A 114665-nucleotide genomic window follows, 5' to 3' on the forward strand; every position below is an offset into this window, starting at 1 on the left:
TTGGCCGGGAACGCGCTCCTTTTTATCCGTCCATTTGAACGTTGTCTTTGTTAGTCAAAAGGAAAGAATCATCATGAATCCTACTGTTGCTGCTGCTTCCGTCATTGCTGCTGCCCTCGCTGTTGGCCTGGGTGCCATTGGCCCTGGTATTGGTCAAGGTAACGCCTCCGGTCAAGCCGTTTCTGGGATTGCTCGTCAGCCCGAAGCAGAAGGAAAAATTCGGGGAACCCTGCTCCTGACCTTGGCGTTCATGGAATCCCTGACCATTTACGGTCTGGTGATCGCCCTGGTTCTTCTGTTTGCCAACCCCTTTGCGTAGGGTCTAGTACTACGAGAGGCGTGAGCATTCACGTCTCTTCCCCCCGGCTTCAGTTGAGGCCCACAGGGGGGTGAACGACTGCAAACCCCTGAAATGAATTTGTAAAAAAATGTTTGATTTTGATGCCACTCTGCCCTTCATGGCATTGCAATTCATTGTCTTGGCCTTCGTTTTGAATGCAATCTTCTATAAGCCTTTAAATAAGGTTCTCGATGAGCGAGCAGACTACATTCGCCAAAAAGAAGAAGATGCTCGGGAGCGCCTCGCCAAGGCCAATGAGCTAACCCAGCAGTATGAGCAACAAATCACCGATGCTCGTCGGCAATCCCAGGAAGTGATCGCCAATGCCCAGGTTGAAGCCAAACGACTAGCGGCAGAGAAAATTGCTGTAGCTCAGCAGGAGGCTCAACACCAGAAAGAGGCGGCAGCTCAAGAGATTGAAACCCAACGTCAGTCGGCCCTGAGTTCTTTAGAACGGGAAGTAGACGCGTTGAGCCATCAAATTCTGAGCAAGCTTTTGGGGCCTGAGTTGATCAAGTAACGCTTTTATAGGTTGAGTTATCAATTATGCTGAATACCTTGTTAATTCTAGCAACCGAGGCTCATTCGGCGGCAGAAGGGGGATTTGGTCTCAATCTAGATTTTTTAGAGACCAATCTTTTTAACCTAGCAATCTTGTTAGGAATTGTTGTTTACTATGCACCGAAAACCCTAGGCAAAATCCTAAGCGAGCGACGGACGAAAATTGCCGAAGTGATTCAAGAGGCGGAGGAGCGTCAGCGTAAAGCGGCGGCCCTGCTAACGGAAGAGCAACAGAAGCTGGCTCAGGCCCAGGCTGAGGCGATTCGTATCCGCCAAGTCGCTGACCAAAGGGCCGAGGCTACTAAGGTAGAAATTGCGGCCCAGGCGGAGCAAGACGTACAGCGCTTACGGGAAACGGCGGACAAGGATCTGGGTGCAGAACAAGACCGAGTTATGGCCGAATTAAAGCGTCGAATTGCAGTGTTGGCGGTGGAACGGGCAGAGTCTAGTCTCCGGGGACGCCTCAGCAACAGTGAGCAAGACCGCTTAATTGAACGCAGTGTTGCCCAGTTAGGAGGCCATTAATGAAAGGCGCATTATATAGTAGCGAAATTGCTGAACCCTACGCCCAAGCGCTTATGGCTTTGGCGCAAAATCAGCACTTAACGACCGTTTTTGGTGATAGCATTCGGGATTTACTTGCTTTGCTGGATGAATCTCCTGATTTAGAGGTCGTATTATCTAATCCTGTCGTTAAAGACGACGATAAAAAAGCAATTCTACGCCGAATTTTAGGGGGTCAAGTTAATCCCTACCTCCTCAATTTCATGCTTTTGCTGGTAGATAAACGGCGGATTATTTTCCTGCGAGCTATCTGCCAACAGTATCAAGTATTGCTCCGCAAGCTCACCAATACCGTTTTGGCTGAAGTCGTTTCAGTCTTGAAACTCACCGATAGTCAGCGCCAGACAGTGATCGATAAAGTTAAACAACTGACCGGGGCCAGTGACGTTGAGATACAAACGACTATTGACCCCGATATTTTGGGGGGCGTGATCATCAAAGTCGGCTCCCAAGTCTTCGACTCCAGTTTGAAGGGCCAACTCCGTCGTATCAGCCTGAGTCTAGGCGGTGCAATTTAAGTTTTTCCCTGTCGCCTGGCGACGCTTTAAATTTTCACTCACTCCAACGGAAATAATTGACCATGGTAAGCATCAGACCTGACGAAATCAGTAGCATTATTCGCCAACAGATCGAGTCCTACGATCAAAGTGTCCAAGTTTCTAACGTAGGAACGGTTCTCCAAGTGGGAGACGGCACTGCTCGTATCTATGGGTTAGAGCAGGTAATGTCCCAGGAATTATTGGAATTTGAAGACGGCACCATTGGTATTGCCCTCAACCTTGAAGAAGATAACGTGGGTGCGGTACTCATGGGGGATGGCTTTGGCATCCAAGAAGGAAGCACTGTTAAAGCCACAGGACGAATTGCTCAGATCCCTGTTGGGGAAGCCATGATCGGCCGCGTTGTCGATGCTCTAGCCCGTCCCATTGATGGGAAAGGCCCCATCAACACCAGCGACACCCGCCTGATCGAATCCCCCGCACCGGGGATTGTCTCCCGGAAATCGGTTTGTGAACCGATGCAAACGGGGATTACCGCCATTGATGCCATGATTCCCGTTGGTCGGGGTCAACGCGAGTTGATCATTGGTGACCGAAAAACCGGGAAAACCGCCATTGCCATCGACACCATCATCAATCAGAAATCGGAAGATGTCGTTTGTGTCTATGTCGCCATCGGTCAAAAAGCCTCCACCGTTGCCCAGGTCATTGATACCCTAACGGAAAAAGGCGCCATGGACTACACCATTGTCGTGGCCGCCAACGCCAACGCCCCTGCCACGCTACAGTACCTGGCCCCCTACACCGGTGCGACTTTGGCTGAATATTTCATGTATCAAGGCAAGAGCACCTTGGTAATTTACGATGACCTGTCCAAACAGGCCCAGGCCTATCGTCAAATGTCTCTCCTGCTCCGTCGCCCCCCCGGACGGGAAGCCTATCCTGGGGATGTTTTCTACATCCACTCCCGCTTGCTAGAGCGGGCCGCCAAACTGAGTGATGCCCTCGGCGGTGGTAGTATGACGGCTCTGCCGGTCATTGAAACCCAGGCCGGTGACGTTTCTGCCTACATTCCCACCAACGTGATTTCTATCACCGATGGCCAAATCTTTTTAACCACCGACCTCTTTAACGCTGGCTTCCGGCCTGCGATCAACGCCGGGATTTCCGTAAGCCGAGTCGGCTCTGCTGCTCAAACCAAAGCCATGAAAAAGGTTGCGGGTAAATTGAAGCTGGAACTGGCCCAGTTTGCCGAGCTAGAGGCCTTCTCCCAATTTGCCTCTGACCTGGATGCCACGACCCAGGCCCAACTGGCTCGGGGCCAACGTCTACGTCAACTGCTGAAACAGCCCCAGAATTCTCCCCTGTCGGTGTGGGAACAGGTGGCCGTTACCTACGCGGGCTTGAATGGCTATATCGACACCATTGCCGTGGAAAAAGTCACAGAATTTGCCGCTGGTCTGCGGGAATACCTGAAAACCAATAAACCCAAGTACGTGGAAATCATTACCACGGGCAAAGCCTTAACCGATGAGGCAGAAGCCTTACTCAAGGAAGGCATTAAAGAGTTTACCCAGGCCTTTGCGGGCTAACGTGGGACGGTTCTCGTTGTTTCTTAATCACCCTTGGCTTCTCAAGCTCGGTGGTGATTAAGGAACCTCCCTACAGATTAAATTTTGGTGTAATATCCTATGCCTAACTTAAAAGCGATTCGAGACCGGATTCAATCGGTTAAAAATACAAAAAAAATTACGGAAGCCATGCGCTTGGTGGCGGCGGCCAAAGTGCGTCGAGCCCAGGAACAAGTGATTGCCACCCGGCCTTTTGCTGATGCCCTGGCCCAAGTCCTCTACAATTTGCAAAACCGTCTGGCCTTTGCCGATGCCAGCCTGCCCCTCTTTGAAGAGCGGGAGGTCAAGGCCGTTGCTCTCCTGGTGATCACGGGAGACCGGGGCCTGTGCGGTGGCTACAATACCAACGTTATCCGCCGGGCAGAACAACGGGCCAAGGAATTAACAGCCCAGGGGATTGAAGTGCAGTTTGTGCTGGTGGGCCGTAAAGCGACCCAGTACTTTGAGCGTCGCAAGGCCAAAATTGCCGCTTCCTACATTAACTTAAACCAAATTCCTACCGCGGCGGAGGCGGCAGAAATCGCTGACTCCCTGGTAGCTCTCTTCTTGTCGGCGGCCGTTGACCGGGTGGAATTGATCTACACCCGCTTTGTTTCCTTGATTAGTTCTAAGCCCGTCGTCCAGACCCTGTTTCCCCTAACTACTCAGGGCCTAGAGGTTAAGGATGATGAGATTTTCCGCGTCATTACTCGGGGCGGTAAGTTCCAAGTCGAGCGGGAAAAAGTAGCGGCGGAAGTCAGTAGTTTTCCGCAAGATATGATTTTTGAGCAAGACCCGGTTCAAATCCTGGATGCCCTGTTGCCACTCTATAACACAAATCAACTACTACGAGCCCTCCAAGAATCGGCGGCCAGTGAATTGGCGGCCCGGATGACGGCTATGAGTAATGCCAGTGATAATGCGGGACAACTAATTGGGACACTAACCCTGTCCTATAACAAGGCCCGTCAAGCAGCGATTACCCAAGAACTGCTGGAAGTGGTTGCGGGTTCTAACGCCCTGTAGCACGAGACCTCAAACCTCAAAAAGAGAGCTGGGAAGGAATTCTGCGGCTCTCTTTTCTTTTTTCGGTATTGCGTAATACCCATCCGCCTGCGGTACCTCCCTTTCGCAAGAGGAGGACAGGGCGGTCTAGTTGCGTTTGCCGGTAACGATGTAGGATACCCGCTGGGCAATGTTGGTGGCATGGTCAGCCATTCTTTCCAGATGGCGAATCACCAGAGCCAGTAAAATAATGGGTTCCACCACTCCCTTAATATCCTGCTGATGGGCCAGGGTGTAATAGAGAATTTCATAGCATTGATCAACGGTATCATCCAGATGCTTAACCCGAGGGCCAGCCTGGGCATCTAATTCCGTGAGAGCCACTAAGCTAATGGCCAACATATTTTGGGCATGGCGAGACATGACCGCCACCTGAGGTAGACAGGAAGGGGGGGGGTAGGCCATTAACTTCATCGAAATTTCTGCCAAATCCTTGGCATAATCACCGATACGCTCTAAATCCCGCACCAGTTGCATAAACGCACTCAATACTCGCAAGTCTTGGGCCACAGGAGACTGTAGGGTCAATAGAGTCGAGCATTCGTGCTCAATTTGCCGATAGTAGGTATCAATCTGTTTATCCAGGTTTTTAATGCGGGGAGCGTAGTCTAGCTGCTGTTCAAACAGTGTCTGATGACTGAGACGAAAGGATTCTTCCACCAAGGCCCCCATGCGGAGGACGTCTTGCTCAAGACGCTTGAGGGCCCGTTCAAAATGACTACGTTCGGGATAATGAATTTGGTTAGAAAGAGACACCAGGGGCATAAAAGGGCTTTTACTATAGTGGTAGATAATTAAAACTGAAAATTAAAACGCAAACTGTTCTTAACAAACTAATTTATTAACCTAGAACCTAAGGATTAACTTTTTCCTATGAATTGATTAAGAAATGTTTTAGAAAACCCTTCGATTTTCTGGACTTTTGATAATCAGTTGGCTATAAGCCTCGAAAACAAGACGGAATTGATAGAAGACAATTAATTTTAAAGCCTTGGGGCATTGGCGTTAGATAAATAGTGACTGTTAAAAAATTTTTTACCTGCAATTTATTCTAGCTTGTCTCCTAAGGCCTTGGCGGTCTTAGAAAGATTCCGAAGGAACAGACAAACTTTGCTAGGATAACCCTAGGTGTCGCAACGCAACCACTATGCCAGAAGAAGGAAAACTGTCTAGGTTACAACTCACGAATCAATTATCAGAAACGATTCAAGCCCTCAACAAAATTGTAACTCGGCTAGAACAAGACCAGACAGCGTCTCTCCCTCCGGATTGGCCCCCAGAGCTTGTGACGACCCTACTGAGCACCAGTCAGCAGATGCTCGACTCTTCCCAGGCCCTCCCCCCCCCGGCGGAGCCAGAGGAATTTGGCCCCGAGGAACTCCAAGGTCTAGATCACTTTTTACCCAGCTTTAATCGTTGGCAGAGGGGTTGGCAATCCGTTCTTGGCACAATTCGGCGGTTACTCCCTGCCCCTATCCGTGGCCAGATTTCTGATTGGGGTTTAACTGCGATACTGGTGGTCTTGATCGTTTCAGGGTTGTTAGCATCTGTACTTTTCCTTTCTCGACCAGTATCGGATGTTGGGCCAGCTTCTAGGACACCAACGGACTTGGAACCCCGCTCGCCCGCTTCAGAGTTGATCCTCCCTAGTCCTGCCCCCATTCAGTCGGAACCAGACAATCCTCCAGTTCTAGAGGCTCCGGCTGAACCGGAAGTGGTGGAATTAGCGCCCCCAGAAGAGGCGGCCCTGACCCCAGAACAAAGTTTGCTGGGAATCATTCGTCAGGAGCTGTTTGACCTTACCCAGTCCTATTCTCCGAGCTTAGTTGTTTTGATTCAACCCAATTTTGACACCAGCCACCTGACCCTGACCTTAGGGCCAGCCTGGGATGAATTATCGCCCCAGCGGCAAGCAACCTGGGTCAAGCAAGTGTGGCAAAAAACGCAAAAGTTGTCTTTCCGCAAGTTAACGATCCTCGGGCCGAAAGGCCAGTTGTTGGCCCGGAGTCCCGTGGTCGGCCAGGAAATGCTGATTTTTCGGACAGAGGAATCTTCCCGTCAATCGGGAGAGCCCTAGGGAAATATAATGGGGGGCGACCTTCCGCCCAGATTTTGTGTTAGCCTATGCCTGCTCGTCCCAATCTTCAGCCTAATATCCTCCGGGATGCCCTGACGGTGTTTTGGGGAGAGTGGCTTGACCTCCGGGTAAGACTGGTACAGATTGCGGCTTCGGGCCTGATTTCTCCCTTGATCTATATCTTTGCCTTTGGCCTCGGCCTGGGGAGTGCCCTTGACCAATCGATGAAACCAGCGGCAGGTAATAGTTACCTGGAATTTATTTTGCCGGGGATGGTGGCCCTGTCCTCTATGACCATTAGTTTCGGGGGAACCACTTTTTCCATCTGTGGTGACCGGCTATTTTCTAAAACCTTTGAGGAATTACTCCTGTTACCCGTCCACCCCCTGGCCCTGTACCTCGGTAAAGTCAGTGCAGGAGTTCTGCGGGGGATTATGACCGCCACCTCGATTATTCTGATCGCCGTTCTCTTTACCGGCCGGGTTCTAAGCTTTCTGAATCCCCTGTTTCTTCTGCTGTTGCTCTTGAATTGTGCGGTTTTTGCCGGCTTGGGCGTTCTCGTGGGCCTGCGGGTCAAATCCCTGGAAACCGTTGGCCTGTACAACAACTTTGTGATTGTTCCGATGTCTTTTCTAGGGGCTACTTTCTTCGACCCTGCCACCCTACCCCCGTTACTAAAACCGATCGTTTATCTCCTGCCCTTAACCTATACCAGCATTGGCCTGCGGGCGGCGGCCTATCTGCCCCTCAGTCAGTTTCCTTGGTACGCGATACCCGTCTTGGCGGGGACAGCCCTGGCCCTGGCCGGTCTGGGGGCCTACCAATTTTCCCACCAGCGAGATTGAAACGCCAAAATAAAGTAGGATGGATAGGCTAGGGGTAAATAGACCTCAGTGCCATTGATTCATCATCTGTATCCCGTCATACCCTATAGAGGAGGTTTAAAAATTCAGGAATGACTCAAGTTGTTGTCGGTCAAAATGAACCTATCGAATCCGCGTTACGACGCTTTAAGCGTCAGGTTGCCAAAGCTGGCATCTACACAGATTTCAAGAAGCATCAATTTTTTGAAACCCCCCAGGAAAAACGCAAGCGCAAGGAAGCGACCCGTAGAAGACAGCGCTCCCGCCGTCGCTAAGACCCAAGATTTTGTGCAGACGTTTTAGAATAGGCCCCTTTCTCCGGAGAGGGGTCTGTTAGTGTTTTTGTCGCCCACAAAAGTGATCCCCGCACCGCCATAATAGAAAAACCGGGCTTCGAGAGAGCGCATGATTAAATCACTCCGCCAATATTTCCAGGGACTGCAATCTGCTAAAAACCCAGACCCCATGACCCAGGATGATAGTCTGAACCCGAACTCAGAACGAAACCCTGCCCCCAGGCGCTCAGCGGCGACCCAACCCTTGCCTCCACCAGAACCGGAGCCCCGGCTCTCTAGCTTTCCTCCTCAGCGCTGGGTCTGGATTGCAGGAATTTGCTGTCTCACCCTGGGGGGATTGATCTTGGCTTTACCCAAGGGCGTCGAGCAATTAGAACAGTGGCAACAGGCGGAGCAAATCGAGGCCTACGAACAGGAACAACACCAAGCTTCTACCGTTCTACAGTTAGTTAAGCTTCCCCCACAAAAACGAGCAGCTAAACTTCAGGCCATTGCCGCTCAACCAGAGCCTTCTTTAGAACGGAGTCGGGCCCGTTACCTCTTGGCTGTAGACCTACTAGAGCGCTACGAAGGTGGGCCAGCGGTACAGTGGTTAACTGATTTAGAACTGGATTATCCGGTGATGGCTCCCTATATTTTGCTCAAGCGGGGACGGGGTTACGAACTTTCCAATGAAACGATCAAGGCCCAGGAAAGCTGGCAAGAAATTGTTGAAAAATATCCCGATTCCCCCGTGGCCTTAACAGCCATGACGCTCCTGGGAAAGGCCGACCACCAGTATTGGCAAGCGGCCCTGACTCGTTTTCCTAATGATCCCCGATTGGCAGTGGTTTTGCACCAGCAATTGCAACACCAACCGCAGTCCCTGGATTTGATGCGCCAAATCCTCCAGATCGCACCGGCCCATGCGGCAACGACGGGGGTTCGGGATCAGCTACTCCAACAGCAGGCTAAACAATTGACCCCAGAGGATTGGCAAGCCGTTGGGGATAGTTTTTGGCGCCAGGGCCAGTACGCCAAGGCCATTCCGGCTTATCAACAGGCCGTAGCAACCCCCCAGACCCTTTACCGTTTAGCCCGCTCCCAGCAATTACAGGATCAGAAGGCGGAGGCCATCGCCGGCTATCAAAAACTGATTCAAACCTTCCCCCAGGCCAAGGAAACTGCCCAGGCCCTCCAGCGTCTGGCCCAGTTGAGTGATCCCCCCGAGGCCATTACGTACCTACGGCAACTCCAAAACCAGTTTCCCAAGGAAGCGCCCCAGGCCTTATTAGATGAAGCAGAACTCCTTGCTAAATCCGACCCGATCCACGCCGCCCAGGCCCGCCAGGCCCTGCTCCAACGCTATTCTTCTTCTGATGCTGCCGCTGAACTCCGGTGGCAAATAGCCAGTCACTTCGCGAAAACGGGCAAGATCCAGGAAGCATGGCAGTGGGCCCAACAAATCGCCCAACAAAACCCAGAGAGTAGCTTGGCCCCCAAGGCTATTTTTTGGATTGGCAAATGGGCCCAACAATCAAATCGTCCTAATGATGCCCAGGCCGCCTTTAAGAATGTCCTGGCCCGCTATCCCTATTCCTACTACGCTTGGCGTTCGGCTGCTTTATTGGGTTGGCCTGTGGGGGATTTCCAAAGCGTGCGCTCCCTACAACCGACGGCCGTTTTACCGAATGTTCGTCCTTTACCGCCTGCGGGCTCCAGTCTATTTAAGGAACTTTATCGCCTGGGACAGGATGAAGCCGCTCGGATGGTTTTTGAAGCGGAGGTTAGTCGTCGGCAACATGAACAAAATACCGATGAACCAACTATGGCGGAGGCCTTTACCTTCGGCTTGTTGCAATTAACCCAACGTCAATACCTCAAGGGCATTAATCAAATTCTGAGCCTGCGGGAGGCTGCCGATACGCCCGCTGAAAGAAAAGACTGGCAGGCCCTGCGGCAACAACCCGAATATTGGCAGGCCCTGTTTCCTCTACCCTACCAGGGTCTCATTTTTGAATGGTCTGCCAAACGGAAGTTGAATCCCCTGCTGGTCGGGGCCTTAATCCGTCAAGAATCCCGCTTTGAGAAGGAAATTCGCTCTCCGGTGGGAGCCACGGGCCTCATGCAGGTCATGCCCGATACCGCTAAGTGGATTGCGCCCAAAATCAAGCTTAAAACCTATTCCCTAACCAATCCCAAGGACAATATCAAGCTGGGGACGTGGTACTTAGATCACACCCATGACACCTACGGCAATAATTCGGCCCTAGCCATTGCCAGCTATAACGCCGGGCCGGGTAACGTTGCCAAATGGCTCAAGGAATTACCCAGAGAGGATATCGACGTCTTTATCGAAAGTATTCCCTTTCCAGAAACCAAGGGCTACGTCGAGGCCGTCTTTAGCAATTATTGGAATTACCTGCGAATCTACGACCCCACCACCCAGGCCTTACTCAAAAAGGGCTAAAGGTTGTCTTGGTAATCCGTCAGTAAGGTGAGGAGTCGAGCGACCCCAGAAGCTGGAATCAGTTCGAGGAGAGGTAATTGACGTTTGCCTTCTCCTAAGGTCACGGTCAGGCCGCCCAGAATTTTTTCGAGTTCCCCCTGGTTTAATCGGTCTTCGAGTAGGAGGGGATAGACTTGCTCCGCTAAGGGCGTATGGAGATGGGCCTCGGCCAGGTATAGATGCCATTTGGCCACATCAATGTAGATATTTTCGCCAATTTCGGCCGCCAGGGCCTCGATGGCCGGTGTAGAAGGAGATTTAGCCATTGGATTTCACTGAATAATCTGCGAGGACAGCAATGTAGAGCAGGTGGAGCAGGAGCAGGCCGAACCAGATGCCTGACAAGGGCAAGAGCCAGGGCCAAGTGGCTTGGTTGAGGTTGTGGAAAAACCATAGCCCCGAATTACTCGCGAGGAAGACCGCAACGTGAACCGCAAAGTTCATCCGGTCATCCAGGCGTCGAAAAGCAGGGTCATTACGGTCGGGTTGACGGGGCCAGCGAGGAGGCATAACGCGTTAAACCAGTGGGTGAAGGGATTGCTCCCTTTCATTGTATGGGATTGCCAGACCGCCTCCCGCGAGCGCAAACTTTTTTCACCAGACTGCTCCCAAGGGCGTGATAGACTAACTTACGGATTTTAGGAGTCTTATGCTATGCCGCCGGATCTTGACCAGATTACTGCCGTTGTTCTGTCCGGTGGATTAGGGACTCGTCTGCAAGCCGTCCTGCCCCATTTGCCCAAACCCATGGCTCCCGTTGCGGGACGACCCTTTCTCGGCTGGATCTTGGCTTATCTCCAGCACCAACAGCTCCAGAATGTTATTCTCTCCACGGGTTATCGGGCCGAGGTCATTGCCGCCTATATTGCCGAGCAGGCCCAGCATCCCACGGATTTTCCTGACACTTTAAGCGTTACCTGTGTGGCCGAACCTGAACCCCTCGGAACCGCCGGTGGTTTTATTCAGGCCCTTGGCCCCCATCCCCTAACCCCCCTGGCCTGGTTAGTGCTCAATGGCGATTCTCTGGTGGTCACGGACTATACGGCCCTGGCCCGTTATCTCCAAGATGAAAGGGTTGATGGGGTAATTTTGGGAGTTTCCGTGCCCGATGCCTCCCGTTACGGTTCCCTAGCCACGGATGACCAGGGTTTCCTGACCCAGTTTGCGGAAAAACGGGCCGGCCAGGGCCTAATTAATGCGGGCGTTTACCTTCTGCGGCCCCGGCTAGTGGCCCAATTTCCGGCCCAACGGCCCCTCAGCTTTGAGTACGATGTTTTTCCCCACTTACTGGCCCAAAAGGCCCGCCTGAAGGTGCATGGGGTGACGGCACCTTTCCTCGACATTGGTACCCCAGACACTTTGGCCCAGGCCGAAACCTTTATCCAAACCCATTTTCAATTTCTTTTACCCTAGGCACTGGCCATGTTGATTTCAAGAGCGCCTGTCAGAATTAGCTTTTTCGGGGGGGGTACGGATTATCCCGAATATTTTCTGCACCATGGGGGCGCGGTGCTGGCCACAGCCATTGATAAATTCTCCTACGTTACTGCTAGTCCTTTTTTAAGTCATTTGTTCGATTATTCCATCCGAGTATCCTATCGCAAGGTGGAACTGGTCAAAACCCCCGACGAAATGGAGCACCGGGTTTTTCGAGAATGCCTAAAATTCTGTGGCTTGGAAAAAGATATTGAGTTGCATAATGTGGCCGACCTGCCCGCCTTCACCGGCCTAGGATCTTCTTCGGCCTTTACGGTGTCCCTACTCCAGGCCCTGCATTCCTTCAAGGGAGAATTTGTCCGGCCCCTAGACCTGGCCTACGAGGCCATCTACGTCGAACGACACCTTGTCCAGGATAAAGTCGGCTGTCAAGACCAACTGATGGCGGCCCTGGGGGGCTTTAACCTGGTGGAGTTCAGAACCGAAGAAGATATTATCGTCAATCGCGTTCCCCTTTCTCCCCAGCGCCTAGAGGAATTTGAACAGCATCTCTTTATTGTCTTCACCGGCATTAAACGCAAAGCCGCCAACGTAGTCGAAAAGCAACTGCAGAAGGTTCAGGACAATACAGACACTTTAAAGCTGATGCGGCAGATGGTGGGCCAAGGCTGGGATATTTTGACCAATCAGCAATGTCTTTCCGCTTTTGGGCAATTGCTAGACCAGGCCTGGCAGGCCAAACGCAGTTTAGACCAGGGCATTTCCAATGTTGAAATTGACCGTCTTTATGCTCTCGGCCGTGAGGCCGGGGCCTGGGGAGGAAAACTCTTGGGGGCCGGGGCTGGAGGCTTTTTGCTCTTTTTTGCACCACCGGAAGTTCATCCCCAACTGCAACAGGCCTTTGCCAACCACCAAGTTTTATCGGTGAAAATCAATGCGCCCGGTTCCCAGATTATTTTTTCGTAACCGTCGGCTCAAAGCCCGCCACCTCCGCCAAGGTGTAGAGGGGCCGGCCCTTGACTTCTTCATAGATACGGCCAATGTATTCTCCCAGGATACCAATACAGACCAATTGTACTGAGCCCAGAAACAGAATCGCAATGACAATGGCCGCCAGGCCTGTCAGGGGAGAATGGGGCTGGTGTAGCCGCCAGTAGAGAACGAGAACCACCATGCCCAGGGCCAGGGCCGCGGTGAACAGGCCGAGGTAGGTGGAAAGGCGCAAGGGCACTTTGGAAAAGGAAATCAGACTATTAATGGCTAGGCGCAGGGATTTACGGAACGTATATTTAACCTCACCGGCATAGCGGGCATCCCGCTCGAAGAGAACGGCGGTTTGGGTAAAGCCGACCCAGGAGCGCAGGCCCCGAATGTAGCGATTTTGCTCCGGCATCCGGTTGAGCAGATCCACCACTTGACGATCCATCAGGCAAAAATCCCCAGTATCGGCGGGAATCGTCACATCTGCCAAACGCTGGAGCAGACGATAGAAAAGATAGGCGGTCAATTTTTTAAACCAACTCTCTTGCTTACGCTTGGTGCGTTGGGCATAGACTACTTGATACCCCTGGCGCCATTGGGCAATTAATTCCGGAATTAACTCTGGGGGGTCTTGGAGGTCGGCATCCAGGACGATCACCGCCTGGCCCCGGGCAAAATTGAGTCCCGCTGTGACCGCAATTTGATGGCCAAAATTTCTGGCTAGGCTCAAATAACAAACGCTGGAATCTTGGCGCTGGAGTTCCCGCATCAGTTTTAAGGATTGGTCTCGGCTACCATCATTGACCAGGATGAGTTCCACCGGCTCCCCTAAACTATCCATGACCGCCCGGACACGCGCATAGAGTACATTGATCGTTTCTTCTTCATTAAAAATCGGTACGATCAGCGAATAGGTAGGAGGCACAGCCGTAGTCACGGGTATCAATCAGGCTAAGATGGGCAAGTTACTCCCCCCCAATGTACCGTCTCTTTGTCATCGTGTTTACCGGAATTATCCAGGGCCTTGGTCACGTACATACCCTCAGTCCGCTTTCCCGTAGCCAGGCCACAGCTCGCCTCCAGATTACCCTGCTGGCTCCAATGGCCGAACCGATTTTGGTGGATATGGCCTTGGGGGACAGTATTGCGGTGGATGGCGTCTGTTTAACGGTGGAGGAAAAAACGGAGACGGGCTTTTTAGCCACTGCATCACCGGAAACCCTGCGTCGTACCACCCTGGGCCAAGCAATCCAACGGGGCCAGGCCGTCAATATTGAAAGTTCCCTACGGGCCGGGGGGAAAATTGGTGGCCATTTTGTGACGGGCCATGTAGACGGGGTGGGCAGTCTCCGCCAGATTCAGCAGACGGGCCAAGCCTGGGAACTCACGTTTGGGCCAGCCCAAGGCCTAGAAGACCAATGGCAACAGGCCCTCGCCCGTTATTTGGCCCCCAAGGGGAGTATCGCCGTCAACGGCATTAGTTTAACCCTTGCGGCCCTCGACCCGAAGGGCCAGACCTTCACTGTCGCGGTGATTCCCCATACCTACCAGGAAACCAACTTGCAATTTCTCCAGCCCGGTAGTTGGGTCAACTTGGAAGGGGATATTCTAGCCAAGTATGTGGAGCGGTTACTGACCGGCCAGCCCCCTAACCCGGCTTCCTCGGTTGATCTCGCCTTTTTAGCAGAGCATGGCTATACCTAAGCCCTTGCTTGTATTTTCCCTGTCGCCTATTCCCGAAACGTTCCCATGTCTGACCATCCCCTGACTGGTTTTGGTTTTTTGAGCGGGGCCAGCTATCCCCTCAAGGCCCTGCGTCTGCTGCGCCAGCAACCCCAGTTCTGGAGCTACATTGCGATTCCCCTGCTGCTCAATATCGCCCTGGGCCTGTTTTTATACTGGCAATTTCTTGGTTTGAGCCAGGAGGGCAGTGAATGGTTAGGCATTTACCTGCAAAGGGGTTGGCAAACCTGGGCCAGCCAGTTGCCGGATTTTCTGCAAGGCCTGGGCTTGATCCTGCGGGCCTTGGTGGCCCTGATTCAGTGGACGCTTTACTTTTTTGGCTTGTTGGCGACGGGCTTTATTTTGGCCCAGGTCGGGGTATTGTTGGGCTCTCCCTGGTATGGTCGCCTCTCGGAGCAATTGGAAATTTTGTGTCTGGGCCAATTAACGGTACAGGAGATTGGTCTTGGCCGAGAACTCTGGCGGGCCCTGGCCTTTGAGTTTAAAAAATTAGTGTTAATTCTGGGGATCGGGGGCCTGAGCTTGGGCCTCAATTTTGCGCCAGGCCTGGGAACCCTCTTAGCTAGTGGCTTGGGTATTAGCTTAACCGCGACCCTCACCTGTCTTGATTGCTTCGATCCCCCCCTAGAGCGCCGTCGCCTCTGCTTTCGTCATAAACTTGGCTTAGTGGCCCGTAATCTACCGGCCAGTGCTGGCTTTGGCCTAGTTTGCCTATTTTTAATCAGTATTCCCCTGGTGAATTTAGTCACCCTGCCCCTCTGTGTCAGTGCCGGAACCCTCTTTTGTTGTGAGCGCATTATCCCCCGCCTAAAGTGAGGAATGGCCCTGGGCCTTCAGCAAATTTTCTTGGGCTTGGCTAAATTCTGGAGCTAATTCTAGGGCCTTTTCGTACTCGGTAATCGCCGCTTCCCACTGGCCCTGACGTTGGAGTACAGAGCCTAATCCATAGTGAGCTAGAGCATGAGCACTGATGGGAATTCCTTCCTGATCCGGTTGCGCCAAGGCCTGACGGTAGTAGAGAACGGCCTGGTCAAGCTTGCCTTGTTGGGCCAAGGCATCTCCTAAACTACTATAGGCATAGACGGCTTGGGGGTCTAACTTGATGGCAGTTTGCCAACTTTGGATAGCCTGGGGCAACTGATTTTGATTATAGTACCCCTTGCCTAACCAAATGTAGGAATCGGGATGATTGGGGTATAGCTGAATCATGCGGCGAAAATAAGCCATGCCCTGGTCGATATTGCCCATCGCATAGGAAACTAGACCCATATTGTAAAGAGCATCCCCGTGGGTCGGATCCAAATTGAGGGCTTTCTGATAACTCTGTAGGGCTCCTTCAAAATCCCCCTGCTCTGTTAGGGTAACGGCTAGATCGTAGTGCAAATCGGCCTGCTGAGGATGCTGATGAATCGCTTGCTGATAAACAGCAATGGCTTCCTCGGGACGATTTTGCTGGAGGAGCAGATCGGCTAACTGGAGATAATTATCTAGATTTTGGGGATTATGCTGAATCGCGTTACGGTAAAGACGTTCTTGAGACGGGGGAGTACCGAGGGAAAACGAATCCGATGGCGTGGCAACAGAAGTCGATAGGGGCAGAGCCAGACTTGTTGCGAGAAGGACAGTTAGGATGCCGGGTCGCATGGGATTGGGGAACTATTATCTTGTATTCTAAGCCAGGGCTTTTGTCAGCGACTAGGGGCATTCGCAAATTGTTGTAATTCCCAAGGTTTGCTTAATTTGCTTAAATGGAAGGCGGTCTTATTTTCATTTTTCTATATCCGCCATCGCCCATGCCCCACTCCATTGTCACGGAAACCTGTGAAGGTATCGCCGATTGTGTTGAAGCTTGTCCGGTGGCTTGTATCCATCCCGGCCCAGGTAAAAATAGCAAGGGAACCGACTGGTTCTGGATTGACTTTGCTGTTTGTATTGATTGTGGCATCTGTCTCCAGGTTTGTCCCATTGAAGGGGCGATTTTACCAGAAGAACGGCCTGACCTTCAAAAAACGCCTAGTTAACCCAGGCCCTAGCATCCATGACCTATCTGCTCGAAGTCCAGGAAGTTTATGCCGGCTATGTTCCTGATGTGCCCATTCTGAAGGGGATTCATTTTGCCATCCGACCGGGGGAGTTGGTGACGGTCATTGGCCCCAACGGAGCCGGTAAATCCACCTTAGCCAAGGCGATTTTTGGTCTATTAACTCCTAGCAGGGGGCAAATTATCTTTAAGGGAGAAAATATCGCTGGTTTGTCCTCGGATCAAATTGTGCGGCGCGGGATGTGCTATGTGCCTCAAGTCGCCAATGTGTTTGGCACATTAACCATCGAAGAAAATCTAGACATGGGGGCCTTTCTCCATCCCGGTTCTCCTAAGCTTCTCAAGGAGAAAATTTATACCATGTTTCCCAAATTGGCTCAACGCCGCCAGCAAAAGGCCGGGACGCTTTCCGGGGGAGAACGACAAATGTTGGCCATGGGCCGAGCCCTGATGCTTGATCCCGATTTATTGCTCCTAGATGAACCTTCTGCGGCCCTGTCACCTCTTTTGGTTAAAGACGTTTTTGAGCAAATTAAGGCCATTAACGCCACCGGCAAAGCCATCATCCTGGTGGAACAAAATGCCAAGCAGGCCTTGATGATGGCCGACCGGGGCTACGTCCTGGAAAATGGCCAGGACAAACTGGAAGGAACGGGAGACGGTTTGCTTAACAATCCCCAAGTTGGAGAACTTTACCTGGGATCCGCTTACCATGGCTAATACCAAATCTCTGAAGTCTGACGACACAACTAACGTCCCCCTTGCGAAGGGGAGGTGCCGTAGGTGGAGGGGTCAAAATCTGTAGCTTTAACTTGAAGAATTGGTATAAACTCTCCGCAGGAGACCCTAATTTTTTCTGGTACTGGTAAATTACCCAAATTTAAAAGGGCTGATAGCGCAGGGAAAAATAAAAGCCCTGTTCCTGTAGAGTATTGCCCCGATTGTTCAGCGAGACGAGGGGAATCCCGTAGTCTAAACGCAGGGCCAAGCTGGGGGTAACCCGCCAACGCAGACCCAGGCCCGTACCAATCAAGGTAGAGGGGTCGGGATTGGGCAGGACATTGTTCCAGCCAGTGCCACCTTCGATAAAGGGCGTTAGTTGCAAGACACTGGGGTCGGCAGTGAGGGGAATCCGCAGTTCCACCGAGGCCAGGACAGCGTTATCCGTAACCAGTTGGTTTTGACCATAGCCTCGCACCGTATCGATCCCGCCCAGACTAAATTGCTCAATGATCGGGAGGGCATCAGGACTCAGTTGGGCATAGAAACGAGTCAATAGCAACCAGTCCGCTGAGTTCAGTCGATTCAGCCATTGAAATTGGCCCAGCCAACTAAAAAATTGGCCATTAGGTTCAATATCACTCACGGTGGCATCCAGGGCCGACAGGCCAAAGCTGAATTGGGAACGAGCGGCCAACACATTGCTGGGATCACGATTAAGCCATTCTTGATAGAAACGAAGTACCGTCAGGTTGGTTGCGCCGTTGCTACAGGGTAGGGAAAAACAAAAGGGAATATCTTCGAGGGAACTCTGGTTGCGCCGCAGGTCGAGATTTAAACCCAGGGCCCATTCTGTAGCCGGACTGCGATAGACGGGCTGGCGGTATTGGAAGGAAAAGGTTTCCGTTTGGTTGCGAATTTGAAAGGCCTGGAAAATACTTTCGGTGATTTCCGTTTCTGTGTTGTAGTAGGCAAAACCCACAGTGCCGTTCATGGCATTGATGGGGACGGTGTAGGCAACATTGTAGAGGCCCAGCCCTTCGGTCAAAGCATATTCTCCGGCCAGTCGGTCGCCCCAGCCCACCAAGTTATCGTGGGAGAGCGTGAACGTTAATTCTTCAGAACCAATGCTAGGGGGCCGGTAATTATCAGCCCCAATACTGGCATGGAAAGCCGGTGCTTCCTTCACCGTTACCAAAAGTACACTCTGGCCGGGCCCACTCCCCGCTGTTAATTCGGCATTAATTTGGCTGAGCAGGGGGGCTAACTGAAGCAGGGCCAGGCCGTCTTGGAGGGCCTGTTGGTTCAATGGTTGGCCCGTCACTCGTTCTAGACGAGAGCGAATGTAGTTCTCCTGTAAACGCTGGAGGCCAGTAATTTCCATTCGTTCCAGGCGGCCCTCGATCACCTGAATTTTGACCACGCCATCACTGATGTCCTGCTGGTTGGGCAAAAAGGCCCCGGAGGTAATGTAACCCCGGTCAATGTAGAGTTGGCTGATGGCGGAACGTAGGCAGATTAATTCTTCAAAACTAAGCTGACGATTTTCTAGGGGTTCGATTAAGGCCTGAATTTCGGCCTGGAGGATCGTATTACCCACCACTTCAATCCGTTTAATCCAATATTTTTCACTCTCGGGACTAACCGGACAGTCTTGGGGTAAAGGTGCAGGAGTCGATTCGCCCCAGACCGGAATGGGGATTCCCAGCCCATGCGAACCGAACAGGCTAGCAATGATAATACCTTTCCAGATTTGCCTCTGAGCCCTCATCTCTACGGTCTCCTTAGCAGTCTCTCCATTCCAAGCTAGTGGCATTCTCTGCTCAATAATAAACGGCCATCGGAAGTGCGATATACACCCTGGGCCTCCACTAAGGGAGGAGAAAATGATTGAGATTGTTCCTGGGATAAAGTGGGAAGCGGTTGCACCGTTCCCGTGGGATAGGGAGAAATGCTGGGGTCTCCCGGCCGGGGAGGCAGGCCCCCAGGGCCAGTGATGATGAAGTTGCCCTGTTTGTTCTGGTCAGGCACAACACAACTATTGGCAATCAATTGGTCGGGATCAATGAGCGAATCTGGGAATTGGGCCAAGCTATTTTGAATAAAGGTCAGGTCAGGAATGGTAATTACCCCAAAGACAGAGCCACTGGCATTGATGTCCACTCGATTATTGCCCTCTAGGGTATCGGGGTTGGTTCCCTTGGGGGCCGGTTGATAGCCATCGCCAAAGAAGACCGGGGTTTGCAAGCTAATGTCACCACCCCGGCCATCCCGAGCAAAGGCCAAGATATCGCTGTCCTTGAAGGCCAGAATGGAATCCGCCGTGAGGGTAATATTGCCGCCACCGCCGGCCCCACTGTTCACATTCGTCCGAATATCGCTATTCCCTTGTAAGCGCAGGTTGGCGGCCCGGATATCGATGCGCCCCCCGGCGGCCTGGGTTGCGGCGGTGGAAATGGTGCTATCAGTACTAGTGAGATTGCCCTGGAGATTGATAGCGATATTTCCCGCATCGCCTTGGCCTAGAGAACTGGCCGTAATTTCAGAATTGGCCCCCATCTGAACTAAGGAGGCCTTGATCTCGATACTACTAGGGCTTTTGGCCACGCCGGTTTCCCGAATGGCTGTGGAAATGGTTCCGCCTTCCAAGTTGAGGTTTTGACCAATATCGAGCCTGATATTGCCAGCACTTCCCTGGCCAGCGGTTCTGGCCAAGATTCTCCCCTCATCTCTGAGGGTTAGACTATTGGTGGTTAGGGTAATTGTTCCCGCTTTTCCCTGGGCTCCTTCCCCTAAGGAGGAGATGATGGCACTACCAGTACCGTCACTCGCTTTGCCGTCTACAGTGATCTGGTGAGCCTTGATCTCAATACTGCCCCCTTCCCCCTGGCCCAGCATAGCAGCTTGGATCTGGCCACCCCGGCTGAGGGTGAGTTGCTGGGTACTAAGGCTGATTTGTCCGGAGTTACCCCGCGCATTGTTGTCCACGGTGGTGGTGATCAAGCTAGCAGCGGTTTTCACGTCATTCTCGCCATCCACAATAATTTCTGGAGCATTGATCGTAATGTTACCCGCATCGCCGATGCCTCCAGCAAAGGTGGCCGCTTGAATTTGCATCCCCTTTAGTACCTGGAGAGAATCGGCATTGATGCTAATATTGCCCCCCTTCCCTTCTCCCGCTGTACTCACGGAAATCAGAGAAAAATCATCACTGGCGATGGTCTTGCTGTCGATCCGAATTTCGCCGCCATTGCCCTTGGCCCCAACTTCGACACTACTGACAATGTCGGCAAAGTTGAGCCGGAGGTGATCAACTGCTAGCTGGATCGACCCCGCATTCCCTTGCCCAAAGGTTGCAGAATCAATACCGGCTCCGTTGGCCAGGGTCAACCGCTCGGCTTGGATATTAATCAGGCCTGCGTTCCCAATACCGCCATCGCCAATTTGAGTACTGACCCCAGCCCCGGCCCCAATGCTGGTTTTGCCGCTCATGGCAATCTCTCGGGCCTTGAGGGCGATCTCGCCCGCATTGCCAATACCAAAAATGGTGGACTGAATTTGGCCACCGCCAAAGAGTTCAATGCGGTCGGCCTGGATATCGACTTTGCCCGCATTGCCTTGGCCCTTCTCACTAATGCCGGTGCCTAAAATACTGGGAGCCCCAGTACTAGTAGACCCAGACAAAATAAATTCCTTTGTTCTAATCATAATATTGCCCGCATCTCCCTGGGCAAAGGAACTGGCATTCACCTGGGCCCCCTGGGTAATGGCCACGCGATCGGCATTCATTTCAATATCCCCCCCTTTACCTTGGCCCAGTTGTAGGGAACTATCAATTAAAGAGGGAAGACCGTCACTTTTTTCCCCTGTGACGAGGATGGAAGGTGCATTGAGGCGAATCAAGCCACCCTCTCCCTGGCCAAAAACAGAGCCTGAAATTCTAGCACCATTACTGACCGTTAAAGACGGCGTTTCGATGATAATACTCCCAGACTTACCGATGGCATCTTTTCCTAAATTGCTGGCAATTTGACTGCCAAAGACAATGGGTATGCCGTCCAAATCACCTTTTCCTTCACCGTCGATCAAGACACTTTTCTGGGCATGAATCGTTATATCACCGCCGTTCCCCTGGCCCTCGACAAAATTCTCGACCCCGAGGTCAGCTCCATTGGTAATACGGAGAATATCTGTTGCTACGGTGATGTTCCCGGAATTGCCCTGCTCGGTTGCGTAGGCGTTGGAGTAAACCCGACTGGTTAAGTTTAATGGTTCGCCTTCGAAAATTAGATTAAGCCCACCATCAATCTCGACCTGCTCTGCCGTGAGGAAAATATCACCAATCGTGCCGCTCCCCTGATTCACTGTACTGACTTGGGAGCCGTCCTTAATCGTAATGCTTTTGGCCTGGAGGATAATCTGGCCACCATCTCCGCTGGTTACTTTGCCCATCCAATTACTGATGTTAGACGCCTGTTCAAAGGTGATTTTCTCTTGGACTTGGAGATTAATGTCTCCTGCCTTTTGATTTGAGGCCTGGAGATTATCTCGAATTCCAGCATTGATATTACTCCGAGTACCCACAATATCCGTTGAGTCTCCCGCTGTCAGGGTTAAATTTCTAGCCTGGATATGGACTGCTCCCCCCGGCCCGGCCTCCGTGGTCAGGAGGGCATTCCGCAATACCGTATCCCCCCCGCTTTTAATAGTGATATCTCCCCCTTGCTGAGCGGAGGTAGTTCTCAGGATACCGGTGAGTTGGATATTCCCCTGGGCCGTCAGGTTAATATCGCCGCCGGGGATTGGCATCAGCAACGTGCGGGCTTCCGGCTGGAGGGACGGCCTATCGAAGGGATTGACTTTCGGCAAATTCTCCTCTGTATCCGAGACAAAACGAGCATAGCCGGTATTAATCGTGCCCAGAACATCTAAATTTCCTGCTGTGCGGAGATCAATGTCACCGCCAAAATTGATCATAAAACCGCTCAGGGCCAGGTCTCCTCCCGCTTTAGCTGTAATTTTGCCGGGAATGGTTTTTTCGTTGGGATCAAGACTATTGATGATCAAGCCCTGGAGATTCATGGCCTCGCCACTGTTCAGGAAAATGTTGCCCGCTTCAGCCTGGGCATAGGCTAAGAGGCCCGATTCTCCCACCACGTCCAAGTTTCCCCGACTATCTAGCGCAATAGTTCCTCCTTTAGTGAGGGAACGGCTAGAAATGGCCCCCAGTCCAAAATTAGCTGGCAGGGTTTCAACGGCTGTAATATCACCTCCTAGGGCCGGATTCGGCTGAAACTGATTGCTAAAAAATGCGGTTCCCCCCAGTAGTTGGGTAAATTCTGGATCGGCAAAAAAGGTTGAGCCCACAAGGATATTAGCCCGGCTAGCGGCTTTTCCGGTTGGCAAATTCACCCCAGCCCGGAGGTCTGCTAACGGTTCCTTGGCACCGTCTAGGGTAAGCTTTTGGCCATTGCTGAGGGTCACGGTTTCCGCGGACCAGGCGTTAGGGTTGGAGCCAGTAATCCAGATAAAGTCGGGGATAGTGATGGAGCCACCGGCCTGAATTTGCAGGGAGCCGCCTTGGTAGGCCAATAGTGAGACATCTCCCCCGGCCTGGAGCGTCAGTCCAGTACTTTTTTCCAGGCTATTTAGAGCTCCAGCTAGGGTTTCAACACGAAAATTGCCACCACTACTGAAGCGCCCCATGGCATTGATGGGGATATCCGAACGGAGGGTGAAGTCGCCTCCGGCCGCCAGGTCACTGTCTGGGCTATAGAGTCCGACAAATAGACCTTGTTGGCCCTGCAGGGTAAGATTTTCCCTAGCGGCAAGAATCAGGGGAGAACCCAAAACATCGGTAATTGTTAGAAAGTTTTGGGCCGTTAGGGACAGATTTTTGCCAGCGTTGAGACTGCCAAAGATAGTCACGACAGGGGCCGCTAGGGTTAAATCCTTGCTTACTTCGAGGTTAGCGGCACTCTCGATCGACTGGGAGTTTCCTCCAAAATCAAGGCCGATGGGAACACTAATAGTCAACAGGGGAGGGCCTTGGGATGGGTCACGGCCAAAGGTCTGGCCATCAGCAAACTGAAAACTGTTGGCTGTCGTTGCCAGAAAAGAACCTCTGACATCAAGCTGGGCATTAGGGCCGAAAATAATGCCGTTGGGATTGAGAAAAAATAAATTGGCCTCCCCTGCTACCCCCAGCAGACCGAGGAGTTGGGAGGGGTTATTACCTGTAACCCGCGAGAAGATATTGAGTACTCCGGCGGGATTGGTGAAATAGGCCCCGTGGCCCTCTGGGATGCTGAACTCTTGAAAGCTATGAAACAGGTTCGTCCCCCGCAGGGCACCGCCATTGATCTGGTCGAGAAAATTAGTTAGGGCCTCTACCCGAGAACTTTCCGCGCCTAAACTTTGGTCGGGAATAATCTGGGCTAAGCTAGGGCCAGTCATTCCTATTAGAAGTGTGGAGATCAGGCCTGTAAGGGCAAGGCGCTGAGGCAACATACCGGGTCTCCTAGCTATCAAAATTTGACGTTAGCGAGCAAAAAGCAATCGTGCTTAAAATTGTAGAGCCAAGCTTTTGAGTTGTCGGCCTGCAAAGAGCAATTCCTTTCCTTGCCTTGTGGATTATCTGATATTTCTGCAATTCTTCAAAATCTTAAACCATAATTGAGTTCCATCCAGGCCATGGCTAAGCCTCGTTTTCTGAAATATACTCTGTTCCTGCTAGGCAGTCTTATCTTGAGTCTGAGCTTTGGGCTGAGACTTCCGCTTCAGGCCTTAAATCCGGCCCAACTCGTCCAGCAAGGGGTAGAGCAATACCAACAGGGCCACTATACAGACGCCATTCAAAGCTGGCAGGGCGCGGTTTCCCAGGCTAATTCCCCTGATCAGCTCATCATTTTGGAAAATTTAGCCCGGGCCTACCAGCAAGTGGGCCAAAGTCAGGAAGCGCTTACCCACTGGCAACAAGTGATGGCCCAGGCCCAGACCTTAAATCAGCCCCGTAAACAGGCCCAGGCCCTAACCGAAGCCGCCCAAGTTTACTTGCAAATGGGACAACCCCGTCAGGCCCTCGCTCTCCTCTGCGCATTGGAATCCGAGCCAGTTTGTCCAGTGGATAGTGCGTTAGGGTTAGCGCGTCAAAGTCAAGACCATGCCCTAGAAGCCGCGGCCCTGGGAAGTCGGGGAGAAGCTTATCGCCTCATGGGCCAGTATGAGAAAAGCATTCAAAGTCTTGAACAGGCCCTGGCCCTAGGAACGGCCTACCAAGTCCCTCTGCAACGTAGTTTAGGCAGTGCCTACCAGGCCCGAGGGCAACGTTGGCAATTGCGAGCGGAGTCGGCCCGTCAACAGAGTATTCTCCGGGCACGGAATCTCCAGCAACGGGCGGTGGCTGACTATCAAAAGGCTCGGGACTATTTCCAAGCCAGTCTGCCAGGCCCTCAAAGTCCCACCTCAGAACTAGAGACTCGTCTCGATTTGATGCATCTGGCCAGCCAAACCGAGGGCCTGGCGGTTTTATCCTTAGTGGATAGTAACGCTCAACGCCAGCGGAGTCTGGAATTACTAACCCAAGCGCCTCCAACGGCGGCCACCCTCTTTGCCACCATCGAGATGGCAAGCTTACCAGCCTTGACGTCACCGGTTTCCGAGCCCTTGGCCCAATGTCCGGCCCAGTGGCAACTGCCTCCTACTCAACGCCAGGCCTTGCTAGAACAGGGCGCCAAACTGGCTTCTACCCTCAATAATTCCCGGGCCACTGCCTTTGCCCTAGGAGCCCTGGGCCATTTTTATGAATGTCAAGGCGACATCGCCCAGGCCCAGACTTTAACGCAGCAAGCAATTCTAGCGGCCCATCAGCCCCTCGGCGGGAAGGACAATGCTTATCTCTGGGAATGGCAACGGGGCCGACTGCTACTAGCCCAAGGCCAACGGGGCCCGGCCCTAGGGGCCTTCCATCAGGCCTTTTTGAGCTTGGAGAACATTCGCCGGGATCTCCTCAATGCGGAACGGGAAGTCCAATTAGATTTTCGCCAAAGTATCGAGCCGGTTTATCGTCAGCTAGTTCAACTCCTGCTAGAGTCCGGCACTGAAAAGACCTTAGCCCTTGCCCAGCGCCAAGAGATGATGCACCAGGCCCTAGGGGTGATTGATGCCTTCAGGATTGCCGAATTACAAAACTATTTAGGCAATGATTGCCCGCTTGAACGTGAACCAGCCACAGCATTTCAGCCCGAGCGATTACCTAACACTGTGGTGATTAATGCAATGGTTTTTGAGAAACGAACGGCCCTGCTCTGGGCTTGGCCTGACGGTACCGTCGGCCTTCACTGGATCAACAAAACTCAAGACCAACTGCGCAACACCGTTAAAAATTTACGCCAAAGTCTACTGGAGCAACGTGCTGGCCCTTACCAAAATCCCTGGGCTCAGGCTCTTTATCAAGACATGATTCAGCCCCAGCAAGACGAGCTACAACGACGGCAAATCAAAACCTTGGTCTTTATCCAGGATGGCTTTTTCCGCACCATTCCCATGACGGTTCTCCACGATGGCCAACAATTCCTAGTAGAAAACTACGCCGTTGTAACCCAGCCCAGTCTCCCCGGAATGACAACTCTCCAGGCCCCAGTGTCGGCCTATCAAGCCCTGATTTTAGGTGTCAGCGAGGCCACAACCATTGATGATCAAGTTTTCGAGCCCTTGGTGAATGTCCCCCTAGAAGTTCGTTCCGTGGCCCAACGGTTTGGCCGCACAAAAACCTTGGTGGATCAGCAATTTAGTCCGCAAGTTCTGAATCAGGAATTAAGCAATGCCGATTACCCTATTGTTCACATTGCCACCCACGCTCAATTTGGCCTAATCGCTGAAGATACCTTTCTGATTACAGGTAATAACCAAAAAATGACCCTCAGTGAATTGGAAGAATCTCTGCGCCGTCTCAAGAATGGCGGCCGTTCTGTGGAGCTCCTTTTTTTAGCGGCTTGTCAAACTGCGGAAGGGGATGACCGCTCGGCCCTTGGATTAGCTGGGGCTGCCGTTCAAGTAGGGGTAAAAGGTGCTATTGGTTCCCTTTGGCCAGTTGCTGATGAATCTACTTTTTTACTGGTGACATCATTTTATGAAAATTTAGTTCATAACAGCATGAGCAAAGCCGAAGCTCTCCGACAAACTCAGATTAAGATGATTCATGCAAAGGAGAATACAGACATCAATGATCTGTATGCTAATCCATACTATTGGTCTCCATTTATTCTCATTGGCAATTGGTTATAGATTCTTTTTGATAAGACCCAAGAACCTGGGCATTGCATTTTGATTCAGCAACGCCTGCTTTTTGTAAACCTTACTTCAACTTCGCTTCTGTCCATGGAGTTATAGCTGTTTAGATTGAAAATGATACAGCTTGTTTGACAGAGATTCTTAATTAGCAAGCTTTAGTCCACCCGTGACTGTCTCAGAATAAATCAAATCAACTATACAGTTGAGCCTCTGTCAATAGTTTGTGAGTGAGGAGTTGCTTTAGTCTTCAACGCCTAATTGTCTCATTGGCTTAAAATGGGCTTAAATAACTTTGATAATCTTCGCTAATTTTAGACAGTCTTAGGTAATCAGATTTTGAGCAAAAACCCAAAAACCGGACTAGATAAGCGTTTGAAGTTATTGCGAATATGGCTCAGGCGGGATTTGAACCTGCGACCTTGGGCTTATGAGTCCCCTTGGCAAATTTTCAAACCCTAGTTATAGCAATAGTTAAGCCAGCCCCAAAACGAGACTGGCTTAAAGTTGGCTTAAATTGAGCAAAATATCCCCCCTACTCTTCCCTAAAATCCCCCTTAGAATCGCCACGTTTTTGCTGATACTGAAAAGCAGTGCCAGCGGCAGATGTCAAACCTGCAGCAAAACCCAATCCGCCCTGATTGTTCATAAAAATACTAGGAACGGCAATACAGACCGCAACGATCATCGTCAATACCGGGAAGTCAAGCAACTTCGCCATATTTCCCCGCATTAACCAGGAAGGAATACTGACTGACGACCTCCTCCAAAATTAGCTGGGCCTTGCGCGGCGTAATGGCCTCATAGTGGCTCGTTTCCTCGTAGATAATGTTTTCCACTTTGGCCCGTAGTTCTGGCTCATCGTAGATAGCAATCCACTTAGGCATTACCTGATCCAGCCGATTAAGCACCGGGGGGACATATTTGATGATGCCCCGTTTTGTCCACTTGGCTAGAAATGGCTCTAATAAACCCTTCGTTAAAGCGACTCCCAGCAGGAAGGTAAGAAAGCTAATCACAGTTTTTTCCTCCAGTTCTTAGCGAGTTCTGCAATTTCGCCGGCCTTGTCCAGGCCATTGATACAACGGCGGGCGTTGTAAAAATCAGCCTTGTCCCCGTTGATATAGTCGGTGATCTTCCGGCCAGTGAAAGCGCCGGTCTTGAAACCGTGAACCATGATAAATAAGGCGACGTTTGGCTCAAGGGCCAGGTCGGGATTTTTGACCAAAGGGATACCCAAGATTCGCTCGTATTTTAAGTAATTACGAAGCCAGGTTATTTGGGTAAGGCCACGCCCATAGTAGGGGAAATAACGGAGGTGTCGCCGCCGCCAATCCTCCGACAACCAGTAGGCCTCTTTGACCGGCTTAAAAGTGCGGTTTGTCTCCCATTCCGTCGTCGCTAGAACGTAAGCAGTCTGATTGGTTGAACCGATTTTCTGCTGGCGGCATTCGTAAATAATGGCATCCACCATGCCTTCTTTAGTAGAAAAATCATGGGTCTTGCCGGGTCTTGTCAGGGCCAAAACTTCCTCTTGAAGCAAGGCCCAAGAGTCTGGCCCAATCCATTCCGGTTCCGAGCGGTGATTATCGGCTTTGAACTCGGCCCAGGCCGACCGGGTGCGTGGGCCAAACATCCCATCAACCGGCCCGACCGGATAACCAAGGGTCTTGAGACTGGTCTGAACCTGCGTCAACAGTTCGTCAGGAAGATCACTTAATAGCGTCGCCGTTTGAATAGCGTTCATTGTTGTTATTTCTGGTTTGGGTTTGGCGGTACTCGTTGAGGTCTTCGCGTAGGCTCTTGACGGTTTCCTCCAGGCGAATAAACCGGGCCTCTTGGGTAACGGCCGCATCGGTGAGGGTCTTGTTAACGGAAATCACGCCGACCCCAATGCTGAGCATCACGCCGATCATGGTGACGCTGATCCAAATGTCGTTGGCCCTGGGGGGGTGAGGGGGTATCTCGTTCATGGCGGGGAGACTAAGCAGTTTCAACACGAATTTTTAGAGGGGACTAGGGTTATGGGTTATCTGTCCAGATCTGGACAGTAACAAACCAAGAAAAGCCCAGTCGTGAATAGCGATAATTAATCCCTTTAAGAGCCAGGGCCCGGTCATTGACCCAGATAGGAGGAGCCACAAGCTGAATCACCTGTGGCTCTGGGGTTGGGTATAAACGCTGGACATCAAACAAATTAGGGGAATCCGTTAGGGTCAGACCGGCTTGCCCGATGTATCCCCAAAAACGATAGGGGGGCAGAATGCCTTCTGGAAGTTGAGCATGAACCCGGAACCATTCCCCCGCCATTGGCACAGAAAATAGCCAATCGTTGGTGAGGTTGGCCCCGAATAGGTTAGTCCAGGTCAAGCTCGAACTCCATCTCAATCATCTGCTCGTCGTAGGCTCCCCCCTCCAGGTATTCGTCTAATTCCGCCATGGTTACAGGCCTGGGCAATAATTCACCTGGCATCACCACAAAGGCGTAACTGTCGCCGTCTTTAGCCGCCACTTCCCCCCAATCGGGGCGGGGAGTCATCAGCGTTTCGTCAAACAGCGGGTCACCAGGGAGGATTAAGGGGGAGTCACTCATTAGGGGTTAGGAATTAGGTCGTAGTCAACGCCAGAGATAGTAAATCCCGCCGCCGCCGCCGCATCCATCACAGAAGCCTGCGGTTTGACAAAGGTGGATTGGGTACCAGCCGCCGTTTTGCGAGACGCACGGGGAGGCTTAGGCTCTTGGACACCCCAAACCAGATCCGATGCGTCGGCCCCTGCGGCCTGAACGATTCCCAAAGTGCCGATAATATCCAATTCGCTAGTGGGTAGGTTCCAAGCGTATTTCCAGCCCCCTGGCATATCAACGTAAACCGTCCGGGTGCGGCCGGAGCTTTTAACCCCCCGGCGGCCCGTTCTGTCGTTCACAGTCCAGCCTGCTGTGCTTTTTAGTGTGCTCACTTTGTTGGTAGAGCAAAAGCTGGAAAAGGTGTTTTCCGAGCCGTCGTAGGTTGCACGGGGGGGCTTGGGGGAGTTACAACCAAAGAAGACCCCAGCGGCTCCAGCATAAGCCGTGTGACCAAGGGCTGCCTTGTGTGTATTATGCCCTTCTTGCTGAGTTAAAAAACCGTACTTTTTGTCATTCAGCGTAACGTAAACTTTGACTCTCTCGCCTCGATTACGTGCCATAAATAGACTCCTTTAGGCTAATGCCTAGGTAAGGTTGACTTAAGCGTTAGTGCCGACCGTTTGGTCGAAGTTAACCGGCGCGACGTAACGCATTTGTTGGCTGAAAACAATCCCGCCTTGATCCGGGTTGTAGCCAGCATTGGTAGGAGTAAAGAAGCTGGTAAGCTCACTATCCTCAGGGGCTAGAGCGGCATTGGCGGCTTCCTGGGCAGTGTAACAAGCCGTCAGTAACTTGGACATTACTTCAACAACACCTTCATTGGTTAGGGCGGTATAAGTGTCGCCAGTAAGAGCAGATAAGGAAACAGTAATATCCCCAGCAGCATACTCAAGAACATCACCGCCAAGCGCGGTATCCAATTCTTGAAAGGTCAAATTTTTAAGAACAGCCATAAAAGCTCCTTTAGATATCAACAGTTTTGTTATAGCCCAAGATTTTGCTAAAAACATCAGCGATGACCAGGGCAGTGTACTGCTCACTAGCCCGAATTCTACTTTTTATTTGTGGTTCCAGATTGCCCCGACGACCCTTAGGGTGCTCGAAAATCCTGGGTAATCCAACACAGTCTTAGATAGGGGTGAGTACAAAATAACAATAAAGTTTTGTAAAGTATTTGACGGCATAAAAAAGTACCGCCTAAAAGTCCCCATTATTGATGGAAGCCGTTTTTGGCTGGGGCAATGGTCAGTGGGAATTTATTGGTGTAGAGGGGACTGAGAGCAGACTAACTGATCAGTGGGCTTTCAAAGTCACTTTCTTTCTCGGTATCAACGTAGATTTTGAAGCGCTTCTTGGCCCACTCTTTGTTCTTGGTGTGTAGATAGCTGGGGTCTGTGATGCCATTGGTAGAGCGCACAATGGTATAGGTTCCAAAGGCGGGATACATCAGGACACTGCGTTTTTTCTCTGCGGGGGGCAGAAGCGAGTCGTCTATTTCTGTATGGGCAGGAAATCCTACCATCTTGGCGTTAGATAAAGTTAGTAGTGACTTAATGAAAGACAATCCCTCGGTGGGAGTAGAAGCCCAGACCTGCATCTGTCGCCCATTGTCTAGACGAACTGTCGTCAAGACAGGGCCATAGGTGAAGCGAACGGCGGCTTGCTTGATTTTTTGCCAGGTAAGAGGCTTGGGGTCAGGAATGTTGAGAACGCTTCTTCTAATGCCTTCTACTTCAAAGGGGGGTTTCTCTTTGGAGTAATAACGAAGTTGAAGGTTAGCCCTTTTAGGGGTGGCTCGTTGCCATTCTTCGTAGGGGACAGCCAGAAATTCTCCAACATCACGAGGGCCTAAAATGCCCTGTTGGAGTAGGGCTGATTCTGCCTGCTGGATTACCTCTTCCTGGTCACCTTCTAGGTAAATAAAGGGGTCATCAGCACTGGGGACAGGTGGAGCCCCGTCGTCTCCCAGTTTGTTGCTGGGGTTCAGGTAAAGCCTAATGGCCCGTTCGGTGTCGGGTGGGGGCTGGTCGGCGTATTTGTTGTTTTGGAAAAAGTCATCTAACGAATAGGCCATGACATAGCCCATGTCGATAATTGAGTCTTCCACTGCATCCAAGAAAGCCCGCCAGTAGGCTCTGTCTTCAGGGTCTTTGATGGACTCAATTTTTTTGTCAATAGCATCGGCAATTGTCCAGGGTTTTTTGTTGTCTGAACTGTAGATCGACTTCTGCCCAAATAATTCATAACGTCTTGCCGATAACAAGGCTTTAATCCAGCCTTTGCTAACAGTAGATCTAAACCACGTCTGGAAAAACGCGCCTATTTTGGCGGCAATTTCACTGCTTCCCTCTTCTGCCACTTCCAAGGCCATATCAGCGGCAATAACTGGCCACTTAAACGCAACCCCAGCGGCTACAGCTGCGCCCACAGTCCACACAACACTTGTTCCTGCCAAAGACCCTTTGGCCGCTGCTATACCAATGTCCAGTTGCTTAATAGCTTCTTCTAGTTGCGCGTCGGTTTGATTCCAGTCAAAATTTTTAATCTCGAAGTAGCTTTCTACACAAAAATCCCAGATTCCAGAAATAGAAAAATCTGGAATCATCCAGCCAATGGTCTTTTCCCAGATAGCGCCCAAAAACTTAAGCGCCCCGCCGATAAAATTCAGGCTCCCCCCCAAGGCTCCAAAAATATCTTGAACAAGTTTTCCTAATCCTCCCAAGGGATGCTCTTTCTTCTGCTTGGCGAAAAAGTCAAAAACACGGGGGCCGAGGGTATTCCTAACTTTCTCACTGGTCAAAACATCAGGGATTTCGTAGCCAAAAAAGTTTTTGGCCGCCGTGCCGATTGCTTTAAACGAATTCCCCGATAGTGCAGGCATTAGATCGTTGTTCCTGTGATTTCATTAACATTAAGTGGAACCACGCCAGTTACAGAGCGGGTACTTTGGGCCGTTGGGCCACTATTGCTGAGACTCACTGACGAGAACGTACTAAAAAAGCTGTTTAATCGACTGCCGGTCGCCACTCCCGTATTGGCCGTGGTTTGGGCCGCCTCAGCCGCGCCGAGCAATTTAATGCAGAATTCAACGACACCACTGGCCGACAAGGCATCTATGGTGTCTCCGGTGAGCAGGGAAGCGGAAATTACGACATCATCACCACTCAGAGAAATGGCCCCGGCGGGGGCCGCGTTGGCCAATTGTTGAAAGGTTAGATCACTAGGCATCGTCTTGGTTATCTGAAACTGGGATGTTATCTATGATAGGTCGTGGCTTCTGGTCTAGTTTCTCGTAGCCCGTGGGGAGGTTATTTTCCTTGATCCATTTGTCCCATTGTTCGTCAGCTAATTTTTTAGCTTCTTCTCGTTTCTGTTTGATTTTTTCACCGGGTAAAGGTTCACCGGGTTTATACTTGCGCCAAACCGCGCTGGCCGCCTTGGCCGCATTCAGACCAACAGTAATTAGGTCTTCCTTCATGACGGCCTTATCTACATTTTTCCAGCGCAAAACGTTGTGTTTGCTAGGCTGTTGAAACTCCATTAAATCGTCGGCTTTGGGGTTAAAGGGAAGGGGAACTTCCTCAGAGTCAGTTTCGCCGTTATAGCCCAAGAATTTAGAGATGGCGACAACGTGATCATGGGTCAGCAAGTCTTGGTTAAACAGCTTGATTAACTCAGATAAGGCCTTGATTTGCATCTGGGTTTGATGTTCTGAGAGGAGGTTGATATTGAAAACCAAGTTGAACAACTCACCGATTGCTTCTGCCATATTGGGGAGATGAATTTCCTCCTCTTTTTTGCCATCGGGTGATTTAACCTTGATAGTCGTAGCCCATTCCCCAAAAAGGGCATCTAATTGGCGGTTCTGCCAGTCTTGAATTTCCAGCATATCGCCCAGCTTGATTAGTTTTGGCGGTGGCGGAGTTCCTCCTTTCTTGCCAGTAGTCAGGCCTGCTTTGTCTTTGACTAAATGCTCAGGATATTCCTGGGGTAAACGATGGTATCCGGCCCGGAAAAAGGCGGCGGCGGACATTAAAGCCATTAGGCGGGGGAGGGATTTAATTTGTAGTTTGTTGCCGTCTGTGGTTCCAGAGATGCCTTCAATAAACTGCTTGACGTTGCCACTTTCTAACGCCGCCTTTACTTGTTTACTGAATTCCTCGCTCTCACCATTTTTGGCAAATTGTAGTAGCCCGTATCCTTTCAGAATGTCTTCCGGGGAAGCGGTCAAGGCCCAGCTAAAATCATCCACTCCCAGGACTTTACGAATTTCGCCGTCTGTTGAAATTTGCAGTTTCTGATCGCCGAGGGTTGTAGGGGTACTGTCTGCAATGGGCTTATTGCCGACCGTCAGCTTAAGCGGTACATAGCCCGTGACCTCTTGGTAAGCATTGGCGCGGGACACATTGTAGGCACTGGCTAGCACGGCTAGGGGTTTCATTCCGTAGAGCAAACCGATTTCACCGGATAAACCAGGAATCGAAGCCGGGGCTACTAAGGCAAAGCTGTCCCAAAGGGTTAAGTCCTTGGCCAGCTCGTCATATTCCTTTTTCTCCTCCTGGTTTGCTGGCTGGGCCTGTTGTAAGGTCATCCAGTTCGCAAACTTTCTAACGGAGTCTTCTTTTGCCGCCGTTAACTGCTCTTTAAACTTACTGAGTTGCAGGTTATAGCGCTTGATCGGCTTGGTAGAAACTGGATGGGTGAGCAGGCCACCGTAGGGCTTTTCCGTCAGTTGTTGCTTAATGCTGATACTGCGTTTCTTGGGGGTCTTAGTGTCAGTTTGTCCGTCGGCTTCCTTAGGTAAACGCCGGTTAGGGACTTCGGGAGGATCCTTGATTTCAATGCTGACTTCTGGCCTGGCCCCATTCCCCGTTGGCACATAAACCACGCTGGGCGGCGGCGTTAGGCTAGGGGGATTGAAGTTGTAGGTGTTGTAATTGTTGACGTTGTGGGTATTGGTATTAGAAAAATCGAAGTTGTTATTAATATCCGGGGGGTCTGGCTCCTGGGGAAGTTCCGGATCTTTCGATAATGGCGGGTTGAGATAATCAATAATGGCCGCGGCGGCCACACTGGAAATAATTGCAACGCCAAGGGCGGCCGGTGCTCCCATAAAATCCTCCTAAAGTTTCTCTTCTTCGTCTTGTTTATAAGCTAACTGAGCCGATACCACCGGGGCCAGATTTGACAGTATCCAAAACATGAAATCCACCAGGCTCGGGGAATCTGACGACAGCCCAGGATAGGGAATCTGCACCGTTTGCCCCGCGACGGTTGCCGGCAAGGTCTTCAGTTCAACAGGCAGGCCTTGGCTGGCCAAAAGCTCTTGCAGAATGGCCACAGATTTCATGTTTAAGACCTCAGATCGATTGACATTCCCTGACATCGCACTCAGCATGTAGGCGATTTCAATCAGCAGACTGTGCATTCCTTCGTAGGCAATGTAGCCCGTCTTGTCGGCCCTGGGGATGACGTTGGCCCCCAAATCCTGCAGGCCAAAGGCCCGGTCATCGTCGTCATATTTGACCTCCAGCAATTGGATCAGGCTGTTTACCAAAACCCAGCCCCCCTCCTCAATGACCCCATTGGCCCCGGTGAATTTATCCGTCCCAAATCCATTGCTCCTGACTTCGTAGGCATAGCCCACGCCATTGACCGCGACCTTATCACCGTTAGACTTGGTGGCGATCCAATTATTCTTGCCCCATTGGCCAATCTGCCATTGCTCGGGAATGGTTTCGCCGTCTTTTTTATGCTCAGTGTCTCGCACTTTCAACATTTCCCCATCGCTGGCAAAATGCAGGCCTAAAACGTTGGCCATCTTGTCAATGAGCCAGCCCAGATTAGCTACTCGGTAAGAGGCCGGATATTTGTCATCGTTGGCATATTTGTCGGCCTGCAAGGCCGCGTGAATTTCTTTAACTCGAATCGAATCAGGCATAAGGTCTCCTATCCAGTCGGTATTGTCATCGTCAAAAACTAAGGGGAAGTTTCTATTCTGCAACGGGTCAGGGTTGGGGTCGCAGATAAAGAAACCGGGTTGGGGTTCAATCAATTTCAAGAATTGGGCTTCCGTGGGATAAGAAACACCTCCACTTGAATACAGAATGTAAAGCGGTTTGGTGAGGGGTTGTACCCGCAGGGAACGGGTCAGCCGTTGAGTAGAGGCAATAACGCCGCTCAGGTCGGGTCTTCCTATCCTGAAATAGCCATCTTGGAGCAGACCGCTATCGCTGTACTTTAGTTGGCTCCCGTTGTTCCCTGGCAATGAATTGATGATGGCCGTGCCGTTGGTCAGGTCGTTGGGATAGGTCGTTTTCACCAGCATTTGGTTAACGACTTCGTGGTAATTCAGGGTGTCTCTGCTGACATCGCCAATGGGGCCTTCTTCGTTGGGCCAATACCAGGTATCCGGTTGTATCGCGTCGTAGTTTGGCCCGAGGGAACGCCACTCAGTTATTACATGCTCGGTCAATTCCAAATCGTGACGGAACAAGGCGACCTGATCATCGTAAAAAAGTTCTAGGTTATTGGCGGAAAAACTGACAGAAATAAACCGGGGATTAAATTGATAAAAATACTGATTAATGGTTTGCCACTGGCTCCCGTAGGCAACATCCGTCGGCGCTACGTCGATGCCTTGGTGGTATTGGTTGACCGTATAAATAAAGCCAACATCGTTATCAAAGTAAATGGAATTAGCGAAGGGCCGGGAATCAATAATCACCTCTTCCGCATACCTTCCGCCGTCGCCGGGGTGGCTATATTCAGCCGTGTTGATAGAGAGCTTTGCGCTTTCTGGGTAACTGTAATCAAAGTCAAAAAAGAACACATAGCCAGGCTTTGAGCCTTCCGGTTCTGAGGGAACGCTGTCGCCTTCTGGGGAGCGAGTTTGATTAATGGGATAGCTGGCCGTGTGCTCGGTTCTATACCACCAACGATTGGGGGAAGCATCAGGAATCACATCCAGCCCATTCAATAAACTGGCCTCGGGTTCTGTCGTGGAAGCCCGATAAAAGCAGTGGGTTTCGTTCACCCAAACCGACGCATCGCCAGACCGAGTTGGCAGGTCTGCAATCGTTTTAACCACGGGATACCCATTGATGGGGGATAGCCGAGGCATGGCCTCACTCGGGTTGTGATTATTGGTAAAGGTTTTGAGAGACGCCGTGACCGCGAAACTGGCGATATTATTCGCCAAGGGGACGACTAAGGCAGGACTGCGCGACGGTTGGTTAAAATCCAATCCCCAGGGAACTTTAACCGCATTCTCTGGCCAAAGCGCTCCTAGATCTAAATGGGTTAGCGAAACGGTAAACGTCAATGATGGCCCCTCTGGATTATTGACCACCCCAGCAATCAGCACCGGGGGTTTCCCTAGGTTGGCCCGGGGCCCTTCTAAGGTGAACAGCGGCTGATTATTCCGCTTGGGAGGTACAGCATAAATTAAGGTCGCAAAGTAATATCCTGATGGAATGGTTTGGAACAACGGCGAGCTGTAGAGCAAGCGGTGGTTAAATCTCAAGCGCGGGGAAATGTCGTCAGGGAGCGTCACACCTTCCGGTGTGTAGTTGCTGAGTAGGGTGGCATCCACCGCCGTCAAGGCCTTGGGTTCGCTAATCCTCAGTTGGCTGTAGCAATCTTCTAGAACATCGTCCAAATATTCGTAGAGCAAAAGGCGTTTTTCGGCTTGGTTCAGACTCTCTAGGGTCGCATTTTGCAAGACAACTGAATTGTGCAAAAAGCTCAGGGTAAAAATTTCTAACGTAACGTCGTCAGCAATGGCCGTGATGACCTTATGCCGACGCATCCAGACCTGGATTTTGTTCGTCACCTGGGGGCAATATTGCCAAGCAAAAACCTCTACATGGGTGCGTTCCAGCCAGGAAATTAGTCCGGTCTGGCCCTTGGCCACCGTGACCTCGATTCGGTCTGGAAAGCTGGCCCCTAAGTCTAATTCTGTGGGGAGATTGGCCTGGTATTCTGGCTCAAAACCGTAGGCAGAACCATTGATTTCCCCATCGTTGAGCAGATGAGTACGGCTCAATGGTTTAAGGAAATCGAAATAGGTCGTTGTCCATTCACTGGCCCAGGGGATAGCGTCACCACCGGGGATGTAGCGGTCAACCAAGACGATGGGAAGCATTCCTTCCACAAAAGGCCCATTCCCAAGGAATGAATAATATAGAAGGTCGCAGATCTGGGGGTCAATCCGCTCGGCCCAGAGTAGGTCATGAGTTTGATCGGGGTCGAACAAGTAGAGGGGAAGGTTTACGGTCATTAGGTTTCATCCAGGGGAACAATTTTGATATTATTTCCCCGTATTTCAAAAACATAAGTTTTCCCTACAATAGGAATTTTTTGCCTAAAATTCTTTTTAGGAAAAGCGATTCTTTCCCCAGTGTCTATGTTTTCACATAAAAAAGTTTCATCAGAAAGGCTAATGATTGTGTATTGCATATTAGTAATTACGGTAAACTACTTGGATGAACAGGTCTTCTAAGCCAGTTGAATTAGAGATGTTTAAATAAACCTCTTCAGCAAACCGGCCAGAAATAAGCATTTCAATATCGTTCATGTCGTATTTAGTTAAAATAGATGAAAACGTAGTTGTTTGTGGGTCTCCAACAAGAGTAGTTCCTACTTGAACCTGAAAAGTCCCTACTCCTGTCTTGCCTTTGTAATGAACTCCGTAAAGCTTGCATCGTTTTTGAGGCAACCAGAGAGGATATAACCCATCAGTAGGAGCAGGTAAAAATAAAGTTGTAGCTTCGTCGCCAGCATACCAATCATCCCAAGTAAATTTAGCCCCATTCAGAACGGTAAAATCCCAACCAGTAGAATCTTCATTAACACAGAGTGAAGACGAACTAGAAACTTGTATTTGGGGTTCTGTAGAAGCAGTAGCAACTGCATCTAAATAGCAATAAGCACCTCGATCTATATTGATAAATCCACCGTAGTTCGTGTTGGGGTCAATTACAGTAAATTCTGTATCTATGCGTACTCTAGTTGTAGGGCCTGTTATTAAAACATTTACTGCCTTTGGGGTAGTATCGAAAACAGCACTATATAAATCAACTTCACAATCGCCAAAAACTATTCCGTAATAAGCAGATGTATTAGTTGCTATGAATTTGCAATCATAAAACTCATATAGAGAATCATCAAATTCAAGTTGTGTGTGAATAAGAAAATCACAATTAGCAACGCTAATCATGATTGGTTTTCCTTCTGTAATAAACACCCTTCTAGAGAAATAGTCATCGTTTCCAGGTTCTGTTATGGATTCAATCACAAAGTTGCCTGTTACTGATGGGTAAGGGTAAACTTGAATGACCCCCCAGTTATACCCAGTCCTCCCCATTGGTTTTACGCCCAAACAATTTAATGGGGCTTGCAAAGTGCCTTTGACATAAAACGTAATACCGTAGTTATCTGTAATTAAATAACCGCTTATTTCTTGTATCGCTCTGTCCCAAGTTAAGAATGCAGTTTCTTCGGTTAACCCATCATTAGAGTCATCCCCTGCCGTGGTATCAATATAACGCTCTATTGTGTTGGGGTAATCTTGTAAAGTTTCTATAGGGTAGTTAGTGTTTGCAATAAGCTTGTTGATTTTTTCAACAATAAAACTACCGTTACAGCCTTGTTGCGCTGTTGGCGCAGTGGGCAGGTCGTTAATACCAGGAAAAACTTGAATGGGGGTGATATTTGACATTAGTTTGCAAGGTAGATTGAATTATTGAAAAGGAAATTATTTCCAACAAATGTTGGTATTTCAGGTTCATTTCCTGAAATTTGAGGAAGCACTGCTTTTAACAGATTTTGAGTTTTGAGATACGTTAAATAATCAAAAGGGATAGCGTACTCCAAAACCAAGTTATTGGCTAGGAAATTCGTAAACTTAACCAAGTTCAATGTCGGGCTGGCAAAATTTTGTTGCCAGAATAATGTCAGCCAGACCAGATACTGTTCTAGGGTTTCTATTTCTGGTGGATCTTCGGGAATAGGAAAATGCTCTTCCTCTGTGGGAGAAGTGCCTAAAATATCAATTTCCGCTTCTGACACCGGGAGAACTGACCCTGAAACACTGCCAGCCGTTTGCAAATACAAGGTTTTGTCAAACGGGAGAACCACCTTTGCCGCCAGAGTGGCTCGATAGACTCCATCCACAATAGAGACTGTATTGACCAAAGAGATTGCCTCTTTGTTGGGGTCGGTGGCTGGTAAGCCCAGCGTTGCCTGTTTGAGGCCGATTAGAGCAAAGACTATCCCTCTCTCTACAGAATCAATCCCAAGAGCAAGGCGAGACAGCCTGGCAGGTAACACAGTCATAGTCAAACCCTGACGAAACTGTCTTGATTATCCCCAATTTCTGAAGGTTTTCCACATGATTTCCACAGGTTATCCACAAGCCAGAATGCTTAGAATTGGGGCAGTTTCGGAGATTGGCTTATGGGATTTCCTTCGTTTAAAGATTGGTTAAGAACCTTTTGGCTATTGCTGTTGACGGGCATCTATTTAACTGTTGGCCGATTGACGGTTATTCCCCTGGTCATGATGATCGGACTGCACGTCCTAACAGAGCAATGGGCTTTTGGCCTGCTTGGCCTGGTTTCGTTTTTGGTCATCTTCCCCGTGGTCTACTACACGCTGATCCATTACTTCCTTTGGGGCAAGCATGACCCGGCCTTGCCTCAATGGTTCCCGAGCTGGCCCAGTTGGCGGGAAGGGCTATGGCAGTATTTAACCGGCCTGGTCTTGCTGATAACGCTGATCACAATGGCCGCTCTATTGGTCGTAGCCACTAACGACTATTTGACCAAGGAACAGATCCGGGAGATGGGAGAAACCATTGTTCCGGTCATCATCGTGCTTTGGCTGTTTCTGGCTTCCCAGATTTATCGGTGGCGGCGTTTGGGAGCTAGCTGGTGGCAGAATAACCGACGTAAATGGTTCCGCTGGCCCAAAAAGAAAACCCCCGCCGAATAGGCAGGGGCCAAGTAATAACTACATCTGACACCAGCGCTAAGACATTGCCCGGTGTACTCTTCTAGTCTAGGCCTTGGGAAAAAAGCCGAATCGGATAGTTGCAGTAATCAAGGCCCCCAGAATAGCCAGGATTAAAGCCCAGATTTGTTTGTTCTGGTTGTCTTCGAGGCGTTGGACACGTTGGTCTAGGGTATCCATCTTCTCCTCTATCCTGATCAGGTTCCCGTCTAGCTTGGTTTGGGAAACTTTCAAATCCGTCAGGTCTGCATCTATGCGGTCTAGGCGTTGCTCCAAGCGGTCGAAGCGCTGGTCAAATTTAGCCAGGATGTCTTTCAGGTCAGTTTCGATGATGGTGCTCATTAGGATTCCTTCACTTTTGCATGGTCTTCAGGGTCTGGGAGGGAAAGAAGTAAGTCGTCAAACGAATATCCAGCTTGCCGAAGAACACTGTGAAGCGTTAGTGCTTTCATCAACCAGTCAGGAATCTCAACCCCTCGCTCAATATTGCTAATGTTGGGACGCTTTGTACCTAGCCGCTCAGCGAGTTGGTCTTGAGTGATATTTAGCTTTTTTCTGACTTGCTTTAATGTCACTGGCGTTTTTATTGACTCTTGGGGCAGGTACATAATAGCATTTAAACGTAGTCCCAGACTACGCCCTCTTGATTGACTGACAGGGGGTTGGCTAGTGGAATCCTTGCGGGAAAAGTTTCCTAGGCTCTACCGCAAGAGAATCCCTAGCACAAAAGTGAGGCTTATTACTAAGTCCTTCCACCCCTATTTTAGGGCTTGGCTTGGAATAAGCAAAAGGGCCGGGTCACTGCGGCGATCAATTACCGCTCCTACTGACTCCCCCCTTTACTGGGGGGTTTATTCCTAGCCATGTCAAAAAGACTCGAAGACTCTATTAAGAAGTTGGCGGCCGCCGCTGACGAATTTGAGCAGGCCTGCACTGAGGTCTATTCCGCCTATCGGGCCAGTGCCCCCAATGCCCTCTATACCGGCAAGGCCCAGATTTATCTGCAAGATGACGTTCAGGCTTTAGTAGCCAATAAGCAATATTCCGTAGTCCAGGCCCGGGCCATCAATAGCGCTTTCTCAGGATGGCGGCCCCCTAAACCGGCCCCGGTTCGTAGTTTCCCTGTTACTGGTCGGTCGGGAGGTGCGGCGTGATGTCTTCAGATTTTGTTGAAATAGTCCGTGAAATGAGGGAAGCCCAGCGCAACTATTTCGCTACTCGTTCCAAGAATTGGCTTACTAAAGCAAAAAGGCTCGAAAGCTGGGTAGACGGGGTTCTTGAATCCTCTAAGCATGACCCAATCCAACCTAACCGAGCGGTAGAAGGTGAGGTTATTAGGGAAGCCAGAAAGGAGGGCCAGCCATGAGTACTCATTTCGTTCTGGAAGACGGCTTTCGACCCATGGGGCACTGGGACGAAGAAGAAGACGGAAATGTTATTTGGTTTTTTCCTGAAAACCCGTGGCCACAACGCTTTTATTACGGATCACCCTACGATGACGATTTCCCCATCGGTCACGCAGTCTGGTGTCCTGGCAAAGTTCCCAGCGAGGGCCAGCCATGAGTGACAAACAACCGCCCAAGCCCCCTAAGAATCACCCCTTCCATGCACCGTGGGGTGACCCTCCTAGTAAACGTTGGGGCCAGACCCTAGACGAAGTACAAAAGCGCCGTCAGGAAATGCTGGACAAGTTTCGCCGGGGCCAATAACAAAAAAAAGAGGGAGAACTTGGCTTTCTCTCTCTTTTCCTCGCTTATGTAGGTTTTTAACTTATTTCTCTGAACCCTCATTACGTTACTATGATACCACAAAATAACGGTCATAATCCCCTCTCTGCAATGATTCCGCCCCACAGCATTGAGTTAGAGAGAGCGGTCATCGGTTGCATCCTTTTTGATTCCAACGCCATACAAAAGCTTGACAGAAACCTGATTCCTGATGCCTTTTATGTGAAGGCTCACCAAACCATTTACCGGGAGGTATTGAAACTGCATCGTGACGGATTCCCCACCGATCTAAAAACCCTGGCTACGCGCCTTCAGGAAAGACAGCTATTGGATGATGTTGGCGGGATTGCTTCACTGTCGGAGATGCTCAGCGAGACGGTCGGCTCAGGGGCGTTAGACCGCTACGTTGCCAAGCTCAACGAGAAATACGCCCGCCGGCAAGTATTGGAACACGCCAACGATTTAGTCCAGGTGGCCAAGGATGAAAGCTGGCAGGCCGACGGCTTCCTTGAATTTGTGAACCGTCTCCAAGAACGGATCGGAGAAGCGACCCAGCAGATCGGAGCCGACGAAGACAAGCACCAGCGCCAATACGAAAGGCTGGTCGAGGAAGTGAGGAAAATTGAACAGACCGTAGCAGACCCCGGACTAAAACTGTTCAAGATGCAGGCTTTGGCCAGCAGAACAGGGCATACCACTAAATTTCTTAATCACTTGTACCTGAAGAATTTGGCGGCCCGAGAAGTAGAACCAATGATGGGGTTGAAGGAAGTCAAGGAAAAATACGGGTCATCGGTTCAAGAATGGTTTCTCCATGGCTTCGGGCCGGCTGGCAGTGTTGTCTTGCTCCATGCCCACGGGGGGGTAGGCAAAACCAGGCTGATCTATGACTGGATTTATTCAATGGTCAGGGGGGAGTCATGGGAGGGGCATCACGTCACGGCCCCGACCAGAAGAGCGCTCATCGTCCAGACGGATGAGAGCCAAGGCGATATGCTCAACGCGCTCGACCACAGGGGGTTTACTGACGATATGCCGGTCAAGGTTATTACCCGTTGGACGGCTGACCACATGGCCGCCCTGCGCGTCAACATCGAACAATTCCGCCCGGAGGTCATCCTAATTGATAGTTTGACTAGCATCAACCGAAATAGCCTTTTCTCCGAAAATGACACTGAGTATGCCCGGCCGGTTTTGGAATTGAGGGATATTGCCCAGGAATACGGATGCTTGATTTATTTGGTTCACCATTCCAACAGCGAAGGAGGGAGCCGAGGAACCAAGGCCATTGCCGCCAGTGTTAGCCACATTTTCAGCCTGAGCCGGCCCAGCCAACTTAGTGACCCCACCACTAGCCAACGGATTTTGGCCATTGACAAGAGCCGTAGCCGCGCCCCTGGCAAGTATGAATTAGAGTTCAATCCCGAAACAGGGGGATGGTCTTTCAATGGAGAGGCCGGCCAGGATAGCGGAGGCGATACAACGGAAGAACGGATTTTAGAATTTTTGGAACAAAACAGAAACAAGGTTTACGAAGCTTCAGAAATTCACGCAATCGTAGGGGGGGAGTCAAGTTTTATTAGACGGGTGCTTAATCGCCTCGCTCAGAATGGACGAATCAGCCGGCGCAAATCAGCTACTAACGGTCGTGCCTATGTGTACTGGCTAGGGATGTCGGGGGATGAATACCAAAGAACTGTGCTTCCAAACCCAAGCACACTTGAAGCACAGATGAAGCACACTTCCGAAGCACACTTCCCAAACCCAGACACAGAGCCAGTTCAAGGGGGCTTGACAACGAACTGTGCTTCACGTTTTGCAAATTTTTCGGGAACGGACGGACAGGAAAATCAAAATTTTGAAGCACAGAAGCACACTTCATCTGAAACCCAGTCAGAGAGCGACTTTACAACTGTGCTTCCCAACTGTGCTTCAACTGTGCTTACTGAATATCAAGCACAGTTGGCCAAAAATGGGGAGCCGGTTGACCTTCCCCCCAACGAGTCGCGCCGCCCTCCTGTACTAAAGCGCGGTGACGTTGTGCTAGACCAGGATTACCGTGGGTATTGGTTAGATTCCTTCCACAAAAATGTATGGTGGGCTTATCGGGAAGGAGAGGAATTTGTAGAGCTACGCCCTGATCAGATTGCGGCTGTTTGGAAAGTAAAAGAGTGATGACCTACCAAGAAATCCAACAAATCCTAAAGCCCCTTGGCTATGCCCTCCATCGTGGGGACTATGGCTATTTTCTGCGGGATGCCATCAAGGGGGGGGCAATTGCAATGACCTTTGACTCGTTAGACGACATAAAAAGATGGGTGAGACAAATCTATGGCTAAGAAAAATCTGAAAAACTGGCTGACGACGACCCAGGCCTTAGAGCAAATTCCCCTCTCTCGGTATGAACTGCTGATGCTGGTCAAAACTGGCCACCTTAAGCACGGTGTCCACTATCTGGACAAACGCCGACCAGAGGCCCGCCGCGCTACTTACTTATGGAACCCACCAGAGATAATGAAATGGCTATCCAACAACCCCGAAAAACGTTAGGAAGATCATCATGCCACAATTAAACAATTTTGATTCCTGGCTTCAGTCCATAAAGGGAAGCTCCCACGCTCCCATCGGTCTAGTAGATGCGGCGGTTTTCGTAAACGACACGCTAAATCTAGCCAAACGAATTTATGACGATTTGGGGCTTACGGATGAATCCCTATTGCTTGAAATTTACGACCGATTAGTAGAAAAGCTTGAGCAATAACTAAGGGGCCAGGGGCCTATCGGGATTGCTCAACAGCGTCTCATAGGCCCGCTGGTAAGTATCCCGCGTGATCCAAGCGTGATAGATGTCAGCGTGAACCTTGACCGAGTGGCCCATCTGGGCCGCCGCCAGCGACAAATCCCAGCCAAACTCCAGTGACCGCCTGGCCCAGGCATGGCGTAAATCGTAGGGATTGAACGGGATGCCATAGCGACTAAATTGATGCGTGACCCTATTCCCCAGGTCGGTGTTTTTGCCGTTCACCTGGGGCAATTTTATTTCTACTAGCCAACGCTCGGCCCATTCCGGGTAGAGAGGATAGACGTAACGCTCCTGATTGGTCTTCCCCTTATGGACAAAGGCCACGGGGAAATCAGACAGGTCAAGCCGAAAGACTTCGTAATTTCTCAGCCCATAACAGGCTTGGAGAGCATAGGCGCACTGCCACTCAGGATTAGGAATCTGGCCCCACCATTGGGCTATTTCCTCATCGGTAGGTACATCACGGGGATTAACTGCTTTTGGGCCATAACTGCCTGTTTTCTTCCGTAGGTCATGGGCCAGCCCGGCCAGATCGGCCAGGCCAGCAAAGGCCAAAGCCCGCCGCCGACGGGTGCGAGAATTGGGCGTACAACTTTTTAGGCCCTTCTCCAAGGCCTCCAGCGTTAGCGCCGCATCCCAATCTAAAGCCTTAAACGCCTTGATATACTCAGATTCCCAGGTTTCCTGTGCCTTAGCACGGTCGGCCCCTTCCTCAATCCGCTTAAGCAAGTATTGCGCCTTCAATCGCTCAATCCAGTCTCTGACCACCAAGGGGCCGGCTTCAGCCTCCCAGGTAAACTCCCCACGGGTCAATTTCAGGCTTAATTCCCTGGCCGCCAAAACCGCCTGGTCAATTCCGGCCGGGTTGGCCCGGAAGCCCAGGGCGATGCGTTGCTGGTGGGGGTACGTCTTCTCACTGCCAGGCTTCGGGGGGAGGGTCGCCACCAAATAGAGCCGGTCGCCCCGCTGGGTGATCGTGACCCCCGTTTTTCCGGCCCTGAGCTGGCCATTGGCCTGATTCAGCCGGCCAGAAACGTCTAATTTTCCCACTGGCTTAAAATTGGCTTAAATAACGTCGATAATCTTCGCTAATTTTAGCCAATCTTAGATAATCCAAAATTCGGGCAAAAGCCGAAAACCTTGCTAGATAAGCGTTTGAAGTCATAACAAATATGGCTCAGGCGGGATTTGAACCTGCGACCTTGGGCTTATGAGTCCCCTGCTCTAACCACTGAGCTACTGAGCCAAAAATTAACCTTAATCAGTATACATCAAAAAAAGGGAATAGAAAAATTTTTACCCAGCAAGTTAAGCTATAAACAGATTGTTGAACCAATTTTGAGCGATTAATCCGACAAATGATGATCCTTCAAGGGCCATTACCAAAATTCAAGCCTAGGCCTGGAAACGCTCTAAAAACCGAGCCAGATCGAAATGCTCGGCCATGAGGCGCTGAATACATTGAACTTTGATGGGTTCCTGTAGACGGGTATTGCCAAAGGCCTGATCTACGATCTCAACAGTTTTGAGGGTATCTAGATTCACCGAGAGGATGGGAATCTCGAGATCCTCGGCGCGACTGATGATCAAGGGTTGAGGTGGAATATGGCCAGTCAGGATCAGACAACTGGTTGAGGTTTCCAAGGCCGCCAATTGCAAGTCTGTTCGGTCGCCCCCCGTAACCACCGCTTTATTTTCTCCCCGGCGGAAGTATTCCAGGGCCGAGTTAACATTCATGGCCCCAATGGTGAGGCTTTCCACCATCAGGTCGAGGCGGTCTTCACGGCACAGAACTTTTGCTCCCAGTTGATGGGCTAACTCTCGCACACTGACACTGCGCAGGAGGTCATCCTGGGGCAGGAGGCCGAGAACCGCAATGCCCTGTTGCTCTAGGAAGGGTTTGACCAAGGTCTCGGCCGAGGCCCTGGCCTCGGCCGGCACATCGTTAATCACCACCCCCAGAAGATGGGATCCCAATTCCTGCTGAGCCTTGATCAGGCCATCCACGATTAATGGGGAATGGTAACGGGCCACTAGCAGAATAGACGCTGAGAGGGTTTTCGCCAAATTAAGAAACGAGAGATTAAACAAGCTCCCTTCCCAAAGCGTTCCTGGGCCCTCTAGCAGGACAATATCAGCGGCCAAACTGCCGACGGCATCCTGGAGGGCCGTGGTGTAGTCAGTGGTATCTTGGCCCTGGAGTCGTTGGGCAATGGAATGGGCTTCTAGAAATAGGAGCGGTGGACGAACTTGAGCAGCGGAGAGGCCCAGGGCCTGGGCCACAAAATTCACATCAGCCTCTTCCTGTTGGATACTGCTGTTGCTTAAACAGGTTCCAATCGGCTTTCCGTAGGCAATCGCCAGGCCCTGCTGTTGCAGTTGTTGGGCAAGGCCGAGAATGATACCGGATTTGCCGCTATAGGCCTCGATTGAACCGACTAGTAAGCACTGGGCTACATTTGCCATGGAAAAGCTCCTTCTGTCCTGCACAGGGAATTCAATAATTGCTTCGGTTAGGCCCGAAGACTGGGGGATTCATCAAAGCGGAGTAGTTTTTTGTAGAAATTCTGCGGAAAATCGACAAACTGACCTTTACTCTCATTGTGAATGCTAATGAGGTCGATCAGATAGTCAATAAATTCCGAGTTCAGCACCGTCATTTCATAGCTCAAGTCAGCTTGGCCCTCAAATTGCATCCGACAACGGGTTAATTCGGAGGGTAACTTGGAGACATACCAAGTGGCGACGAAGCTAATACCGCTACCGCCTTCAATACGCCGCTGGCCTTCCACACTCCCCTTTTGGTAGAGACTTAGGGCCAGGGGCAGAATTTTTTGCTTGTCCTTGTTGGGATAGTAGGGCAGATAAACGCCCACATCCATTTTATCGGCGGGTTCAAGGTTATCAATGACTGACATAACGCTACCTAAAGAGTCGAAGTTAGCCGAAAATCTCTCTATCAAGTCTAAGGGATTATCTACCTAGGATTAGTTACCTTGTTTATCTTTTCCCTTTCTCTCTGCTGGCTAACCCTCCAGGGCCCGAGCCAGGGTTGGTAAGGGCAGGGCCTCGGGATAGATTCCTTCGGCTTTAATGCGTTGAATCTCCTCGGCGGTGATGGGCCAAGGGGCCTGACGGGCTAGGAGCTGAACAATGTCCCCCCGGTCAATCACTCCCGCGACGGCACCAGCGGGCGATAACACCGTCAGGTAGCGGTCTCCAAAATCATCCGTGGCTCCCCGACGGGCCTCGAGGCGATTAATAACGGTTGCCAGGGAATCCTTTTCGGTCACGCTGGGAATGGTTGCTAGGGGATAGGCGATGTCCTGGACTGTCTGCCGGGGCCATTCACTCCGTTCTAGGGTAGAAAGTTGACTTAGGGGAACGAGGCCTTGGTAACGGCCATCGGCCGCCGCATAGTAGGGGAATAACCACTGCTCGGGGTTGTCTAAGAGATAAGACTGTACAAATTCCTGGAGAGTCAGACGACCGGAAACCACTTTAAACTGGCGACTCATGGCTTGGGCTGCTGTCAAGCTTAACAGGCTGCGTTGGAGCTGAGTCCAGCGGCTCGATAGGCGGGCATTAGCCCACAGGAACCAACCAATCAGGGCCAGCCAAGCCCCGCCAGCTTCCCCCAGGGAAAAAAGCAGCACTAACCCTAGAATATTCGCCAAGGCCCCCAGAAATTGACCACTCAAGGCGGCCCATTGCACCCCCGTCAGACGGTCTCCCGTCAAGTGCCAGACCAGGGCCTTTAGCACTTGCCCACCATCTAGGGGCAGGCCCGGAATTAAGTTAAACAAGGCCAGGAACAGGTTGATCCGCCCCAAGTCTTGGCTGATGTAGGCGAGGAGGGGGGCCTCGGTCATGGCCTGGCTCCAGAGATAGCAGAGACCGCTCAGAACCAGGCTCGTACAAGGCCCTGCCATCGCAACGGCAAAGGCCCCCAGGGGGGTTTTCGACTCCCGTTCCAGATTGGCTACCCCACCAAAAATAAACAGGGTGATGGAGTTAACCGTGATCCCCTGCTGTCTGGCTACCAGACTATGGCCCAGTTCGTGCAGGAGTACCGATAGAAACAGGGCCAGGGCCATTAAGAATCCCCAGAACCAGGCCCAAACCGATAAGTGATCCGTTAGGAGGAAGCGTTGATTAATTTCCACCGCATTGGCCAGGGTAACCAAGGCCACAATGACAAACCAGGAGGGATCGAGACGAAACGGAATCCCCCATAAAGCGCCGAGTTGCCACTGCCGACCCATGGGTGTACTCCTGCCTCAGGCCAGTTGAAAAATAAAAGTAACGAGGTCACCTTTCCCGAGGGAAATCCGGTCTCCGGCCCGTAAACGGTGACGATTACCGGGGGGGAGGGGCGTGTGGTTAATGTAAGTGCCATTGGCACTGCCCACATCCTCAAGATAATAGGCATCTCCTTCTACTCGAACGTCCGCATGGACACGGGAGACCACATCGGAATTAGCAAATCCCGAAACATCGAGATCGGGGGGAATGCGTTCATTCGGTTTACCAATATGAATTACGCTCAGCCCCTGGGGCAGGGGAAGCGTGGTCTCGGTTTGGACATGGAGAAAATGGGGGGCCTGCACCTGGAGTTGGGTCGCTGCCGTCGGACTAGGGGAAGCAGGAGCCGGAACCGGCGGCGGTGCTTCGGCGGCAACGCCTGGAGAAACGGCCTCTGGCTCTATTTCATGGGCCATTGCTGGGGTAATGCTGTTACCGCAACTACCGCAGAAGGTGGCATCATTCTGGACATCAGCCCCACAGTGGGGACAGGCCATGAGTTGCGGCAAAGCAGTGAAGCAGGCCTCGCACTGGGTTGCCCCTTCAGGATTGGCGTGGTTGCAATGGGGACAAACAAGCATAGATGGAGAAACAGATTATTTGATAGTCGTTGGGTAAAAAGTCTAGGGCTGGAGGTTGGCCCCGGCGGCCGCATCCAGGAGCCAAATCAGTTCGCCCTGGGGCTGAATAAAGCGAGCCGGATAGGCTTGGGGGTCGGTGGTGGGGTCAAAGATCTGGCTCAAGGCTGTCTGTTTGCTGGCCCCGGCTACCAGGAAGAGAACACAGCGGGCCTGATTGAGCAGAGGAATAGTTAAGGTGAGCCGGGGTTGGCCCTCACGGTCGCCAACGGTGACTAAGCGGTCGCAGACCTGGAGGGCCGCCGTATGGGGAAAGAGGGAAGCGGTATGACCATCATCCCCTAGGCCAAGGAGCACCAAGTCCAGACGGGGAAATTCCCCCGCCGCTAGGTGAAAAACCCGTGCCAGTTCATTTTCGTAGGTTTGGGCATCCACCTTGGGGTCATCGGCTGTTGTCGGCATAGCGTGAATCTGGTGGGCCGGAATGTCAACGTGATCCAACCAAGCCTGACGGGCCATGCGTTGATTGCTGTCGGGATGATCTCGGGGTACATAGCGCTCGTCACCAAAAAAGATCTGTAGCTGGTGCCAGGGGAGAGAGGCTTGGGCTAGGGCTTCGTAGAGTGGTTTTGGGGTACTGCCGCCTGAGAGGGCCAGACTGGCTTGTCCCCGTTCGGCAATGGCTTGCTCTAGGTGCTGGATAACCAGTTCCTTTGCACGGTCAACGAGGGTATCTTTATCTGCTAAGATCTCAACCTTGGCTGTCATTACGTTAGGCCTCTTTCAAGATAATTTATATTGTATTCGCTGTTCTAGACCTAGCCGCCAGAGTGACCTGAATTGTTAAGCTTTGCCCGCCTTAACGTTACCAATTCCCCCAGACCAACCCCTAATTCAATGATTAACACCACGGCTATGACAACCCTCTGCCTCAAATTGTTTGGGGTAATTTTAGTGCTTTCCGTGCTTCTGGATTACACGACCCAAGTCTTCCCCTTTAATTTTGCCGATCCCCAATGGCAACTAACGGTTGTGACCAGCTTGGTGGAACGGGGACTGGTTCCCCTGGTAGGCATGGCCCTGATTCTGATTGCTTATTGGATGGATAGCATGGCACCGACGCCAGCGAAGGAGACCAGCCTCGATCTGAGATTAGCCGTCTACATTCTGGCTGTTTTACTAGGACTAATGTTTTTGCTACTGGTTCCCCTGCACCTTAATAACCTCAACCAAGCCAAAACCGCTGCAATTCAGCAGATCGAACAGGGGGCCGGCCACGGAAAGGAACAAATCCAGCAGGTTCTGCTCCGCCTGGATGCCCTCTCTAAAAATCCCGAAGTTCTGAGCCAACAGATTGCCCAGCAAACCCAAGTACTGGAAAGTGGCCAACTCAACGGCACACCCTTGAGTCCCCAGCAACTAGACTCCTTAAAAATGGAGCGCGACCAACTTAAGGGTCTACAACAAATGGCGAAAAATCCCGTGGCCCTCCAGCAAAAAATTGAGGAAATTAAAACCCAGTTGGAAAAACAGGTACAGGAACGCCAGGATAAAGCCGCTGGAGAAGCCACCGGCCAGGCCCTTAAACAGGGCCTCCGCATTGGTCTCAGTAGCCTAATGTTAGCTGTAGCCTACGCCACCGTCGGGGCCCTGGGCCTCCGGACTGTTCTGGCCCGCCGAGGCGCTTCTCCCCAAGTCTAAATTCCTTTTTTGTTGCCTCCTTCTTATGTCTATCCGCCAACAACCCCGACGTATTGCCCGTGAGTTGACCCTCCTCAGTCTGAGCCAACTCAAAAATAATCCTGACAAACTCGACCAGGAGGATATTAACTCCCTCTTGTTGGCGGCGACGAGAACCCTGACGACGGAGGTTCACGAAATTCTAGAAACTGCTTCGGCCGAGGTGAACCGAGGCCATGAACGTCTTCTCAGCAGTGAAACCCGGAGTCCGTCTCTAGACAGTGCCAAAACCATGATCCGCGAGGCCCTAGAGCTAGCCCAAACGGCCATTAATCGCCTGGCCAGTGCGGTCGATTTTCCGGAAATGATGCAGTTGGCGAGTCAGTATGAAGTGCGTCAGTATGCCATTGAGTTGATTGGGACGGTTCAGCGGCGTGGGGCCGAAATTGACCAGACCTTAGAACGAGCCATGGTAGATTGGCAGCTCAAGCGTCTGCCCCGTATTGACCGGGATATTCTACGCATGGCCCTGGCGGAAATGATGTTTCTGGAAATTCCCCAAAAAGTGGCTATTAACGAAGCGGTGGAATTGGCCAAACGCTACTCCGATGACGAGGGCTATCGCTTTATTAATGGCGTTCTGCGTCGCGTCAGTAATCAACTGGCAGAATCGCCTGGACGGTAACTTATTGGGGATGAGTTAGAGCCTTTGTCGGCCCCAGGGACAGGGCCGAAGATTACACAGCGGTCTATTTCCAACCAGTTTGGTCAGTAATCTGGAGGGCCCGAGCCAGATTAGGCCCGTAGCTGGCTATGCTGGTTTTACTTTCCTTGAAGGTTCCCATACTCTTCACCGTTGCCGATAAGGGCGTTCCCGCAACAACGGGGTATTCATTGTTGGCCTGGGCGAAGAAGGCCTGGGCCTTAGGACTAGCTAAATATTCCAGGAATTTAATGCCTGCGGCTTTATTGGGAGCTGTGGCCACGAGGCCGCCACCACTGATATTGATATGGGTACCCCCGCCAGCTTGATCTGGGAAAATAACCCCCACTTTGTTGAAGACCTCTTGCTTCTTAGGGTCTTTGTTCGTAGCCAGATTTGCCACGTAGTAGGTATTGACAATCGCCAGATCCGCAACCCCCGCCGCGACGGCTTCAATTTGAGCGGTATCGTTACCCTGGGGCGGACGAGCAAAGTTAGCCACCAGGCCCTTGCTCCAGTTGGTGGCGGCTGGTGCCCCTTGATTAACAATCATCCAGGCGACGAGGGATTGATTATAGATGTTATTCCCCGGCCGGCTAATCACCTTGCCTTTCCATTGGGGTTTAGTGAGATCCGCATAGGTTTTAACTTGGTTGGGCTTGACCTTGCTTTTGTTATAAACAATGACCCGAGCCCGTTTACTGAAGCCAAACCAACGCCCCTGGGGATCCCGGAGGTTGGCCGGAATTTTAGACTGTAACGTTTTAGAATTGACGGTAGCAAAAATACCTTCTTGATTAGCCCGCCATAGACGCCCTGCATCAGCAGTGAGCAGAACATCGGCTGGGCTATTTTTTCCTTCACTCTTGATGCGGACAATCAGGGGGTCGGGTTCCCCTTCAATGACATTGACTTTAATTCCTGTTTGGCGAGTAAACTCGTCGTAGAGTTGCTTATCAGTGTTGTAGTGGCGAGAAGAATAAATATTAACCTCTTGTCCCTGGGCAAACAGAGCAGGGATTTCGGCAAATTGACTACCGGTAATCACGAGAGCGGCGATGCCTGTTCCCAGGAGGCCACGTCGAGTCCATGAATGATTCATTTTGAACGGTTATATAGAACTAAAGGACAAGGAAAGAGACGATCAGAGTATTGCTGACGTTTTATCCCCGGAGTAAATCTTATCTTTATTGATAATTGATTGCAATATTATTGCTAATTCTTCTCAGTCTTCTGGGATGTTCTATTCCTTATCTTCAGCAGTGCAGTCCAGTAAGCGCTAGTTTAGAAGGCTTGAAATCTACGGCTGGGCTCGACTTCTTCTATGATGGAAATCGTTATTTCTTCTGCAGGGTTATGGATTCAGGCAAAATTGTGGCGATTATCACCGGGGCGATTTCCATTGCGCTGGCCCTAGCCTATTTGGTTTTGGTGCAAATCTTGGACTTTCGGGGGGAAATGCTCCCGGCCCCCATCGATGAATTAGGTTGGTTAGGAGTACTTTGGGGCCTGGGCTAGGAGGCCGATCATGCCATGATTCCCCAATCTCTGAGCTTGACTAATTTTTTAAGCTATCATCAAGCCCATCTCGATTTTCGAGGCCTGCATACGGCCTGTATCTGCGGGGCCAATGGGGCGGGTAAGTCTTCCTTGCTAGAAGCCATCACCTGGGTCATCTGGGGCCAGAGTCGGGCCGCCAGTGAGGATGATGTCCTCCATAGCGGAACAGACTTTGTGCGGGTTGATTTTGTCTTTATTAGTAACCATCAGACCTACAAAATTATTCGCAGTCGCCATCGGGGCAAAGGGACAGGGCTGGATTTTCAGATCGCCGATGGCTCAGGGTTTCGACCCTTATCCGGCAAAGGTGTTAAGGCAACCCAAGTCATTATTATTAATACGTTAAAGTTAGACTACGACACCTTTATTAATTCCGCCTATCTGCGCCAGGGCCGGGCCGATGAGTTCATGCTCCGCCGTCCTGCGGAACGCAAACAAATCCTGGCTGACCTGCTCAAGCTAGACCAGTACGAAGTTCTGGCGGAACGGGCCAAGGATATTGCTAAGCAGGAAAAGGCTAAAGCCGATCTGCTAGACCAGGCCTTGCAAAGTTTACAGCAAAAGCTTGATCAGCGAGAGGAAATTCAGGCCCTGCAACAATCTCTGCTCCAGGAAATTGAAGCACTCCAGCAGACCCAGGCCCAGGAAGAATGGCAACTCCAGCAATTACAGGTGAGCCAAAACCAACGCCGTAGTTGGCAACAGCAATGGGAGTGGCAAGAAAATCAGTCTAAAATCCTGGCCCAAGACCTCCACCGTTTTCAGCAGGAACAGACTTCCCTCACTGAACAATGCCACCAACTCCAGCAACTCGTGGCCCAGCGGACTGAGATCGAGGCCAACTACCAGGCCTTTTTGGCCCTACAGCAACAAGAAGAAACCCTAGCAGCCCAGTTCCAAGCCGATCAAGCGGCACGGCAGACCTATCAGGCCCTGCAGCAGCAACTTCAGCACCAGGAAAATGAGCTCCAGCGCCAACTGGCCCAACAACAACTCCGCCTCGACCATCTGCACCAGCAAGAACAGGAACTCCTGCCGATTTTGAGCCAAGAAGCCGAGATTCGGCAGGGCCTCGAACGTTTAGAAGCCGCCAAACAGGCCCTCCAGGCTTTAGATCAACTCCAGCATCGTGTCGCTCCCCTCCTCCAACGTCGCTATACTCTCCAAGCGGAGCTAGAACGGATCGTCGCCCAACACCAGGCCAAATTAGAACAACGGCAACTCCTGGCCCTGGAACTCCAACGACAAATGGAGCGGATTCCCCAACAACGACGGAATTTTCAGGCCCTAGACCAACAAATTCAAGACTTAAAAAAACGTCAAAATTATCAAAAACGGGTCGGAGAAAAGGGCCAGGAACGCCGCCATTTTCAGGAGCGTCTCCAGGAACACCAACGCCTCTGTGAAAAACAACTGCTGGAACTGGGGCAGAAACTGACCCTCCTCGACGTACCCGATGCTCTCTGTCCTCTGTGTGAACAGCATTTGGATGGCCATTACCATCAACAAGTCCTGCAAAAAACCCAGCACCAACAGCAGGAACTCCAGGAACAGATTTGGATTTTAAAGGCCCAGATTGCCGTTTGTGAGCGGGAGTTACAGGTTTTGCGCGGGGAATACGGTGAAATCCAAAAGGAATTACAGCCCCTCGACAAATTGCAACAACAGTATGGCCAACTGGAGGCGGAACTGGAAAGGAGCGGCGAAAGCCATGACCAACTCCAGCAGTTGCGGCAGGAGATTCAGCAATTAGAAACCGCTCTCCACCAGCAAACCCTTGCCCCCGACCTCCAGGCCGAATTGGTAGCCCTCGACCAAGAACTCCAGGCCTTAAACTACGATGAACAGACCCACGCCTTGGCCCGAGCCGAGGTGGAACGCTGGCGCAAAAGCGAAATTCGACGCGCCCATTTGCAGGAGGCCCAACGCAAACAGCAGAGTTATCAGCAGGAACGACCGGGACTTCTCGCCCAATGCCAGGCCCTCCAACAATCCCTCACCCAATTACCCCAGTCATCGGAGTTCAGCCAGGCCCTGCGGCAAGCCGAACAGCAAATCCAAGACCTGGGCTACGACCGTTCCCAACATCAGCAAGTTCTGCAACAGCTACGGCACCAACAACCCAGTCAACTGCAATACCAATCCCTCCAGCAGGCCCAGGAACAACTCCCCCAAGTCCAGGAGCGCCTCGCCCAGGCTGAACAACGTCTAGCCGAGTATCGAAGCCAGCAGATGCAAATTCAAGGGGAATTGGAGCGCATTCAAGCCCAGATTAACCACTACGCCGACCATGAGGGCCAGATCCAGGCCCTAGAAAAAAGTATCCAACAGCGTCGCCAATCCCTGGATCAGCACCTGGCCCGCAAGGGGGGCTACGACCAGCAATTACAGCAACTGGAAACCCTCCAGGTCGATTATCAAGAGGCCCAGCGACAATTACAACAGGCCAAGAAACAAGAAGGCATTTATAAAGAATTGGCCCAGGCCTTTGGTAAAAATGGCATTCAGGCCTTGATGATCGAAAATATTTTGCCCCAACTTGAGGCCGAAACCAACCATATCTTAGCCCGCTTAACTGGCAACCAATTTCACCTCCAGTTCGTGACCCAAAAGGCCAGCAAGAGCGGCTCCAAGCGCAAAGGGCCAAAAATGATCGACACCCTGGATATTCTCATTGCCGATCCCCAGGGAACCCGGGCCTACGAAACCTACTCCGGGGGCGAGGCCTTTCGCATTAACTTTTCCATTCGCTTGGCCCTGGCCCGTCTCCTGGCCCAACGGGCCGGTACCGCCTTACAGCTATTGATTATTGATGAGGGTTTTGGCACTCAGGATAGCGAGGGCTGTTCCCGCCTTGTGGCTGCCATTAATGCCATCGCCGCCGATTTTGCCTGCATTTTAGCCGTGACCCACATGCCTCAATTTAAGGAATCCTTCCAACAGCGCATTGAAGTCCACAAATCCAATCAGGGCTCTAGTCTTCAGGTGATTAGCTAAGAGAAAAGCCGGACAGACTCTTCAGTCTTATCCGGCCGCGTCTTGAGATTGACGGAGGTTACAAACCTAATTAACTGGGAGAAATTTTAGAGAATACCGAAGAAGTGCAGTACACCCTGACCCGAAACGAGTTCGAGGATTAAAGCAGCGGAGAAACCGATCATGGCCAGGCGGCCGTTCCAGTTTTCTGCGAAGGTGGTAAAGCCGAATTTGCCGTTAGTTTCGTTGTTCATAGCTCTAAGAAAGTAAGATTACGATCCGCAAGGGGTAATGTAAATAAATGTAACAGTCTATTGTCAAAAGCGCAAGGGTATGGAGATGAAGATTTGCTTATCAGAACCATTACCTGGGTTACGCTGGGGATTTAATTGGCACAGAGACGGGTCAAGAGCGTTCGGTGTTCAGTGGCCTGTTGCCGGAGATTTTGGCGCTCTTCTTGGCTGAGGGCCTGATTGTCCTGGAAATAGGCCTGCCAAGTTTCGCTGATTACCAGGGCATCGGTGGGTAGGGTCTGGAGTTCCCATCCCGGTAGGCCCACATCCTGCATCAACTGCTTTACCTTGGGGTCGTAGCTGAGGGCAAAGCAGGGACTACCCATGGCGGCGGCCATAATCAAGCTGTGCAGACGCATACCAATGGTCAAGCGAACTCCCTGAAACAGGGCCATTAATTCTCGGGGGTCTTCACGGTAAACAATTTGATAATTTCCGGGTAGATGGCGGGTCAATGCTTCGGCCATGGCCCAATCCTGGGATTTTTGGAAGGGAACCAGGCAGATATGGGCCTGGGTAGCGTTTTGAAAATCTCGCAGTGCTTCTCCTAGGCATTGCAGGCGTTCCGGCGTCAGAGAAGGATGGCGACGCAAATTCACCGCCACGCGATTCTCTGGTAGGGCCAGCGAGCCATCTCCCGGTTTGGCCTGCAAGGCCCAGACGGGATCCGGTGCCAAGAGGGCCGGAATATGCCATTGTTTGAGCAAAGCAGCGGAGGCCTGGTCTCGCACGCTCACCTCAGAACACCGTCCCAACACCCACCGGGTTAACCAGCATGTCCAGGGCCGACGGAGAGGGCCAATCCCCTGGCCCCAGGCCAGTGTTTGCAAACCAAGGCTTTGGGCCAGGGCCATTAAGCCAGCATAGTAGAGGGGACTCGTCCAACTGGTGGCATCCTGCATCAAACTCCCCCCGCCCCAAATGAAGAGATCGGCTCGGCGCAATTGTTGCCAAATTTCTGGCCAGGCCCGAGCCGGACAAGCCTCTACACCGTAGCGTTCCTGGGTCAGAGCCGGGTTGGCCGACAGTACAACCGGTGTGACGTTAGCAGGCAGCATCTGTAAAAGCGTTACTAATAGGGCCTCATCGCCGCCATTGCCTTGGCCATAGTAGCCACAAATCATCGCCCGCATCGGCCGTCTCCTAGAGATGGTTTAAGATTGTGAACTTAATTAAAAACCCCCCTTAAGGAGGGGGGCCAGGTATAAAACCCAATGCAATCTAGTAGAGGTCTTCTTCTTTATGGGTTTCGATGGTGCAATCAGAAGTGGGGTAGGCCACACAGGTGAGGACATAGCCTGCTTCGATTTGATCGTCATCCAAGAAGGATTGATCAGACTGATCGACAGAACCAGACACGATTTTACCGGCACAGGTAGAACAGGCCCCAGCACGGCAGGAGTAGGGGAGGTCTAACCCTGCTTCTTCGGCAGCATCGAGGATATAGGTATCATCCGCGCAATCAATGGTTTGAGCACCATCGGGAGTTTGTAAAGTAACCTTATAGGTTGCCATGGGTCGTTCCTCTTCTCAAATAAGACAGTAGGTATAGATTCTCGGTGAAGCTAACCATGTTAAAAATAATGGCCTAATGCTTCAAGGAGCAAAGTTCACTCTCGATACTACGGGAAAAATCTGGTCGCAACGACTTGCATTAGCAATGAGATTCAGAGTCTTTTATAAAATAATTTTTTCTTATATTTACGCTTTTGGATTCATCCGGCAGGGCCTGAGGCGATGGTTGACCCGGTTCATACCCGTATAATCCCCTAGAAAAGTGAATTTAGGCGACTTGAAAAGGCGTTTTTTGCCGACCAATCACCTTAGAAAGCCAGACTTAGGGGTCATAAATTGTTACTTCGGCCAGGCAAGACAGGAATTTTTGTCCCGGAGGGCCGCTTTAACTTGATCATGAAGATAAGCATTGCTAATGTTTCATTTGTTTAATCATGGAAAATTCCCTATGACTCTCCAGTCCCCCCTCGTCGTTGGCATTATTGGTACGGGCTTTGCGGCCAAACGTCGCGCCGAGGCCTTTCAAGCCGATGCCCGCAGTGTTCTACGCTGTGTAGCCGGCCATACCGCCGCTAACACCGAAGCTTTTAGCCAAGTCTTTCAGGTTTCCATGGCCTCGTCATGGCAGGCCTTGGTTGAACAACCGGATCTAGATCTAGTGGTGATTGCCAGCATGAATCAAGACCACGGTGCCATGGTGCAAGCGGCTCTCTCCGCTGGTAAACACGTCATTGTGGAATATCCCCTCGCTTTAGACTACCCCACGGGCCGGGCCCTGGTCGATCTTGCTAAAGCTCAAGATAAGCTTTTACACATCGAACACATTGAACTGCTGGGAGGCGTCCACCAGGCCCTCCGGCGCTATCTCCCTGAAATTGGCACTGTATTTTCCGCTCGCTACGCAACGGTCATGCCCCAACAGCCGGCCCCCCGTCGTTGGACTTACCATCGAGAACAATTTGGGTTTCCCCTAATAGCGGCCCTATCTCGGCTCCATCGCCTCACGAATTTATTTGGCCCAGTGCAAAGGGTCGCCTGTCAAACCCGTTTCTGGCCAGCGGCAACGCCGGATTACTTCCAGGCCTGTTTGTGCCAGGCCCAACTGCAATTTGAGAACGGGATTTTAGCCGAAGTCGTTTATGGCAAGGGGGAGGTCTTTCACCACAGCGACCGGCGTTTTCTGGTTGAAGGAGAACAAGGCGCCTTGGTCTTTGACGGGGAAGAAGGGGTTTTAATCCGAGGAGAAACCACCCAGACCCTAGAAGTAGGAAGCCGCCGGGGCCTCTTTGCCCAAGATACTCGTATGGTTTTGGATTATCTATACGAAGGAACCCCCCTCTACGTTCGTCCCGAAGAGAGTTTGTATGCGTTAAAGGTTGCCGAAGCCGCTCGACAGTCAACCGTAACGGGTTGCTCTCAAGAGATAGCTGAGATTAATTAGCAATTAACTGACTAGGTTGATCTATAACAATCTTTTACCCATTTTGGCTCCGAGGTTTGGCAACTGGGTCTCCAAACCTCGATTACATCACAGGTTCTTCCTCTACTCTCCTCATGACAAGTTTTCAGCGAATAGGCATCAATAGAGCTTGATTAATTAAGTCCATAACCTTGAGACAAGCCAATGGCAATCGGCTTCAGCCAGTAAGGAGAGAAATTTATAGCTTTTTGTCAATGGCACTTGTAAGCTATAGAAATGAGAATTACTTGTAATAGTGAGGAGTGCTATAGCCGTATGTTTCGTCGCCCCTTAATTGCTTGCCTGGGATTTCTAACCGGAGTCAGCTTGGGATCATCCCCAGTAGTACTGGCTAGTTCGCTGGACGCCGTCATTTCCGACTCTCTAGAATCAGCCAGTATGGATCAAATCACCAATGTTTCTGAACTAAGGGATGTCCAGTCCAGTGAATGGGCCTACGAGGCCCTAAAGAGTTTAGCGGAGCGCTATGGCTGTATTGTCGGCTATCCCGACCGAACCTTTCGCGGCAATCAGGCCTTGAGTCGTTGGGAATTTGCCGCCGGCCTCAACGCTTGTATGAATGTCATGGAACGCCTGCTCCAGGAAAATGTGGCGGTTCTGCGGGAAGATGTGGACAAGCTCAAGCGTCTGATGCAGGAATTTGAAGCAGAATTGGCGGCCTTAGGAGCCCGCATCGATAATCTAGAGGCCCGCACTGCTTTTCTTGAAGACCATCAATTTTCCACCACGACTAAACTGACAGGAGAAGTGGTCATGGCCCTGAGTGGCATTGCCAGCGGTAAACGGGAGTCGGGTGCAGAATCCATTCCCCGTCTTCCCACCTTTGGCCAACGGACGCGCCTCGAATTTAACACCAGCTTCACCGGCCAAGATAATCTCTACACCCGTTTGACCAGCGGTAACTTGCCAGAACTGGCGGAAACGGCGGATACCTTCCAGGCCAAACTGGGGTTTACTCAACCCGACAACAACAACTTGAGACTAGAAGTTTTGTATTATAATTTTCCTCTGTCGGATAATGTCCAAGTCTGGGTAGAGGCCACGGGCGGGGCCTTCGACGATTTCACCAATACCGTCAACGTCCTGGATGGCGATGGGGCTCTAGGGGCCTTTTCGGCCTTTGGCACCCGCAACCCCATTTACTATCTAGGCAAGGGGGCTGGTTTAGGCTTTCAGGGCATCTGGAATAATTTGGAATGGAGCCTGGGCTACCTTGCTAGCAACGGCAACGACCCCAGCCAAGGACAGGGCCTCTTCAATGGAGCCTACGGGGCCATCGCCCAGGTTGGCTATAGCTTTGATGACCGCTTGCAACTGGCCCTGACCTATGCCCACGGCTACAACACCCTGGATACAGGGACGGGCAGTCTGCGGTCTAATTTCCAATTTTTTACCGAAGACACTTTTGGCCAGGCGGTTCCCACTAGTCATAACGCCTACGGCCTAGAAATGTCCTGGAAACTAGCTGATAATTTTGTCCTGGGCGGTTGGGGAGGCTTCACTAAGGCCCAGACCCTTGCCGCCATTGAAACCGAGGATTTTAGCATTGGCCGTGGCAGTCTCGATATTTGGAACTGGGCCGTCACCCTCGCCTTTCCAGACCTGTTCAAGGAAGGTAATTTAGCCGGCATTATCGTAGGACAGCAACCCTGGTTGAGTGCTTCTAACCTGGCCTTTCCGGAGGCGTTATCAGCAACGGATCTCGATAGTTCCCTGCACCTAGAGGCCTTTTTCCAATGGGCCATGAGCAATAATCTCTACATTACGCCAGGAATTCTAGTCATTCCCAACGCCGATTACAACAATGCCAACGGGACGCTCGTCATCGGCACGATCCGCACCACCTTTACTTTCTAAGCCCTTTTTAGGCCTTCCTTCAGAACCGCTGTGGCAATGGTTTCGGCCCCTTGCTTGTCTAACCGTTGTTCGCAACGGGGAGGGTTGGGGGCCTGCTCTAAAAATTGCCAATCCCCTTGAAAAAAGCTTTCGGTGGCCACAATTTGATGCTGGCCGTAATCCTGGAGGCCTTCTAGAAGAATCGGTGCTTCCGCAAAGCCCTCCCGTGTCAAGGAAACGACTGGTATCTCTAGGCGCAGGGCCTCAGCAAAGGTGCTATAACCCGGCTTGGAAATTACCCGGCCACAGAGGGGCATAAAATCTGCCGGCCGATAGCAGGGATCATCGATTTTTCGGAGGTTGGGCAGGGCCGGGGCCTGACGATCAAAGGTAATAAAATCCCAATCGGGCCACTGGGCCAGTGTTGCGTAGGGAATGGCCCCCAGGCCTAGGCCGCCAAAGGTCAATAATACCGTTCGTTCCCTGCTTTGTTTAAGGTTGAACTGTTCCCGCAAGGCCCTTTCTCCGTAGCGGGGGTTACCTCCGGTCAGACCCACATTGATGCGGTGGGAAAAAATTTGCATGGGTTCCGCCAAGGGCAGACGAAAGAGCCGGTCACAGGCCTGATAATCCTGCTCGATCTGCTGGACAATGCCGGCAAAGGGTTCCCCCCAGGCCTGATAGATAAAATTCCAGCCAAAATTCCCAATCATCCAACAAGGGACACCGGCCTGATGAGCAATGGAAACGGCCAGGGCCGGAATATCCGCCAGTACTAAATGCACCCGATTATTGCGGAGATAGTTGGCTTCGTTGGCCACGAGGCGGGATTTGTGTTGATAGATGGCTTCCATGGCCTGGCGAGTTTGCGCGAGATCCATGGTCAGACTATCGGCCTGGATCACGCCCACATCTAGCTGAACGGGCCGATGGATAAACTCCCCTTCTATATAGGAAGCCAGTAACCAGCGCGGCGACGGACTAGCGAGAATCAGCAAGACTTCAGGACAGGCCCGTTGGATCTGGTTAGCAATACAGGCCAGTCGCACTGCATGGCCAAAACCATGCCCGGTAATCGCACAGTAAACCGTTGGCCGGCTCATGGGGCCTGAATGTTAATGACGCTGGCGTTGAAGTTGTAGCCCTTGCCTTCTAGTTCTAGTACGGTTCCCACTTTAATTTTTTGATTGCCCAGCACCACACCCGTTGGGGTGATTTCTGCCTTGCCAGTGAGGGTCAAGATCAGGTCATTGCTAAAGGCCGTTTCGGGGCGGGGATCGGGCAGGGCCTTAACGGAACCATCGGGTTGGGGAATGGCCAAATTGCGAGGCAGTTCTTCTACCTTCAGGATTTCCACCTGACCAGCGGGCTGATTACGAATGATGATGTTAGTTTGTTTTTCCGTTTTGAATTCGTCCATCAGGGTCTGGACATTTAAAACATTTAGGCCCCGAACAATGGCGGCAACTTCAATGGGTTTCGTTTGTACTTGGGCCACCAAACTTTTGCCAGAGGTTCCCGGTAGGACGAGAATTCCGACTACGACCAGGATGATGACGAGGGCGGCCCCGAGGTCTAAAACACTAATTTTGCCGAATAGACGACCTTTACTATCAAGGATTTTCATGGAAATTGCTGTTACCTAAAACCAGCCAAAGCCTTGGTATTCTACCATGGGGCCTGTCGGCAACGCCGCGTAACACGGTGGTCTACCAGCATGACGAGAAAAATCCATAAGACAAAATAGTGCAAAAAACTCCCCAGAAAGAAACAGCTCCGATGTTATCCCTAATCCGACGGCCTTGATCCGGCTAGCTGCTGCAATTGTGCAACGATATAGGCCTTGACCTCTTCAGCTACTTGGAAAATCCCTGTGCCTAGGGTTTGGCCACTGGGATCCGCACTATAAATAACACGCTGATACCGCCCGGTTGCGACTAAAGACCGAATCACCTCCAAGGCCTGGTCAATTACCTGTTGATGGGAGGTTGTTAAACAACTATAGCCCTGGCCCTGGGAGCCCGTGGGGATTCCCGTCGCCCGAGGCGGTGCTTGACATTGGTAGGGACGAATCACCGCATTGCCGCCCCCTCTAGCGCATCCTAATGATGAATCCGGGTCTTGTTGATGGGCTAAAAATTGCTCTTCATTATCATTAAATATAAATAGAGCATCTTGATATTCTGGTTGCTCAATCATCCAGCTAAAATCACCGATTTGATGAGGGCCGGTATAAATACTCCCTAGAACCTGGATGTTAGGTAGAGAAGCCGATTCAGACACCGAAGAAGTCAGGGATTCTGTTTCTAACCAAGGAGAATCATAATGATGCCACGGTAAAATGGGGGCGTTGGGTAGCTCCTCTGTCAGCACGGTTATGTTGTCCAAATCCGGCGCTGGCAAGCGAATTGGACTATTGTTTTCTGTCGGCTCCGATGCGTGGGAGTCGTCGGGCTGGTAAGTAGGGTGAGTAGAGTCCATAGAGCTAAGGTTAATCACAACTTCAAAAGGCCATCTAGACAAACAAGACCAGCAATACCAAACCGCCTAAGCAAATAAAAAATAGACCGTCATCATATGCAACAGAATAGTAACGGCAACAATCCAGGTGACATAGGCTGAAAAACGCAGGGTTTCTGAAACATCATCGAGACGCTGTTTGTTGAAATGATAGGTCTCGGCTAAATTAACCAACATTTGTAGCTGATAATCACCAGTGCCCAGGCCGAGATAACGCTCTAGGAGCCGCCGGTCTTCTAGGTTGGGGCTAACTGCGGTCTGGCGTGGCAAAAAAGCTTGAATCAACAGCGTAAAATTAATCAAAAAACCTAGCACTTCAACCATACTGAATAGGCTCAGCACAGAGGCTAAATGGGAAATACTAAGGGTGGTTAATAGAGCCCCGTTGGCCACAAAGAGAATATTTAATTTCGTCGTCAGAATTTGATTCTGCTCACGTTGGATATCTAGCACCCGGCGAACATCCTGAGCGGCCAGTTCCAGGGTGGTGGTGGAAAGACTAACCGCTGTCAGAGGAGGAATGGCTGTTTCAAGGTTAGATGAAGGAGATGCTGGCTGGGCATGGTTGAGGGAGAGATCATTGCTAGCTAGAGGATGAACGGCGCTGGTCATGGTGAAGGAGGAACTATTGGGAACGTGGACGATAGTCCCCTCTCCTTCGATTGTAGGCAGTGACCTATTTATTCTGCCAGCACCACAAATCCTTCGCGAATGCCCCTAGGTTATCTGACAAGAGCCATTGTCCGCTAAGGCAGTTTGAACGACGGCCCTATCTTTCTCTCCAAAGTAAAAACACTAGAATAAGATTAAAATTCCTCTTACCGTTTTAGGCTGACCCACCGATGAGCTTAACGACCAAACAACTTAGTACTGCGCTCTGTCTTCTGTTTCTCGGTGGAGGGGTAGGGGTTGCCGGGGGATACTATCTCTTGCCCACGGTGGCATCGCGGCCATCCAGTCCTGGGCCCTTGTCTTCTAGTCGCTTACCCGTGCTACCGCTGGTGCCCCAGAACCAAGCACCCAATGATTTAAACTTTATCGCTAAGGCTGCTCAAAAAATTGGGCCGGCAGTCGTTCGGATTGATGCGGCTCGCGAGGTCGAAAGTACGAATGATTTTCCCTATGATCACCCCTTCTTCCGGCGTTTTTTTGGTAAGGAAATGCCCCACCACCCAGAGAAAGTTGAACGGGGTACAGGATCAGGTTTTATTCTGAGTGCCGATGGCCGGGTCTTGACCAATGCCCACGTGGTGGAAGGGGCCCAGCAAGTCAAAGTGACCTTGAAGGATGGTCAAGTTTACGAAGGACACGTTGTCGGTGTCGATCCGATGACAGATGTTGCCGTTGTCAAAATCAATGCCCAGAATTTGCCGGTGGTGGTGTTGGGCCAATCCGATAACCTGGCACCGGGGGAATGGGCCATTGCCATTGGTAATCCCCTAGGCCTGGATAATACGGTCACCGTAGGTATCATTAGTGCCCTTGGCCGTTCCAGTTCCGAGGTCGGCGTTCCCGATAAACGGGTTAAATTTATTCAAACGGACGCGGCAATTAATCCGGGGAATTCTGGTGGCCCCCTCCTGAATGCTCAAGGAGAAGTCATCGGCGTCAATACAGCGATCCGTGCCGATGCCCAGGGCCTGGGTTTTGCGATTCCGATCCAAACGGCCCAACGCATTGCAGAACAGTTGTTTAGTCAGGGCAAAATAGAACATCCTTACCTAGGAATCCACATGGTTACCCTGACTCCAGAAGTCCAACAGGAACTGCTCAAGGCGAAGGATCTTCCCTTTTCCCTCAAGGCCGACCGGGGGGTTTTGATCATTCGCGTGATGGAGAATTCTCCTGCTGTGCAGGCCGGATTAAAACCCGGCGATATTATCGCCTCAGTGGGCGGGGTGAGCGTCAATACCGCCGCTGATGTCCAAGAACAAGTGGAGACCAGCAAAATTGGAGAGGCCCTGTCCCTAGATATTCATCGTGGCCAACAGAATCTTTCTCTGGCTGTTCGCCCGGCCCCCTTTCCTCATCAGGCCCCAGGGAATCCCTAGGATTATGACTCTGGTGAAACAGGCGCTTGTCTAGGCTCCGCTAGGGCCAATTGAAAGGGTTGGTCACTCCAAAGTAGCGTTAATTGTTGGGGGGGGATCGCTGGACAAAAATAGAAGCCTTGACCATAATCACACTGTTCTTGGCAGAGAAATTCCCATTGGGCCTGGGTTTCAATCCCCTCTGCAATCACCTGAAGCTTGAGTTGGTGAGCCATGGCAATCATCGCCTTTACCCACTCTCTGGTTTGCTCCTGTTCCGGTAATTCCTGGATCAAAGACCGGTCAATTTTGAGCATGTCGAGCTGGCATTGGCGCAGGTGGCTCAAGGCCGAAAAGCCAGTCCCAAAATCATCAATAATTAAGCGGGCTTTAGCCCCTTGGAGCTGGCGAATACTTTGCAGGATATCGCCCTGGTCGGCCATTAAAATGTGCTCGGTAATTTCTAGGCCGAGTCGTTCTGGCCGTATCCCACTGTTCTTGATGGCTTCGTTGAGGATGTCGAGGAAATAGCTATCCCGTAATTGGCGCGGTGAAATATTAATGCCTAACCACTGCACCGGAAGCTCGGTTTGCCATTGGGCGCCTTGCTGACAGACCTGCTGTAGCACCCATTCCCCTAGCTCCACAATCAGACCCGTATCTTCAGCAATGGGAATAAATTGAGTCGGGGCAACCTCACCAAAATCGAGATGGTGCCAACGCAGGAGGGCCTCAGCCCCAACCACTTGTCCTGTATTTAATTTAATCAAAGGTTGATAGGCTAAATTTATTTCATGGCGAGCCAAAGCGTGGCGCAGGGCCGTCTCCAAGGCTAATCGACGCTGGGCCGCCTCATTCATGTGAGAGGTATAAAATTTGAAACGATTTCGCCCCGCGTTTTTGGCGGCATACATCGCGGTATCGGCGTTGCGGAGTAAAATTTCAACTTGCTGGCCATCATTGGGAAAAACAGTTACGCCAATACTACCATGGACAAAAATTTCATGACTGCCTAGCACTATCGGTTGGCGCAAAATATTGAGAATACGCTTACAAATGACCGCTAGATTCATGGATTGCTTGAGCTTAGTCGCCACAATTAAAAACTCATCACCACCCAAGCGAGCTACTGTATCAAAATTACGAACACAGCGCTGGAGTCGTTGAGCAACCTCTTGGAGAAGCTTATCTCCCGCATCATGACCCAGGGTATCATTCACTTTTTTAAAATTATCTAGGTCAATAAAAAGAACACCAACTTGATAATTATTATGGGAACCATCTTCGATGGCCTGTTGCAGACGATCCTTCACTAGCGCGCGGTTGGGCAGGCCCGTTACTACATCATAGTTAGCCTGTTGTAGGAGGAGGGTTTCCTGTTGTTTTTGAAGGGTAATATCTTCCTTGACGGCAACGTAGTGGGTAATTTCTCCCTGCCCATTACGAATCGGCGAAATGGAGGCTCTTTCCCAGTAAAATTCTCCATTCTTTTTGCGATTATGAAATTCGCCATGCCACTCTCCACCAGCGGAAATCGACTGCCAGAGGGCTTGGTATTCACCCATAGATGTATGGCCTGACTTTAAGACACGGGGATTCTTACCCTGAACTTCTTGGAAACTGTAACCGGAGAGTGCTTCAAACTTGGGGTTAACGTAGGTGATATTGCCGTATAGATCCGTAATGACAATAGAGACGGGACTCTGTTCACAGGCCTGAAAAAAGAGACGATTTTCTAAGTTCTTTTCCTCTAGAGAAAGATTCTTAAGTTGTAATTCTCGGTGGAGGCGAGATAGTTTGAGATGAAGTTGAATGCGAGTTCTCAGATCGATGAAGTCGAAGGGCTTGGTGATATAATCCACGGTTCCCAATTCCATTGCCTGTATTTTTATCTGCTGTTTCTGATCTCCCTGGGAAGATAGCAGAATAATCGGTGCAGCTTGGGTATGGATAATGTATTTTAGGGTCTTAACTAGCTCGAATTCTTCAGGATCGGCAACGGATGTATCTAAGAGAATAATTTCGGGGGAAAGGGTTGCTAACAGATCGAGGCCCTGTTCTTTGGTGATCGCAGTCACCACCGTCCAACCGCTCTCTAGCAAGAAATTTTCTAGGACTTGCAGACTAGAGTGATCCTGATCAACAAGTAAAATATTGATACAACTCGATTGATCCATAAAGATACAGCTATTTGACCAGGGCCAATAATCCCTAATTATTAGTTTAAAGTGATTGAATGAGGGCAAGGCCCCAGGATTTGCTTAAATTTCGTTAAATATTTATGGGGCAAGCATCTCATTCCTCAACTACTACTCCTTGCTGCCCATGATTGTATCGACTTCTACCGCGGCCTACCTGCATCTTCCCTTCTGCCGACAACGTTGTTTTTACTGCGATTTCCCGATTGCCGTGGTGGGCCACGGTGCCCCTCTAGCTTTCTCCGGTTGGATTTTGGAGTATGTGGAAGCGGTTTGTAAAGAAATCCAGACCTGGCAATCTTTTCCAGTGCAACCCCTCACGACTATTTTCTTTGGCGGTGGCACCCCTTCCCTACTGCCCCTTGAGGGCCTATCTTGCCTGTTAGATTGTCTAGAGCAGGTCTTTGGCTGGGACACCGATGTCGAAATTTCCCTGGAAATTGACCCAGGCACCTTTACTCTGCCGCAACTCCAGGCCTATCAAGATTTGGGGGTAAATCGCTTTAGCCTAGGGGTTCAGTCCTTTCAAGACTCTCTGCTAGAAGGGATTGGCCGCCATCACCGCCGGGCCGATATTGACCAGGCCATTGACTGGATATATCAGGCTGAGGTTAAAAACTGGAGTTTGGATCTGATCTCCGGCTTACCGAACCAGGGCCTGGAAGATTGGCAAAGGAGTCTCTACTTTGCTTTAACCGCTAAACCATCCCATCTGTCCTGCTATGACTTGGTGATCGAACCCAACACGGCCTTTGGCAAACAATTGCAACCTGGAACGGGCCCCCTCCCCACCGATGAACTCACGGCCCAAATGTATTGTCTGGCCCAGCAAACCCTGACCAAGGCGGGTTATCACCACTACGAAATTTCTAACTATGCTCGGCCGGGCCAGGAATGTCGCCACAATCAAGTCTATTGGCACAATCAAAGCTACTACGGTTTTGGCCTGGGGGCCACCAGTTACCTCCAGGGCCATCGCTTTCAGCGGCCCCGTACTCGTTCAGCCTACTACGCCTGGCTACAGCAATGGCGAGGGCAATCCGGTTCTATCCCCGGTGAGACAGTCAGTGCCACGGAACGGCTCCTGGAAACCCTGATGCTGGGTCTCCGCTTGGCCCAGGGAGTGACGCTTCCTGCCCTCACATCCGAACAACAGAAGGCCCTGTTTAAAGCCCTTGGTTCCCATCAACAACGGGGTTGGATCTCACTTCTCGATGCCGAAAGCCAGCCCTGTGATCACCCCCAGGCCCTGCACCACCTGCAACTCCAAGACCCGGAGGGGTTTCTTTTTTCCAATACAGTCCTGACGGATATTTTTAACTGCCTGACCGAGTGACGGGTTCTCTGTCTACTCCTCTTCCTCCTTACGACTATTGCGCCAGACCTGCCAACCAAGGTAAATCAATAAACAAGTGGCCCCGATGGCAAAACCCCAGCCACTGGGAATGTTAGAAAAACCAAGGGCCAAACTACCAACCCAGAGGGTGAGGGCATAGATAAAAAGCACGGTGAGGCGATGGGAAATACCGGCCTTAATCAAACGGTGGTGCAGGTGGCCCTTATCGGCCACAAAGGGAGATTTGCCCTTGAGCAGACGCGAAATGATCACCACCGACATATCCAGCAGCGGCACGGCTAGGACTAAGTAGGGTAGAAGTACTGCTGTCACGGCAACCGTCGTCACCGCCGCCACCTTGACCAGGCCAATTACCGCCACCCCAGCCAGGGTAAAGCCCATAAAATAGGCCCCGCCATCCCCCATAAAAATCTGAGCCGGGTTAAAGTTGTAGCGTAAAAATCCCAAGGCCCCACCCGCCAGGGCCACAGCAATCAAAGCCGCCGATGATTGCTCCATAAATAAACAGAGCACAAAGAGCACCACGGCAGAAATGCCGCAAACGCCTGCTGCCAGGCCATCCAGGCCATCAATCCAGTTAATCGCATTGGCCATTCCCACCAGCCACAGCACCGTAATCGGCAAACTCAACCAACCAAGTTGGATCAGATCAAAAAAGGGCAGGGTTAAAAAATCAATGCGGACTCCCATGCTCCAGACCAAAGACGCAATACCAACCTGGGCAATCAGGCGAGAAAACGCACTGAGATTGAAAAGGTCATCAATCAGGCCAATGCTAAAAAAAGCAATCCCACCAAGGGTCACGCCCCAGACTTCCCATTCCCGATGAACAGGCAGCGAACCAAAGGCCCCCAAACACCAGACCACTACCAGGGCCACCAAACTACCGCTAAAAATACCAATCCCTCCCAGACGAACCATGGGCCGCTGGTGCATTTTGCGTTCGTTGGGTTTATCGACGTAGCCGGTCTTTAACCCAACTTGTTTGATGATGGGAGTCAGCCACCAAACCACCGCAATGGAGAGAAAAAATGCAATCAGATAATACTGTTCCCCTAGCATGGGCGTGGCAAACTGTTAAGGATCATTGAGTCAGAGTTTAACCCATTGCAAGGACGATTTAGCAGAATTTTTGGGCAAGGTTTTTAGCCAAAATCAAGAGCCCACTGGTCTTGGTTATTCCCCCGAATCCCATGGGAATGTCGGCCCTTAGCCCCGGCCGGATCGGCCCAAATGATAAGCTAACAAAAGCGTTATAGAGACCATCATTTGGAGTGTTAATGACAGACCTATTAGAAACCCCCTACCTATTACGGGTTGCCCGTGGCGAAATTGTGAAACGTCCTCCGGTGTGGATGATGCGCCAAGCGGGCCGTTATATGAAAATATATCGAGACCTCCGGGATAAATATCCCAGTTTTCGTGAGCGTTCAGAAAACCCAGACCTGGCCATTGAAATTTCCCTCCAGCCCTGGCGAGCCTTCCAGCCGGACGGGGTGATTATGTTTTCCGATATTCTCACACCTCTACCGGGCATCGGCATTCCCTTCGACATCATTGAGAGCCGTGGCCCGATCATTGACCCACCGATTCGAACCCAAGAACAGGTTGATCGTCTCACTCCCTTCGATCCTGAAGCCTCCCTGCCCTTCATCAAGACCATCTTAAAAACCCTCCGCCAGGAAGTGGGCAATCAATCTACGGTACTAGGATTTGTCGGCTCTCCCTGGACTCTGGCCGCCTATGCTATTGAGGGCAAAAGCTCCAAAGATTATAAAGTAATCAAGCAAATGGCCTTTTCGGAGCCGTCGGTACTACACAGCTTTTTAAGCAAATTAGCCGAGGCTATCGCCACCTATGTCCGCTACCAGATTGACTGCGGTGCCCAGGTGGTGCAGTTATTTGACTCCTGGGCGGGCCAGTTGAGCCCCCAGGATTACGATACTTTTGCGCTACCTTACCAGCAACAAGTCGTCAAGGCAGTCAAGGCAACCCATCCCGACACGCCCCTCATTCTCTACATCAGTGGTAGCGCTGGGGTGTTAGAACGTATGGGCCAATCCGGCGTAGATATTGTCAGTGTTGATTGGACCGTGGACATGGCCGATGCCCGCAAACGCCTCGGCCCCACCATGAAGGTACAGGGCAATATCGATCCCGGTGTACTTTTGGGTTCCCATGACTTTATCAAAGAACGGATTCTCGATACGATCCGCAAAGCTGGCCAGGGCGGTCATATCCTCAACCTGGGCCATGGTGTGCTGGTGGGAACGCCTGAGGAGAATGTCCGGCATTTCTTTGCCACCGCCAAGCAAGCAGACCAGTGGCTCGACTAGGCTTGGGAACTCGCCTATTTTTATCCCACTTTATAGTGATGTTAGTGGGCCTGGGGAGTTTTGTCATTTTAGCTAAACTTTCCTCGCCCCGCATGTTTGTACTACATCTGGAGAAGCTTGAGAATCAAGGGTTTATTACCGTCCGCTCCGCTCGTACTTACTTGGTTCGGGGTTTTGAAACAGCCTGGAATAGCAGTGCTATTTGGGCCATTATCTTTGGGGCCAGTGCCGCTGGGGGCCTGAGTTATCTGGCCGCCGAACGCATTACCAAGCCCCTTAATCAGCTCAAGGACGTAACCCAAAAATTGGCGGCGGGGAATTTGGAGGAACGGGTGGCGGAAAGTGCCATTCCCGAATTTAATCAACTGGGTCAGAGCTTTAACCGTATGGCCCATAGTCTGGAAAACGTGGAAAAGCGGCGACGAGAACTGATTAGCGACCTGACCCACGAATTGCGGACTCCCCTCACCGTTGTACGGGGCTATCTTGAAGAATTAGCCGATGGCAGTATTACCCCCTCGGCGGAACTCTACCAGCGTCTGGTGCGAGAAACCCGTCGTCTGGAACGTCTCACCAGTGATTTGCAAGAATTGTCCAAGGCCGAAGCGGGCTATTTGTCTATCAACGTTCAGCCAGTGTCATTGTTACCGTTATTGCAGGGCCTGGTAGAGAAATTTCGTGACCAACTCCTGGACGAGGGCCCGATTTTGCGCTTAGATGCTCCCACCGAACTGCCTCAGACCCTGGCGGATCTAGACCGCACGGAACAAATTCTAGTCAACTTGCTGGGCAATGCCATTCGTTACACCGAAAAGGGCAGTATTCTCTTGAGTGCTTGGCAGGACAAAACTGACCCCCGCAAACTATGGATCGCCGTCACCGATACGGGGGCCGGTATTAGTGCTATAGACCTCCCCTACGTTTTCGAGCGATTTTGGCGGGCCGATAAATCCCGTTCTCGGGGTTCTGGTGGCACGGGCCTGGGCCTGGCGATTACGCGGCGTCTGGTGGAACTCCAGGGAGGGGAAATTTTTGTCAGCAGTACTCCCGGCCAGGGGAGTCAGTTTCGTTTTTATTTGCCGGCCCTGTGATACCCAATCCCTGAAGTCTGACGACCCCACTGACCCTACCCGTCCTCCCCTTGGCAAGGAGAGGTGCCGGAGGCGGAGGGGTAAAACATCTGGCCCTACTACCTTCCTAAACCTTTTCGGCCTTCAGCAACTGCCGAAAGGCCGGATGTTCTGCTTCACTGCCCACCACCAGCAAACGGTCTCCGATCTCTAGTATCATTTCCCCCGTGGGATAGCTATAGAGTTGTTTATCTCGCTCAATAGCCATGACCGTCACCCCGGTTAAACGGCGAATGTTGGCCTGGGCTAGACTGAGGCCCTGTAGGGGAGAATGGGGGGAGATGGTGTACCATTTCCGTTGCAGGCCTTCAATATTGGCCGCTAAATCCGCCGCGCCCCAATACTCAGAACGTTCGGGCATAATATCGCGGTAACGACCGGTACGATAGCGCGTCACCACCTGCTGAACGGCGTAACGAGAATCCCCCAGTTTTAGGAGTAAATGAGCCCCCATTTCCAAAGAGGCTTCAAATTCTGGCTGAACCACCTCCTGGGCTCCCAGTTGATAGAGGACATCAATTTCTTCGTTGACATGGGCCCGCACCGTAATATCCAGATCCGGGGCCAGGCTGAGGGCCCGCTTCAGGGCCAGACGGGTCGCCATCGGGGCCGGTAGCGCAATCGCCATCGCCTTAGCCTGAGGTAAATTAGCTTTTTCTAAAACTAGTTTGCTAGAGGCATCTCCGTAGAGGTAAGCAATGTTACGCTCCCGTAGGCCCTGTAAAACCGCTTCATTGTTGTCGATCACCAAGAGGGAATAGCCTTGAAAATAGAGCATTCGCACGAGCATTTGCCCCACCCGACCGTAGCCAGCAATAACGACATGATCTCTTAAACCATCATCGAAGTGAAAGCGTTGGGGAGGCTGAGATAAACGCAGATAATGGTTAATCCAGGGCCATTGCTCTAGCCACTGCAGACCGTAGGGCGTAGCTCGGAGCAGAAATGGTGTGATCAGCAAAGTTGCCGCGGCCGTACCCACGGTCAAGCCATAGAGTTCCTGGGAAAACAGGCCCTGACTCCGGGCCATACCAGCGAGTACAAAGGAAAATTCTCCAATTTGGTTGATCCCCAGACCCGCGACCAGGGCGGTCTTCGGGCCATAGCCAAACAGATTGACAATGATGGCGACAATCAAAGCCTTGCCCACCATGGTGATGGCCACCAACCCCAGGACAACCCCCAGATTTGCGGCAATGAAACCGGGCTCGATCAAAACCCCAATGGAGGCAAAAAAGAGCGTGGCAAAGACATCCCGCATCGGTAAAATCCGATCGAGGGCATGGTCGGCATACTCCACGTTAGAAATCATCAGGCCTGCCACAAAGGCCCCCATGGCCAGGCCGAGGCCAAGCTTGGAGGTGAGCAGGGCAATGCCTAAACAGAGAACTAAAATGCCCAACAAAAACAATTCTTGGGAACCCGTTTGGGCCAGTAACCGCACCAGGAAGGGAATGAGCCAACGGCCGGCCAACAGGGCCCCCAGGGTAAACATCAGTACCTTAAACAGGGCCAACAACAGGGCCTGGCCAATGATCCCCGTCGGCTGATTGAGGGCCGGCAGAACCGCCAACATTAAGCCCAAACCCAAGTCTTGCACGATCAACATCCCCAGCATCACCTGGCCATCCGTTGTCTGTACCTCATTGCGTTCAATCAGGCTCTTGAGCACGACGGCCGTGGAGGACAGGGATAGGACGGCCCCCAAAAAAATCGCCTGGGGCCAGGTGGTTACCCAGCCCGTAGCATAGGCCAGGCCTCCGCCCAGGAGGATCGTACTGATAATTTGTAGGGGCCCGCCCCCCAGGGCAATGCCCTTAACCCGGAGCAAGTCCTTGAGGGAAAATTCCAGGCCCAGGGCAAAGAGCAACAGGGCCACCCCCACCTCGGACAACACTTCGATATCTCCCTCTAGGGTCACCAATCGCAGGCCCGCTGGCCCAACCACGATTCCACTGAGGAGATAGCCTAGGAGGACGGGTTGTTTTAAGCGACTGGCCAAGTAGCCCCCGCCGGCCGCCGCCCCCAGCACCGTCACCATTTCTCGAATGAGGGTCAATTCCGCCGCCATTTTACTTATCCCTTGCCTAGGCTTCCTTGATTCATCTTAGCCCCTGGCGCTACGGTAAAAAAAATCCCTACTTTCCAGGAAAAAGTAGAGACGGCATTGCCTCGTGCTGAGGGGAAATGGCGAGATTTTTTAGGCTTGGGTTTTGGTTGGGGTATTAGAAGGGGCCAATTTGACGTCCTGGGCCAAGCCGAGAAGTTGCAGAAAACGGATGGTCATCCAGGTAACATCAACCTCCCACCACTGCAGACCATGACGGGCTGAATACTGGTAGGCGTGGTGATTATTATGCCAACCCTCGCCAAAGGTGAGGAGCGCGACCCACCAACAATTGCGGGAATGGTCGTGGGATTCATGGCTGATGTAGCCAAATTTGTGGGTTGCACTATTCACAAACCAAGTGGCATGGAAAACCACCACTAATCGCACAAAAATTCCCCAAATCACCCAAGACCAACCCCCGAGGGCAAAGAGGACGAGGCCCAGGGCCACTTGAATGGGAATTTGGAACTTTTGACAGAACTGATAAAAGGGGTCATCCTTAATATCCTGGGTATAGCGGGGAATATCACTGTCCGCCGGGATATTGTAGAGCATCCAACCCATGTGGCTCCACCAAAAGCCACGATTAGAATCGTGGGGGTCTTGAGCCGTATCCGAAAACTTGTGGTGCATGCGGTGGAGACCCACCCAATCCAGTACGCCCCCTTGACAGGCAAGGGTTCCACAGAAAACCAAAATATACTCTAACCACTTAGGGGCGGTAAAACTGCGATGGGAAATCAGGCGATGGAAGCCTAGCGTAATCCCAATGCCACCGGTAATCCAGTAGAGGACGAGGGCCGCGCCGAGGGCCGACCAGCTGAAAAACTGGGGCAAGACCGCCAACAGGGCCACAACGTGGATGAGGGTGAAATAAATAATCACCGTCCAGGAAGGCGTTAAAGGATTATTTGAATTGTTAGGAAGGGCAACAGTCATGCAGACACCTGAAAGTAAAACGAAAATCGGAAAAATGGATCTGATCCACTTATTGAAAACACTCGGCTTGCAGTTATGTAAAATGCTCTGATGTCGAATTTAAAGAAAAATTTTATACGAGAGATTAACAACAAAAGTGTTGACATAACTGACATTAGCGCGTTCAATATCAATATTATAAAGAAACTAGTGGTTAATGCTTGACATTGAAACTCTGAAGTCCCCAGGCTCAGGGTAAGAATAGCGCTTAAACGAATTCATGAACCATTCGGAACTGCTCAAGAAGGCAGAGACAGATCTGTTTCCAATCTTTTCGGATATTGACGCAAAGGTCAAGCAGAATCTTAAAAACGTCCTGCAGGCCTATTACGACCAGCGAGTCGGGGTGCATCATTTTGCGAGTGTGAGTGGCTATGGCCACGATGATCTAGGCCGGGAAACCCTAGACCGGGTTTTTGCCCAGATCGTCGGTGCAGAACAAGCGGCGGTGCGGGTCCAGATTGTGTCGGGTACCCACGCCATTGCCTGCGCCCTGTACGGGATTCTGCGACCAGGGGATGAACTTTTGGCAGTGGCCGGAGCCCCCTACGATACCCTCGAAGAAGTGATTGGTCTCCGGGGCCAGAGGCAAGGGTCTTTAGCTGACTTTAACATTAACTATCGGGAGTTGGCGCTTACCCCAACGGGGCAGATCGATTGGGAGGGCCTGGCAACGGCAGTCTGGCCCCAAACCCGCATGGTGTTGATCCAACGCTCCTGTGGCTACTCCTGGCGTTCGAGTCTTTCCGTTGAGGAAATTGGCCGGATTGTGGCCCTGGTGAAGAAACAAAATCCTGACACCATCTGTTTTGTAGACAACTGCTACGGGGAGTTCATCGAGACCCAGGAACCCACCGCCGTTGGGGCCGATCTTATGGCTGGTTCCCTGATTAAAAATCCCGGCGGCACGATTGTTACCGCCGGTGGTTATCTGGCCGGTAAGGCGGAATGGGTCGAGCAGGCCTGTTGTCGCCTGACGGCCCCGGGCATTGGCTCCGAGGGAGGGGCCACCTTTGATCAGCACCGTCTCCTATTCCAGGGCCTATTTTTGGCCCCGCAGATGGTGGGAGAAGCTATCAAAAGCACTCACTTACTGGCCTACGTGTTTGACCGTCTGGGTTATGAGGTTAATCCCGATCCCTTTTCCCCCCGCAGGGATGTGATCCAAGCCATTAAACTAGGATCCCCCGAAAAATTGATCGCGGTTTGCCGGGCCATCCAACGAATTTCGCCGGTGGGGGCCTACCTCGATCCCGTGCCAGCCACCATGCCGGGTTATGAAACCCCCGTGGTCATGGCCGGGGGCACCTTCATTGATGGCAGTACCGCCGAGTTGTCCGCCGACGGCCCCCTGCGGGAACCCTACACTGTGTTTTGCCAAGGGGGAACCCATTGGAGCCATACGGCCCTAGTCCTAGAGTCCATTTTGGAGACCCTAACGGCTCTAGCAGATTGAGCTGGGCGGGCCATTCTCGAAAGTGGTAGGCCTGTCCGTCTCGTCGTAACCTAAACCGATTAAGATCACGGTAGAGACGCTAGAGGATTTTTGTATGGTCAAGCCACTACGCCCTATGGGGTTATTGGTCTGGGGGGCCGGGATGATCATGAGTTTGGCCGCAGGGACAGCCCTGGCCGACACCGCCCGACCCGTCATTTACCAATGCCCTCCCAACCAGGTTTTGACAGCGGTTTTTCAATCCCCGCCAGGGGAACCTACCAAGGTTCAGCTCACCCTGCCGGATCAACGAACTCTTACTCTTCCTCAAACCCCCTCTGGTTCTGGGGCCAAATATAGCGATGGCACCTTTACCTTTTGGTCCAAGGGTAATACCGCTCTACTAGAACAAGGAGACCGTGTTCTTTACCAGGACTGTGTCACGTTTCCTGAACGTTAAATTTTTGTTGGCATTAGCTTTCAACCGTGACCGTATAATAGCAAGCGGGCTATTCTCCCCTGGAACCGACGCGATTTAAACGGATGACACCAACTAACGACTACGACTCCATTGAAAAACTAGAAACGGGGATTCCCGGCTTTGATTTTTTGTCCCAAGGGGGACTGCCCCAGGGCCGGGCTACCCTAGTCGCTGGAACTGCCGGTAGTTCCAAGACGGTGTTCGCTTGTCAATTTCTGGTGGAAGGGATTCGGCGGGGGGAGACGGGAGTTTTTGTTACCTTTGAAGAACCCCCCAAGGCCCTGCGCAAAAATATGCGGGGCTTTGGTTGGCAGATCCCCCTCTGGGAAGAACAGGGGAAATGGGCCTTTGTTGATGCGTCGCCCCAACCCGGTGAGCGGCCCTTAGTGGCTGGGGACTACGATCTAGGCGCCTTGATTGCCCGCATTGAGTACGCCATCCGCAAGTACAAAGCGACGCGAGTTTCCCTCGACTCCCTGGGGGCTATTTTTAGCCATTTAACCGACAGCGCCCAACTGCGCAGTGACCTGTTTCGGTTGGCTGCGGCCCTGCGGGAATTAGAAGTCACCGCCATCATGACCGCAGAACGAACGGCGGAGTACGGCGAAATTACTCGGTACGGTGTGGAGGAATTTGTGGCAGACAATGTGGTGATCCTGCGCAATGTCTTAGCCGATGAAAAGCGTCGTCGGACTATTGAAATCCTTAAATATCGCGGCACCGACCACCAAAAGGGTGAATTTCCCTTCACCATTATTCCCGGCCAAGGGGTGGTGATCATCCCCCTCTCAGCCATTGAACTGGAACAACATTCCTCGGACATCCGCATTACCTCCGGGAGTACGGAACTGGATCGCATGTGTGGCGGCGGCTTTTTCCGCGATTCGGTCATTCTTGTTTCTGGGGCCACGGGAACGGGTAAAACCCTGATGGTAACGGAATTCATGGCCGGCGGCGTGGCCAACGGAGAGCGCTGTCTGGTCTTCGCCTTTGAGGAGAGTCGGGAACAACTTTTCCGTAATGCCACGGGCTGGGGGGTTAACTTCCAGCAAATGGAACAGGACGGCAAACTGAAGGTGGTCTGTCGCTATCCCGAAACCACGAACCTAGAAAATCATCTGATCATGATGAAGGATATTATCCAATCCTTTAAGCCCAATCGAGTAGCAGTGGATAGTTTATCGGCCCTAGAGCGGGTCTCCACCCTCAAGGGATTCCGGGAATTTATTATTGGTCTGACCTCCTTCATCAAGCAGCAGGAGATCGGCGGCCTGTTTACCTCTACAACCCCGACCTTGCTAGGCGGTTCCTCCATTACCGAGGCCCACATCTCCACGATCACCGATTCCATTATTTTGTTGCGCTACGTGGAAATGTATGGTGAAATGCGGCGGGGGATCACCGTGCTCAAAATGCGAGGTTCGATGCACGATAAGGATATTCGCGAGTTTTCCATTGATAATCAGGGAATGCACATCGGCAAACCCTTCCGCAACGTCACGGGTATCTTGGCAGGAACCCCCATGTACACTACCCAAAGCGAATTCGAGCGGTTAAGCGGCCTATTTGAGCAGGAGGTATAGGTATGGATCATCCCGAATGGCAAGAGGTGCTCCTTTGGACGACCGAAGCGAGCAGTAAACTGAAAAGCATTCCCTATTTTGTCCGTACCCAGGCCCGTCATCGCATAGAACAGTTGGCCCGAGAGGCTGGACTGGATCAGGTGACGGTGGAGTTGGTGGAGCAGGCCCGCCAGGAATTTGGCCAGTAATACCAAATCTCTGAAATCTAACTATACAAATGACCCCACTGTCCCCTTAGCAAGGGGAGGTGTCGGAGGCGGAGGGGTAAAAATCTGTAGCTTCAACTTGAAGAATTGGTATAAGGCCCTGCTTAAAACTCGTTCCGGATCTTCGACAGGCTGTCTTTTGACAAAGCCCATCCTTATTCCTCAAGGTAATCAGGTAGGGATGCGTTTTTGTCGATCCCGAATCTGTCCTTTTGAGGAGAACTTATGTTGAAAGTATTGACTTCGTTATTATTGACCCTGGCGATAGCCTTGCTGGGACTGCTTAGCTCGGCCCCGTCGGCCCTAGCCGGAGATGCCGCCAACGGTTCTAAGGTCTTTAGTGCTAACTGTGCGGCTTGCCATGCAGGGGGCCTGAATGCAGTTATGCCCAATAAGACCTTGAAAAAAGAGGCCCTGGAGCAATTTGGCATGAATTCCGCTGAGGCCATTATTACCCAAGTCACCAACGGCAAAGGGGCCATGCCGAAATTTGGGGGTCGCCTCAGTGCAGAACAGATTGAAGATGTAGCGGCCTACGTTTTGGCCCAAGCAGACAAAGGCTGGTAAGCACTTTCTCCCTCTGGCTTCGACACCTCCCCTGACAAAGGGGAGATATCAGGTCTTGGCCAGTCCCCCAGACAAAGGGATGGAGGGGGCAATACTGAAATCCTGATCGAAACTCTGTAGTCGCGATTAAGCAAAACCCAGCCAGCCTAGGGCCGAAACAACGCATTAGCCTTTTTGGCAAAGGTCACATCCAGGGCCGTAATACCTCCTGCATCGTGGGTGGTGAGGTCGATGGTGACTCGGTTATAGACATTGAACCATTCTGGATGATGCCCCAGATTCTCCGCCACTAGGGCCAGTTGGGCCATGAAACCAAAGGCCTCGACAAAAGAGGGAAACTGGAACTGACGATGTAATTTATCTCCCTGTAGGCTCCAACCAGGGAGTTCCTTGAGGGCAGTTTGCAATTCACTGTGGGAAAGACGAGTGTTTTGGCTCATAAGTATTTTGGAATTAGAAACGGGATCTGGCGGAGAAGTGGATTGCGCTAGGACTAAGCTGACTGATATTCCACCGTAACTTACCAGTAACGTCCCCACAAGGCTCATGGTCTTCTTAAGCATATTGGCCCATTCCTTTTGAGTCATTGACTGAAATTATTAAAAAATGTGCGGGGATAACGGTCTAGCTCTCCCCTAACCTCAACAATAGGAAAACTTCTGCGTTGAGCATCACCTATGGGACAAAAAAAGAAAATTGGCATCCTTACCAGTGGCGGAGATTGTGCTGGCTTAAATGCTGTCATTCGAGCGGTTGTGCATCATGCCATTGGTAACTATGGTTGGGAAGTTATTGGCATTCAAGAAGCAACCCATGGTTTGATGAGTCGTCCGCCCAAGGCAAAGGCCCTGGACTTGGCCAATGTGGATTCCCTGTTGCTGATGGGGGGAACCATGCTAGGAACAACAAATAAAGGTAATCCCTTTGCTTTTCCGATGCCCGACGGTAGCCTGTGCGACCGGACGGAAGAAATTATTGCGGGTTATCACAGTCTCGGTTTAGAGGCCCTGATTGGCATTGGTGGCGATGGCAGTCTGGCGATTCTACGGAAAATTGCTCAGCAGGGCAACTTGAATTTGGTAGGTATTCCTAAAACCATTGATAACGATGTCGGGGCCACCGAGGTCTCCATTGGCTTTGATACCGCCATGAGCATTGCCGCCGAGGCCCTGGATCGTCTCCATTTTACGGCTGCTAGTCATAACCGTGTCATGGTCTTAGAGGTCATGGGGCGGGATGCCGGCCATATTGCCCTGGCCGCCGGCATTGCGGGAGGGGCCGATATTATCTTGATTCCCGAAATTCCCTACCACATCGATAATATCTGTAAGAAAATTCGCCAACGTCAGGCCCGGGGCCAACACTTTTGCCTAGTCATGGTGTCTGAAGCCGTTCGCACCGAAGTCGGTGACCAGGTCAAGGAAATTTCCCAAATGGGCGAAGACCGTTATGGGGGCATTGGCAAACATATTGCGGAACAGATTGCTAAGTACACTGGGGCGGAAACCCGCGTTACGGTACTGGGCCATATCCAGCGGGGGGGCATTCCCTCTCCCTCCGACCGACTGCTGGGCAGTATTTTTGGGGTGGCGGCCGTAGATCTGATTGCGGAAGAAAAATACGACCAGATGGTGGCCTGGCGGAATCGTCAGGTCATCAGTGTCCCCATCGAGGAAGCGATTAAAACCTATCGCACCGTTGATCTAGAGGGCCCCTTGGTGAAAACGGCTAAGGGCCTGGGGATTTGTCTAGGGGATGACTAAGCCCGATCGGTCATTTGCTGGGCCAGGGCCTGGAGTAGTTGCTGATTTTCAGTCTTTGTCCGTACCGCAACCCGAAAATAAGCGTCTCCCAGGCCAGCAAAACTGAGGCAATCCCGGATCAGAATGCGGTGTTGCTGGAGCAATTGTTCCTGGAGCCAGGGAGCGGGAACTTTAGTGTTAACCAATAAAAAGTTAGCCTGACTAGGGTAGGGAAACAGGCCAGGGATCCGCCCTAATCCCAGGGCCAGGCCCTCTCGGGCAGGGCCAAGCCAGGCCCAGGTCTTTTCTTGAAAAACCCGATCCTCTAGGGCCGCTAGGGCCGCCGCTTCTGCCAAGTTATTCACCGGCCAAGGGTCGCGCCAACGCTGCCATTGTTGCAGTAGATCGGGATGGCCTAGGGCATAGCCCAGACGCAGACCCGGCAGACTGTAGAACTTGGTAAGAGACCGCAAAATCACTAGATTAGGATAATGGGCCAGGGCCGGAATCAGGGTCGGTTGTTGATGGGGCAGAAGAAAATCAATAAAGGCTTCATCGAGCACCACCAGTCCAAACTGGTCAAGCAAGGGTAAAATTTGCTCTACTGCGAGCAGTTGGCCGGTGGGATTACGGGGATTATTAAGGATAAGGCCACGCTGAGGACTGGCCAGGGCCTGGAGTTCGGTCAGGGGAAACGGGGTTGCTGGGGGCCAAGGGACGGTGGTGAGCGGCGCTTGAAATCCCTGGAGGGCCCGCTCGTAATCCCCAAAAGCGGGGGTTAGGATAAGGGTTTGTTGCAGAGAGGCCAAGGCACGCCCTGCTAGGGTGAGTAATTCTGCTGAACCATTACCCGGCAGGATCCATGCCGGATCTAGATCATGGTGCTGGGCCAGGGCCTGGCGGAGACTTTGGTACTGGGGGTCGGGATAATGGCACAGTTCAGTTAAGGCCCCTTGGATGGCCTGTAAAACCAGAAGACTCGGCCCTAAAGGATTAACACTCGCTGAGAAATCTAGCAAAGAAGAAACCGGACAGTCTGCCAAGGTTACTGCCCAAGCTAAATTACCGCCGTGGTCGGGCCGATTCACTCCGTTGTCTGTTGCCTAGGGGGCTACTTTTTCTTTAAACATCTTACCTGCAGAAAAAGCAGGGACTTTGGTGGCAGGGATAACCATTTTTTCATTGGTTTTGGGATTGCGTCCTTCCCGTTCTTTCCGTTCCCGAGCTTCAAAGGAACCAAAACCGACGAGAGTTACCTTATCCCCTTCGGCCACTGCTTCCATAATGGCATCAATGGCCGCTGTAATTACGGCATCGGCTTGTTTTTTGGTCACTGAGGCCTTTTCAGCAACGGCATGGACTAATTCGCCTTTATTCATGGAGGTCTCCTTGGGAGTTAATTGAGGTTAAAAATTGATGTTGATTTTTGAAAGAAGCACAAACAACGAATCTTTTGAGGGGATTTTATTAGGCTCAAAGGCTAGAATCCCGACAGACTCGCTATTTCACTGCCTTATTCTAAGCTCTAATTGTAGGGTTTGGATAGTTTTGAGAGATGATTGAGGGCAAATTTATGCTGTTTTTTAAGATTTTGTTACTTGATTGCCAATACTCCCACTTTGAGCCAGTTCCTTGCACCCAAGGTTAGTTAAAATTAAGGCCCAGTTTTCTACTTTTCCCTGGTCATGAAATCTTTCCTGCTACCTTTGGCATTTATCTCTGCGATTATCCCTGTCCTACCGGCCTTGGCTCTCCCCGTTACCTACTACGGCCAAAAAGGAGAATATACCGTTGACTACGATGCTGGCACCTACAAAGGCTGTATCTATCAAACCGGTTGTATTGTCCTCGGCAAAAATCGCAAGGTTGGCATTGCTACCTGGAAAAATGGTGAATATACCTATTCCATCAACGACGAGAAGGTACAGGTCTACAAGCGCGGCAAGGTAATTTTCCAAGACACCTTTAACTAAGAGGCAACAGCTTCAGCGTCTACTGCCGTCTCTTCCCCCTCGTTCCAAGCATCTTCGGAGTCCTCCGCTAGCAGTTGTTGGGCCGCTTCAAGTAATTCGGGTAGTAGTTCTTTTAATGCTTCACCCCGGCTTTCGAGGTAGGTGCGCAGGGCCTGCATCGGATCAAGAGAACTGCCGGTTTCCAGTTCAGGCAAGCGCGGCCGACTCAGTTGACTAGCTAATTCTGGACGAAGGGAATAGGTGTGGGCCGCTTTGAGGGCCTCATGGAGTTGACTTTGGTTGATCCCGTCTAATTGTTCTGAACGTAGGTGATAAACCAAACGAACGACGGCATCCTGAAGTGGTGCTTTCCGGATGGCCCTCAGAAGCTGATGTTGGGGGTCTTCGGCCTGGGTGACATCTATTTTAATAGTGTGGAAGGGCCGCGCCGGTAGGGGACAAAACTGCCAATCTACCCGGCCCTTCTCAATTTCCAGCCAAACATAGCCCTTGTCTTCTTTTTCTTCGCCAAAATCCACCCGCTCAATACTGCCGGGATACACAACGGGAGGATTATTTTGGGGATTGAGGTTTTGGTGTTTATGGACATGGCCCAGGGCCACGTAGTCAAATTCGGGACGGGTTAACAGGGCCAGGGGAATGGTAAAACCCTTACCCACGGCGAGAAACCGCTCTGCCCCAAAGTTAGCCCGGTCGGCCATCAGATGGGCCAACAGAATTGTCGGCAGGTAGGGATTGAGTTGGCGAATTTCCCCTTCCAGGGCCGGTTGTAATTTTTCCAACAGCAGGCCATTGATTGCTTCGAGGGACAAGCCTTCCGTTTCCGGGCGAGTCAGCAGGGTAGAGCGGGTTAACCAAGGGAGGGTAATCACCTGCAGATCACCGGCTAGGGTTGGAATCAGATGCGTCGTCAGACGATCGCCCACAATAAAACCGGGTACGGCCAAGGTGCGATAGATCGATAGACTGGCCCCGCCACTACCCTGAGAATATTGGTCATGGTTGCCCACCAACAGAACGGTGGGAATCTTGGCATCGGCCAGGCGACGAAATTGACTCGCAAAGGCCTCCTGGACAAAGGGGGGCGGCGTTGCATCGGGAAAGGCATCTCCCCCAAAGAGAACTAAATCCGCCGGTTCGGCAATGGCCCGGTCAATACAGAGACTCAGGCAATGGATAAAATCCTCTAGCCGACTATTCAATCCCGTTGCCGGATTAATACGGCCGTGGCTAAAGCCACTCCCCAGGTGGATATCCGACAGGTGCAAGACTTTAATCATGGCCATTGCCTTTTAGGAAGGTAAGTTTTGGGTTACAGTAAATTCGAGAGTTGATCAACCCCATTCTTGTAGTAAGAGAAACACAATGGCATACGCACTTCCTGCATTACCCTACGATTACACGGCCCTGGAACCCTGTATTTCCAAAAGTACTCTGGAGTTTCACCATGATAAACACCATGCCGCCTATGTCAACAACTATAATGCGGCCGTTGCCGGTACTGACCTCGATAATCAGGCCATTGAAGATGTGATCAAAGCCATTGCGGGCGATGCAAGCAAAGCTGGTATTTTCAACAATGCCGCCCAGGCCTGGAACCATAGCTTCTACTGGAACTGCATGAAACCCGGTGGGGGTGGCCAACCCACGGGGGCCCTGGCGGATAAAATCAACGCAGATTTCGGTAGTTTTGAAGCCTTCGTGGAAGAATTCAAAAAAGCCGGTGCAACCCAATTTGGTAGTGGCTGGGCCTGGTTGGTTCTTGACAACGGAACCTTAAAAGTCACCAAAACCGGTAACGCTGAAAATCCTATGACCGCTGGCCAAACACCTCTCCTAACCATGGATGTTTGGGAGCATGCTTACTATCTCGATTACCAAAACCGCCGTCCCGACTACATCAATGACTTTGTGACCAAATTAGTAAACTGGGATTTTGTCGCCGCTAACCTCGCCGCCGCCTAGTTTCAACGAAAATCTGGCCCCCTACGAACGGGAAACGGAGGGGGCCCTAATTGGGCCAATAGTTCTCATCCTGAAGCTCTACCCAAGCATAGGGACAGATTGCAGGCAAACTTTCCAGAGGTAAACCTGTTTCCTGGCTGGCCCCTTTTCTCCCGTACTTATACCCTTGGGCAATGGCCTCCCCTAGCTTCGGCTTCATGCCGGGGTTATCTTCCAAGAGACGTTCTATCTGTCGGCGTTGTTTATTAATGGAATGTCGCCAACTCAAGACACGTCGCTGGGGTTGATACTGCCACTTTAGTAAATGTAAGGTCAGTTGTTCGATGGCAGATACTAGGGCCCTATATTCGCCACGTCCCAAATCCTCTAACTCCTCAATCACGTGGGCCCAATCAACCTGATCAAATTGGCGATTTCGCAGTAACTGCGCCTGTTGTAACGACCAACTATAAAAATCCTGGGTGTAAGTTGCGTTGCTCATCTTTTCTCTCCTCAGGACTTACCCTCCCCATTGTATCTATGGATAGTCAAGACCTGGCCCGCTACATTGAGCAAACCGACAGCATCGGTAAGCCTTGGTTACTGGTACAACTCCGCCTGGCCAAGCTCCAAGAAAATCGTCCCCATCTTACGGAAAACGAGTACCTAGAACAATTACAGGACATCCAACAAGACCTGATGAATTTAGGTGAGTGGTGGCGAGGACAGGAAGACCAGGTTTTTCAGCCTCAGAGCTTTACTCCTAAAGACTAACTGTAGGTTTTCCATATATATATAGTTATGAGTTCTGGCCTGGAGCCTTTGGGATCTGTATCTCCATCACATGACCTAGGCCGACTTCCTTCTACTTATCTTGGGAGTAAAGGCCAAGATTAATATTTACGCTCCTCCGGGGGAAAACGATTAATCACCACCGGTAAGGGTTGAATTTGAACCGCATGATCCTGGGACTGGGCCAAGGTGTGCCAAAGATATTCCCCATCGTTGCGCTCTGGAAAGTCCTCTCGAGCATGGGCTCCCCGACTTTCTTGCCGGGACAGGGCCGAGGCCAGAATCAATTCGCCGACCGTCATAATATTGCGGAGTTCCCAGGCTTCTAACAGTTCTGTATTCCAGCAGGCCTGTTTATCATCCAGGAAAATGTCGTCATATTGAGCCTTAAGGGCCTGAATCTGGCTTAATCCTTCCTGCATCAGGGTCTCATTCCGAAAAACGCCGCAATGCTGAGTCATACAATCCTGGAAGGCCTGTCGTAACTGACTAATCCGTAGTTTGCCTGCTTGATTTAGCAGTTGTTGAACATTCGTCTGAGTGGCTTGGAGGTAGGGGGACTCGTCGAGATCTGGCCAGGAACGCTGGGCCACGTAGGCCGCCACTGCGCGGCCGGTTCTTCGGCCATACACGACGCATTCTAGTAATGAATTACTCCCCAATCGATTGGCCCCGTGTACGGAAACGCAGGCACATTCCCCCGCCGCAAACAGGCCCTCCGTCAATGACGTCGCATCCTGACGCACTCGGCCATCGGTATTGACTGGAATTCCTCCCATGCAGTAGTGAACCGTCGGCCGTACTGGAATCGGTTCCATGGCTGCATCAATCCCCACTAGGCGATGGGCCTCTTCCCAACAGAAGGGAATACGGTTCATGATCATGTCTCGGCCCAGATGACGCAGGTCTAGATAGACAAACGGCCCGCCCGCACTACCATCGGAATGAATGCCTCGGCCCGCTCGAATTTCTGTGGTAATCGCCCGTGATGTAATGTCCCGGGGGGCCAGTTCCATACGGCTGGGGGCATAGTTAGCCATGAAGCGCTGGCCCTCGCTATTGATCAGATAGGCCCCTTCCCCCCGCACTGCCTCTGAAATCAACACTCCCACAGGATAAAGACCGGTTGGATGAAACTGTACAAATTCCATATCTTCTAAGGGAATACCCGCCTGGGCCACCATGGCTAGGCCATCTCCCGTCGAAGCGTAATCATTGGAGGTGGTATTATAAACGCGGCCATACCCCCCTGTCGCCAACACCACTGCCTTGGCCCGCACCACCGCTAACTGGCCATCCAGCAAGTGATACATTACCAGACCCTTGGCTTCCTGGCCTTCGTAAATCAGACGCATGACGTACCATTCGTCGTAGAGCACGACCCCGTAGCGCCGTAGGTTATTCACCAGTTCGTGGAGAATGGCATGGCCGGTTTTGTCCGCCGCGTAACAAGTCCGCCGAAAGCGATGGCCCCCAAAGGCCCGTTGAGCGATCTTGCCATCGGGTAAGCGGGAGAAAAGCACCCCTAAATGCTCCAGTTCGATAATGACCTCCGGGGCCTCCTTCGTCAGTATTTCCACTGCATCCTGGTCAGCTAAGTAATCGGAGCCTTTCACCGTATCAAAGGCGTGGGCTTCCCAACTATCCTCCGCATCGACGTTTTGTAGGGTTGCCGCAATACCGCCCTGGGCCGCTACAGAATGGGAGCGAATGGGATGGGTCTTAGCAATTAGGGCCACGTCAAGTCCTGTATTCAGGCGCTTAATCTCTAAGGCTGCTCGACATCCCGCCAGACCCCCGCCAACAATTACCACGTCATGTTCTAGCATGTTTGTCCATGTCTCCCACTTAATAACCTGCCGGTTCGGCCGATACACCCCCAAACGAAGCCCAGCCTAGGGATATTCTCCTGGAACCGGGAACAAATTTCGGCAAACTTAAGACAATCTTTCTAAAGCTCTAACACCAGTAGTTTGCATGAATCAGCCTCGACCTTCCCCCTTGAAAAAAATATACAAAATCCCCCCAATACTACGGTCATTCTGTAAAAAGCGAACTATACTAGAGCGAGACTATAGGGAGACCCTTTGGTGTCTCACTGACTTGACAGAGGAGATTCCTGTGTGGCTAAATATAGTTGCATTAAACTACGCCTATCCTTATCTTCCATCTAAAAAACGAGTGAGGAGTTAAAACAACATGGCTCTAACAGCAACCCAAATCAATGCAGCCTACTTAAAATACCTCGGTCGTCCAGCAGACACCGCAGGTCAAAATTTCTGGGTTGGAGTTTCCAATCAAGGGACTCCTGATGCAGAAATCATCAATTCTATTCGTTCTTCTGAAGAAGCTCTTAATTATCAAATTACCCAAATCTACGTTAGCTACTGGGGGCGAGCCGCCGATCCTCAGGGTCTAGAGTTCTGGGTTAATAATGCTCAAGCTGCTATTTCCAACGGTGCATCTGCAGAAAAGGCCATCCTAGATGTTACCAATTTCTTTGCAGAGTCCACTGAAGCTGAAGATGAGTATGGCTTCCTCCGAAACCCCAATACTTCTGACCGGGGGGCCGTCGAGCAATTTGTCAATCAAATCTATGTCAACGCCTTCAACCGTAATGCAGAAGCTGCCGGTCTCAAGTTCTGGAGCGATGTTCTGCAAGCCAACCCTAGCTTTGTGGGTGAATTCATCCAGCTTGTCGTTAACGGTGCTCAAAACGACGACGCCATTACGATCCGTAACCGCAATAACGTCGCCTTAGATTTTACTAACAAATTTAACACCCTCCACAATAGCGACCCCTTCACTGACAGTGATGCCACCTCCAGTATTCAGGTGTATGGCCCGGCTGCTGGTGAGACGTCTCAAGACATCATCCGCTCCGTTACGGCTCAAGATTCTACTGTAACTGCTGCCAAAGCGGCGACGGATGCCTTCATGGCAGCCTATCTAGAGCCAGTCTATAGCCTGCAATCGACCCCCACTAATAGTGTCAATGAAGGCCAGTCCATTGCCTTTACCCTCGATACTACCTATGTAGCTCCGGGAACCGTTCTGACTTATCAGATTGCCCCCACCGGCGGAATTACTACTGCTGATATCGTTGGTGGCCAATTAACGGGAACAATCGTTGTTGGTAATGATGGCACAGCGGCGATTAGCGTCAATATTGCTCTGGATGCTCTCATTGAAGGAAATGAGCAGTTGACGCTCAATATTCTCAACCAGGCCAACCAGCAACAAATTTTGACCAGCCGGACAGTTACGGTCAATGAAGTTCTGCCAACCTACACCTTGACCGCTAGCTCTGCTCAGGTTTCTGAAGGTGGTACTGTTACCTTCACCCTAGTGACCAGTGCTCCGGTTCAACCCAATACCACCTTTAACTACCAAATTACGGGAGTTCAAGCTGCTGATGTCAACGTTCCTTTGGCAGGGACTGTCACAACCGATGCCAACGGGCAGGCGGTCTTCTCTGTCAACATTGCTCAGGATGCAGAGATTGAGACCGAAACCCTCAGTTTTTCCATTGCTGGTAAAAGCGCGGATGTCAGCATTGTTGATGTTCCTCCCAGCTACAGCCTCACCTCGGATGTGAACACAGTTCCTGAAGGTGGCACGGTTATCTTCAACTTCGAAACCAGCAATCCTGCCCAAGCGGGTGCAACCTTCAACTACACCATCACCGGTGTCCAAGCTGAAGATATTGTCGGTGGTGTTTTAACTGGTCAACTGACAACGGATGCCAGCGGTAAAGCGACCCTGCAGTTGGATATCGCTCGGGATGTTGTCATTGACACGGAAAATCTGACCCTGACGGTACAGGCCCCTGGAACTGCCACGGGTACCATTTCTGATTCCGTTGCCATCACTAATGTTGAGCCTGGCTACAGCCTCACCTCTGATGTCAACACGGTTCCTGAAGGTGGCACGGTTATCTTCAACTTCGAAACCAGCAACCCTGCTCAAGCAGGTGCAACCTTCAACTACACCATCACCGGTGTCCAAGCTGAAGATATTGTTGGTGGTGTTTTAACTGGTCAACTGACAACGGATGCCAGCGGTAAAGCAACCCTGCAGTTGGATATCGCTCGGGATGTTGTCATTGACACGGAAAATCTGACCCTGACGGTACAGGCCCCTGGAACTGCCACGGGTACCATTTCTGATTCCGTTGCCATCACTAATGTTGAGCCTGGCTACAGCCTCACCTCTGATGTCAACACGGTTCCTGAAGGTGGCACGGTTATCTTCAACTTCGAAACCAGCAACCCTGCTCAAGCAGGTGCAACCTTCAACTACACCATCACCGGTGTCCAAGCTGAAGATATTGTTGGTGGTGTTTTAACTGGTCAACTGACAACGGATGCCAGCGGTAAAGCGACCCTGCAGTTGGATATCGCTCGTGACGTTGTCATTGACCCTGAAAACCTGACCCTGACGGTACAGGCTCCGGGCACTGCCACGGGTACCATTTCTGATTCCGTTGCCATCACTAATGTTGAGCCTGGCTACAGCCTCACCTCTGATGTCAGCACGGTTGATGAAGGTGGTACGGTTATTTTCACCTTCCAGACCAGTGACCCCGTTCAAGCGGGTGCAACCTTCAACTACACCATCACCGGTGTTCAAGCCGAAGATATTGTTGGTGGCGTTTTAACGGGCCAACTGACAACGGATGCCAGCGGTCAAGCAACCCTGCAGTTAGGCATTGCTCGTGACATTGTCATTGACCCCGAAAACCTGACCCTGACGGTACAGGCTCCGGGCACTGCCACGGGTACCATTTCTGATTCCGTTGCCATCACCAATGTTGAGCCTGGCTACAGCCTCACCTCTGATGTCAACACAGTTGATGAAGGTGGTACGGTTATTTTCACCTTCCAGACCAGTGACCCCGTTCAAGCGGGTGCGACCTTCAACTACACCATCACCGGCGTTCAAGCTGAAGATATTGTTGGTGGTCAACTGACTGGTGTTCTGACAACAGATGCCAGCGGTCAAGCAACCCTGCAGTTAGGCATTGCTCGTGACATTGTCATTGACCCCGAAAACCTGACCCTGACGGTACAGGCTCCGGGCACTGCCACAGGTACTATTTCTGATTCCGTTGCCATCACCAATGTTGAGCCTGGCTACAGCCTCACCTCTGATGTCAACACAGTTGATGAAGGTGGTACGGTTATTTTCACCTTCCAGACCAGTGACCCCGTTCAAGCGGGCGCAACCTTCAACTACACCATCACCGGTGTTCAAACCGAAGATATCGTTGGTGGCGTTTTAACTGGCCAACTGACCACGGATGCCAGTGGAAAAGCAACGCTACAACTTGATATTGCCTATGATGCTGTCGTCGAGGGTTTAGAAAACCTCACATTAACAGTACAAGCACCTGGAACTGCAGCAGGAACGATTGTTGCTCAAGTCCCTGTCATTGATATTCCACCGGTGTACACAATGGTTCCTGACAAGACTTCCATTTTGGAAGGGGAAACCGTTGTCTTTACCTTTGAAACGAGTCAACCGCTTCAACCCAACACTACCTTCAGCTATCAGTTACTGGGCATTGACCAAACCGATGTGGCTGGCGGTGTTGTAGCAGGAACATTCACGACCGATGAATCTGGTCGTTACGAGTTGCAAGTCACGTTACTCAATGATGTCAACATCAATGAAGGGGATGAAACTCTAACTGTTCGCGTTGCGACGCCTAGTGGTTTCTTTGTGAGCGAGCCGGTCACGGTTGTTAACGTTCTGCCTGAATACACCCTGACAGCCAATACCGCTCAGGTTTCTGAAGGCGGCACCATTATCTTCACCTTCACCTCTAACCTGCCTGTCCAGGCAAATACTAGTTTCAGCTACAAAATTACTGGTATCGATGCCAGTGATATTGTGGGCGGGAGTCTAGAAGGTCAACTGGTTACAGACATCAATGGCGTAGCCAATCTGCAAATTCAGGTTGCCCAAGATGCTGTGATTGATCCTGGTGAAGCTCTAACTTTAACCGTTACTACACCGCTTCCGGGTCAACCAGCCCCTGTAACAGTTGATATTATCGATGTTCCGCCGGTCTATACCCTAACGGCTAATAAGTCGGCTGTTCAAGAGGGCCAGACTGTTACCTTCACCTTTTCCACTATCAATCCAGTTCAACCCAATACCCAATTTGCCTACACTATCACTGGTATCAGCGCGCTGGATATTGTTGGTGGTGCTACTGCAGGTAATCTGCAAACTGACGCTAACGGGATTGCCACATTTAGCGTGACCTTAGCCCCCGATGTTATTTATGAGCCGGATGAAGAGAATTTAATCTTCACCGTATTCACGAACATCGGTGAAATCGCAGCTGAAGTCAACATTATTGATGTTGAACCCGCTCCTATTGCACTGACCCCGGGTACGGATATTGGAACCTCTTCTCTTTTCATTGGTAATGAAAACACCCTGGGCCAAGGCGATCAACTAACCGGTTGGGTTGGTTACGGCTTTGACCGTTTACAGTTGTTCCTCTCCGGGACATTCAATATCGGTTCTAACTTCACCACCAATGACATCGAGATTTTTGAACTCAACGGTGGTGGCTCTGATACCCAAAGCTCTATTTACCTAGGCAACAGCACTGGCATCGAGCTACTACAAATTATCCGTACTTTCGGAGATGTCCTCTTTGCCGATATCTACAACAACCCCAGCGATGTTGCTAATTCTATCCTGACGGTTTACATCAAGGATTCTGAAGGTGCTTTTGAATTTAACTTCGATGCCACTTATCTCCAAAACAATCCCTTCCAGGAACCGAATGTCCTCAACATCATTGTTGATGAAATTCCTGTTGTAGATGAAGCAGGTTTCGGCATTCTAAGTTCTGCGCCAGAAGGTATTGGCATCTTTGTTTCTCAAGGCGCCCAGCAGGCTGATGCTCAACTAGAGATCCTCAACCTCACTTCCATCAATACCTCTTCCAATCCGGAAACCAACTATGTCAACACCATTGCCTTCATTGACAGTGGCCCGGCAATGCGGACGCTCAACATTGATGGCGACACCAGCCTCCACATTGTGGCTGATTTGGGTGGTGATAACCCCAGCGGTAATCCCGGTCTAGACCAGCCCTACTTGACCACCATTGATGCGTCTGGGCTGAATGCAGACCTCAAGTTTACCTACACCTCTAAAGTTGGCGATGCAACGGTTCCCGGCCGAGTCAGCGTGACCTTGGCCCAAGGTAACGAGAATACCGCCCATCCCTTTGAGTTATTCGACAATATTGTCGACTTAGATACATACAACGCTGGCGCTCAGGCCACGGGCTTTGATGTGGTAGCGCCTGAAACCAGCCCCTACGGTGCGAGCAACGACTCTGTCGAAACCGGCAATGGTAACGACACCATTGATGTGGGTGGTGGTTACAACTACGTCGATGCTGGCAACGGCAACAACATTGTCACGGCGGATGATGGCTACAACCTGATCAAGAGTGGCTCTGGCAACGACAACATTACCGTTGGTGATGGTAATGAAGTTCCCAAGCCTGCGGCTAAGCTTCTCCAAGGGCCTTTTGCGGGTAATGATTTTGTCAAGTTTGACAACATCATCGATGCGGGCGAAGGCAATAACAATGTGACAGCAGGTGATGGTGATAACTTCATCACCACCGGCGACGGCAACGACACTGTTAACGCAGGTAATGGCAATAACGTTATCTACGTTGGTGACGGTAACAACGTCGTCAATGCAGGGGTAGGCCAAGTCCCCTTCGGCACTGGCACTAACAAAGTGATTGCGGGCAACGGCATCGATATCGTTAATACCGGTGATGGCCCTGACACGATTGTGGTGGGTGACGAAACCGACTTTGCTCCTGACATTGTCAAGTCCAATGGTGGTGCCGACCTTGTTATCACTGGCAACGGCAACGACTTCGTGGAGTCTGGTTCCGGTAATGATAACGTTGCTGTCGGTACGGGTAATGTCAATGTGAACCTGGGCCAAGGCAGTGATGCCCTCTGGATGCGGGCCAATGACATGAACAACCTTGACTTTGTCAATGGTGGTACCAACGACACCCCGCTTTCCTACGACCAAATCATCTTTACCGCTGGCGGTTCTATCGAGCTAACCGAAACCATTCGGGTCAGCAACATTGAACAGTTCACCCTGCGTAACCTGAGTGGTGACGAAGAAATTGTTAGCACTCACCCCGATGTCCAAGCGGCCTTTGAAGGAACCATCGCCGGTGCTCAGCAGGACTACTTCATCAATGTCAGTAATGAGTTGATTGCCCAGTCCAACGACAACCTGAATATCAACGGCAGTAACGCTCGTCGTTTCACCATCGACAGCCGTGAAGCTCGTGCAAACACCACCGTTGACATCACTAACGTTGATGACATCTTGGTTCCCACCGACCCGTCTCTACTCAGCGCTTTCCGCTTCTTAGGTGGTGCGGATGATGAGCGTCTGATTGTCCGCGGGGTTCAGGTGTCTGACCTACTAACGGCTCAACTAGATGGTGGCTACAACGTTATCGAAATTGTTGATGGCGTAACCATTCAAGCCACTGACCTCCAAAATGTCTCTGGCATTGATCGTTTTGAACTGAGTGCTTCCAACAATAGTGCTCAGACCTTCAACATCACCCTAACGGATGCAATTCTTGCGGCTAATCCGGGCCTAATCATTGGTGCGACCAACGCGCTTCCCCCTGGGTCTCGCTTGAATGTCAATGTGACGGGCGTAACCGCAGGGGCCAGTCCCAAAGTCATCATTGAGAAAAGCTCCAATGTGATTGTCACGGTGATTGGTGACCCTGGCATTGGTGGAGCTGGCGCTAAAACTCAGGTAGTTGATGGCTTCTTCCTCACCAGCAATGCCGATGACATCAATGGCACAACCGGCGCTGACACGATTGTCGCTGACTCTGTCAGTGACTTCAACTCCAGCGACGACATCAACGGTGGAGGCGGCTTTGATACCCTGCGGATGGAATTTGGTGTTAACAATGCTGGCTTGCAGTTTGTTAACGAATTTGCTGCTGTTGCTAACACCAATAGCGTCCAAATCAATGGCTACCAATGCTACGTCATTGAAACCCCAACAACCGCTCAATTTGCTATTCCGCTAGGAGAAGACCTTTCCGGAATCATGATTCCATTGTCTGGTGGGTCAGTCTCTAGTCTTGCTCTTGAGCCGATTGTCCCTGGGGCCTTCCCTGGCTTCCTCTTCGGACTCCCCTTGCTGACCCAGCCCCTAACGGCGGTCACCAACTTCTTCACCTCTCCTGTTGCGGTTGACCCCGACACCTTTGACGGTATTCGTGCCAACGATCCAACGGCGCCCTTTGCCTCCTCTAGCCAGCCGGATGTTCCTCAAGGCCTAGACCCAGATGAATATCCCTTGACCTTGGATAATCTACCCGCGAACTACCCGACGGAAGGCATTGGCTTTGGCGCTCTCCCCTTCCCGGGTGCGGCTCAATTCCAAGGTGCAACCCTAGAGTCGGCTCTGAACTTTGCCACCATTGACAACATCGAAAAATTTGTCTTCAATCCCCCGAACGACAATGGTGTGCGTTTCGTTGGTTTCAACACCCAAGAAACCTTTGAAACCCTGCAAAGTAACCAGCTCGCTTCTATTGACTTGGTTTCTTTAGAAATTCTGCAAACCTACGATGTGGATCGTGCTCCCAATGCAGGGAACATCTCAGCACTAATTGAAGGCAACGGTGCTCCCCTGAATGACATCCTCTATTTGGATGACTTTAGCTGGAACACCGCTGTTACAACCAAGGCTGAAGCCTACTGGGCCGGTGCACGGGATAACTACGTGGTTGACTTGGTGGAATTTATCAATCCCATCAATGACACCGACTTCTTTGCTCTCCAGGAGGTTGACTATGACTTCAGCCGTTACGAGCCGGTTGACATCGAAACCACCAATGATTTTGTCCGGGGCAAACTACTCAATAGTGCTGGCTTTGCCCTAGAAGTCAACACCGGTGCCGGCAACGACTTTATCCGCCGTGACACCTTTGGGGAGAACGGAAATACACCACAGCCCTTTGGTTATCTACGCCAAGCGCCTAACGAGGGACCTGGCCCCTGGGCAAATGATCCCAACCTGATCGCAAATGTCCAAGATGTCCTAGATCTCCTGGCGCAAGCGGGTCGTCAAACGGGTTCCTTCATCTTGACCGGTAATATCGCCGACTACAAACCCGGTGAAACGGCTTACCTCGACTTGGCTGGGAATGTTGTTAGTGACAATGTTCGTAATAATGCTCCCAATCCGAGTGATTACCTCCCGTTCTTCGTCGTTCAACAGGGCGATATTAACGCAGGGCAGTGGATGCTTCTCACTAACGGAAATATCAGTACAACAACTGCGGTCTTAGTACCCCCTGAGGTTGGTTACTCTGTTAGTGATACGGATAACCTCGGTGGTTACTTAGTGGATTCAGGCTCCGGGGATGATGTGGTGCTTCTGGATGGCCCCAATGTCAATGAGTTTGGGATTCCATTCGTGGGCATTAACGTTGACCAACAGTTTGCGTTTGTTCCCAATGGGCCCTTCTCCGGCAACTGGTTCGTTGTCTTCCCACAAGGCGGCCTAGTGGATCCGTTTGGACGTTTCAATCCTGGTTTTCCCGGTGGTTCCGCTTACTTCAATCCCATCGATGATCAGCAGATTAATCCCAGTCTCTATGGTCTAGCCGTTCCTGGCTACTTTGCGGATGACGTGGTGCTCACCCGTAGTGGTAACGATTACATCGTGGACTACGGCGGCGACAACGTGGTTTACAGCGGCATCGGTAACGACTTTGTATTGACAGGTCTGGGTAACGACTTCATTGTTTCTGACGATGATGACGAGTTGGATAGCACCAATGCGGAATCAGAAGCTGGCAAGGAAGACTTCAGTGGCCCAGCATCCGTTAACGGCACCGATAACGATGTGATCTTGGCGGATGGCCCTCTGCTACAATCCTTCTTCCAAGTCTCTTTTGAGCGTCCCTTTGGCGATGACTTTACCGAAGAAGATCTCTTCAGTTCTATCTTTGGTAAGGACTATGTCCGCGACCTCCAAGGCGACAACATTATCAGCACGGGTGGTAACGATGACACCGTACTAACGGGTGCCGGTAATGACATCATCCTTGCGGGAACCTTTACAGAGTTGGATGAAGAAGGTTTCAGCCGCGTCGATGACAGTGATGTGGTTATCGACCTGGGTGGTAACAACCTGATTGTGACCCTAGGCGATGATGACTATGTCCGTGTTGGTGACTCCGTTGGTATTGCTGCGGCTCAACCCGGTGCCAATATCATCGTGGCGGGCTTTGGCAATGATAACGATGTGGTCATCTCCAATGGCAACAATACAGACTGGATCGAGATTGCTGGCGGTCAAGATTACGTCGATGCCGGTGCTGGCAACGATCTGATCTCGATGCTTTTGAGCGCAGATAGCACTGACCTTGATCTGAATGATGGTAGCTGGTCTGGCCTAAGCACTGGTGATACCCTCTTGGGTGGCGATGGCGTTGACAACCTACTCTTTGCCCTCGGTGGCGGTCAGGATGACATCATCATTGCGCCTCGTACTGTGTCGGGATTTGGTGCTGAAGGGCAACCCGTCTCGCTCAATCCTGCGGATGGTACCTTCCCCTACTATCTGACGGATACCAATAACATCGTCAATCCGATCATGGATTCCATTGAAGCGTTCACCATCTTCTCTGATGACGCTGATGTTTACTTGGCTCAGGGAGTCGCCCAGCAAGCCGGTGGTCAGATTACGGTCTTCTTGAACGACCTCAATTATGACGGTATCGGTAGTGGGGTTGACATTCTCCTTAGCGCCCAAGACTTTGCTAGCAATGAGACCTTGAATGCCTACGCCTTCAACATTGGTGCCTCTAGCCTACAAAATGGGATTAATGCCTCAGCTGGTCTGATTGGTGGCGATGGTGATGACAAGCTCTCGGCTGGTTTCATCCTACAGCAGGGAATTCTTCCCGGCGGTGGCAGTATAGCTCAGCAAATTGATGCTTGGTTAGGTATTCTCGATAACCAGGCCCTGGATAACTTCCTAGGAGCAGACGTTGAAGTATTACTCAACAGCTTCTTGGGTGATTTCGCAGACCAACTGGTGCGTACTGGCTTACAGCCTAGTGCTTCTGCTCCTCCGGATGTACCGCCAATCACCGGGCTTCGTGAAATTTTCACGAATTATCCCTTACCGGGTGAAAATCGGGTTGCTCAAATCCAGGCCTTGCTTGATTCCTTCTTCTTCGATGAAACCCTTGGCGGTGACTTTGTAGAAGATTACATTACCTACCAAGGTAATGGTGGTGCAGACACGATTACCCTAGAGCCAACCGTATTCTTCCGTAATGCTCTGACTCCGATCATTGTGGAAAATACGCCTGAGTTTGTTCGCTATACGGCCTTTGACGATGGAGCGGCTCCCGGTGCTAGCACTGGTTTTGACCAAGTCTTCAACTTCAATAAGAAGGCAGACAACATTCCCAATGGTGTTGATGGTTCGTTAACCTTTACGCTCGTTGGTGGTGGTACTAGTACGCTAACAGGCAGCACTTTTGCTGGTGGCGTTGTTGCTGATGCGACTTCTACAATCGATTCCCTCACAGGCGATAAGATTGTTCTCGGTAATGAAGTTGACTACTCTGGAGCGAATGTTCCAACCGAACTCAATGGTTTGGGTGACTTCGTGAGCAAAAACAGCAACCAGTTAATTGACCTGTTCAAGATTAACCAAGCTGTTAACTTTAGCACCGGACGCCAGACCGTTTATGATGCCAATGGTCGTATTGGACGGAGTGGTGATGAAGCCCTCTTCTTCGACCAAGCTCAAACCCCCGCGGATCCCTTCCTGACTAACATTGCGGCTGTTGCCAACCGTCTGTCTGGCTTTATCTATGCCGATAACGGTGATGGTGGTCTAGTTGTGGTTAATGCTAACGGTGGTTCAGGTATCTACCGCTTTGTTCAACTTGATCAGGGCAACAATGCGGCTGGGGAAGTACTACCGGTTGAATTGAGTCTCCTGGCAATTGTTCGTGGAACCAGTTCTACCACTTCTCTGAACCTGCGTCCTTCGGACTTCATCATCGATAATACTGACTTGCGTCAAGGTACTATCGGGGGTGACGGAACGGAGTTCTTAGACAACATCTTCCCTTCCCCGATTCCCTTCTAGAGGAATCATTCCATTGACGTAACTTAAATAAGTAAGTAAGTAAGGGAGGGCTTCGGCTCTCCCTTTTTTGCTTAACAGTTTTTCTTCGATTTTGGGATATTTGCTTTTCCCTGCTGGCTCTTGCTTAATACCAAATCTTCAAGTTAACGCTACCGATTGTTACCCCTCCGCCTACGGCATCTCTCGTTCGCAAGGGGAGGACAGGGAAGTGTCATTAGGCATCAGAGATTTGGGTATAATTAAATCAAACTAAGTCTAGCTAAGTGTGATGTTATGCGTAATGCCAATATTCATGAAGCGAAAACCCATCTATCGCAACTGATCGAGTCAGTTCTGGCGGGAGAAGATGTGATTATTAGCCGAGCCGGGAAACCCTTGGTTCGTCTGGTAGCTTACGAGGGGGTATCCCAACCTCGTCGGGCCGGCGTCTGGAAAGGACAGCTCGAAATAGCCGATGATTTTGATGCCGAATCCCCTGAAATCAACGCCCTTTTTTATGGGAGTGAAGCTTGAAATTTTTATTGGATACCCATATCTTGTTGTGGTGGTTAGGAGATGATGGACGATTGTCTGCCGAGACCCGGTCTATCATCACTAATCCCGAAAACTTTATTTTTGTTAGTGCGGCCACGGTATGGGAAATGTCGATCAAAAAATCTTTAGGGAAGTTATCTTTTCCCGATGGTTTGCTGACGATACTGAAGGAAAATCAATTTCAACTACTTAGTATTACAGTAGAACATAGCTTAAGGATTGCCCATTTACCCGAACATCATAAAGACCCTTTTGACCGGATGTTAATCGCCCAGGCCCAGACTGAAGGCCTAATCTTGATTTCTCAGGATATTAAATTTAAACAGTACAAAGTCGATCTATGGATGGACTAGCTCGGGATGTTGGCCCTCATTCTTTGGCCTTTTCTTGTATGGAGCGAAGGACGGGTAGGGTTTGTTGTGTAGAGCCGGTTTTCAGCCTAAAGCCTGGTAGGCTTTCCTGTAAAAAGAGCGGTACGATCATGGCAGAGTCCATTGCGTTTGGAGGCCTTAGCCCGGTGACTCTTTCCCTCGGCCGCGATGGCCAACCCATGGCAGATAATACCCTGCAATTTTGCTGGAATCATTAATAATTGATTGACTATGTCCTTTCTGACCTTTGACACTGAGCAAAATCAACGTCGGCCCTTTGAACTGCCGGGGGCCCGGCCCCACTATAATCCTGACCGGCCGGGCCAGGTTCAGCACATTGGCCTGGATCTCAAGCTAGATTTAGAGAACAAGTGTTTTGAGGGAATTTGTCGGATTACCCTCCTGCCGATTCGCCCTGGCCTGCAACAACTGAGCTTAGATGCGGTGGATTTAACGGTACAGGCGGTTTTGTTGGGAACCCTGAGCCAGGCCTTTGAACAAACCTCGGAGACGTTAACTATTCATCTGGACGAGGCCCTGGCCCTAGTGCCAGTTACTCTCGAAATTCACTATCAGGTCAAAAATCCTCGCCGGGGCCTGTATTTCATCCAGCCCGATGGGCACTATCCCGACAAGCCCGTGCAGGTGTGGACCCAGGGAGAGGATGAGGATTCCCGCTATTGGTTTCCCTGTTTTGACTACCCTGGCCAGTTGGCTACCTCGGAGATTCGGGTCGAAGTACCGAAACCCTACCAGGCTGTTGCTAATGGTGTTTTAGTCGAACAGCTTGACTTGGGAGAACGGCAAGTCTTCCATTGGACCCAGCGGGAAATTCACCCCACTTATCTGATGACCCTTGCGGTGGGAGACTTCGCCGTCCTCGAAGACCACTACCAGGGCCTGCCAGTCATTTACTACGTGGAAAAGGGCCGGGAGGCCGATGCTTGGCGCAGCATGGGCAAGACACCCCGGATGATTGCCTTTTTTAACCAGGCCTTTGGTTACCCCTATCCCTACCCCAAGTATGCCCAGGCCTGTGTGGTGGATTTTATCTTTGGCGGCATGGAAAATACTTCGACCACGCTGTTGACGGATCGCTGTCTGTTGGATGAGCGGGCCGCCCTGGATAACCGCAACACAGAAAGTTTAGTGGCCCATGAGTTGGCCCACCAGTGGTTTGGCGATCTGGTGGTGATTAAGCACTGGTCCCACGCTTGGCTCAAGGAAGGCATGGCCTCCTACGCTGAGGTTTTGTGGACAGAGCAGGAGTACGGCCCAGAGGAAGCGGCCTATTACCTACTGGGGGAGGCCCGTAGTTATCTTGAAGAAGACCGTTCTCGTTATCGTCGGCCCATTGTTACCCATGTTTATCGAGAGGCCATTGAACTCTACGACCGCCATCTCTACGAAAAAGGGGCCTGTGTTTATCACATGATCCGCTCGATCCTGGGAGAGGCCCTCTTCCAGAAGGCCATTCATCACTTTGTCCAACAGAATGCCCACAAAACAGTAGAAACTATTGACCTCCTGAGGGCCATTGAACAAACGACGGGCTTTAATTTGCTCTGGCTCTTTGACCAGTACGTGTTTCGGGGCGGCCATCCCGATTTTAAGGTGGAATACGCTTGGGAGGCGGAGAACCATTGGGCCAAGCTGAGTATCACCCAAACCCAGGCCAAAACCGACGATAATTCCAGTTTATTTGATCTCAAAATTCCCGTGGCCTTTCATTTTCTCGGTGATCATGGCCGAGAATCTAAGGTCATTACTCTGCATCTCAAGGAACGGGAGCAGACCTTTTATCTTCCCCTGGAGCGCAAACCCGACTTTATTAGTTTTGACCAGGGTAATCATTTCCTGAAAACGGTGGAATTAGACTATCCCCTGGCGGAACTCAAGGCCCAGTTAGTTCATGCTCCTGACCCTATTGCCCGGATTCAGGCGGCAACGGCCCTGGCCCAAAAAGGCGGTCTAGAGGTGGTGGAGCTGTTAGGGAAACGTCTGCTAGAAGAGCCCTTCTGGGGAGTGCGGCTGGAAATTGCAGAACAGTTGGCTACGATTAACCTGGATCAGGTGGGAACCGTACTGGTGGCCGGTTTGGCCCAGGATCATCCTAAAGTACGCAAAGCTATCCTAAATAGCTTGAGTCAGGTCAAAACCCCAGCAGCCTACGGGGCCTTAAAAACTTGTCTAGAGCAGGGAGAGGCCAGCTACTATGCGGAAGCGGCGACGGCTACAGGCCTGGGGAATATCTTAGCCGGTACCCTAAAGGACAAAGAAACTGAGGTGATTGCCCTACTCAAAACAGTTCTAGAAACCCGTGGGGGTTGGAATGAGGTGGTGCGTTCTGGGGCCATTGCAGGCCTGAGTGCGCTCAAAACCTCCGCAACAGCGGCGGATCTCATCCTGGCCTATACGGCCCTGGGGGTTCCTCAACCCTTACGACTCGCGGCCATTCGGGCCCTGGGGCCGGTTTCTACGGGTCAAAGCCCTCAAAAATTAGCGGATATCTTAGACCGTTTAACGGGTATTGCTCAGGAAGACTTTTTCTTGACCCAGGTCTCCGTCACTTCGGCCCTTGGCAATATGGAAACCCCCAAAGCGGTTACGATTTTACAAAGCCTGGCCCAGCAAACCCCCGACGGTCGGGTGCGTCGTCTGGCGGAAGAAGCGGTGGCAAAAGTTCAGGGAAAATTGGGAAGCACCGAAAAACTCCAGGCCCTGCAGGATAGCCTAGAGCAAATTCAACAGGAAAACCAGGAACTCAAAAGTCGCCTAGCCAAATTGGAAACCCAGCTGGCCAAGCCATGAGCAAAACCCTAATCTACCAAGGCAAGGTCTTTGCTCCCCATAAAAGTGATTACGCCCTCATCATTTTTCCCTGGGTGCAACTGAAGCGGTTTCTGCAATCGCTCTACCAGGCCCTGCTACGGATGATGTGGAAAGAGCTACTGGAGGGGAAAAAAACGGAAAAAGACCTGACGGGGATTCTTTTATTTGTCCTTTTTTGTGGCCTGTCCTGGCTTAGTTTTTTATTTAAGCCGGTGATGGTCCCCTTGGCTATTCTCTTTCTGGTTATTTGGTACCTTGACCATGGCCTGGCCCGACGGGATTACCTGGCCCATAAATATCAAAGAACCGTCAGCCTCTGGCAGGATGAGGCCGGCGAATTGGATTGGCGTTTAGCGTTTTCCCGTCGTCAACCCCTGGAACGTCATTTTAATTGGGGCCAAGTCCGCCACCTAGCCATCCATTCCCGTACCCTTCAGGGCGGAGCCTTTGAAGATCCCCTGGGCCAAGTTTGGCAAGTCCAACTGGTGCTCTACGACCATTCCCAATGGGTGCTGGCGGAAGACCAAGATCTCCTGTCAGTGCTAGCAACAGCCAAGCAAATACAGGCCTATTGTGATGCGCCGATTCTCTTTAGCGGCAGTACAGGTTTTGGCCCCTACGCGGTCATCGACGTCCAGGCCCAGTTAGAAGCTGAGCAAATCCCGATCTATCCTGGCCTACAGCATCTGATCACTCCACCCTTATCCCAACCCCCTGGGGGCGTTCAATGCCGGCAAACTCCGCAAAAATGGCATATTTTTTCCTGCTGGCAGTGGCATCATTCCTGGCGTTTGCTGAAGCAAATTATCCGAGAGTCGGGTTTTTTGCTGTTTGTGTTGCTAGCTTCTAGCTTCATGATCCAGTGGGGCGGCCTAATCAATGCCCTGATCCGTAGTTTTCAAGGGCAAGAGCCTACCGTGATTGACCTCCGGCCGGTCTTTGGGTTCTCTTTTCTGTCCTTCTGGCCCGTCTTGCTATCCGTTGGCCTGGCGGTGTTGCTCTTGCTCTATCGGGGTTGGCAACGGAGTCGTGTTAAGCATTGCTTTCTCGACCGCTATTTTCTCCGATTTTCTCTGGATAACCAGGCCCTAGGAAAACTATCTACTCAAGCTACTCAATCCATCTTGGTGCTTCCTGGCCCTGAACCCCAGATCCTACTCCTTGCCGACCAGGAAATGCTCCTACTTCCACCCTTACCTAGCGAAGCCGAGAGTTTGTGCTATGCTCAATGGCTCCAGGCGGGCATTGATTTTTTCAAGGGAGAAGGTCGAGAAAACTAAAACTCCTCCCCTGGTGAAGGAAGGAGTTGCATCGCGGCCCCGACTAACTAGCTAATCTGCTGACTTAGGGTAAACGGGCCTGGGAGAGCTGGGGCGTGCTTGCACTGGCCTGAAGAATTGGGGTGCTGGTAATGGAATTATTAGCCAGGGTAAAGAGGGGGTTAGAGAGAATCCCCGCCAAGGAGGTGGCAATCAACGTCAGTATCAGACCCACCTGGAGCGGTCGCATCCCCGACAACTGCCAGCGAATGGCTGGATAGTTCTGCACTGCAGGGGACATTTCGTGGGGCTCCTTGACCACCATCATCTTGACGACCCGGATGTAGTAATAGATAGAAACCACACTCGTCACTAGGCCTAACAACACCAGGCTATAGAGTCCGGCCTGCCAACCGGCCCAAAAGAGGTAAATTTTGCCAAAAAAGCCAGCGAGGGGCGGAATGCCCCCCAGGGAGAGCAGGCAAACACTCAGGGCCAGAGTTAGCAGAGGGTCTTTACTATAGAGACCGGCATAATCGCTGATCTGATCCGTGCCTGTCCGCAGGGAAAAGAGAATGATGCAAGTGAAGGCCCCCAAGTTCATGAACAGGTAAATGAGCAGGTAGAAGACCATACTGGCGTAGCCTTCGTCCGTACCGGCAATCAGGCCAATCATCACAAAGCCCGCTTGACCAATGGAGGAATAAGCCAACATTCGTTTCATGCTGGTTTGGGCCAGGGCCACCACATTGCCCAGGAGCATGCTGAGGATAGCCAGGGCCGTAAAAATGAGTTGCCATTCACTAGTAATCGAGCCAAAGACCGTCACCAATAGCCGAATGGCCACGGCAAAGCCTGCGGCCTTAGAGCCAACGGATAAAAAGGCAACGACTGGCGTTGGTGAACCTTCATAGACATCGGGAGTCCACTGGTGGAAGGGAACCGCTGAAATCTTAAAGGCAATACCTGCAATCACAAAAACCAGCGCAATGGCCAGGCCGAGGGAAGGGCCATTAAAATTGCTGACCTGAGCCGCAATTTCAGTGAGTTGGGTTTTACCCCCGGAGAGGCCGTAGAGAAGAGAAAGACCGTAGAGAAAAATAGCCGAACTGGACGCGCCAATCAGCAGATATTTCAAGGCTGCTTCGTTGGAACGGGGATCCCGCTTCATGTAACCCGTCATCAGGTAGGAGGAGATACTCAGCATTTCCAAAGAAATAAAAACCATCACCAATTCATTGGCCCCACAGAGGAACATCCCCCCCAGGGTTGCCGTAAGCAGAATGGCAATGAATTCGGCTAAGGAGGTGCCAGTTTGCTCCACGTAGCGCACCGACATCAGAATGGTAACTGCGGTGGAAAGCGCCACAATAGCCCGAAAAATCAGGCTGAGATTATCACTATTAAAGGCCCCTAAAAATCCTAGAGGTTCGCTACTATCCCACGCTAAAAATAAAAATATCGTTGCCAACAAAACACCGGCAATGGCCAGGTAGGATAAAGCCTGGGCCGAGCGCCGTCCGGTAATTAAATCCCCAACCAACACGAGAATCAGGGTTACGGTAATGATTCCTTCCGGCAGAATCGTGCCCGCATTCAGTTGAGTCGCAATATTACTAGAAAAGTCCATAGGTACAACCGAAAAATGCCTACCCAATAGCTTAGGCTATTCCGAGACATCTAGGGGTATTTCCTTGGCTAGGCTTACTATAGATTGTCTTAAATCAATTGTTATCGTTGGCTTATCTAAACTTAAACTGCCTTTTCTTAAATTAATGACAAAGGGCCTGGCCTTTATCTCTGGGTTGACTTGCCACAGTGGGTAAAAATTCCCAATCGTAGCCCTTGGCCCCCAGGGCCAGTTTCAGCACCCCGTAGGTGTTGTCAATGCGCACTTCACTATTGGCCCGCAGGGTTTTGAAGGGATATAAGCTCTTGCCGCCACTGCCCACCACAAATTCCCGTAGGCCTAATTTCTCATCCAATTTTCCACCAGGGCCTTGGGGCGCAAAGCGCTCGTAGAGATGATCATGGGCTGTGAGCACCACATCGGCTTTGGCGTTGTAGAGGTCTTGCCAAAAGGTTTCCATTTCGGCATTGTTACCATGAACCCCGGAGGAATAGCGGGGATGATGCCAAAAAGCTAAAGTACAGGCCTTAGTATTCTTTTTGAGGTCGGCCTGGAGCCATTTTTCCTGAGGGGAACCGGCCCCACAGCCTCCAATGGCCTTGCAATTGGAATTGAGGGCAATCAGGTGCCATTGGCCTAAATCAAAACTGTAGTACCCCTTGTTGCGGTCTCCGGCTAAGGGGCCAAAGTAATCGTAGTAACCCTTGGCTCCATCGCTGTAGTATTCATGATTACCAGGAACCGGCTTGGTAATAGCCTTGAAACGGCCCCAGGTCGGCTCGTAAGAGCGCTTAAAGTTTTCTAATTCTCCCCGCTCGTACTGATTATCCCCCAGGGCCAAGACCACTTTTGGCTTAGCCTGGCGCACTAAATCCGCCGTAGCCTGCATCTGACAGTTACCGGGTTGGCCCTTGCCGTTGTTAAAGTATTGACTTTGGGGGTCGCAGGCAATATCCCCCGCCGCCATGATGAGGATCGCCTCCTGCTTCCCCATCCCCTGGGCCGGCGCCCCCTCGTTCCAGGCCAAAACCAGGCTTAAACTGAGCGCAATCAGGCCCAGCAGGCCCACCGACAATTTGGGGAGGGAGATAATCATGGAGAGAACAGTCTAGCGACCTAATTTTTTGTCTTGGTCTTGACGACGACGGTCGCGCCATTCCAAGCTGGTGAGGTAAAGAATGCCGCCACTGACCACGACGAGAAGCACCAAGGCAACGAGAAAGAGGGTGTTTAAAACAGTAGTGGATTCCACAGGCCTAAAAACCGTTACGACCCCAAACCACCATGGCAATGGACCATGTAAAAAGTACCAATACGCTAACCCAGCCTAACGTCAGAATGTCCATAGTTATTGTTCTAGAAAGATAGTCAAGGGATGATGAATAACAAAACTCATGATACGTCTATTGGAATCCCTTTGAAAACCAGCTATGGAAATTACCGTTCGGGAACGCCTCGAATCCCTCAAGGCCGGGGTCTTGGCCAGTCTTGCTTTTATCAGCTTAGTGGTGCTTAGCCAGAGTCTTTATCATTTTCTGGGCCTGGCCAGCTATCCCTTCTCTCTTCTCAGCCTGGGGAGTAGTCTGCTCAGCGGTTTCCTATTTGGCGTGACCTATCGCTACATTATCCGCCGGGATCAAAATTCCCACCTACGGGACGGGGCCGTCTTGGCCTTTGCCCTGGTGCGGGCAGGGGGTTACGGCGATGGCCTGACGGATTGGCTTCACCAAGGCCCTCTGCTGGCCCTGTTTATTCTAGAAAGTATTATTGGTTTTGCTGTAGCTCGTTCTAGTCTGGATTTGGCCCTGGCCCGGCAATGGCTCCGGCCCTTTAGCTCCATTGATCCTAATCTCTGAACGAAAATGTAATAGGGACAGGAACTCGGCTAGCTCAACTAAACCCTCTGCCTCACGTCTTTCTCCTGGAGTTAATGTTTCACCAGAATCTTGACGATCCAGTAGGATTTGGATGCGCTAATGTAATAGGGACAGGAACTCGGCTAGCTCAACTAAACCCTCTGCCTCACGTCTTTCTCCTGGAGTTAATGTTTCACCAGAATCTTGACGATCCAGTAGGATTTGGATGCGCTCATGAACCGCTTTAGGCAGTTGAAAATAAGTCAACTCAATGGGGATCTCAATGACTTTAGGCATAAAGGTCAGGGACATAAAATGAGCAGGGGCTTAAGGTTATTGTAACCAAAAGCTATTTTTGCGCCTAAACGGCGTTGCCATCCAATAAAGCCTGCGGCTATCTCTAATTCAGTTGAACCTATCTTGGCTTAGAAGCGGCTGTCACCGTTACAAAAATTTATATCCCATTAGTGCTTTTCCCGAAAACTTGATCTATCCTGGGTGGCAAATGCCATTAACCTGTAGCAGGTTCTGCTCCACCCTATGGATATTGAAGGAAAACTAAGCCAAGCCCGTTCTTTGCTCGATGTGAGTTGGGAAACGCTATTGCTGACTTGGTGGGGGTTGCGCCAGAACGCTATGATCAGCACAACTTCTTCAGGGAAGGCTACCCTTATAAAGGTAGTGATTTAGCACTTTTGACAGGAGAACTAAGGTGAGCAAGATCGAACTAAATTCTCGTTTTTTAATGGAATTTTCTCCTACTCCTATTTATCAGAGAATTATCAATGCTTTTAGAGAAGCATTTTTATCTTTGGGATATACTGTTGATTTAATTGATATTGAAGGTCTAACATTGGAGCATTATATATCCAACATAAAAGAAATAAGCCCTGACTTTTTACTGATCTCCAACTCTTTTTGCATTGCTTCAAAATACATAAAAGAAGTTAATGAATTTGTATTTCAAATGATCGAAGCCCAATTAATATTCATCCATCATGATAATATAATTGGTGGAGTACTTGACGCAGAAAGCATTAAAAGGCGACTAGATGCTTGGATTGACGTAAAAGATAGAAGTTGGCATTTTTGCCTGGAATATGACAATTTTTTAGATTTGCGAAGCATCGGTATTACCAATAGTTTTACAATTAACCATGCCTCTGAACTTCAGAAATTAAAGTATAACCAAGATTATAGTTATAATTTATCATTTGTAGGACATGTACTTCCAGGCATTGATAAAACAATCACAGGCCTTCCCTTTTCCCATTTAATACAAGCAGATATATGGAATCGAATTACTAATCTGCCTCATAAATTATCAGAAAGAGCTACTAAATTTGCTATGAACGAGTTAAATACAGAAGAAGTATCCCTTGAGTTTTTATGTATTAAGCACTTCTATCTATCCTGCTTGCATACTCAGTCTCACCCTTTTAGAGGGGAAATTATAAGTAGAATTAACAATGTTGATATAGATATTATTGGAGGTGATCCTAAATATCTCCATGGCGCTCAACATGGTTTTCGAACAATCACTAAACCTAACACAAAGTACCATAATCCTGTAAACAAAGACAGTGAAGTAATCAAGGCTATTTATGCTAGTTCAAAGATTAATTTAAACATCACTCCTTTGCAGTTTGATAGTGCGGTAATTAACAGAGTAATTGATATTGCTACTGCAGGTGGCTTTATTCTTACTGATTGGCGATCGGACTTGCCTTCATTTACAAGCGTATACAAAGAAATTTCATATAAATCTATAGAGGAACTGAATGAAAAAATATCATACTACTTACATCCTGATAACAAAAAAGAACGAATAGACATTGCTGTTACGCTACATCAGGAAGTTTCTCAAAAATACACTTATACAAATGTTATTCAAGATATGATTTCTAAAATAAATTCATCTTGTACTCAACCGAATAATTCTCCAAGCAAGGTATGTATTGACCTAGGTTGTGGTGATTGGAAGCCAGATGGTTTTATTGGCGTTGATATATTATCCCGACCTCATGTAGATGTAGTAGCAAATCTCAACTCTCGCTTTCCGTTTCCTGATAGCAGTGCTGATGTCATACGAGCCCATGATGTGATTGAGCATTTGGAAGATCGTATCCATACTATGAATGAACTGTGGAGAGTTGCTAAACCTAATGGATTAATTGATATTCGAGTACCTTCTACCGATGGGCGGGGAGCTTTCCAAGATCCTACTCATATTAGCTTTTGGAACATCAATTCATTCATGTACTATTGCATTGAATATCCAGCGTATTTGAAGCTAAATAAAAGTTATGGATTTAAGGGAGCTTTTAGGATTGAACATATTAATCATGAGCAATCAGAAAGTAACGTTATTCATGTTGTTGCAAGGTTGAGGGCAGTCAAAGAATCACCGTTACCCCAAGATTATTTGCAAGAATATTTGAACTCAATTCAAGAAATTAATATTTTAGTTTATTGGGATTGGCATCAAGAAGAGACAGAACTAACAAGAAATTTGACTCAATTTCTTGAGTTGTTATTAACTCACCCTAAAAAAGAGAAGATGACTGTTTTCATTGGTCATAAAGATATAGATGGTGAATCTGTGCATTTATTTATTATGGAAGCTGCCATGAAAGTGTTCCTTGAGAATGATATTTATGTAAGTGATGAAGAACCTTTTTTTATGCCAATTGATATCAGGCAAGAGACGGTATTGAAGTCATTGGCAAATCATATATCAGTAGTATTTTGGTTGGATAATGACCCTGAAATAGAAGCAATAAAAAAATGTATACCAGAGATAGCGATAAAATCAGATACTAATGAAATCTCTAGTCTCTAATGTAATTAGTCACTGGCAACAAGACAGGAAGGGTTACTTGGAGATACGGGAATAGTGTATAAACTAAGATATAAAAACTCTCCTACAATGTAACAGTCGATAATTCAGTAAAACTCTTATGTTGTCTAGCATCGACAAAAAGTCTATAGACTGGCTACTATACTGAGGTATCACCTGAACTCCAATAGAGATCTAGTAATGATGCAGAACCCGGTCTTTATTTTTTGGAGTGACAACCATGAATACTATTAACCCGACACTTTCTCCAAACCTTTATCAAACCTTACAAAATCTAGCCAAACAAACCGGGAAAACACCGGAAGAAATTGCCACCGGACTATTAGAGATAGAGAAAGACTTGGAAATTCTTGATGATCTTGTCGATGAATTTATTGGATCATTTCAAAGCAATATTGCTGATTGGGAAAAAAATCACGACTATTATCTAGGTCAAGAATTACAAGAAGATCATGCTGGCTCAATAAAATTATTGTGAAATCAAAATCCTATGCTGACAGTAAGTGTCTATTATGATTCCATTGGGAATACACTCACCGGTTGGTTCGGCGACCAACCGACTGAATATCTGTGTGAAGAAACTGGCGATGAAGTTGTTTTGATGAAAAATAAAGAGGGAGCAGTCATCGGCTTTGAAAAACTGAATTACATTTTAGCCGCTAATACAAATCTCAAAATCTCTCTAGAAACCGCCATTTCCCCTTAGTCTCGCTCATTCTGTCACCCAAATTTTTACCTGCGGAATGGTGCTGTCTCGGCCTTTCCCCTAGAACAGGCTGGGAGCAATGGAGCAAAAGGGCCGTCGCTCCAGATCTCCAACTTCTGATTCCTGAGCACCGGCATTGCTAAATTAGAGCATGGTTCTGTTTTTTTAATATCCCCCCATGCTGACTCCGCTAACGCAGTGTATCTTTGGGTCTAGTTGGGTTTGGTCAGCATCGAGGCAGTTCTATGCTGAAATGTGGAAAGACTAGGCGATTTATTACCTGAGCAAGTATTCACCGATGGCTACTGATCACGCTACTCCCTTAGCGCAAGTAATGGGTTGGTTACTCCAGGAGGAACCGACTACCCACGCACGCCCCGTAACCCATCCCTGGTGGCAAGTGATGTGCCTAACGGGGGTCGATTATTTCTCTACCCTGGGCTACCAACCGGGGATTGCCGCGCTGGCCGCTGGTTCGGTTGCGCCCTTTGCAACTTTGATTTTGGTGTTGGTGACGCTCTTCGGAGCTTTGCCGGTGTATCGTCGGGTGGCAAGTCGTAGTCCCCACGGGCAAGGCTCCTTGGCCATGTTGGAACGACTACTACCTTGGTGGCAGGGCAAGCTATTTATCCTCTGTTTGCTGGGGTTTATTGCCACTGATTTTATTATTACCATCACCCTTTCGGCGGCGGATGCCACCGCCCACCTGATTGAAAATCCCCTGTTACATCGATTTTTAGAGGGCCAAACAGTCAGCATTACCCTGGTGTCCATTGGTCTTTTGGGCCTTGTCTTTCTCAAGGGGTTCCGAGAGGCAATAGCCATCGCGGTTCTGTTGGTGCTGGTTTACCTCAGCTTGAACCTAGTCGTGATTGCCGTGAGTATGCAACATCTGTTGATGCACCCAGATCTGGTTCCTTCTTGGTGGCAGTCTTTGTTTACTCAGCATGGAAATCCCGTGAGCTTAGTACTGATGGCAGCGCTGTTGTTCCCCCGTCTGGCCCTGGGCCTATCGGGGTTTGAGACGGGGGTGGTCGTCATGCCCCTGGTGGAAGGGTATCCCCAAGACCGGGAGGCCTATCCCAAGGGTCGCATCCGCCAGACCTATCGATTGTTGACCACCGCGGCGGTGATTATGAGTTTTTTCCTGCTCACCAGCAGTCTGGTGACAATCCTCCTGATTCCTCCCGAAGCCTTTCAACCCGGTGGAGTAGCAAATGGTCGGGCCTTGGCTTACCTGGCCCACCAGTATCTGGGAGAGGGATTTGGGACGATTTATGACCTCAGCACCATTACGATTCTCTGGTTTGCTGGGGCTTCCGCCATGGCCGGCTTGCTCAATGTAGTGCCCCGCTATTTGCCCCGCTACGGTATGGCTCCCGATTGGGCCCGACGCTCGCGCCCCCTCGTTCTGGTCTACACGGCGATTGCCTTTGTCGTAACGATCCTCTTCCAGGCCAGCGTGGATGCCCAAGGAGCAGCCTATGCAACGGGGGTTCTCGTGTTGATTAGTTCCGCTGCCTTTGCCGTTACCCTAGCGACCTATCGTCAAGCGCCCCGTTCCCGGTTTCTGTTTTTTGTCGTCATTACCCTAATTTTTGTCTATACGACCATCGCCAATATTGTGGAACGGCCCGATGGAATCAAGATTGCTACCTTTTTCATTCTGAGTATTATTACTACCTCCCTCATTTCTCGGATTTGGCGCTCCACGGAGATACGCACTGAGATGATCACCCTGGATGAGACGGCCCAGGCCTTTGTTCAACAGGAAAGCCAGCACCTCATCCGCATTATTGCTAATCGCCGTAATACTGGTGATGAGGCCGAATACTACGAAAAGGAACGGGAAGTCCGGGAAGATAATCATATTCCCACTGACGAAAGCGTCCTCTTCCTCGAAATTGACATTTCCGATGCTTCGGAATTTGTGGAGAATTTGGCCATTGAAGGCGTTAAGGTCGGCCCCTATCGCATTCTCCGGGCCCACAGTGCTGCTGTCCCCAATGCCATTGCCGCTATCTTGATTTATCTTCGGGAACAAACAGGAAAAACGCCCCACGCTTACTTTGGTTGGCCAGAGGGTAATCCGGTGCAATACCTCCTACGTTTCCTCTTGTTTGGGGAAGGGGATATTGCCATCGTTACGCGGGAAGTGTTGCGGCGAGCGGAGAAAAACCCTGAACGTCGGCCGGCGATCCATGTAGGGGGCTAGATCTTAAGAAAGCCTTCCCTCGATTTGGCCGAAATCATCCCTAAAATTTTTCGTAGCCGAGAATTCTCCCTACCGCGTGAGTGATGCCAGATCATGCCGACCTCTTCCCTTTGGTTGCTTCCCC

General features: G+C 50.8%; 105 protein-coding genes and 1 tRNA gene (1 of these 106 cut by a window edge). 53 read left to right on the plus strand and 53 right to left on the minus strand.

What is annotated here, in order from left to right:
• Positions 1 to 73 precede the first annotated feature (73 nt).
• The 6 genes from atpE to ABXS88_RS13345 all read left to right on the plus strand — a co-directional run bounded on the left by atpE (position 74) and on the right by ABXS88_RS13345 (position 4601).
• Positions 74 to 319, plus strand: a complete 246-nt coding sequence (gene atpE, locus ABXS88_RS13320) for an ATP synthase F0 subunit C (RefSeq protein ID WP_353672529.1) — start codon at positions 74 to 76, stop codon at positions 317 to 319.
• A 109-nt stretch (positions 320 to 428) separates the two neighbouring features.
• Positions 429 to 860, plus strand: coding sequence for a F0F1 ATP synthase subunit B' (locus ABXS88_RS13325; RefSeq protein ID WP_353672530.1), 432 nt, complete (start codon positions 429 to 431; stop codon positions 858 to 860).
• A gap of 26 nt (positions 861 to 886) precedes the next feature.
• Complete coding sequence (locus tag ABXS88_RS13330; RefSeq protein ID WP_353672531.1) at positions 887 to 1426, plus strand: F0F1 ATP synthase subunit B; 540 nt, start codon at positions 887 to 889, stop codon at positions 1424 to 1426.
• On the plus strand, positions 1426 to 1983 hold the full coding sequence (atpH, locus tag ABXS88_RS13335; RefSeq protein WP_353672532.1) for an ATP synthase F1 subunit delta: 558 nt from the start codon (positions 1426 to 1428) through the stop codon (positions 1981 to 1983). The genes ABXS88_RS13330 and atpH overlap by 1 nt, the downstream gene beginning before the upstream one ends.
• A gap of 62 nt (positions 1984 to 2045) precedes the next feature.
• Positions 2046 to 3557 carry a F0F1 ATP synthase subunit alpha gene (atpA, locus tag ABXS88_RS13340; RefSeq protein ID WP_353672533.1) on the plus strand — a complete coding sequence of 504 codons (1512 nt, stop codon included), beginning with the start codon at positions 2046 to 2048 and terminating at the stop codon, positions 3555 to 3557.
• 99 nt (positions 3558 to 3656) lie between these two features.
• On the plus strand, positions 3657 to 4601 hold the full coding sequence (locus tag ABXS88_RS13345) for a F0F1 ATP synthase subunit gamma (protein WP_353672534.1): 945 nt from the start codon (positions 3657 to 3659) through the stop codon (positions 4599 to 4601).
• Positions 4602 to 4727: 126 nt separating this feature from the next.
• Here ABXS88_RS13345 and phoU read toward each other — a convergent pair whose 3' ends face one another.
• Complete coding sequence (gene phoU / locus ABXS88_RS13350) at positions 4728 to 5405, minus strand: phosphate signaling complex protein PhoU (protein WP_353672535.1); 678 nt, start codon at positions 5403 to 5405, stop codon at positions 4728 to 4730.
• 382 nt (positions 5406 to 5787) lie between these two features.
• Here phoU and ABXS88_RS13355 point away from each other — a divergent pair, with 382 nt between their 5' ends.
• The 4 genes from ABXS88_RS13355 to ABXS88_RS13370 all read left to right on the plus strand — a co-directional run bounded on the left by ABXS88_RS13355 (position 5788) and on the right by ABXS88_RS13370 (position 10325).
• The gene (locus tag ABXS88_RS13355) at positions 5788 to 6717 is read left to right on the plus strand and encodes a hypothetical protein (protein ID WP_353672536.1); all 930 of its coding nucleotides are present in this window, start codon (positions 5788 to 5790) and stop codon (positions 6715 to 6717) included.
• A 47-nt stretch (positions 6718 to 6764) separates the two neighbouring features.
• A complete protein-coding gene (locus ABXS88_RS13360) occupies positions 6765 to 7562 on the plus strand; it encodes an ABC transporter permease (protein WP_353672537.1) in 798 nt (265 codons plus the stop codon).
• A gap of 110 nt (positions 7563 to 7672) precedes the next feature.
• Positions 7673 to 7855: a 30S ribosomal protein S21 gene (gene rpsU / locus ABXS88_RS13365; protein ID WP_353672538.1), complete on the plus strand. Its 183-nt coding sequence runs from the start codon at positions 7673 to 7675 to the stop codon at positions 7853 to 7855.
• A gap of 130 nt (positions 7856 to 7985) precedes the next feature.
• Positions 7986 to 10325 (plus strand): transglycosylase SLT domain-containing protein, encoded by a 2340-nt coding sequence (locus tag ABXS88_RS13370; protein ID WP_353672539.1) that lies wholly within the window; start codon positions 7986 to 7988, stop codon positions 10323 to 10325.
• Here ABXS88_RS13370 and ABXS88_RS13375 read toward each other — a convergent pair.
• Together ABXS88_RS13375 and ABXS88_RS13380 are read right to left on the minus strand one after the other, a co-directional pair.
• Positions 10322 to 10630, minus strand: coding sequence for a DUF3181 family protein (locus ABXS88_RS13375; RefSeq protein WP_353672540.1), 309 nt, complete (start codon positions 10628 to 10630; stop codon positions 10322 to 10324). The genes ABXS88_RS13370 and ABXS88_RS13375 overlap by 4 nt on opposite strands.
• Positions 10623 to 10874 (minus strand): hypothetical protein, encoded by a 252-nt coding sequence (locus ABXS88_RS13380; RefSeq protein WP_353672541.1) that lies wholly within the window; start codon positions 10872 to 10874, stop codon positions 10623 to 10625. The genes ABXS88_RS13375 and ABXS88_RS13380 overlap by 8 nt, the downstream gene beginning before the upstream one ends.
• 144 nt (positions 10875 to 11018) lie before the next feature.
• On the opposite strand from ABXS88_RS13380, the gene ABXS88_RS13385 reads away from it, so the two are divergent.
• Both ABXS88_RS13385 and ABXS88_RS13390 read left to right on the plus strand, forming a co-directional pair.
• Positions 11019 to 11777 carry a nucleotidyltransferase family protein gene (locus ABXS88_RS13385; protein ID WP_353672542.1) on the plus strand — a complete coding sequence of 253 codons (759 nt, stop codon included), beginning with the start codon at positions 11019 to 11021 and terminating at the stop codon, positions 11775 to 11777.
• A 9-nt stretch (positions 11778 to 11786) separates the two neighbouring features.
• On the plus strand, positions 11787 to 12767 hold the full coding sequence (locus ABXS88_RS13390; protein WP_353672543.1) for a GHMP kinase: 981 nt from the start codon (positions 11787 to 11789) through the stop codon (positions 12765 to 12767).
• Here ABXS88_RS13390 and ABXS88_RS13395 read toward each other — a convergent pair.
• Positions 12754 to 13707: a glycosyltransferase family 2 protein gene (locus ABXS88_RS13395; RefSeq protein WP_353672544.1), complete on the minus strand. Its 954-nt coding sequence runs from the start codon at positions 13705 to 13707 to the stop codon at positions 12754 to 12756. The two genes, ABXS88_RS13390 and ABXS88_RS13395, sit on opposite strands and share 14 nt — an antisense overlap.
• A 53-nt stretch (positions 13708 to 13760) precedes the next feature.
• On the opposite strand from ABXS88_RS13395, the gene ABXS88_RS13400 reads away from it, so the two are divergent.
• Positions 13761 to 14486 carry a riboflavin synthase gene (locus ABXS88_RS13400; RefSeq protein WP_353672545.1) on the plus strand — a complete coding sequence of 242 codons (726 nt, stop codon included), beginning with the start codon at positions 13761 to 13763 and terminating at the stop codon, positions 14484 to 14486.
• 45 nt (positions 14487 to 14531) lie between these two features.
• The gene (locus ABXS88_RS13405; RefSeq protein WP_353672546.1) at positions 14532 to 15341 is read left to right on the plus strand and encodes an EI24 domain-containing protein; all 810 of its coding nucleotides are present in this window, start codon (positions 14532 to 14534) and stop codon (positions 15339 to 15341) included.
• On the opposite strand, the gene ABXS88_RS13410 is transcribed toward ABXS88_RS13405, so the two are convergent.
• Entirely contained in the window at positions 15333 to 16169 is an 837-nt protein-coding gene (locus tag ABXS88_RS13410; RefSeq protein WP_353672547.1) for a tetratricopeptide repeat protein, read from the minus strand. The genes ABXS88_RS13405 and ABXS88_RS13410 overlap by 9 nt on opposite strands.
• A gap of 149 nt (positions 16170 to 16318) precedes the next feature.
• Between ABXS88_RS13410 and ABXS88_RS13415 the strand changes: the two genes are divergently transcribed.
• The gene (locus ABXS88_RS13415; RefSeq protein WP_353672548.1) at positions 16319 to 16546 is read left to right on the plus strand and encodes a ferredoxin family protein; all 228 of its coding nucleotides are present in this window, start codon (positions 16319 to 16321) and stop codon (positions 16544 to 16546) included.
• Between the two features lie 17 nt (positions 16547 to 16563).
• Positions 16564 to 17286 carry an ABC transporter ATP-binding protein gene (locus ABXS88_RS13420; RefSeq protein WP_353672549.1) on the plus strand — a complete coding sequence of 241 codons (723 nt, stop codon included), beginning with the start codon at positions 16564 to 16566 and terminating at the stop codon, positions 17284 to 17286.
• Positions 17287 to 17446: 160 nt separating this feature from the next.
• Here the strand turns inward: ABXS88_RS13420 and ABXS88_RS13425 are convergent, their stop codons facing one another.
• Complete coding sequence (locus tag ABXS88_RS13425; RefSeq protein WP_353672550.1) at positions 17447 to 19057, minus strand: ShlB/FhaC/HecB family hemolysin secretion/activation protein; 1611 nt, start codon at positions 19055 to 19057, stop codon at positions 17447 to 17449.
• Between the two features lie 35 nt (positions 19058 to 19092).
• Positions 19093 to 23742 carry a filamentous hemagglutinin N-terminal domain-containing protein gene (locus tag ABXS88_RS13430; RefSeq protein ID WP_353672551.1) on the minus strand — a complete coding sequence of 1550 codons (4650 nt, stop codon included), beginning with the start codon at positions 23740 to 23742 and terminating at the stop codon, positions 19093 to 19095.
• Positions 23743 to 23979: 237 nt separating this feature from the next.
• Between ABXS88_RS13430 and ABXS88_RS13435 the strand changes: the two genes are divergently transcribed.
• Positions 23980 to 26571 carry a CHAT domain-containing protein gene (locus ABXS88_RS13435; protein ID WP_353672552.1) on the plus strand — a complete coding sequence of 864 codons (2592 nt, stop codon included), beginning with the start codon at positions 23980 to 23982 and terminating at the stop codon, positions 26569 to 26571.
• Between the two features lie 538 nt (positions 26572 to 27109).
• Here the strand turns inward: ABXS88_RS13435 and ABXS88_RS13440 are convergent.
• The 14 genes from ABXS88_RS13440 to ABXS88_RS13505 form a co-directional block, all read right to left on the minus strand.
• Positions 27110 to 27295 (minus strand): hypothetical protein, encoded by a 186-nt coding sequence (locus ABXS88_RS13440; RefSeq protein WP_353672553.1) that lies wholly within the window; start codon positions 27293 to 27295, stop codon positions 27110 to 27112.
• Positions 27279 to 27593, minus strand: a complete 315-nt coding sequence (locus ABXS88_RS13445) for a hypothetical protein (protein ID WP_353672554.1) — start codon at positions 27591 to 27593, stop codon at positions 27279 to 27281. The genes ABXS88_RS13440 and ABXS88_RS13445 overlap by 17 nt, the downstream gene beginning before the upstream one ends.
• Positions 27590 to 28321 carry a peptidoglycan-binding protein gene (locus ABXS88_RS13450; RefSeq protein ID WP_353672555.1) on the minus strand — a complete coding sequence of 244 codons (732 nt, stop codon included), beginning with the start codon at positions 28319 to 28321 and terminating at the stop codon, positions 27590 to 27592. The genes ABXS88_RS13445 and ABXS88_RS13450 overlap by 4 nt, the downstream gene beginning before the upstream one ends.
• The gene (locus ABXS88_RS13455) at positions 28287 to 28547 is read right to left on the minus strand and encodes a hypothetical protein (protein ID WP_353672556.1); all 261 of its coding nucleotides are present in this window, start codon (positions 28545 to 28547) and stop codon (positions 28287 to 28289) included. The genes ABXS88_RS13450 and ABXS88_RS13455 overlap by 35 nt, the downstream gene beginning before the upstream one ends.
• Before the next feature lie 49 nt (positions 28548 to 28596).
• Positions 28597 to 28944 carry a hypothetical protein gene (locus tag ABXS88_RS13460; RefSeq protein ID WP_353672557.1) on the minus strand — a complete coding sequence of 116 codons (348 nt, stop codon included), beginning with the start codon at positions 28942 to 28944 and terminating at the stop codon, positions 28597 to 28599.
• Positions 28931 to 29167, minus strand: coding sequence for a hypothetical protein (locus ABXS88_RS13465; RefSeq protein ID WP_353672558.1), 237 nt, complete (start codon positions 29165 to 29167; stop codon positions 28931 to 28933). Before ABXS88_RS13465 ends, ABXS88_RS13460 begins: the two co-directional genes overlap by 14 nt.
• Positions 29167 to 29760: a hypothetical protein gene (locus tag ABXS88_RS13470; RefSeq protein ID WP_353672559.1), complete on the minus strand. Its 594-nt coding sequence runs from the start codon at positions 29758 to 29760 to the stop codon at positions 29167 to 29169. The genes ABXS88_RS13465 and ABXS88_RS13470 overlap by 1 nt, the downstream gene beginning before the upstream one ends.
• A 39-nt stretch (positions 29761 to 29799) precedes the next feature.
• The gene (locus tag ABXS88_RS13475; protein ID WP_353672560.1) at positions 29800 to 30153 is read right to left on the minus strand and encodes a hypothetical protein; all 354 of its coding nucleotides are present in this window, start codon (positions 30151 to 30153) and stop codon (positions 29800 to 29802) included.
• 332 nt (positions 30154 to 30485) lie between these two features.
• A complete protein-coding gene (locus tag ABXS88_RS13480; RefSeq protein ID WP_353672561.1) occupies positions 30486 to 32081 on the minus strand; it encodes a hypothetical protein in 1596 nt (531 codons plus the stop codon).
• Positions 32081 to 32428 carry a hypothetical protein gene (locus tag ABXS88_RS13485; protein WP_353672562.1) on the minus strand — a complete coding sequence of 116 codons (348 nt, stop codon included), beginning with the start codon at positions 32426 to 32428 and terminating at the stop codon, positions 32081 to 32083. The genes ABXS88_RS13480 and ABXS88_RS13485 overlap by 1 nt, the downstream gene beginning before the upstream one ends.
• A complete protein-coding gene (locus ABXS88_RS13490; RefSeq protein ID WP_353672563.1) occupies positions 32421 to 34313 on the minus strand; it encodes a hypothetical protein in 1893 nt (630 codons plus the stop codon). The genes ABXS88_RS13485 and ABXS88_RS13490 overlap by 8 nt, the downstream gene beginning before the upstream one ends.
• A gap of 9 nt (positions 34314 to 34322) precedes the next feature.
• Complete coding sequence (locus ABXS88_RS13495) at positions 34323 to 37481, minus strand: hypothetical protein (RefSeq protein WP_353672564.1); 3159 nt, start codon at positions 37479 to 37481, stop codon at positions 34323 to 34325.
• 180 nt (positions 37482 to 37661) lie between these two features.
• Positions 37662 to 38921 (minus strand): hypothetical protein, encoded by a 1260-nt coding sequence (locus ABXS88_RS13500; protein ID WP_353672565.1) that lies wholly within the window; start codon positions 38919 to 38921, stop codon positions 37662 to 37664.
• Positions 38921 to 39538: a hypothetical protein gene (locus ABXS88_RS13505; protein WP_353672566.1), complete on the minus strand. Its 618-nt coding sequence runs from the start codon at positions 39536 to 39538 to the stop codon at positions 38921 to 38923. The genes ABXS88_RS13500 and ABXS88_RS13505 overlap by 1 nt, the downstream gene beginning before the upstream one ends.
• A gap of 120 nt (positions 39539 to 39658) precedes the next feature.
• On the opposite strand from ABXS88_RS13505, the gene ABXS88_RS13510 reads away from it, so the two are divergent.
• The gene (locus ABXS88_RS13510; protein ID WP_353672567.1) at positions 39659 to 40195 is read left to right on the plus strand and encodes a hypothetical protein; all 537 of its coding nucleotides are present in this window, start codon (positions 39659 to 39661) and stop codon (positions 40193 to 40195) included.
• A 66-nt stretch (positions 40196 to 40261) separates the two neighbouring features.
• Here ABXS88_RS13510 and ABXS88_RS13515 read toward each other — a convergent pair whose 3' ends face one another.
• A complete protein-coding gene (locus ABXS88_RS13515; protein WP_353672568.1) occupies positions 40262 to 40555 on the minus strand; it encodes a hypothetical protein in 294 nt (97 codons plus the stop codon).
• On the minus strand, positions 40555 to 40821 hold the full coding sequence (locus ABXS88_RS13520) for a helix-turn-helix transcriptional regulator (protein ID WP_353672569.1): 267 nt from the start codon (positions 40819 to 40821) through the stop codon (positions 40555 to 40557). Before ABXS88_RS13520 ends, ABXS88_RS13515 begins: the two co-directional genes overlap by 1 nt.
• A 255-nt stretch (positions 40822 to 41076) precedes the next feature.
• Between ABXS88_RS13520 and ABXS88_RS13525 the strand changes: the two genes are divergently transcribed.
• The 5 genes from ABXS88_RS13525 to ABXS88_RS13545 all read left to right on the plus strand — a co-directional run bounded on the left by ABXS88_RS13525 (position 41077) and on the right by ABXS88_RS13545 (position 44701).
• Positions 41077 to 41367: a hypothetical protein gene (locus ABXS88_RS13525; RefSeq protein WP_353672570.1), complete on the plus strand. Its 291-nt coding sequence runs from the start codon at positions 41077 to 41079 to the stop codon at positions 41365 to 41367.
• Between the two features lie 405 nt (positions 41368 to 41772).
• Positions 41773 to 41922 (plus strand): hypothetical protein, encoded by a 150-nt coding sequence (locus ABXS88_RS13530; protein WP_353672571.1) that lies wholly within the window; start codon positions 41773 to 41775, stop codon positions 41920 to 41922.
• A gap of 129 nt (positions 41923 to 42051) precedes the next feature.
• A complete protein-coding gene (locus ABXS88_RS13535; protein WP_353672572.1) occupies positions 42052 to 44115 on the plus strand; it encodes a DnaB-like helicase N-terminal domain-containing protein in 2064 nt (687 codons plus the stop codon).
• A 156-nt stretch (positions 44116 to 44271) separates the two neighbouring features.
• Complete coding sequence (locus tag ABXS88_RS13540) at positions 44272 to 44490, plus strand: hypothetical protein (protein WP_353672573.1); 219 nt, start codon at positions 44272 to 44274, stop codon at positions 44488 to 44490.
• Between the two features lie 10 nt (positions 44491 to 44500).
• Positions 44501 to 44701 carry a hypothetical protein gene (locus ABXS88_RS13545; protein WP_353672574.1) on the plus strand — a complete coding sequence of 67 codons (201 nt, stop codon included), beginning with the start codon at positions 44501 to 44503 and terminating at the stop codon, positions 44699 to 44701.
• On the opposite strand, the gene ABXS88_RS13550 is transcribed toward ABXS88_RS13545, so the two are convergent.
• The 7 genes from ABXS88_RS13550 to pgl all read right to left on the minus strand — a co-directional run bounded on the left by ABXS88_RS13550 (position 44702) and on the right by pgl (position 50394).
• The gene (locus tag ABXS88_RS13550; RefSeq protein ID WP_353672575.1) at positions 44702 to 45793 is read right to left on the minus strand and encodes a site-specific integrase; all 1092 of its coding nucleotides are present in this window, start codon (positions 45791 to 45793) and stop codon (positions 44702 to 44704) included.
• A 123-nt stretch (positions 45794 to 45916) separates the two neighbouring features.
• Positions 45917 to 45989: transfer RNA gene (locus tag ABXS88_RS13555), tRNA-Met, on the minus strand.
• 149 nt (positions 45990 to 46138) lie between these two features.
• Positions 46139 to 47209 (minus strand): phosphotransacetylase family protein, encoded by a 1071-nt coding sequence (locus tag ABXS88_RS13560; RefSeq protein ID WP_353672576.1) that lies wholly within the window; start codon positions 47207 to 47209, stop codon positions 46139 to 46141.
• Positions 47210 to 47256: 47 nt separating this feature from the next.
• Complete coding sequence (gene ebsA, locus ABXS88_RS13565; protein WP_353672577.1) at positions 47257 to 47661, minus strand: type IV pilus biogenesis protein EbsA; 405 nt, start codon at positions 47659 to 47661, stop codon at positions 47257 to 47259.
• Between the two features lie 108 nt (positions 47662 to 47769).
• Positions 47770 to 49008, minus strand: coding sequence for a site-2 protease family protein (locus ABXS88_RS13570; RefSeq protein ID WP_353672578.1), 1239 nt, complete (start codon positions 49006 to 49008; stop codon positions 47770 to 47772).
• A 15-nt stretch (positions 49009 to 49023) separates the two neighbouring features.
• Positions 49024 to 49629 carry an FHA domain-containing protein gene (locus ABXS88_RS13575; RefSeq protein ID WP_353672579.1) on the minus strand — a complete coding sequence of 202 codons (606 nt, stop codon included), beginning with the start codon at positions 49627 to 49629 and terminating at the stop codon, positions 49024 to 49026.
• Positions 49630 to 49671: 42 nt separating this feature from the next.
• The gene (gene pgl, locus ABXS88_RS13580) at positions 49672 to 50394 is read right to left on the minus strand and encodes a 6-phosphogluconolactonase (RefSeq protein WP_353672580.1); all 723 of its coding nucleotides are present in this window, start codon (positions 50392 to 50394) and stop codon (positions 49672 to 49674) included.
• 129 nt (positions 50395 to 50523) lie between these two features.
• Here pgl and ABXS88_RS13585 point away from each other — a divergent pair, with 129 nt between their 5' ends.
• Both ABXS88_RS13585 and nusB read left to right on the plus strand, forming a co-directional pair.
• Complete coding sequence (locus ABXS88_RS13585) at positions 50524 to 51327, plus strand: HpsJ family protein (RefSeq protein WP_353672581.1); 804 nt, start codon at positions 50524 to 50526, stop codon at positions 51325 to 51327.
• A gap of 25 nt (positions 51328 to 51352) precedes the next feature.
• Positions 51353 to 51991, plus strand: coding sequence for a transcription antitermination factor NusB (gene nusB / locus ABXS88_RS13590; RefSeq protein WP_353672582.1), 639 nt, complete (start codon positions 51353 to 51355; stop codon positions 51989 to 51991).
• Between the two features lie 64 nt (positions 51992 to 52055).
• Here nusB and ABXS88_RS13595 read toward each other — a convergent pair whose 3' ends face one another.
• On the minus strand, positions 52056 to 53111 hold the full coding sequence (locus ABXS88_RS13595) for a Fe(3+) ABC transporter substrate-binding protein (protein ID WP_353672583.1): 1056 nt from the start codon (positions 53109 to 53111) through the stop codon (positions 52056 to 52058).
• A 254-nt stretch (positions 53112 to 53365) separates the two neighbouring features.
• Between ABXS88_RS13595 and ABXS88_RS13600 the strand changes: the two genes are divergently transcribed.
• Together ABXS88_RS13600 and sbcC are read left to right on the plus strand one after the other, a co-directional pair.
• Complete coding sequence (locus ABXS88_RS13600; RefSeq protein WP_353672584.1) at positions 53366 to 53527, plus strand: hypothetical protein; 162 nt, start codon at positions 53366 to 53368, stop codon at positions 53525 to 53527.
• A gap of 15 nt (positions 53528 to 53542) precedes the next feature.
• The gene (gene sbcC, locus ABXS88_RS13605) at positions 53543 to 56566 is read left to right on the plus strand and encodes an exonuclease subunit SbcC (RefSeq protein ID WP_353672585.1); all 3024 of its coding nucleotides are present in this window, start codon (positions 53543 to 53545) and stop codon (positions 56564 to 56566) included.
• A gap of 86 nt (positions 56567 to 56652) precedes the next feature.
• Here the strand turns inward: sbcC and ABXS88_RS13610 are convergent, their stop codons facing one another.
• The 3 genes from ABXS88_RS13610 to ABXS88_RS13620 form a co-directional block, all read right to left on the minus strand.
• Entirely contained in the window at positions 56653 to 56799 is a 147-nt protein-coding gene (locus ABXS88_RS13610) for a high light inducible protein (protein WP_353672586.1), read from the minus strand.
• A 131-nt stretch (positions 56800 to 56930) separates the two neighbouring features.
• Entirely contained in the window at positions 56931 to 57971 is a 1041-nt protein-coding gene (gene csaB, locus ABXS88_RS13615; RefSeq protein ID WP_353672587.1) for a polysaccharide pyruvyl transferase CsaB, read from the minus strand.
• Between the two features lie 88 nt (positions 57972 to 58059).
• The gene (locus ABXS88_RS13620) at positions 58060 to 58353 is read right to left on the minus strand and encodes a 2Fe-2S iron-sulfur cluster-binding protein (RefSeq protein ID WP_353672588.1); all 294 of its coding nucleotides are present in this window, start codon (positions 58351 to 58353) and stop codon (positions 58060 to 58062) included.
• 448 nt (positions 58354 to 58801) lie between these two features.
• Here ABXS88_RS13620 and ABXS88_RS13625 point away from each other — a divergent pair, with 448 nt between their 5' ends.
• On the plus strand, positions 58802 to 59794 hold the full coding sequence (locus ABXS88_RS13625) for a Gfo/Idh/MocA family oxidoreductase (RefSeq protein WP_353672589.1): 993 nt from the start codon (positions 58802 to 58804) through the stop codon (positions 59792 to 59794).
• A gap of 417 nt (positions 59795 to 60211) precedes the next feature.
• Positions 60212 to 61690: an iron uptake porin gene (locus tag ABXS88_RS13630; protein ID WP_353672590.1), complete on the plus strand. Its 1479-nt coding sequence runs from the start codon at positions 60212 to 60214 to the stop codon at positions 61688 to 61690.
• Here the strand turns inward: ABXS88_RS13630 and ABXS88_RS13635 are convergent.
• The 4 genes from ABXS88_RS13635 to ABXS88_RS13650 form a co-directional block, all read right to left on the minus strand.
• Complete coding sequence (locus ABXS88_RS13635) at positions 61687 to 62772, minus strand: glycosyl transferase (protein WP_353672591.1); 1086 nt, start codon at positions 62770 to 62772, stop codon at positions 61687 to 61689. The two genes, ABXS88_RS13630 and ABXS88_RS13635, sit on opposite strands and share 4 nt — an antisense overlap.
• Positions 62769 to 63296 (minus strand): DUF4330 domain-containing protein, encoded by a 528-nt coding sequence (locus ABXS88_RS13640; RefSeq protein WP_353672592.1) that lies wholly within the window; start codon positions 63294 to 63296, stop codon positions 62769 to 62771. The genes ABXS88_RS13635 and ABXS88_RS13640 overlap by 4 nt, the downstream gene beginning before the upstream one ends.
• Positions 63297 to 63457: 161 nt before the next feature.
• A complete protein-coding gene (locus ABXS88_RS13645; RefSeq protein ID WP_353672593.1) occupies positions 63458 to 64150 on the minus strand; it encodes a hypothetical protein in 693 nt (230 codons plus the stop codon).
• A 66-nt stretch (positions 64151 to 64216) separates the two neighbouring features.
• Positions 64217 to 64801, minus strand: a complete 585-nt coding sequence (locus ABXS88_RS13650; protein ID WP_353672594.1) for a hypothetical protein — start codon at positions 64799 to 64801, stop codon at positions 64217 to 64219.
• 230 nt (positions 64802 to 65031) lie between these two features.
• On the opposite strand from ABXS88_RS13650, the gene ABXS88_RS13655 reads away from it, so the two are divergent.
• A complete protein-coding gene (locus ABXS88_RS13655; protein ID WP_353672595.1) occupies positions 65032 to 66240 on the plus strand; it encodes an HhoA/HhoB/HtrA family serine endopeptidase in 1209 nt (402 codons plus the stop codon).
• Positions 66241 to 66242: 2 nt separating this feature from the next.
• Here ABXS88_RS13655 and ABXS88_RS13660 read toward each other — a convergent pair whose 3' ends face one another.
• On the minus strand, positions 66243 to 68396 hold the full coding sequence (locus tag ABXS88_RS13660; protein ID WP_353672596.1) for an EAL domain-containing protein: 2154 nt from the start codon (positions 68394 to 68396) through the stop codon (positions 66243 to 66245).
• A gap of 148 nt (positions 68397 to 68544) precedes the next feature.
• On the opposite strand from ABXS88_RS13660, the gene hemW reads away from it, so the two are divergent.
• Complete coding sequence (gene hemW, locus ABXS88_RS13665; protein WP_353672597.1) at positions 68545 to 69753, plus strand: radical SAM family heme chaperone HemW; 1209 nt, start codon at positions 68545 to 68547, stop codon at positions 69751 to 69753.
• A 12-nt stretch (positions 69754 to 69765) separates the two neighbouring features.
• Here the strand turns inward: hemW and ABXS88_RS13670 are convergent, their stop codons facing one another.
• Complete coding sequence (locus ABXS88_RS13670; RefSeq protein ID WP_353672598.1) at positions 69766 to 70836, minus strand: MraY family glycosyltransferase; 1071 nt, start codon at positions 70834 to 70836, stop codon at positions 69766 to 69768.
• A gap of 218 nt (positions 70837 to 71054) precedes the next feature.
• Between ABXS88_RS13670 and hemE the strand changes: the two genes are divergently transcribed.
• Both hemE and ABXS88_RS13680 read left to right on the plus strand, forming a co-directional pair.
• Entirely contained in the window at positions 71055 to 72110 is a 1056-nt protein-coding gene (hemE, locus tag ABXS88_RS13675; protein WP_353672599.1) for a uroporphyrinogen decarboxylase, read from the plus strand.
• On the plus strand, positions 72098 to 73201 hold the full coding sequence (locus tag ABXS88_RS13680) for a HAMP domain-containing sensor histidine kinase (protein WP_353672600.1): 1104 nt from the start codon (positions 72098 to 72100) through the stop codon (positions 73199 to 73201). The genes hemE and ABXS88_RS13680 overlap by 13 nt, the downstream gene beginning before the upstream one ends.
• Before the next feature lie 106 nt (positions 73202 to 73307).
• Here ABXS88_RS13680 and ABXS88_RS13685 read toward each other — a convergent pair whose 3' ends face one another.
• The gene (locus ABXS88_RS13685; protein ID WP_353672601.1) at positions 73308 to 75311 is read right to left on the minus strand and encodes a cation:proton antiporter; all 2004 of its coding nucleotides are present in this window, start codon (positions 75309 to 75311) and stop codon (positions 73308 to 73310) included.
• Positions 75312 to 75440: 129 nt separating this feature from the next.
• Entirely contained in the window at positions 75441 to 76289 is an 849-nt protein-coding gene (locus ABXS88_RS13690) for an acyl-CoA desaturase (protein WP_353672602.1), read from the minus strand.
• Positions 76290 to 76548: 259 nt separating this feature from the next.
• On the opposite strand from ABXS88_RS13690, the gene ABXS88_RS13695 reads away from it, so the two are divergent.
• From ABXS88_RS13695 to petJ, 5 genes are all read left to right on the plus strand, one after another.
• Positions 76549 to 77784, plus strand: coding sequence for a methionine gamma-lyase family protein (locus ABXS88_RS13695; protein ID WP_353672603.1), 1236 nt, complete (start codon positions 76549 to 76551; stop codon positions 77782 to 77784).
• Between the two features lie 94 nt (positions 77785 to 77878).
• A complete protein-coding gene (locus ABXS88_RS13700) occupies positions 77879 to 78223 on the plus strand; it encodes an MliC family protein (RefSeq protein WP_353672604.1) in 345 nt (114 codons plus the stop codon).
• 83 nt (positions 78224 to 78306) lie between these two features.
• Positions 78307 to 79827 (plus strand): circadian clock protein KaiC, encoded by a 1521-nt coding sequence (gene kaiC, locus ABXS88_RS13705; protein WP_353672605.1) that lies wholly within the window; start codon positions 78307 to 78309, stop codon positions 79825 to 79827.
• Between the two features lie 2 nt (positions 79828 to 79829).
• Complete coding sequence (locus ABXS88_RS13710) at positions 79830 to 80015, plus strand: PCP reductase family protein (protein WP_353672606.1); 186 nt, start codon at positions 79830 to 79832, stop codon at positions 80013 to 80015.
• Positions 80016 to 80258: 243 nt separating this feature from the next.
• The gene (gene petJ, locus ABXS88_RS13715) at positions 80259 to 80600 is read left to right on the plus strand and encodes a cytochrome c6 PetJ (protein WP_353672607.1); all 342 of its coding nucleotides are present in this window, start codon (positions 80259 to 80261) and stop codon (positions 80598 to 80600) included.
• A gap of 146 nt (positions 80601 to 80746) precedes the next feature.
• Here the strand turns inward: petJ and ABXS88_RS13720 are convergent, their stop codons facing one another.
• Positions 80747 to 81040: a 4a-hydroxytetrahydrobiopterin dehydratase gene (locus ABXS88_RS13720; RefSeq protein WP_353674826.1), complete on the minus strand. Its 294-nt coding sequence runs from the start codon at positions 81038 to 81040 to the stop codon at positions 80747 to 80749.
• Positions 81041 to 81277: 237 nt separating this feature from the next.
• Between ABXS88_RS13720 and ABXS88_RS13725 the strand changes: the two genes are divergently transcribed.
• Positions 81278 to 82363 carry an ATP-dependent 6-phosphofructokinase gene (locus ABXS88_RS13725; protein WP_353672608.1) on the plus strand — a complete coding sequence of 362 codons (1086 nt, stop codon included), beginning with the start codon at positions 81278 to 81280 and terminating at the stop codon, positions 82361 to 82363.
• On the opposite strand, the gene cobD is transcribed toward ABXS88_RS13725, so the two are convergent.
• Positions 82360 to 83430, minus strand: coding sequence for a threonine-phosphate decarboxylase CobD (gene cobD, locus ABXS88_RS13730; protein ID WP_353672609.1), 1071 nt, complete (start codon positions 83428 to 83430; stop codon positions 82360 to 82362). The genes ABXS88_RS13725 and cobD overlap by 4 nt on opposite strands.
• Before the next feature lie 15 nt (positions 83431 to 83445).
• Positions 83446 to 83721 carry an HU family DNA-binding protein gene (locus tag ABXS88_RS13735; protein ID WP_353672610.1) on the minus strand — a complete coding sequence of 92 codons (276 nt, stop codon included), beginning with the start codon at positions 83719 to 83721 and terminating at the stop codon, positions 83446 to 83448.
• A 306-nt stretch (positions 83722 to 84027) separates the two neighbouring features.
• On the opposite strand from ABXS88_RS13735, the gene ABXS88_RS13740 reads away from it, so the two are divergent.
• A complete protein-coding gene (locus tag ABXS88_RS13740) occupies positions 84028 to 84315 on the plus strand; it encodes a hypothetical protein (RefSeq protein WP_353672611.1) in 288 nt (95 codons plus the stop codon).
• Here ABXS88_RS13740 and sbcD read toward each other — a convergent pair.
• On the minus strand, positions 84312 to 85595 hold the full coding sequence (sbcD, locus tag ABXS88_RS13745) for an exonuclease subunit SbcD (protein WP_353672612.1): 1284 nt from the start codon (positions 85593 to 85595) through the stop codon (positions 84312 to 84314). The genes ABXS88_RS13740 and sbcD overlap by 4 nt on opposite strands.
• Positions 85596 to 85680: 85 nt before the next feature.
• Between sbcD and ABXS88_RS13750 the strand changes: the two genes are divergently transcribed.
• Positions 85681 to 86280, plus strand: coding sequence for a superoxide dismutase (locus ABXS88_RS13750; protein ID WP_353672613.1), 600 nt, complete (start codon positions 85681 to 85683; stop codon positions 86278 to 86280).
• A gap of 46 nt (positions 86281 to 86326) precedes the next feature.
• On the opposite strand, the gene ABXS88_RS13755 is transcribed toward ABXS88_RS13750, so the two are convergent.
• Positions 86327 to 86761 (minus strand): DUF29 domain-containing protein, encoded by a 435-nt coding sequence (locus ABXS88_RS13755; RefSeq protein WP_353672614.1) that lies wholly within the window; start codon positions 86759 to 86761, stop codon positions 86327 to 86329.
• Between the two features lie 38 nt (positions 86762 to 86799).
• Between ABXS88_RS13755 and ABXS88_RS13760 the strand changes: the two genes are divergently transcribed.
• Complete coding sequence (locus ABXS88_RS13760) at positions 86800 to 87033, plus strand: hypothetical protein (protein ID WP_353672615.1); 234 nt, start codon at positions 86800 to 86802, stop codon at positions 87031 to 87033.
• A 119-nt stretch (positions 87034 to 87152) separates the two neighbouring features.
• Here the strand turns inward: ABXS88_RS13760 and ABXS88_RS13765 are convergent, their stop codons facing one another.
• Positions 87153 to 88880, minus strand: coding sequence for a succinate dehydrogenase/fumarate reductase flavoprotein subunit (locus tag ABXS88_RS13765; protein ID WP_353672616.1), 1728 nt, complete (start codon positions 88878 to 88880; stop codon positions 87153 to 87155).
• A 370-nt stretch (positions 88881 to 89250) separates the two neighbouring features.
• Between ABXS88_RS13765 and ABXS88_RS13770 the strand changes: the two genes are divergently transcribed.
• The 5 genes from ABXS88_RS13770 (at position 89251) to ABXS88_RS13790 (ending at position 105295) form a co-directional block, all read left to right on the plus strand.
• The gene (locus ABXS88_RS13770) at positions 89251 to 100278 is read left to right on the plus strand and encodes a hypothetical protein (protein WP_353672617.1); all 11028 of its coding nucleotides are present in this window, start codon (positions 89251 to 89253) and stop codon (positions 100276 to 100278) included.
• Positions 100279 to 100551: 273 nt separating this feature from the next.
• On the plus strand, positions 100552 to 100791 hold the full coding sequence (locus tag ABXS88_RS13775; RefSeq protein ID WP_353672618.1) for a type II toxin-antitoxin system Phd/YefM family antitoxin: 240 nt from the start codon (positions 100552 to 100554) through the stop codon (positions 100789 to 100791).
• A complete protein-coding gene (locus ABXS88_RS13780; protein ID WP_353672619.1) occupies positions 100788 to 101165 on the plus strand; it encodes a type II toxin-antitoxin system VapC family toxin in 378 nt (125 codons plus the stop codon). Before ABXS88_RS13775 ends, ABXS88_RS13780 begins: the two co-directional genes overlap by 4 nt.
• Before the next feature lie 249 nt (positions 101166 to 101414).
• Positions 101415 to 103994, plus strand: coding sequence for a M1 family metallopeptidase (locus ABXS88_RS13785; RefSeq protein WP_353672620.1), 2580 nt, complete (start codon positions 101415 to 101417; stop codon positions 103992 to 103994).
• Positions 103991 to 105295: a hypothetical protein gene (locus ABXS88_RS13790; RefSeq protein WP_353672621.1), complete on the plus strand. Its 1305-nt coding sequence runs from the start codon at positions 103991 to 103993 to the stop codon at positions 105293 to 105295. Before ABXS88_RS13785 ends, ABXS88_RS13790 begins: the two co-directional genes overlap by 4 nt.
• Before the next feature lie 64 nt (positions 105296 to 105359).
• On the opposite strand, the gene ABXS88_RS13795 is transcribed toward ABXS88_RS13790, so the two are convergent.
• The 4 genes from ABXS88_RS13795 to petN form a co-directional block, all read right to left on the minus strand.
• The gene (locus tag ABXS88_RS13795) at positions 105360 to 106904 is read right to left on the minus strand and encodes an NAD(P)H-quinone oxidoreductase subunit N (RefSeq protein WP_353672622.1); all 1545 of its coding nucleotides are present in this window, start codon (positions 106902 to 106904) and stop codon (positions 105360 to 105362) included.
• Between the two features lie 142 nt (positions 106905 to 107046).
• Entirely contained in the window at positions 107047 to 108000 is a 954-nt protein-coding gene (locus ABXS88_RS13800) for a metallophosphoesterase (RefSeq protein WP_353672623.1), read from the minus strand.
• A gap of 12 nt (positions 108001 to 108012) precedes the next feature.
• Entirely contained in the window at positions 108013 to 108156 is a 144-nt protein-coding gene (locus ABXS88_RS13805) for a hypothetical protein (RefSeq protein ID WP_353672624.1), read from the minus strand.
• Between the two features lie 4 nt (positions 108157 to 108160).
• Complete coding sequence (gene petN, locus ABXS88_RS13810; RefSeq protein ID WP_353672625.1) at positions 108161 to 108250, minus strand: cytochrome b6-f complex subunit PetN; 90 nt, start codon at positions 108248 to 108250, stop codon at positions 108161 to 108163.
• A gap of 84 nt (positions 108251 to 108334) precedes the next feature.
• Here petN and ABXS88_RS13815 point away from each other — a divergent pair, with 84 nt between their 5' ends.
• Positions 108335 to 108760, plus strand: coding sequence for a hypothetical protein (locus ABXS88_RS13815; protein ID WP_353672626.1), 426 nt, complete (start codon positions 108335 to 108337; stop codon positions 108758 to 108760).
• A 117-nt stretch (positions 108761 to 108877) separates the two neighbouring features.
• On the opposite strand, the gene ABXS88_RS13820 is transcribed toward ABXS88_RS13815, so the two are convergent.
• Positions 108878 to 109072, minus strand: a complete 195-nt coding sequence (locus ABXS88_RS13820; RefSeq protein ID WP_353672627.1) for a hypothetical protein — start codon at positions 109070 to 109072, stop codon at positions 108878 to 108880.
• 400 nt (positions 109073 to 109472) lie between these two features.
• Here ABXS88_RS13820 and ABXS88_RS13825 point away from each other — a divergent pair, with 400 nt between their 5' ends.
• From ABXS88_RS13825 to ABXS88_RS13845, 5 genes are all read left to right on the plus strand, one after another.
• A complete protein-coding gene (locus ABXS88_RS13825; protein WP_353672628.1) occupies positions 109473 to 111602 on the plus strand; it encodes a glycosyltransferase in 2130 nt (709 codons plus the stop codon).
• Positions 111603 to 111840: 238 nt separating this feature from the next.
• A complete protein-coding gene (locus tag ABXS88_RS13830; RefSeq protein WP_353672629.1) occupies positions 111841 to 112098 on the plus strand; it encodes a hypothetical protein in 258 nt (85 codons plus the stop codon).
• 12 nt (positions 112099 to 112110) lie between these two features.
• Positions 112111 to 112326: a hypothetical protein gene (locus tag ABXS88_RS13835; RefSeq protein ID WP_353672630.1), complete on the plus strand. Its 216-nt coding sequence runs from the start codon at positions 112111 to 112113 to the stop codon at positions 112324 to 112326.
• A 298-nt stretch (positions 112327 to 112624) separates the two neighbouring features.
• Positions 112625 to 114541, plus strand: a complete 1917-nt coding sequence (locus tag ABXS88_RS13840) for an amino acid transporter (protein WP_353672631.1) — start codon at positions 112625 to 112627, stop codon at positions 114539 to 114541.
• Between the two features lie 93 nt (positions 114542 to 114634).
• Positions 114635 to 114665 carry the 5' portion of a cation-transporting P-type ATPase gene (locus ABXS88_RS13845; RefSeq protein ID WP_353672632.1) on the plus strand. It continues 2915 nt past the right edge of the window, so the window shows 31 of its 2946 coding nt (coding positions 1-31); its start codon is at positions 114635 to 114637; its stop codon lies beyond the right edge, outside the window.

Origin of the sequence: Synechocystis sp. LKSZ1 (genome assembly GCF_040436315.1) — a bacterium.
In the GTDB taxonomy this organism is placed as follows: Bacteria; Cyanobacteriota; Cyanobacteriia; order Cyanobacteriales; family Microcystaceae; genus Synechocystis.

Bases quoted from the DNA above. Each gene is read 5' to 3' on its own strand.
- atpE (WP_353672529.1), top strand. From the start codon at position 74: ATGAATCCTACTGTTGCTGCTGCTTCCGTCATTGCTGCTGCCCTCGCT.
- ABXS88_RS13325 (WP_353672530.1), top strand. From the start codon at position 429: ATGTTTGATTTTGATGCCACTCTGCCCTTCATGGCATTGCAATTCATT.
- ABXS88_RS13330 (WP_353672531.1), top strand. From the start codon at position 887: ATGCTGAATACCTTGTTAATTCTAGCAACCGAGGCTCATTCGGCGGCA.
- atpH (WP_353672532.1), top strand. From the start codon at position 1,426: ATGAAAGGCGCATTATATAGTAGCGAAATTGCTGAACCCTACGCCCAA.
- atpA (WP_353672533.1), top strand. From the start codon at position 2,046: ATGGTAAGCATCAGACCTGACGAAATCAGTAGCATTATTCGCCAACAG.
- ABXS88_RS13345 (WP_353672534.1), top strand. From the start codon at position 3,657: ATGCCTAACTTAAAAGCGATTCGAGACCGGATTCAATCGGTTAAAAAT.
- phoU (WP_353672535.1), bottom strand. From the start codon at position 5,405: ATGCCCCTGGTGTCTCTTTCTAACCAAATTCATTATCCCGAACGTAGT.
- ABXS88_RS13355 (WP_353672536.1), top strand. From the start codon at position 5,788: ATGCCAGAAGAAGGAAAACTGTCTAGGTTACAACTCACGAATCAATTA.
- ABXS88_RS13360 (WP_353672537.1), top strand. From the start codon at position 6,765: ATGCCTGCTCGTCCCAATCTTCAGCCTAATATCCTCCGGGATGCCCTG.
- rpsU (WP_353672538.1), top strand. From the start codon at position 7,673: ATGACTCAAGTTGTTGTCGGTCAAAATGAACCTATCGAATCCGCGTTA.
- ABXS88_RS13370 (WP_353672539.1), top strand. From the start codon at position 7,986: ATGATTAAATCACTCCGCCAATATTTCCAGGGACTGCAATCTGCTAAA.
- ABXS88_RS13375 (WP_353672540.1), bottom strand. From the start codon at position 10,630: ATGGCTAAATCTCCTTCTACACCGGCCATCGAGGCCCTGGCGGCCGAA.
- ABXS88_RS13380 (WP_353672541.1), bottom strand. From the start codon at position 10,874: ATGCCTCCTCGCTGGCCCCGTCAACCCGACCGTAATGACCCTGCTTTT.
- ABXS88_RS13385 (WP_353672542.1), top strand. From the start codon at position 11,019: ATGCCGCCGGATCTTGACCAGATTACTGCCGTTGTTCTGTCCGGTGGA.
- ABXS88_RS13390 (WP_353672543.1), top strand. From the start codon at position 11,787: ATGTTGATTTCAAGAGCGCCTGTCAGAATTAGCTTTTTCGGGGGGGGT.
- ABXS88_RS13400 (WP_353672545.1), top strand. From the start codon at position 13,761: ATGTACCGTCTCTTTGTCATCGTGTTTACCGGAATTATCCAGGGCCTT.
- ABXS88_RS13405 (WP_353672546.1), top strand. From the start codon at position 14,532: ATGTCTGACCATCCCCTGACTGGTTTTGGTTTTTTGAGCGGGGCCAGC.
- ABXS88_RS13410 (WP_353672547.1), bottom strand. From the start codon at position 16,169: ATGCGACCCGGCATCCTAACTGTCCTTCTCGCAACAAGTCTGGCTCTG.
- ABXS88_RS13415 (WP_353672548.1), top strand. From the start codon at position 16,319: ATGCCCCACTCCATTGTCACGGAAACCTGTGAAGGTATCGCCGATTGT.
- ABXS88_RS13420 (WP_353672549.1), top strand. From the start codon at position 16,564: ATGACCTATCTGCTCGAAGTCCAGGAAGTTTATGCCGGCTATGTTCCT.
- ABXS88_RS13425 (WP_353672550.1), bottom strand. From the start codon at position 19,057: ATGAGGGCTCAGAGGCAAATCTGGAAAGGTATTATCATTGCTAGCCTG.
- ABXS88_RS13430 (WP_353672551.1), bottom strand. From the start codon at position 23,742: ATGACTGGCCCTAGCTTAGCCCAGATTATTCCCGACCAAAGTTTAGGC.
- ABXS88_RS13435 (WP_353672552.1), top strand. From the start codon at position 23,980: ATGGCTAAGCCTCGTTTTCTGAAATATACTCTGTTCCTGCTAGGCAGT.
- ABXS88_RS13440 (WP_353672553.1), bottom strand. From the start codon at position 27,295: ATGGCGAAGTTGCTTGACTTCCCGGTATTGACGATGATCGTTGCGGTC.
- ABXS88_RS13450 (WP_353672555.1), bottom strand. From the start codon at position 28,321: ATGAACGCTATTCAAACGGCGACGCTATTAAGTGATCTTCCTGACGAA.
- ABXS88_RS13455 (WP_353672556.1), bottom strand. From the start codon at position 28,547: ATGAACGAGATACCCCCTCACCCCCCCAGGGCCAACGACATTTGGATC.
- ABXS88_RS13465 (WP_353672558.1), bottom strand. From the start codon at position 29,167: ATGAGTGACTCCCCCTTAATCCTCCCTGGTGACCCGCTGTTTGACGAA.
- ABXS88_RS13470 (WP_353672559.1), bottom strand. From the start codon at position 29,760: ATGGCACGTAATCGAGGCGAGAGAGTCAAAGTTTACGTTACGCTGAAT.
- ABXS88_RS13475 (WP_353672560.1), bottom strand. From the start codon at position 30,153: ATGGCTGTTCTTAAAAATTTGACCTTTCAAGAATTGGATACCGCGCTT.
- ABXS88_RS13480 (WP_353672561.1), bottom strand. From the start codon at position 32,081: ATGCCTGCACTATCGGGGAATTCGTTTAAAGCAATCGGCACGGCGGCC.
- ABXS88_RS13485 (WP_353672562.1), bottom strand. From the start codon at position 32,428: ATGCCTAGTGATCTAACCTTTCAACAATTGGCCAACGCGGCCCCCGCC.
- ABXS88_RS13490 (WP_353672563.1), bottom strand. From the start codon at position 34,313: ATGGGAGCACCGGCCGCCCTTGGCGTTGCAATTATTTCCAGTGTGGCC.
- ABXS88_RS13495 (WP_353672564.1), bottom strand. From the start codon at position 37,481: ATGACCGTAAACCTTCCCCTCTACTTGTTCGACCCCGATCAAACTCAT.
- ABXS88_RS13500 (WP_353672565.1), bottom strand. From the start codon at position 38,921: ATGTCAAATATCACCCCCATTCAAGTTTTTCCTGGTATTAACGACCTG.
- ABXS88_RS13505 (WP_353672566.1), bottom strand. From the start codon at position 39,538: ATGACTGTGTTACCTGCCAGGCTGTCTCGCCTTGCTCTTGGGATTGAT.
- ABXS88_RS13510 (WP_353672567.1), top strand. From the start codon at position 39,659: ATGGGATTTCCTTCGTTTAAAGATTGGTTAAGAACCTTTTGGCTATTG.
- ABXS88_RS13515 (WP_353672568.1), bottom strand. From the start codon at position 40,555: ATGAGCACCATCATCGAAACTGACCTGAAAGACATCCTGGCTAAATTT.
- ABXS88_RS13520 (WP_353672569.1), bottom strand. From the start codon at position 40,821: ATGTACCTGCCCCAAGAGTCAATAAAAACGCCAGTGACATTAAAGCAA.
- ABXS88_RS13525 (WP_353672570.1), top strand. From the start codon at position 41,077: ATGTCAAAAAGACTCGAAGACTCTATTAAGAAGTTGGCGGCCGCCGCT.
- ABXS88_RS13530 (WP_353672571.1), top strand. From the start codon at position 41,773: ATGAGTGACAAACAACCGCCCAAGCCCCCTAAGAATCACCCCTTCCAT.
- ABXS88_RS13535 (WP_353672572.1), top strand. From the start codon at position 42,052: ATGATTCCGCCCCACAGCATTGAGTTAGAGAGAGCGGTCATCGGTTGC.
- ABXS88_RS13540 (WP_353672573.1), top strand. From the start codon at position 44,272: ATGGCTAAGAAAAATCTGAAAAACTGGCTGACGACGACCCAGGCCTTA.
- ABXS88_RS13545 (WP_353672574.1), top strand. From the start codon at position 44,501: ATGCCACAATTAAACAATTTTGATTCCTGGCTTCAGTCCATAAAGGGA.
- ABXS88_RS13560 (WP_353672576.1), bottom strand. From the start codon at position 47,209: ATGGCAAATGTAGCCCAGTGCTTACTAGTCGGTTCAATCGAGGCCTAT.
- ebsA (WP_353672577.1), bottom strand. From the start codon at position 47,661: ATGTCAGTCATTGATAACCTTGAACCCGCCGATAAAATGGATGTGGGC.
- ABXS88_RS13570 (WP_353672578.1), bottom strand. From the start codon at position 49,008: ATGGGTCGGCAGTGGCAACTCGGCGCTTTATGGGGGATTCCGTTTCGT.
- ABXS88_RS13575 (WP_353672579.1), bottom strand. From the start codon at position 49,629: ATGCTTGTTTGTCCCCATTGCAACCACGCCAATCCTGAAGGGGCAACC.
- pgl (WP_353672580.1), bottom strand. From the start codon at position 50,394: ATGACAGCCAAGGTTGAGATCTTAGCAGATAAAGATACCCTCGTTGAC.
- ABXS88_RS13585 (WP_353672581.1), top strand. From the start codon at position 50,524: ATGATTAACACCACGGCTATGACAACCCTCTGCCTCAAATTGTTTGGG.
- nusB (WP_353672582.1), top strand. From the start codon at position 51,353: ATGTCTATCCGCCAACAACCCCGACGTATTGCCCGTGAGTTGACCCTC.
- ABXS88_RS13595 (WP_353672583.1), bottom strand. From the start codon at position 53,111: ATGAATCATTCATGGACTCGACGTGGCCTCCTGGGAACAGGCATCGCC.
- ABXS88_RS13600 (WP_353672584.1), top strand. From the start codon at position 53,366: ATGGATTCAGGCAAAATTGTGGCGATTATCACCGGGGCGATTTCCATT.
- sbcC (WP_353672585.1), top strand. From the start codon at position 53,543: ATGATTCCCCAATCTCTGAGCTTGACTAATTTTTTAAGCTATCATCAA.
- ABXS88_RS13610 (WP_353672586.1), bottom strand. From the start codon at position 56,799: ATGAACAACGAAACTAACGGCAAATTCGGCTTTACCACCTTCGCAGAA.
- csaB (WP_353672587.1), bottom strand. From the start codon at position 57,971: ATGCGGGCGATGATTTGTGGCTACTATGGCCAAGGCAATGGCGGCGAT.
- ABXS88_RS13620 (WP_353672588.1), bottom strand. From the start codon at position 58,353: ATGGCAACCTATAAGGTTACTTTACAAACTCCCGATGGTGCTCAAACC.
- ABXS88_RS13625 (WP_353672589.1), top strand. From the start codon at position 58,802: ATGACTCTCCAGTCCCCCCTCGTCGTTGGCATTATTGGTACGGGCTTT.
- ABXS88_RS13630 (WP_353672590.1), top strand. From the start codon at position 60,212: ATGGATCAAATCACCAATGTTTCTGAACTAAGGGATGTCCAGTCCAGT.
- ABXS88_RS13635 (WP_353672591.1), bottom strand. From the start codon at position 62,772: ATGAGCCGGCCAACGGTTTACTGTGCGATTACCGGGCATGGTTTTGGC.
- ABXS88_RS13640 (WP_353672592.1), bottom strand. From the start codon at position 63,296: ATGAAAATCCTTGATAGTAAAGGTCGTCTATTCGGCAAAATTAGTGTT.
- ABXS88_RS13645 (WP_353672593.1), bottom strand. From the start codon at position 64,150: ATGGACTCTACTCACCCTACTTACCAGCCCGACGACTCCCACGCATCG.
- ABXS88_RS13650 (WP_353672594.1), bottom strand. From the start codon at position 64,801: ATGACCAGCGCCGTTCATCCTCTAGCTAGCAATGATCTCTCCCTCAAC.
- ABXS88_RS13655 (WP_353672595.1), top strand. From the start codon at position 65,032: ATGAGCTTAACGACCAAACAACTTAGTACTGCGCTCTGTCTTCTGTTT.
- ABXS88_RS13660 (WP_353672596.1), bottom strand. From the start codon at position 68,396: ATGGATCAATCGAGTTGTATCAATATTTTACTTGTTGATCAGGATCAC.
- hemW (WP_353672597.1), top strand. From the start codon at position 68,545: ATGATTGTATCGACTTCTACCGCGGCCTACCTGCATCTTCCCTTCTGC.
- ABXS88_RS13670 (WP_353672598.1), bottom strand. From the start codon at position 70,836: ATGCTAGGGGAACAGTATTATCTGATTGCATTTTTTCTCTCCATTGCG.
- hemE (WP_353672599.1), top strand. From the start codon at position 71,055: ATGACAGACCTATTAGAAACCCCCTACCTATTACGGGTTGCCCGTGGC.
- ABXS88_RS13685 (WP_353672601.1), bottom strand. From the start codon at position 75,311: ATGGCGGCGGAATTGACCCTCATTCGAGAAATGGTGACGGTGCTGGGG.
- ABXS88_RS13690 (WP_353672602.1), bottom strand. From the start codon at position 76,289: ATGACTGTTGCCCTTCCTAACAATTCAAATAATCCTTTAACGCCTTCC.
- ABXS88_RS13695 (WP_353672603.1), top strand. From the start codon at position 76,549: ATGAACCATTCGGAACTGCTCAAGAAGGCAGAGACAGATCTGTTTCCA.
- ABXS88_RS13700 (WP_353672604.1), top strand. From the start codon at position 77,879: ATGGTCAAGCCACTACGCCCTATGGGGTTATTGGTCTGGGGGGCCGGG.
- kaiC (WP_353672605.1), top strand. From the start codon at position 78,307: ATGACACCAACTAACGACTACGACTCCATTGAAAAACTAGAAACGGGG.
- ABXS88_RS13710 (WP_353672606.1), top strand. From the start codon at position 79,830: ATGGATCATCCCGAATGGCAAGAGGTGCTCCTTTGGACGACCGAAGCG.
- petJ (WP_353672607.1), top strand. From the start codon at position 80,259: ATGTTGAAAGTATTGACTTCGTTATTATTGACCCTGGCGATAGCCTTG.
- ABXS88_RS13720 (WP_353674826.1), bottom strand. From the start codon at position 81,040: ATGAGCCAAAACACTCGTCTTTCCCACAGTGAATTGCAAACTGCCCTC.
- ABXS88_RS13725 (WP_353672608.1), top strand. From the start codon at position 81,278: ATGGGACAAAAAAAGAAAATTGGCATCCTTACCAGTGGCGGAGATTGT.
- ABXS88_RS13735 (WP_353672610.1), bottom strand. From the start codon at position 83,721: ATGAATAAAGGCGAATTAGTCCATGCCGTTGCTGAAAAGGCCTCAGTG.
- ABXS88_RS13740 (WP_353672611.1), top strand. From the start codon at position 84,028: ATGAAATCTTTCCTGCTACCTTTGGCATTTATCTCTGCGATTATCCCT.
- sbcD (WP_353672612.1), bottom strand. From the start codon at position 85,595: ATGATTAAAGTCTTGCACCTGTCGGATATCCACCTGGGGAGTGGCTTT.
- ABXS88_RS13750 (WP_353672613.1), top strand. From the start codon at position 85,681: ATGGCATACGCACTTCCTGCATTACCCTACGATTACACGGCCCTGGAA.
- ABXS88_RS13755 (WP_353672614.1), bottom strand. From the start codon at position 86,761: ATGAGCAACGCAACTTACACCCAGGATTTTTATAGTTGGTCGTTACAA.
- ABXS88_RS13760 (WP_353672615.1), top strand. From the start codon at position 86,800: ATGGATAGTCAAGACCTGGCCCGCTACATTGAGCAAACCGACAGCATC.
- ABXS88_RS13765 (WP_353672616.1), bottom strand. From the start codon at position 88,880: ATGCTAGAACATGACGTGGTAATTGTTGGCGGGGGTCTGGCGGGATGT.
- ABXS88_RS13770 (WP_353672617.1), top strand. From the start codon at position 89,251: ATGGCTCTAACAGCAACCCAAATCAATGCAGCCTACTTAAAATACCTC.
- ABXS88_RS13775 (WP_353672618.1), top strand. From the start codon at position 100,552: ATGCGTAATGCCAATATTCATGAAGCGAAAACCCATCTATCGCAACTG.
- ABXS88_RS13785 (WP_353672620.1), top strand. From the start codon at position 101,415: ATGTCCTTTCTGACCTTTGACACTGAGCAAAATCAACGTCGGCCCTTT.
- ABXS88_RS13790 (WP_353672621.1), top strand. From the start codon at position 103,991: ATGAGCAAAACCCTAATCTACCAAGGCAAGGTCTTTGCTCCCCATAAA.
- ABXS88_RS13795 (WP_353672622.1), bottom strand. From the start codon at position 106,904: ATGGACTTTTCTAGTAATATTGCGACTCAACTGAATGCGGGCACGATT.
- ABXS88_RS13800 (WP_353672623.1), bottom strand. From the start codon at position 108,000: ATGATTATCTCCCTCCCCAAATTGTCGGTGGGCCTGCTGGGCCTGATT.
- petN (WP_353672625.1), bottom strand. From the start codon at position 108,250: ATGGACATTCTGACGTTAGGCTGGGTTAGCGTATTGGTACTTTTTACA.
- ABXS88_RS13815 (WP_353672626.1), top strand. From the start codon at position 108,335: ATGGAAATTACCGTTCGGGAACGCCTCGAATCCCTCAAGGCCGGGGTC.
- ABXS88_RS13820 (WP_353672627.1), bottom strand. From the start codon at position 109,072: ATGTCCCTGACCTTTATGCCTAAAGTCATTGAGATCCCCATTGAGTTG.
- ABXS88_RS13830 (WP_353672629.1), top strand. From the start codon at position 111,841: ATGAATACTATTAACCCGACACTTTCTCCAAACCTTTATCAAACCTTA.
- ABXS88_RS13835 (WP_353672630.1), top strand. From the start codon at position 112,111: ATGCTGACAGTAAGTGTCTATTATGATTCCATTGGGAATACACTCACC.
- ABXS88_RS13840 (WP_353672631.1), top strand. From the start codon at position 112,625: ATGGCTACTGATCACGCTACTCCCTTAGCGCAAGTAATGGGTTGGTTA.